The sequence below is a fragment of the Mesorhizobium sp. M3A.F.Ca.ET.080.04.2.1 genome, from assembly GCF_003952525.1.
Taxonomy (GTDB): Bacteria; Pseudomonadota; Alphaproteobacteria; order Rhizobiales; family Rhizobiaceae; genus Mesorhizobium.
The window spans coordinates 5696813-5810051 of the sequence record NZ_CP034451.1 but is presented as its reverse complement, the minus strand read 5'-3'; the positions used below and the strand labels follow the sequence as shown (position 1 = coordinate 5810051).

At 63.4% G+C, this 113239-nt stretch carries 105 protein-coding genes, 3 tRNA genes and 3 pseudogenes (1 of these 111 only partly in view); 61 read left to right on the top strand and 50 right to left on the bottom strand.

Annotation, left to right across the window (positions count from 1 at the left end):
* From EJ074_RS27710 to EJ074_RS27700, 3 genes are all read right to left on the bottom strand, one after another.
* On the bottom strand, positions 1-444 hold the start of the coding sequence (locus EJ074_RS27710) for an SPOR domain-containing protein (RefSeq protein ID WP_095807178.1). 3033 nt of this gene lie to the left of the window's left edge; only the first 444 of its 3477 coding nucleotides appear in the window; its start codon is at positions 442-444; its stop codon lies beyond the left edge, outside the window.
* A gap of 103 nt (positions 445-547) precedes the next feature.
* Positions 548-2305: an arginine--tRNA ligase gene (gene argS / locus EJ074_RS27705; protein WP_129553899.1), complete on the bottom strand. Its 1758-nt coding sequence runs from the start codon at positions 2303-2305 to the stop codon at positions 548-550.
* Positions 2306-2366: 61 nt separating this feature from the next.
* Positions 2367-3596, bottom strand: coding sequence for a deoxyguanosinetriphosphate triphosphohydrolase (locus EJ074_RS27700; RefSeq protein WP_095807176.1), 1230 nt, complete (start codon positions 3594-3596; stop codon positions 2367-2369).
* A 70-nt stretch (positions 3597-3666) separates the two neighbouring features.
* Between EJ074_RS27700 and erpA the strand changes: the two genes are divergently transcribed.
* The 4 genes from erpA to EJ074_RS27680 all read left to right on the top strand — a co-directional run bounded on the left by erpA (position 3667) and on the right by EJ074_RS27680 (position 5581).
* Entirely contained in the window at positions 3667-4014 is a 348-nt protein-coding gene (erpA, locus tag EJ074_RS27695; protein ID WP_095807175.1) for an iron-sulfur cluster insertion protein ErpA, read from the top strand.
* 7 nt (positions 4015-4021) lie between these two features.
* A complete protein-coding gene (locus EJ074_RS27690; protein WP_095807174.1) occupies positions 4022-4414 on the top strand; it encodes a VOC family protein in 393 nt (130 codons plus the stop codon).
* 7 nt (positions 4415-4421) lie between these two features.
* Entirely contained in the window at positions 4422-5216 is a 795-nt protein-coding gene (gene xth / locus EJ074_RS27685) for an exodeoxyribonuclease III (protein ID WP_095807173.1), read from the top strand.
* Between the two features lie 77 nt (positions 5217-5293).
* Complete coding sequence (locus EJ074_RS27680) at positions 5294-5581, top strand: hypothetical protein (protein WP_245454754.1); 288 nt, start codon at positions 5294-5296, stop codon at positions 5579-5581.
* Between the two features lie 36 nt (positions 5582-5617).
* On the opposite strand, the gene EJ074_RS27675 is transcribed toward EJ074_RS27680, so the two are convergent.
* The 9 genes from EJ074_RS27675 to EJ074_RS27635 form a co-directional block, all read right to left on the bottom strand.
* Positions 5618-6445 (bottom strand): tetratricopeptide repeat protein, encoded by an 828-nt coding sequence (locus EJ074_RS27675; RefSeq protein WP_095807171.1) that lies wholly within the window; start codon positions 6443-6445, stop codon positions 5618-5620.
* A complete protein-coding gene (ilvD, locus tag EJ074_RS27670) occupies positions 6432-8156 on the bottom strand; it encodes a dihydroxy-acid dehydratase (RefSeq protein ID WP_095807170.1) in 1725 nt (574 codons plus the stop codon). The genes EJ074_RS27675 and ilvD overlap by 14 nt, the downstream gene beginning before the upstream one ends.
* A gap of 291 nt (positions 8157-8447) precedes the next feature.
* Positions 8448-9695, bottom strand: a complete 1248-nt coding sequence (locus EJ074_RS27665; RefSeq protein ID WP_095807169.1) for an OmpP1/FadL family transporter — start codon at positions 9693-9695, stop codon at positions 8448-8450.
* Positions 9696-10055: 360 nt separating this feature from the next.
* The gene (locus tag EJ074_RS27660) at positions 10056-12839 is read right to left on the bottom strand and encodes a valine--tRNA ligase (RefSeq protein WP_129553898.1); all 2784 of its coding nucleotides are present in this window, start codon (positions 12837-12839) and stop codon (positions 10056-10058) included.
* A 212-nt stretch (positions 12840-13051) separates the two neighbouring features.
* Entirely contained in the window at positions 13052-13864 is an 813-nt protein-coding gene (locus EJ074_RS27655) for a PopZ family protein (protein ID WP_095807167.1), read from the bottom strand.
* A gap of 228 nt (positions 13865-14092) precedes the next feature.
* Positions 14093-15469 (bottom strand): TolC family outer membrane protein, encoded by a 1377-nt coding sequence (locus EJ074_RS27650; RefSeq protein ID WP_095807268.1) that lies wholly within the window; start codon positions 15467-15469, stop codon positions 14093-14095.
* Positions 15470-15656: 187 nt separating this feature from the next.
* Entirely contained in the window at positions 15657-16331 is a 675-nt protein-coding gene (locus EJ074_RS27645) for a protein-L-isoaspartate O-methyltransferase (RefSeq protein ID WP_095807166.1), read from the bottom strand.
* 101 nt (positions 16332-16432) lie between these two features.
* Positions 16433-16506: transfer RNA gene (locus EJ074_RS27640), tRNA-Cys, on the bottom strand.
* A gap of 186 nt (positions 16507-16692) precedes the next feature.
* A complete protein-coding gene (locus tag EJ074_RS27635) occupies positions 16693-16953 on the bottom strand; it encodes a PGPGW domain-containing protein (RefSeq protein ID WP_095807267.1) in 261 nt (86 codons plus the stop codon).
* A gap of 217 nt (positions 16954-17170) precedes the next feature.
* Here EJ074_RS27635 and EJ074_RS27630 point away from each other — a divergent pair.
* Positions 17171-17245 (top strand) — tRNA-Asn (locus tag EJ074_RS27630).
* A gap of 64 nt (positions 17246-17309) precedes the next feature.
* Positions 17310-17879, top strand: a pseudogene (locus tag EJ074_RS27625) (helix-turn-helix domain-containing protein); the annotation flags it as partial.
* Positions 17880-17904: 25 nt separating this feature from the next.
* Here EJ074_RS27625 and EJ074_RS27620 read toward each other — a convergent pair.
* Complete coding sequence (locus EJ074_RS27620) at positions 17905-19080, bottom strand: acetate/propionate family kinase (RefSeq protein WP_095807165.1); 1176 nt, start codon at positions 19078-19080, stop codon at positions 17905-17907.
* Between the two features lie 59 nt (positions 19081-19139).
* Entirely contained in the window at positions 19140-21521 is a 2382-nt protein-coding gene (locus EJ074_RS27615; RefSeq protein ID WP_095807164.1) for a phosphoketolase family protein, read from the bottom strand.
* A gap of 266 nt (positions 21522-21787) precedes the next feature.
* On the opposite strand from EJ074_RS27615, the gene EJ074_RS27610 reads away from it, so the two are divergent.
* The 4 genes from EJ074_RS27610 (at position 21788) to EJ074_RS27595 (ending at position 24148) form a co-directional block, all read left to right on the top strand.
* Positions 21788-22222: a cupin domain-containing protein gene (locus EJ074_RS27610; RefSeq protein WP_095807266.1), complete on the top strand. Its 435-nt coding sequence runs from the start codon at positions 21788-21790 to the stop codon at positions 22220-22222.
* Between the two features lie 105 nt (positions 22223-22327).
* Complete coding sequence (locus EJ074_RS27605; protein WP_245420402.1) at positions 22328-23083, top strand: copper homeostasis protein CutC; 756 nt, start codon at positions 22328-22330, stop codon at positions 23081-23083.
* Positions 23083-23592, top strand: a complete 510-nt coding sequence (locus tag EJ074_RS27600; protein WP_165350024.1) for a GNAT family N-acetyltransferase — start codon at positions 23083-23085, stop codon at positions 23590-23592. The genes EJ074_RS27605 and EJ074_RS27600 overlap by 1 nt, the downstream gene beginning before the upstream one ends.
* 70 nt (positions 23593-23662) lie before the next feature.
* Entirely contained in the window at positions 23663-24148 is a 486-nt protein-coding gene (locus EJ074_RS27595) for an SRPBCC family protein (RefSeq protein WP_095807162.1), read from the top strand.
* An 8-nt stretch (positions 24149-24156) separates the two neighbouring features.
* On the opposite strand, the gene EJ074_RS27590 is transcribed toward EJ074_RS27595, so the two are convergent.
* Together EJ074_RS27590 and EJ074_RS30785 are read right to left on the bottom strand one after the other, a co-directional pair.
* Entirely contained in the window at positions 24157-25179 is a 1023-nt protein-coding gene (locus EJ074_RS27590; RefSeq protein ID WP_095807264.1) for an acyltransferase, read from the bottom strand.
* Between the two features lie 210 nt (positions 25180-25389).
* A pseudogene (locus tag EJ074_RS30785) lies at positions 25390-25529 on the bottom strand (carbon monoxide dehydrogenase); the annotation flags it as partial.
* Positions 25530-25758: 229 nt separating this feature from the next.
* On the opposite strand from EJ074_RS30785, the gene EJ074_RS29845 reads away from it, so the two are divergent.
* Positions 25759-26535, top strand: coding sequence for an RHS repeat-associated core domain-containing protein (locus EJ074_RS29845; RefSeq protein ID WP_348627034.1), 777 nt, complete (start codon positions 25759-25761; stop codon positions 26533-26535).
* Positions 26536-26719: 184 nt separating this feature from the next.
* Positions 26720-27319, top strand: coding sequence for a hypothetical protein (locus EJ074_RS27575; protein ID WP_129553897.1), 600 nt, complete (start codon positions 26720-26722; stop codon positions 27317-27319).
* 95 nt (positions 27320-27414) lie between these two features.
* Here EJ074_RS27575 and EJ074_RS27570 read toward each other — a convergent pair whose 3' ends face one another.
* A complete protein-coding gene (locus EJ074_RS27570) occupies positions 27415-28098 on the bottom strand; it encodes a response regulator transcription factor (RefSeq protein WP_095807160.1) in 684 nt (227 codons plus the stop codon).
* 203 nt (positions 28099-28301) lie between these two features.
* Between EJ074_RS27570 and EJ074_RS27565 the strand changes: the two genes are divergently transcribed.
* The 5 genes from EJ074_RS27565 to EJ074_RS27545 all read left to right on the top strand — a co-directional run bounded on the left by EJ074_RS27565 (position 28302) and on the right by EJ074_RS27545 (position 31477).
* Complete coding sequence (locus tag EJ074_RS27565; protein ID WP_280952448.1) at positions 28302-28577, top strand: fumarylacetoacetate hydrolase family protein; 276 nt, start codon at positions 28302-28304, stop codon at positions 28575-28577.
* Positions 28574-29224, top strand: coding sequence for a maleylacetoacetate isomerase (gene maiA / locus EJ074_RS27560; protein ID WP_095807159.1), 651 nt, complete (start codon positions 28574-28576; stop codon positions 29222-29224). The genes EJ074_RS27565 and maiA overlap by 4 nt, the downstream gene beginning before the upstream one ends.
* Positions 29214-29693: a DUF4262 domain-containing protein gene (locus EJ074_RS27555; protein WP_095807158.1), complete on the top strand. Its 480-nt coding sequence runs from the start codon at positions 29214-29216 to the stop codon at positions 29691-29693. The genes maiA and EJ074_RS27555 overlap by 11 nt, the downstream gene beginning before the upstream one ends.
* 32 nt (positions 29694-29725) lie before the next feature.
* The gene (locus EJ074_RS27550) at positions 29726-30769 is read left to right on the top strand and encodes a zinc-dependent alcohol dehydrogenase family protein (RefSeq protein ID WP_095807157.1); all 1044 of its coding nucleotides are present in this window, start codon (positions 29726-29728) and stop codon (positions 30767-30769) included.
* A gap of 126 nt (positions 30770-30895) precedes the next feature.
* Positions 30896-31477 carry a hypothetical protein gene (locus EJ074_RS27545; protein WP_095807156.1) on the top strand — a complete coding sequence of 194 codons (582 nt, stop codon included), beginning with the start codon at positions 30896-30898 and terminating at the stop codon, positions 31475-31477.
* 21 nt (positions 31478-31498) lie between these two features.
* Here EJ074_RS27545 and EJ074_RS27540 read toward each other — a convergent pair.
* Positions 31499-32361 (bottom strand): annotated as a pseudogene (locus EJ074_RS27540) (DMT family transporter).
* A 152-nt stretch (positions 32362-32513) separates the two neighbouring features.
* On the opposite strand from EJ074_RS27540, the gene EJ074_RS27535 reads away from it, so the two are divergent.
* On the top strand, positions 32514-33881 hold the full coding sequence (locus tag EJ074_RS27535; protein WP_348626980.1) for a PLP-dependent aminotransferase family protein: 1368 nt from the start codon (positions 32514-32516) through the stop codon (positions 33879-33881).
* 192 nt (positions 33882-34073) lie between these two features.
* Here EJ074_RS27535 and EJ074_RS27530 read toward each other — a convergent pair whose 3' ends face one another.
* The 3 genes from EJ074_RS27530 to EJ074_RS27520 form a co-directional block, all read right to left on the bottom strand.
* On the bottom strand, positions 34074-34571 hold the full coding sequence (locus EJ074_RS27530; RefSeq protein WP_095807154.1) for a MaoC family dehydratase: 498 nt from the start codon (positions 34569-34571) through the stop codon (positions 34074-34076).
* A 161-nt stretch (positions 34572-34732) separates the two neighbouring features.
* A complete protein-coding gene (locus EJ074_RS27525) occupies positions 34733-35161 on the bottom strand; it encodes a phasin family protein (protein ID WP_095807153.1) in 429 nt (142 codons plus the stop codon).
* A gap of 153 nt (positions 35162-35314) precedes the next feature.
* A complete protein-coding gene (locus tag EJ074_RS27520) occupies positions 35315-36601 on the bottom strand; it encodes a DUF445 domain-containing protein (protein ID WP_095807262.1) in 1287 nt (428 codons plus the stop codon).
* Positions 36602-36792: 191 nt separating this feature from the next.
* Here EJ074_RS27520 and rirA point away from each other — a divergent pair, with 191 nt between their 5' ends.
* Positions 36793-37254, top strand: a complete 462-nt coding sequence (gene rirA, locus EJ074_RS27515) for an iron-responsive transcriptional regulator RirA (protein ID WP_095807152.1) — start codon at positions 36793-36795, stop codon at positions 37252-37254.
* 89 nt (positions 37255-37343) lie between these two features.
* Here the strand turns inward: rirA and EJ074_RS27510 are convergent, their stop codons facing one another.
* Genes EJ074_RS27510 through hemP form a run of 5 tightly spaced genes read right to left on the bottom strand, consistent with a single transcriptional unit; the run spans position 37344 to position 41471 of the window.
* Complete coding sequence (locus tag EJ074_RS27510; protein WP_095807151.1) at positions 37344-38132, bottom strand: heme ABC transporter ATP-binding protein; 789 nt, start codon at positions 38130-38132, stop codon at positions 37344-37346.
* A gap of 7 nt (positions 38133-38139) precedes the next feature.
* The gene (locus EJ074_RS27505; protein ID WP_129553895.1) at positions 38140-39243 is read right to left on the bottom strand and encodes an iron ABC transporter permease; all 1104 of its coding nucleotides are present in this window, start codon (positions 39241-39243) and stop codon (positions 38140-38142) included.
* 9 nt (positions 39244-39252) lie between these two features.
* A complete protein-coding gene (locus EJ074_RS27500) occupies positions 39253-40146 on the bottom strand; it encodes a hemin ABC transporter substrate-binding protein (RefSeq protein WP_245454753.1) in 894 nt (297 codons plus the stop codon).
* 11 nt (positions 40147-40157) lie between these two features.
* Complete coding sequence (locus tag EJ074_RS27495) at positions 40158-41219, bottom strand: hemin-degrading factor (protein ID WP_095807148.1); 1062 nt, start codon at positions 41217-41219, stop codon at positions 40158-40160.
* A gap of 45 nt (positions 41220-41264) precedes the next feature.
* Positions 41265-41471: a hemin uptake protein HemP gene (gene hemP / locus EJ074_RS27490; protein WP_095807147.1), complete on the bottom strand. Its 207-nt coding sequence runs from the start codon at positions 41469-41471 to the stop codon at positions 41265-41267.
* A 199-nt stretch (positions 41472-41670) separates the two neighbouring features.
* Between hemP and EJ074_RS27485 the strand changes: the two genes are divergently transcribed.
* The 4 genes from EJ074_RS27485 to EJ074_RS27470 all read left to right on the top strand — a co-directional run bounded on the left by EJ074_RS27485 (position 41671) and on the right by EJ074_RS27470 (position 45784).
* Positions 41671-43881 (top strand): TonB-dependent hemoglobin/transferrin/lactoferrin family receptor, encoded by a 2211-nt coding sequence (locus tag EJ074_RS27485; RefSeq protein ID WP_129553893.1) that lies wholly within the window; start codon positions 41671-41673, stop codon positions 43879-43881.
* Between the two features lie 6 nt (positions 43882-43887).
* Positions 43888-44340, top strand: coding sequence for a hypothetical protein (locus EJ074_RS27480; protein WP_095807146.1), 453 nt, complete (start codon positions 43888-43890; stop codon positions 44338-44340).
* A 671-nt stretch (positions 44341-45011) separates the two neighbouring features.
* On the top strand, positions 45012-45449 hold the full coding sequence (locus EJ074_RS30485; protein ID WP_348627033.1) for an energy transducer TonB: 438 nt from the start codon (positions 45012-45014) through the stop codon (positions 45447-45449).
* Positions 45450-45469: 20 nt separating this feature from the next.
* The gene (locus tag EJ074_RS27470) at positions 45470-45784 is read left to right on the top strand and encodes an antibiotic biosynthesis monooxygenase (protein WP_095807145.1); all 315 of its coding nucleotides are present in this window, start codon (positions 45470-45472) and stop codon (positions 45782-45784) included.
* Between the two features lie 35 nt (positions 45785-45819).
* Here EJ074_RS27470 and putA read toward each other — a convergent pair whose 3' ends face one another.
* Positions 45820-49428, bottom strand: a complete 3609-nt coding sequence (gene putA / locus EJ074_RS27465) for a bifunctional proline dehydrogenase/L-glutamate gamma-semialdehyde dehydrogenase PutA (RefSeq protein WP_095807144.1) — start codon at positions 49426-49428, stop codon at positions 45820-45822.
* A 163-nt stretch (positions 49429-49591) separates the two neighbouring features.
* Between putA and EJ074_RS27460 the strand changes: the two genes are divergently transcribed.
* Positions 49592-50044: an Lrp/AsnC ligand binding domain-containing protein gene (locus EJ074_RS27460; RefSeq protein WP_095807143.1), complete on the top strand. Its 453-nt coding sequence runs from the start codon at positions 49592-49594 to the stop codon at positions 50042-50044.
* A 1-nt stretch (position 50045) separates the two neighbouring features.
* Here EJ074_RS27460 and EJ074_RS27455 read toward each other — a convergent pair whose 3' ends face one another.
* Entirely contained in the window at positions 50046-51254 is a 1209-nt protein-coding gene (locus EJ074_RS27455; protein ID WP_095807142.1) for a cytochrome c peroxidase, read from the bottom strand.
* Between the two features lie 7 nt (positions 51255-51261).
* Entirely contained in the window at positions 51262-51705 is a 444-nt protein-coding gene (locus EJ074_RS27450) for a FixH family protein (RefSeq protein ID WP_095807141.1), read from the bottom strand.
* Between the two features lie 157 nt (positions 51706-51862).
* Between EJ074_RS27450 and EJ074_RS27445 the strand changes: the two genes are divergently transcribed.
* Complete coding sequence (locus EJ074_RS27445) at positions 51863-52783, top strand: sugar kinase (protein ID WP_095807260.1); 921 nt, start codon at positions 51863-51865, stop codon at positions 52781-52783.
* Positions 52784-52873: 90 nt separating this feature from the next.
* On the opposite strand, the gene EJ074_RS27440 is transcribed toward EJ074_RS27445, so the two are convergent.
* The 3 genes from EJ074_RS27440 to EJ074_RS27430 form a co-directional block, all read right to left on the bottom strand.
* Positions 52874-53899, bottom strand: a complete 1026-nt coding sequence (locus EJ074_RS27440; RefSeq protein ID WP_095807140.1) for an aldose epimerase family protein — start codon at positions 53897-53899, stop codon at positions 52874-52876.
* A gap of 172 nt (positions 53900-54071) precedes the next feature.
* Positions 54072-55529 (bottom strand): NAD-dependent succinate-semialdehyde dehydrogenase, encoded by a 1458-nt coding sequence (locus EJ074_RS27435; RefSeq protein WP_095807259.1) that lies wholly within the window; start codon positions 55527-55529, stop codon positions 54072-54074.
* A 170-nt stretch (positions 55530-55699) separates the two neighbouring features.
* Positions 55700-56650 carry an AEC family transporter gene (locus EJ074_RS27430; protein WP_095807139.1) on the bottom strand — a complete coding sequence of 317 codons (951 nt, stop codon included), beginning with the start codon at positions 56648-56650 and terminating at the stop codon, positions 55700-55702.
* A gap of 144 nt (positions 56651-56794) precedes the next feature.
* On the opposite strand from EJ074_RS27430, the gene EJ074_RS27425 reads away from it, so the two are divergent.
* The 8 genes from EJ074_RS27425 to EJ074_RS27385 all read left to right on the top strand — a co-directional run bounded on the left by EJ074_RS27425 (position 56795) and on the right by EJ074_RS27385 (position 64379).
* Entirely contained in the window at positions 56795-57343 is a 549-nt protein-coding gene (locus EJ074_RS27425) for a histidine phosphatase family protein (RefSeq protein WP_129553892.1), read from the top strand.
* A gap of 292 nt (positions 57344-57635) precedes the next feature.
* Positions 57636-57709: transfer RNA gene (locus tag EJ074_RS27415), tRNA-Met, on the top strand.
* 358 nt (positions 57710-58067) lie between these two features.
* Entirely contained in the window at positions 58068-59213 is a 1146-nt protein-coding gene (locus EJ074_RS27410; protein ID WP_165350022.1) for a slipin family protein, read from the top strand.
* A gap of 175 nt (positions 59214-59388) precedes the next feature.
* Positions 59389-59670 carry an acyl carrier protein gene (locus tag EJ074_RS27405; RefSeq protein ID WP_095807137.1) on the top strand — a complete coding sequence of 94 codons (282 nt, stop codon included), beginning with the start codon at positions 59389-59391 and terminating at the stop codon, positions 59668-59670.
* A 110-nt stretch (positions 59671-59780) separates the two neighbouring features.
* On the top strand, positions 59781-60968 hold the full coding sequence (locus EJ074_RS27400) for a beta-ketoacyl-ACP synthase (protein WP_129553891.1): 1188 nt from the start codon (positions 59781-59783) through the stop codon (positions 60966-60968).
* A 76-nt stretch (positions 60969-61044) separates the two neighbouring features.
* Positions 61045-62316 carry a beta-ketoacyl-ACP synthase gene (locus tag EJ074_RS27395; RefSeq protein ID WP_095807135.1) on the top strand — a complete coding sequence of 424 codons (1272 nt, stop codon included), beginning with the start codon at positions 61045-61047 and terminating at the stop codon, positions 62314-62316.
* Between the two features lie 38 nt (positions 62317-62354).
* The gene (locus tag EJ074_RS27390) at positions 62355-63383 is read left to right on the top strand and encodes a zinc-binding dehydrogenase (protein WP_095807134.1); all 1029 of its coding nucleotides are present in this window, start codon (positions 62355-62357) and stop codon (positions 63381-63383) included.
* A 6-nt stretch (positions 63384-63389) separates the two neighbouring features.
* Positions 63390-64379 carry a lipid A biosynthesis lauroyl acyltransferase gene (locus EJ074_RS27385; protein WP_129553890.1) on the top strand — a complete coding sequence of 330 codons (990 nt, stop codon included), beginning with the start codon at positions 63390-63392 and terminating at the stop codon, positions 64377-64379.
* Between the two features lie 21 nt (positions 64380-64400).
* Here the strand turns inward: EJ074_RS27385 and EJ074_RS27380 are convergent, their stop codons facing one another.
* Positions 64401-64829: a L,D-transpeptidase gene (locus EJ074_RS27380; protein ID WP_095807132.1), complete on the bottom strand. Its 429-nt coding sequence runs from the start codon at positions 64827-64829 to the stop codon at positions 64401-64403.
* A 255-nt stretch (positions 64830-65084) separates the two neighbouring features.
* On the opposite strand from EJ074_RS27380, the gene EJ074_RS27375 reads away from it, so the two are divergent.
* From EJ074_RS27375 to EJ074_RS27350, 5 genes are all read left to right on the top strand, one after another.
* On the top strand, positions 65085-66362 hold the full coding sequence (locus EJ074_RS27375; RefSeq protein ID WP_095807131.1) for an acetylornithine deacetylase/succinyl-diaminopimelate desuccinylase family protein: 1278 nt from the start codon (positions 65085-65087) through the stop codon (positions 66360-66362).
* A 117-nt stretch (positions 66363-66479) separates the two neighbouring features.
* Entirely contained in the window at positions 66480-67958 is a 1479-nt protein-coding gene (locus EJ074_RS27370) for an ABC transporter substrate-binding protein (protein ID WP_095807130.1), read from the top strand.
* Positions 67959-68216: 258 nt separating this feature from the next.
* Entirely contained in the window at positions 68217-69164 is a 948-nt protein-coding gene (locus EJ074_RS27360; protein WP_095807128.1) for an ABC transporter permease, read from the top strand.
* On the top strand, positions 69161-70030 hold the full coding sequence (locus EJ074_RS27355) for an ABC transporter permease (RefSeq protein WP_095807127.1): 870 nt from the start codon (positions 69161-69163) through the stop codon (positions 70028-70030). The genes EJ074_RS27360 and EJ074_RS27355 overlap by 4 nt, the downstream gene beginning before the upstream one ends.
* Positions 70027-71649 (top strand): dipeptide ABC transporter ATP-binding protein, encoded by a 1623-nt coding sequence (locus tag EJ074_RS27350; RefSeq protein ID WP_095807126.1) that lies wholly within the window; start codon positions 70027-70029, stop codon positions 71647-71649. Before EJ074_RS27355 ends, EJ074_RS27350 begins: the two co-directional genes overlap by 4 nt.
* Before the next feature lie 9 nt (positions 71650-71658).
* Here the strand turns inward: EJ074_RS27350 and EJ074_RS27345 are convergent, their stop codons facing one another.
* Complete coding sequence (locus EJ074_RS27345; protein WP_095807125.1) at positions 71659-72090, bottom strand: TerB family tellurite resistance protein; 432 nt, start codon at positions 72088-72090, stop codon at positions 71659-71661.
* 105 nt (positions 72091-72195) lie between these two features.
* Here EJ074_RS27345 and EJ074_RS27340 point away from each other — a divergent pair, with 105 nt between their 5' ends.
* Complete coding sequence (locus tag EJ074_RS27340) at positions 72196-72993, top strand: TSUP family transporter (RefSeq protein WP_129553889.1); 798 nt, start codon at positions 72196-72198, stop codon at positions 72991-72993.
* A gap of 39 nt (positions 72994-73032) precedes the next feature.
* Positions 73033-73203 carry a hypothetical protein gene (locus EJ074_RS27335; RefSeq protein ID WP_095807124.1) on the top strand — a complete coding sequence of 57 codons (171 nt, stop codon included), beginning with the start codon at positions 73033-73035 and terminating at the stop codon, positions 73201-73203.
* 72 nt (positions 73204-73275) lie between these two features.
* On the opposite strand, the gene EJ074_RS27330 is transcribed toward EJ074_RS27335, so the two are convergent.
* Positions 73276-74751: a cobyric acid synthase gene (locus EJ074_RS27330; RefSeq protein WP_129553888.1), complete on the bottom strand. Its 1476-nt coding sequence runs from the start codon at positions 74749-74751 to the stop codon at positions 73276-73278.
* The gene (locus tag EJ074_RS27325; RefSeq protein WP_095807122.1) at positions 74751-75359 is read right to left on the bottom strand and encodes a dimethylsulfonioproprionate lyase family protein; all 609 of its coding nucleotides are present in this window, start codon (positions 75357-75359) and stop codon (positions 74751-74753) included. Before EJ074_RS27325 ends, EJ074_RS27330 begins: the two co-directional genes overlap by 1 nt.
* Positions 75360-75497: 138 nt before the next feature.
* Between EJ074_RS27325 and EJ074_RS27320 the strand changes: the two genes are divergently transcribed.
* Positions 75498-76664, top strand: coding sequence for an isobutyryl-CoA dehydrogenase (locus EJ074_RS27320; RefSeq protein WP_095807121.1), 1167 nt, complete (start codon positions 75498-75500; stop codon positions 76662-76664).
* Positions 76665-76687: 23 nt separating this feature from the next.
* Positions 76688-77572, top strand: coding sequence for a 3-hydroxyisobutyrate dehydrogenase (mmsB, locus tag EJ074_RS27315; protein WP_095807120.1), 885 nt, complete (start codon positions 76688-76690; stop codon positions 77570-77572).
* Between the two features lie 327 nt (positions 77573-77899).
* On the opposite strand, the gene EJ074_RS27305 is transcribed toward mmsB, so the two are convergent.
* From EJ074_RS27305 to EJ074_RS27285, 4 genes are all read right to left on the bottom strand, one after another.
* On the bottom strand, positions 77900-79279 hold the full coding sequence (locus tag EJ074_RS27305; protein WP_095807119.1) for an aspartate aminotransferase family protein: 1380 nt from the start codon (positions 79277-79279) through the stop codon (positions 77900-77902).
* Positions 79280-79486: 207 nt separating this feature from the next.
* A complete protein-coding gene (locus EJ074_RS27295; protein ID WP_095807117.1) occupies positions 79487-81556 on the bottom strand; it encodes a prolyl oligopeptidase family protein in 2070 nt (689 codons plus the stop codon).
* 126 nt (positions 81557-81682) lie between these two features.
* Entirely contained in the window at positions 81683-82843 is a 1161-nt protein-coding gene (locus tag EJ074_RS27290; protein WP_095807116.1) for an MFS transporter, read from the bottom strand.
* Between the two features lie 100 nt (positions 82844-82943).
* Entirely contained in the window at positions 82944-84104 is a 1161-nt protein-coding gene (locus tag EJ074_RS27285; RefSeq protein ID WP_095807115.1) for an MFS transporter, read from the bottom strand.
* Positions 84105-84552: 448 nt separating this feature from the next.
* Between EJ074_RS27285 and EJ074_RS27280 the strand changes: the two genes are divergently transcribed.
* Genes EJ074_RS27280 through EJ074_RS27265 form a run of 4 tightly spaced genes read left to right on the top strand, consistent with a single transcriptional unit; the run spans position 84553 to position 90439 of the window.
* Entirely contained in the window at positions 84553-86130 is a 1578-nt protein-coding gene (locus EJ074_RS27280; RefSeq protein ID WP_129553887.1) for a trimethylamine methyltransferase family protein, read from the top strand.
* 13 nt (positions 86131-86143) lie between these two features.
* The gene (locus tag EJ074_RS30695; protein WP_095807114.1) at positions 86144-86500 is read left to right on the top strand and encodes a DUF559 domain-containing protein; all 357 of its coding nucleotides are present in this window, start codon (positions 86144-86146) and stop codon (positions 86498-86500) included.
* Entirely contained in the window at positions 86497-89067 is a 2571-nt protein-coding gene (locus EJ074_RS27270; RefSeq protein ID WP_095807113.1) for an FAD-dependent oxidoreductase, read from the top strand. Before EJ074_RS30695 ends, EJ074_RS27270 begins: the two co-directional genes overlap by 4 nt.
* Before the next feature lie 13 nt (positions 89068-89080).
* Complete coding sequence (locus EJ074_RS27265; protein ID WP_129553886.1) at positions 89081-90439, top strand: Xaa-Pro peptidase family protein; 1359 nt, start codon at positions 89081-89083, stop codon at positions 90437-90439.
* Here the strand turns inward: EJ074_RS27265 and EJ074_RS27260 are convergent.
* A complete protein-coding gene (locus EJ074_RS27260; protein WP_095807111.1) occupies positions 90401-91246 on the bottom strand; it encodes a PhnD/SsuA/transferrin family substrate-binding protein in 846 nt (281 codons plus the stop codon). The genes EJ074_RS27265 and EJ074_RS27260 overlap by 39 nt on opposite strands.
* A 70-nt stretch (positions 91247-91316) precedes the next feature.
* Positions 91317-92327, bottom strand: coding sequence for a fatty acid desaturase (locus tag EJ074_RS27255; protein ID WP_165350021.1), 1011 nt, complete (start codon positions 92325-92327; stop codon positions 91317-91319).
* Between the two features lie 229 nt (positions 92328-92556).
* Between EJ074_RS27255 and EJ074_RS27250 the strand changes: the two genes are divergently transcribed.
* Positions 92557-93414 carry a helix-turn-helix transcriptional regulator gene (locus EJ074_RS27250; protein ID WP_095807110.1) on the top strand — a complete coding sequence of 286 codons (858 nt, stop codon included), beginning with the start codon at positions 92557-92559 and terminating at the stop codon, positions 93412-93414.
* Between the two features lie 109 nt (positions 93415-93523).
* On the top strand, positions 93524-94540 hold the full coding sequence (bmt, locus tag EJ074_RS27245; RefSeq protein WP_095807254.1) for a betaine--homocysteine S-methyltransferase: 1017 nt from the start codon (positions 93524-93526) through the stop codon (positions 94538-94540).
* Positions 94541-94552: 12 nt separating this feature from the next.
* Here the strand turns inward: bmt and EJ074_RS27240 are convergent, their stop codons facing one another.
* The 6 genes from EJ074_RS27240 to EJ074_RS27215 all read right to left on the bottom strand — a co-directional run bounded on the left by EJ074_RS27240 (position 94553) and on the right by EJ074_RS27215 (position 100971).
* Positions 94553-94831: a hypothetical protein gene (locus tag EJ074_RS27240; protein WP_245420399.1), complete on the bottom strand. Its 279-nt coding sequence runs from the start codon at positions 94829-94831 to the stop codon at positions 94553-94555.
* Positions 94832-94969: 138 nt separating this feature from the next.
* The gene (locus tag EJ074_RS27235; RefSeq protein WP_095807109.1) at positions 94970-97150 is read right to left on the bottom strand and encodes a VWA domain-containing protein; all 2181 of its coding nucleotides are present in this window, start codon (positions 97148-97150) and stop codon (positions 94970-94972) included.
* 2 nt (positions 97151-97152) lie between these two features.
* Positions 97153-97716 (bottom strand): RNA polymerase sigma factor, encoded by a 564-nt coding sequence (locus tag EJ074_RS27230; protein ID WP_095807108.1) that lies wholly within the window; start codon positions 97714-97716, stop codon positions 97153-97155.
* Between the two features lie 65 nt (positions 97717-97781).
* Positions 97782-98513, bottom strand: coding sequence for a dienelactone hydrolase family protein (locus EJ074_RS27225; RefSeq protein WP_095807107.1), 732 nt, complete (start codon positions 98511-98513; stop codon positions 97782-97784).
* Between the two features lie 104 nt (positions 98514-98617).
* Positions 98618-99307 (bottom strand): hypothetical protein, encoded by a 690-nt coding sequence (locus tag EJ074_RS27220; RefSeq protein ID WP_095807106.1) that lies wholly within the window; start codon positions 99305-99307, stop codon positions 98618-98620.
* A gap of 89 nt (positions 99308-99396) precedes the next feature.
* On the bottom strand, positions 99397-100971 hold the full coding sequence (locus EJ074_RS27215) for a trimethylamine methyltransferase family protein (protein ID WP_095807252.1): 1575 nt from the start codon (positions 100969-100971) through the stop codon (positions 99397-99399).
* A 274-nt stretch (positions 100972-101245) separates the two neighbouring features.
* Between EJ074_RS27215 and EJ074_RS27210 the strand changes: the two genes are divergently transcribed.
* Complete coding sequence (locus EJ074_RS27210) at positions 101246-101944, top strand: B12-binding domain-containing protein (protein WP_095807105.1); 699 nt, start codon at positions 101246-101248, stop codon at positions 101942-101944.
* An 85-nt stretch (positions 101945-102029) separates the two neighbouring features.
* On the opposite strand, the gene EJ074_RS27205 is transcribed toward EJ074_RS27210, so the two are convergent.
* On the bottom strand, positions 102030-102170 hold the full coding sequence (locus EJ074_RS27205; RefSeq protein ID WP_095807104.1) for an entericidin A/B family lipoprotein: 141 nt from the start codon (positions 102168-102170) through the stop codon (positions 102030-102032).
* Between the two features lie 65 nt (positions 102171-102235).
* On the opposite strand from EJ074_RS27205, the gene EJ074_RS27200 reads away from it, so the two are divergent.
* The 10 genes from EJ074_RS27200 to EJ074_RS27155 all read left to right on the top strand — a co-directional run bounded on the left by EJ074_RS27200 (position 102236) and on the right by EJ074_RS27155 (position 111186).
* Positions 102236-102865, top strand: a complete 630-nt coding sequence (locus EJ074_RS27200) for a DUF1638 domain-containing protein (RefSeq protein ID WP_095807103.1) — start codon at positions 102236-102238, stop codon at positions 102863-102865.
* Positions 102866-102885: 20 nt separating this feature from the next.
* Positions 102886-103464 carry a DUF4893 domain-containing protein gene (locus EJ074_RS27195; protein ID WP_095807251.1) on the top strand — a complete coding sequence of 193 codons (579 nt, stop codon included), beginning with the start codon at positions 102886-102888 and terminating at the stop codon, positions 103462-103464.
* 120 nt (positions 103465-103584) lie between these two features.
* On the top strand, positions 103585-104367 hold the full coding sequence (locus tag EJ074_RS27190) for a formyl transferase (RefSeq protein WP_129553885.1): 783 nt from the start codon (positions 103585-103587) through the stop codon (positions 104365-104367).
* Between the two features lie 136 nt (positions 104368-104503).
* Positions 104504-104806: a virulence factor gene (locus tag EJ074_RS27185; RefSeq protein ID WP_095807101.1), complete on the top strand. Its 303-nt coding sequence runs from the start codon at positions 104504-104506 to the stop codon at positions 104804-104806.
* The gene (locus tag EJ074_RS27180) at positions 104799-105398 is read left to right on the top strand and encodes a methylenetetrahydrofolate reductase C-terminal domain-containing protein (RefSeq protein WP_095807100.1); all 600 of its coding nucleotides are present in this window, start codon (positions 104799-104801) and stop codon (positions 105396-105398) included. The genes EJ074_RS27185 and EJ074_RS27180 overlap by 8 nt, the downstream gene beginning before the upstream one ends.
* Positions 105395-106486: a methylenetetrahydrofolate reductase gene (locus EJ074_RS27175; RefSeq protein ID WP_095807099.1), complete on the top strand. Its 1092-nt coding sequence runs from the start codon at positions 105395-105397 to the stop codon at positions 106484-106486. Before EJ074_RS27180 ends, EJ074_RS27175 begins: the two co-directional genes overlap by 4 nt.
* Before the next feature lie 80 nt (positions 106487-106566).
* Positions 106567-107541, top strand: coding sequence for a methyltetrahydrofolate cobalamin methyltransferase (locus EJ074_RS27170; protein ID WP_095807098.1), 975 nt, complete (start codon positions 106567-106569; stop codon positions 107539-107541).
* A gap of 10 nt (positions 107542-107551) precedes the next feature.
* Positions 107552-109618 carry an ASKHA domain-containing protein gene (locus EJ074_RS27165; RefSeq protein ID WP_165350020.1) on the top strand — a complete coding sequence of 689 codons (2067 nt, stop codon included), beginning with the start codon at positions 107552-107554 and terminating at the stop codon, positions 109616-109618.
* Positions 109619-109802: 184 nt separating this feature from the next.
* Positions 109803-109988: a hypothetical protein gene (locus tag EJ074_RS27160; RefSeq protein WP_095807097.1), complete on the top strand. Its 186-nt coding sequence runs from the start codon at positions 109803-109805 to the stop codon at positions 109986-109988.
* Positions 109989-110220: 232 nt separating this feature from the next.
* The gene (locus EJ074_RS27155) at positions 110221-111186 is read left to right on the top strand and encodes an alpha/beta hydrolase (RefSeq protein WP_095807096.1); all 966 of its coding nucleotides are present in this window, start codon (positions 110221-110223) and stop codon (positions 111184-111186) included.
* 1 nt (position 111187) lies between these two features.
* Here EJ074_RS27155 and EJ074_RS27150 read toward each other — a convergent pair whose 3' ends face one another.
* On the bottom strand, positions 111188-112087 hold the full coding sequence (locus tag EJ074_RS27150) for a LysR substrate-binding domain-containing protein (protein WP_095807095.1): 900 nt from the start codon (positions 112085-112087) through the stop codon (positions 111188-111190).
* 213 nt (positions 112088-112300) lie between these two features.
* Between EJ074_RS27150 and EJ074_RS27145 the strand changes: the two genes are divergently transcribed.
* Positions 112301-112486 carry a hypothetical protein gene (locus EJ074_RS27145; protein ID WP_095807094.1) on the top strand — a complete coding sequence of 62 codons (186 nt, stop codon included), beginning with the start codon at positions 112301-112303 and terminating at the stop codon, positions 112484-112486.
* Between the two features lie 333 nt (positions 112487-112819).
* Entirely contained in the window at positions 112820-112954 is a 135-nt protein-coding gene (locus tag EJ074_RS30690) for a hypothetical protein (protein ID WP_095807249.1), read from the top strand.
* The last annotated feature ends 285 nt before the right edge of the window (positions 112955-113239 follow it).

The window sequence follows — 113239 nt, the reverse complement described above, 5'->3', positions numbered from 1 at the left end:
CACCTCCAGCGAGTTGGCGACCGCCTGATCGAAATCATCGTCGAAGGCGATGTCGGCTTCCAGCTCAGGAGCGCGGCCCGTGGCGAAATGGGCGTGATCCGCCGCATCATCGAAAATGAAATCCTGCTCGAGGGCTGCGGCAAGCTCTTCGTCCGTGGCGGCAACAGCGGTTTCATGAGCCGACGCGCTCGAGACAGGCTCAAATGCGACAGTCGCGTGCTCCTCTTCGGCGCCGAGATCGCCCATCAACTCCTTTTCGAGATCAATCCCGAAGTCGGGCTCTTCCGCGGCTTGGTTTCCCGGTGCAGCCTTGTCGACCGCCGGCGTCTGCGGCCGGGCCGGCTGACGCGGATCGAAACCCATAATCCGGGTCAGTTCCGCGAACGGATCATCGTCGGAAATGTCGTTGTTGTCGGCTACTCTCAGCTGGGTTCTGTCTGCCATTATTGTTCCCGAACTCGCACACAGTCGGACGCCACGGACGTCGCGCAGGGTTGGCCCTTACCAGCGCAATGTGGGCAAAAGGTGACAGGTTTTTTAGTCAAACCTAACGCATTTCGGTAGGCGCATCAGCTCCTATCAGCGCCAGGCCGGACGTCAAAACATCCGAAACAGCCTGCACCAGCCCTAGTCTGGCATAAGTCAATTGTCGGTCGTTAACCTTAACAAAACGTAAGTCAGGGTTGTCCGTGCCCCGGTTCCAGTGTGCGTGGAAGCTTGAAGCCAGATCGTGGAGGTAGAATGCCAGCCTGTGCGGCTCCAGCGCAAGGGCCGCGGATTCGATTAGCCGTGGATATTCAGCCAACTTCCGGATCAGACCGATCTCACCCTCGTCCGTCAGCGCAGAAACCGAGCCCACCAGGCGGTTGCGGTCGAAGTTGGCTTCGTCAAGCTGCTCGCTTGCCTGCCGGAACACCGAATGGCAGCGCGCCGAAGCGTATTGCACGTAGAATACCGGATTGTCCTTGGACTGCTCCGTGACCTTGGCGAAGTCGAAATCGAGCGGCGCGTCGTTCTTGCGATAGAGCATCATGAAGCGGATGGGATCGCGGCCGACCTCCTCCACCACGTCGCGCAGCGTGACGAAATCGCCTGACCGCTTCGACATCCGCACCGGCTCGCCGTCACGGAACAGCTTCACCAACTGGCAGAGCAGAACCGTCAGTTTGACCTCATCGCCCGCAACGGCGCGCGCCAAAGCTTCCAGCCGCTTGACGTAGCCGCCATGGTCGGCGCCGAGCACATAGATCAGGTCGGCGAAGCCGCGCTCGACCTTGTCCTTGAGATAGGCGACGTCGGCGGCGAAATAGGTGAACGAGCCGTCCGACTTCACCAGCGCCCGGTCCATGTCGTCGCCCACGGCGGTCGAGCGGAACAGCGTCTGCTCGCGGTCTTCCCAGTCGTCCGGCTTCTCGCCCTTTGGCGGCGGCAGCTTGCCCTTGTAGATATGGCCCTTCAGCGTCAGGTCGGCGATCGCCGCACGGATCTTCTTGGCATTGTCGCCGTGCAGCGTGCGCTCGGAGAAGAACACGTCGTGGTGCACGTTGAGCAGCGCCAGATCCTCGCGGATCATCGCCATCATCGCGTCGACCGTGCGGTCCTTGACGATCGCCAGCGCTTCCTCTTCCGGCATCTCCAGCAGACCGCGGCCGAACTCGCTGGCCAGCGCCTGGCCGACCGGGATCAGATAGTCGCCCGGATAGAGGCCGGGCGGAATCTCGCCGATTTCTTCGCCGAGCGCCTGGCGATAGCGCAGCATCGCCGAGCGCCCGAGCACATCGATCTGCGAGCCGGCATCGTTGATGACATATTCCTTGGTCACGTCGTAGCCGGCAAAGGCCATCAGGTTGGCGAGCGTGTCGCCAACCACGGCGCCCCGGCAATGTCCGACATGCATGGGCCCGGTCGGGTTGGCCGAGACATATTCGACATTGGCCTTGCGGCCGCCGCCGATCCTGGAGCGGCCATAGTCGCGGCCCTCGCCGAGCAGCGCTGCCAGATGCGCCTGCCAGAACCCGTCCTTGAGCCGCAGATTGACGAAGCCCGGCCCGGCGATTTCGGCCGAGGCGATATCAGCGTTGCCACGCAGCGCAGCCGCCAGCCTTTCCGCCAGCACGCGCGGGTTCTGGCCGGTGGGCTTGGCCAGCACCATCGCCGCATTGGTGGCGAGGTCGCCATGGCTGGCGTCGCGGGGCGGCTCGACGGCAATGCGCGACAGGTCCAGCGTTGCGCCATCCTTATCTTTCAGATCAAGGGCTTCGACAGCTTTTGTGACTCGCGCGTTGAAATCGGCGAAGATGTTCATGAGCAGGGCTTCTTGCGGCTATCAGGAGGACCGGCTGCTTGGCCGGCAAATCGCGCCCGCCCTAGCTTAAATCCGGCGTATGGTCAAACAGGCGCCTGTGCTCCTTGAGCGCGTAGGTGTCGGTCATGCTGGCCAGGAAATCGGCGACACTGCGGGCTTTGATCCGGTCTTCCGCCCGGTCGAGGCCTTCCCGCCAACCCTCCGGCATGGCGCGCGGATCGGCGAAATAGACGTCGAATAGGTCGCGGACGATCCGATCGGCATCGACGCGCACGCGCATCACTTCGGGATGACGATAGAGGTGCTTGTAGAGAAACGCCTTCAATTCCTTCTCGGCCGCCGCCATTTCGGCGGAAAATGTCACCATGGTCTCATTTGCCGCTCTCACGGCGTCGGCGTTGTCCGGCTTGAATCGATCAATATTGGCGGCGGTGGAAGCAATGACATCCTCGACCATCATGGTGATCTGCCGGCGCATCAGCTCATGGCAAGTGCGCACGTCGTCGAGCCGCGGGTAGCGCGCGCGCACCCCCTCCAGGATCGAGCCCGGCAAGCCGACCTCTTCCAGCATGTTTAGAGTGAGAAAACCGGAGCGCAAACCGTCATCGATGTCGTGGCTGTTGTAGGCGATGTCGTCGGCGATCGCCGCGCACTGCGCCTCGATGCCGGCGAAGCGATCGAGTTCGAGGTCGTGCAGTTCGGAATAATCGCGGATCGCTTGCGGCACCAAACCCTTGAGCCCCTTCCCGCGCGCATCGGTCAGCGGCCCATTGTGCTTGACCAGCCCTTCCAGCGTTTCCCAGGTGAGGTTCAGCCCGTCGAACTCGGCATAGCGCCGCTCGAGCCGCGTCACCACGCGCAAAGACTGCGCGTTGTGGTCGAAACCGCCCCAAGCGGTCATCTTGTCGTTCAGCGCATCCTCTCCGGTATGGCCAAAGGGCGTGTGGCCGAAATCGTGGACCAACGCGACTGCCTCGGCGAGGTCCTCGTCGCCGCGCAGCGCCCGCACCAAGGCGCGGGCGATCTGCGCCACCTCGATCGAATGCGTCAACCGCGTGCGGTAGTGATCGCCCTCATGCGCGACGAACACCTGCGTCTTGTGCTTCAGCCGGCGAAAGGCGGTGGAATGGATGATCCGGTCGCGGTCGCGCTGGAACGGCGTGCGCGTCGGGCTTTCGGGCTCATCGAACAGCCGGCCGCGCGAATGGGCCGGATCGCAGGCATAGGCGGCGCGCGGCCGATAGCCGAACCCGATATCGCCGAGAGCACCCTTGCCCTGCCGCTCGTCCATTTGCCCACCAGTTGACTTGGCCCCGCCTGCTTCATACCTATGATCTGAGACGCAAAGCAAGGTGACGCCGATGGGCGCGGATGCCAAGACTGCAATGAAAGTCGAGATGACCGACGCTGCCGCGCAGCGGATCGCCAAGATCCTCGCCGCCGAGCCCGGCAAGACGGCTTTGCGCGTTTCCGTCGAAGGCGGCGGCTGCTCCGGCTTCTCCTACAAGTTCGATCTCGTCGAAGCTGCGAACGATGACGACGTCGCCATCGAGAAGGATGGCGCGACGGTCCTGATCGACGACCTCTCGCTGGTCTATATGGGCGGCTCGGTGATCGACTTCGTCGACGACCTGATGGGTCAATCCTTCCAGATCAGAAACCCGAACGCCGTTGCCTCCTGCGGCTGCGGCACCAGCTTTTCCATCTAGGGCCGCGATGCCCACGATCGGCGCGGTCCGCCAGGTCGCGCTGTCGGCCGGGCGCGATCTCGACACCACGCTCGCCTTCTGGCAGGGCGTGCTCGGCCTGGGCGTGCATGCGCGCTACGATCCGCCGGGCATCGCCTTTATCATGGCAGGTGACGTGCGCCTGTTCTTTGCCGACGGCGTGCCGGCCGGCACGGTCTATCTCGACATCGCCGGGCTGGAAGCCTTCCACGCCGAGGCCAAGGCCGCCGGCATTCCCTTCACCGCGCCGCCGGCGCTGGTCCACCGCGACACCGAGGGCCAGTTCGGTCGAGCAGGGGAAAGCGAATGGATGGCCTTTCTAAAGGACCCAGCCGGCAATACGATCGGCCTCGTCGAACGCCTTCCCCCGGAACAGCATTGAGGCCCGCATGAAGATCGTCACCTGGAACATCAACGGTGTTCGCGCCCGCATCGGCAACCTCACCCACTGGCTGACCGAAAGCGCTCCGGATATCGTCTGCCTGCAGGAGATCAAGACCGTCGACGAGCAGTTCCCGCGCGCCGAGATCGAGGCGCTGGGCTACAATGTGGAGACCAACGGCCAGAAGAGCTTCAACGGCGTTGCCCTTCTGTCGAAGCTTCCCTTCGACGAGGTCAATCGCGGCCTGCCGGGCGACGATGCCGACGACCACGCGCGCTTCATCGAAGGTGTCTTCTCAACCGACAAGGGTGCTCTGCGCGTTGCGTCGCTCTATCTGCCGAACGGCAATCCGATCGACGACGAAAGGAAGTTTCCCTACAAGCTCGCATGGATGGCGAGACTCGAGCGCTGGGCGGAGGAACGGCTCAGGCTCGAGGAAGCTCTGGTGCTGGCCGGCGACTACAATGTCATCCCCGAGCCCGCCGACGCCCGGTTCCCAGAGAACTGGCGGAACGACGCGCTGTTCCAGCCGCAGTCCAGGCAGGCCTTCCGGCGGCTGAAGAATCTTGGCTTCACGGAAGCGGTCCGCGCCGTCACCGACTCTCCCGAGGTTTATACATTCTGGGACTATCAGGCCGGCGCCTGGCAGAAGAACAACGGCATCCGCATCGATCATCTGCTGCTGTCGCCCGAAGCCGCCAGCCGCTTTTCCTCGGCGTCGGTCGAAAAGCACGTGCGGGCCTGGGAAAAGCCGTCCGATCACGTGCCGGTGGCGATCGATCTCAGCCTTCATCCCGCCTGACGGTACTGCTCACGCCACATCCCTGATCTCGCCACAAATCGCGCGTTCAATGCGCGTTGTTGCGGGGTTTCATGGCGATGCGATTTGTTCTTTGCCCGGTCGGCCTTGTGTTGGCGTTTGCCGCGCCGACGCCGGTCCTCGCCGCGCAGGCATGTCTTGCCAACGGCAAGTCGTTCAAGGTCGGCGAGACGGCTTGCCTGACGATTGCCGGCGAAAGCCACCTCGCCCGTTGCGACATGGTTCTCAACAATACGTCCTGGACAAAGGTCGAGGACGAGTGTCCGGGCGAGAAACAGCCGCCGAAACTGCACCCGACCTCGATCTCGACGCCAAACATCGTGCCGACAGCGCCCACCGAAAACTGATTTGCTGAGGCCAGGCAGGCGTGTGGTCCGTGCGACCTACCGATCGCCGTTGTTGCCCTTGGTCAGGATGTCGTCCGCCAAAGAAATCGCGGTGCGGCGGTCGGCCTCCCCGGCGGCGGCGAAGGCTTCTTCCTGCATACTGCGGATCCAGGTCTGATCGGCCGGCGGAGCCCGTTCCAGTGCCGCCGTCATCATCGCCAGGCCGCGCACGACCTTACCGCTCTGGAACAGGAGGTTGCCGAGCGTCGCCTGGGCGCCGGCATGGCCCTTCTCGGCCGCCAGCTGGAGCCAGCGGCCGGCCTGCTTGACGCTGGCCTTCACACCGCCCTCGCCCTTCAGGAACATCTGGCCGATCTCGAACTGGGCGTTCGGATTGCGATAGTTGGCGGCCGCGCGCATGTAATACTCCTGCGCCGCGACCTCGTTCTCCGTCACCGGGCTGCCAGGGATGCCTTTGCGCAGGTAATCTCCGAGCGCCACCAGCGCGTCCGAGACATAGCTCTCCTCCGGCGAGCCGGGCTCGACATCCTGGTCGACGATCTCGCTGAAGAACTTGAAGGCGGCGTAATCGTCGCGCGCCACGCCGTCGCCTGCGGCATACATGCGCGCCAGCTTCCAGGTGGCGCCGATCTGGCCGTTCTCGGCGGCATATTTATAGGCCTCGACGGCCTGGTCCTTGTGGCCGTTCTTGTAGGCGGAGAAGCCGAACTGGAACACCGCCCACGGGCTCGACTGCGGCTTCACGCCGGTCTTGTCGTCGAACACCTTGTCGTCGAAGGCCATGGCCTGGCCAACGGCGCCCAAAGTCGCAACCGCGACCAGTGCCGACAAGACCGATGACCTCAACACCTCAGATGTCCGCATAACAGTGTGTTTCTTTGGCAGCACCCGGATGGGTGACCGCGCCGTCGCGCGCAGACCCTACGGCCTGCGCGTATTTCCAGATCGCGCCCGACTGATAGTCGGTCTCGCGCGCCTTCCATTTCTTCGCCCGCGCCGCGAGTTCGGCGTCCGAAAGCGCCACCTCGATCGTACCGTTCACGGCGTCGATCGAGATCACATCGCCATCCTTGAGGAGCCCGATCGGCCCGCCGACGGCCGCTTCCGGCCCGACATGGCCAATACAGAAACCGCGCGTGGCGCCGGAAAAACGCCCGTCGGTGATGAGAGCCACCTTGCCGCCCATGCCCTGGCCATAGAGCGCCGCCGTCGTCGACAGCATCTCACGCATGCCCGGACCGCCGCGCGGCCCCTCGTAACGGATGACGAGAACCTCGCCTTCCTGGTAGTTGCGCTGCGTGACCGCCTCGAAGCACTCCTCCTCGGAATCGAAGCAGCGCGCCGGACCCGAGAATGTCAGTTCCGACATACCTGCGACCTTCACGATCGCGCCTTCGGGAGCAAGGTTTCCCTTCAATCCCACGACGCCACCTGTCTTGGTGATTGGTCGATTGGCGGGACGGACCACATCCTGGCTGTCATTCCAGGCAACATGCTCCATGTTTTCGGCCAAAGTACGGCCGGTGACCGTCATGCAGTCGCCATGCAGATAGCCGTGGTCCAGCAGCGTCTTCATCAGGAGCGGAATGCCGCCGGCCTCGAACATGTCCTTGGCGACATATTTGCCGCCGGGCTTGAGATCGGCGATGTAGGGCGTCTTCTCGAAGATCGCTGCGACGTCGAAAAGGTCGAACTTGATGCCCGCCTCATGCGCGATTGCCGGCAGATGCAGCGCCGCATTGGTCGAGCCTCCGGTGGCGGAGACCACGGTTGCCGCATTCTCCAGCGACTTGCGCGTGACGATGTTGCGCGGCCGGATATTCTTGGCGATCAGTTCCATGACCTTTTCGCCGGAAGCGAAATTGAAGCGGTCACGCATCTCGTAGGGGGCCGGAGCGCCGCAGGAATAAGGCAGGGCCAGTCCGATCGCCTCGGCAACGGTCGCCATCGTGTTGGCGGTGAACTGCGCGCCGCAGGAACCCGCGGACGGGCACGCAGCCTGCTCGATCTCGAGCAGCTCGGCATCCGAGATCGATCCGACCGAATGCTGCCCGACGGCTTCGAACACGTCCTGAATGGTGATCTGCCGGCCGCGATAGCTGCCTGGCAGGATAGAGCCGCCATAGATGAAGATCGATGGCACGTTGAGCCGCACCATGGCCATCATCATCCCCGGCAGCGACTTGTCGCAGCCGGCGAGTCCGACCAGCGCATCATAGCAATGCCCGCGCATGGTGAGCTCGACGGAATCGGCGATGACCTCGCGCGACACCAGCGACGACTTCATGCCTTGATGGCCCATGGCGATGCCGTCGGTCACCGTAATGGTGCAGAATTCGCGCGGCGTGCCGTTGGCAGCCGCGACACCCTTCTTCACCACCTGCGCCTGGCGCATCAGCGAGATGTTGCAAGGTGCCGCCTCGTTCCAGCAGCTGGCGACGCCGACCAGCGGCTGCGCGATTTCGGCGGCCGATAGCCCCATGGCGTAGAGGTACGAACGATGCGGCGCCCGCGCCGGACCTTCGGTCACGTAGCGGCTGGGCAGCTTGGCCTTGGAGATTGCCTTGGCGTCCATACTCGTCCTTGCCGCACACCCCGCGGCCTGCCCCGTCGCCTGGCCATCCTGGCACGCATCCCGAGACATATCTGCGTTGCTCCGGGTTTATGGCGGGAAATGGGCAGTTTCCTCGGCCTGACCTTTAGCGCAAGGGTCGTTCATAAACTGTTGCTAAAACGTCACAATAGTATCCGGCGCCCATTGTGACGCGAATCTGCAACATCCGGGATGCGCTGCTCGATCAAGGGTTGCGGCGTGCAAGAAAAAAGGCCGGGCATGCCCGGCCTTTTTCTCTAAATTTTCAGACTCTTAGAACTTGATCTTGAGGCCGCCCGAGATCGCCGTGACCAGATCGTTGCCGAAGTCATAGCTGACGTCGGTGCCGGCCACATAGCCGTTCTCGTCGGTCAGCGTGCCGGAATGGCCGCTGGTCAGGACGCCGATTGCGCCGGCCAGGCGAATTTCGATGTTCGGCTTCGGCGTATAGGCAACGCCGCCGCCGAGCGTCCAGGTGTCAGTCTGCGAGCCGTAACCATGCGAGGTGCCGCGGTCCCAGGTGAGTTGGCCGGCGGCCGCCCACTGGTCGTTGAATTTGTGGCCAACACCGCCCGAAACCGTCCAGCCGTCGCGGTACATGAGGTCGAGGGACGTCAGCCTGATCGGGAGCGGGGAGACCGTGGTGCAATTGGCAAGACCCTGCGAGGCCTGCGAGCAGATGGGGATGCTCTGCAGCAAGCTCCAGTTGACCCACTTTATCGAACCGAAGGCCAGCCAACCGGGCGCGATGCCGGACTGCAATTTCAGTTCCACCGTGTCCGGCATGTATTCGGTGGGGGCATAGATCTGTGTGATCCCCTGTCCGAGATTGGTCAGGTCAAGTGTACCCGAGATATTGTCCAGCTTGACTTTCGAATTGTAGACGAGACTTGCCCGCAGGGCGATGTCAGGAATTTCATAGGCAAGGCCGGCGCGCCAACCCCAGCCGCTGCTCGAAAGGTCGACCCGGCCAGTACCCTGGAAGTTGGGCACCAGCGGCGACACCAGGCTTTCCTTGAAGCCGTAGACTTCCTGATAGAACAGACCGCCGATGAAGCGAAGCTGACCCTTGCCGACGTCCATCTTGTACGAGCAGGTGCCCGCGTAGTTGTCGCTCTTGATGTCCGTTTCCATATTGGACTGCGCGCCGGCCCAGAGGCCCGGAGAGGTGTGCGCCCCCCACGGCTGGGAGTAGTCGACCATGCAGTCGACGCCGGGGACGAGCTGGGCCTTAACGCCGATCCGCGGCACCCAATAGTTCTCACTGTCCTTGGCCGTGCTTCCAAGGGCGGTAACGTTGCCATCAAGCGGATCGGTATCCACCGCGTTCTTGAACTTGCGATCGGGCATCACGTAAGTCGCTTCGGCTTCGGTCGCGAAGGGCGCCGGATCGAACAAAAGGTCGATGTCGTAGCCGCCGCGTTCGAGGCCGCCGGCATGCGCCGGATGCATGGCCGCGCCGATCAGAGCAATAGAAAAGCAGCCTGCCCCCGCCAGAGCCTTGAGCCGCAAGATGGTCATGGAGTCCCTCCCCGAAACACGAGTGGGGCAAGCTAGAACCAATTCGGGTTAACGGTGCAACAACGAATTCGCTAGCTGTACATGTACGTCTTGACAGCCCGTATTCTCGCCATGGTGCGTGCCGCCGAATTGAGGTCCAAAACAGCTCGCTCCGCAGCGAAGGGCCGGAAAAATCCGGAAAATGCGCCTGAAAATCGCGCAAAACTGCCCTTTTTTGGAGAAAAAGGGCCGCATTGTTACATTAAGGCAACAATGGGGCGAAACTTTCCGTTTACGTCAAAATTTACGCAACGGCATGCCTGTTTTCGAAGCAGTTAACGCACCGGAAACCATGCTTCGCAGAGCTGCGAATCTGGCCCCTCAGCCAGCGTCGCGAACCCTCGTCAGCGCAACCGAAAGCTTCTCTTGAGCGTCACGATATTCGGCCAGCTTTTCGCGCTCCGCCTCGACGACCTCTTCCGGAGCGTTGGCGACGAACTTTTCGTTGGAAAGCTTCTTGTGCAGGCGCGCGATCTCTTCGGTCACCTTGGCCAGTTCCTTCTGCAGCCGCGCAGCCTCCGCCTGCAGGTCGATCAGGCTGCCGAGCGGCAGGCAGACCGTCGCCTCGTTAAGCACGATCTGCGCCGAACCCCTGGGAGCCGCGTCAGCCAGCGCGATGTCGCCGATGCGGGCCAACCGCTTGATGGCCGAAGCATGGTGTTCCAGGCGCTCCCTGGTCAGCGCGTTGGCGCCGATCACCGTCAGAGGAGCGATCGCCGCCGGCGGCACATTCATTTCGGAGCGCACGGAGCGGATGCCGGAAACGAGATCGACCAGCCAATTAATGTCGGCGGCCGCTTCCTCATCCTCGAAATCGGGCGACGGCCATGCGGCATGACAAAGCAGCGAGGCGCGCTCCATGCCCTCACCCGCCGTCTGCGCCCAAAGCTCCTCGGTCATGAACGGCATCATCGGATGCAGCAGCTTGTAGATCTCGTCCAGCACGAAGGCGACGCAGGCCCGACTTTCCGCCTTGGCCGCCTCGTCGGTGCCCATGAACACCGGCTTCAGCAGTTCCAGATACCAGTCGCAGAATAGGTTCCAGACGAAGCGATAAGCGGCCCCTGCCGCCTCGTTGAAGCGGTAGCTGGTGATGCCCTCGGTGATCGCGCGTGCCGCGCGCGTCAGCTCGGTCAGGATCCAGCGATTGACCGCGAGCTTGGCGTCCTGCAGCCAGAACTCGTCGTTCCTCGCGACCTCGTTCATCTCGGCAAAGCGCGTCGCGTTCCAGAGCTTGGTGCCGAAATTGCGGTAGCCGGCGATGCGCGCCGGGTCGAGCTTCACGTCGCGTCCTTGCGCCGCCATCACCGCCAGTGTGAAGCGTAACGCATCCGCGCCGTACTCGTCGATCAGGTCGAGCGGATCGATGACGTTGCCTTTCGACTTCGACATCTTCTGTCCGTTCTTGTCGCGCACCAGCGCGTGCACATAAACGGTGTGGAACGGCTCCTCGTCCATGAAATGCAGGCCCATCATCATCATGCGGGCCACCCAGAAGAAAATGATGTCGAAGCCGGTGACCAGTACGTCCGTCTGGTAGTGGGTCTTGAGTTCCGGAGTGTGGTCAGGCCAGCCGAGCGTCGAGAACGGCCACAGCGCCGAAGAGAACCAGGTGTCGAGCACGTCCTCGTCGCGGGTGAGTATCTCGCCAGGCTTGAAATTCTCAAGCTTGTCCTCGACCCAGGCCTTCCAAGGCCCTTCCAAGGCCAGATAGTATTCGATCGCGGCGGCGAGCGCTTCTTCTTCGGTCTTCTCGACGAAGACGCGGCCATCCGGCCCGTACCAAGCCGGTATCTGGTGGCCCCACCACAGCTGGCGCGAGATACACCAGGGCTGGATGTTTTCCATCCAGTCGAAATAGGTTTTTTCCCAGTTCTTCGGCACGAAATTGGTACGGCCCTCGCGCACTGAGGCAATCGCCGGCTTGGCCAGTTCCGCGGCGTTGACGTACCATTGGTCGGTCAGGAACGGCTCGATCGGCACGCCACCGCGATCGCCATGCGGCACAGTGTGGCGATGCGGCTCGATCTTCTCCACGAAGCCGCCGGCCTCCATCAGTTCGACGACCTTCTTGCGCGCGGCGAAACGGTCAAGCCCGTCGAGTTCGTCCCAGACAGCCTGGCGCTCAGGCGTCAGCTCAAGACCGGCGAGAAAGTCCTCGTTGTCCTTCAGCTTGATGGTCGCCTCGACGGTCAGGATATTGATCGCCGGCAGCTTGTGGCGCTTGCCGACTTCGAAGTCGTTGAAGTCGTGCGCCGGCGTGATCTTGACCGCACCGGAGCCCTTCTCCGGGTCCGAATATTCGTCGGCGACCACCGGGATCTTGCGGCCGACGATCGGCAGGATGACGTTCTTGCCGACCAGATCGCGGAAGCGCTCATCATCCGGATGGACGGCCACCGCCGTGTCGCCGAGCATGGTTTCCGGACGGGTCGTCGCCACCGTGATGAAAGTCCTGGGGTTTTCCGGATCGAAAACCGTGCCTTCGACCGGATAGCGGAAATGCCAGAGGTTGCCGTTGACTTCGTGCTGCTCGACCTCGAGGTCGGAGATAGCCGTCAGCAGCTTGGGGTCCCAGTTCACAAGGCGCTTGTCCTTATAGATCAGCCCTTCCTTGTAAAGGCTGACGAACACCTCCAGGACCGCCCTGGACAGGCCCTCGTCCATGGTGAAACGCTCTCTCGACCAGTCGGCGGAGGCGCCGAGGCGCTTCAGCTGGTTGAAGATCGCGCCACCGGATTCAGCCTTCCACTCCCACACCTTTTCGATGAACTCTTCGCGGGTGAGATCGCGGCGGTGGATTTGCCTCTCCATGAGCTGGCGCTCGACCACCATTTGGGTGGCGATGCCGGCGTGATCCATGCCGGGCTGCCAAAGCACGTTCTTGCCGCGCATGCGCTCGAAGCGCACCAATATGTCCTGAAGCGTGTTGTTGAGTGCATGGCCCATATGCAGCGAGCCGGTGACGTTCGGCGGCGGGATGACGATGGTGAAGGCCTCCGCCCCCTCCTCCGAACCGGCGCCGGCGCGAAAGGCGTCGGCCTCCTCCCAGATTTTGGCGATCTTGGGCTCGACGGTCTTGGCGTCGTAGTTTTTTTCAAGCATGGGGGAAGTCCGAGCTGTCGGGGATAGGCGTCCGGTGTAAATCGGAAGCTGTTGGCCGAGTCAATCGCGACAGGTGATGCCTGCTCTTTCACATAGGCCTGCCGAGGGCGGCGGCAATCCCAGCCTTATCGCGACAGAGCTGTTCGTCACATCCGGCGAGAACAAAAACGCCGCCCGAAGGCGGCGCTTTCACCTTGAACGGTCTGACTAAGTCACTGCGCGCCGCGCGCCACGCGCTCGATCTCTTCGCGCACCAGCCGCTCGACCAGCGTCGGCAGATTGTTGTCGAGCCAGTCCTGCAACATCGGCCGCAGCATCTCCTCGGCCATTTCGTCGAAGCTCTTCCTGCTGCGGTTTGCGAAGGCGTCTGAAAGTTCACCAAAGGCGGCGGCGACCTGGCGGCCCGTGTGCTCGGACAGAATTGACGGGCGGACCGATGACGAATCTGCTGACGCACGCGATACGCTGCTGCTTGACGCGCCGGTTTCGGCCGCCGTCAGCTCCGGCAACTCATCGTCCTCGATCTCCACTTCCGGTGCGGCTTCCGGCGTCGGGGTTTTCTCGGCGGCGGCGCTCCCACCAATAGCGGCGACGTCGCGACGCCAGTCTGCCACGATGCTGTCTGCGTTTTGCGGAGGCTCTGCTGGCCTGTTCGTGACCACGGATGCGCTAGGATGGGCGGCAACCCTTGCACCAACCTCGGCGAGCGTCGTTGGGGCGGGCGGCATCCTTGCCGGTTCCGGCCGCGGCGCCACGGCGACGACCGGATCGGTCGCAGCGAGCTGGGCCTGAACCTCCGCCAGCGTCACCGGCTTCTTAGGAGCGGCGTCGGCCTGCAATTCGGAACGGAAGGCCTCGATCTCGGGAACCGGCACCGGGGTCGGCGGTGGCGCCAGATCCTGGCGCAATTCAGCCGCATCGGCCGGCTGCTTGCGGCCGGTGTCGCTATCCTCGATGATCCTTCGGATGGAAGCCAGAATTTCTTCCATGGAAGGTTCGCGCTGCGCGCTGCTTGCCGTCGCCATCGTCACATCCGCCGCCTTTGTGACCCATTGTCGATTCGCTCCGGCCTGACCGGATTCGAATCATGGCGACAGCGTAACCGACCGATCGTCATCCGAGAATCCCCAAACTGAGGACATGTTGGATTTCAACAGATTAGCTCGACGGCGAGCCTCCTATCGACACAGACAAAAGAAAAGCGCCGCGCATCCATTGATACGCGGCGCTGTTTGCAAGCCCGAATGAAGGGATCAGCGGCCGTCCGGCGTGCGCAGTCCGATCCACTTGTCCTTGACGGCATTGTAGTGCTCTTCCGGTCTGTACTTGGTGACCGCCAGGCCGAGCCGCTCGACCGACAGCCGTCCGATCGCCGACAGGATGGCATAGCTTGCCACCACCACATCATGCTCGGAGCCGGCCTGGTTGATCTTGGCGGTGATCACCGCGTTCTGCGCGTTGAGCACGTCGAGCGTGGTGCGCTGCCCCACATTGCGCTCCTCGATGACGCCGTTCAAGGCGAGCTGCGCGGCCGCGATCACCTGCCGGTTGGCATCCACGCTTTGGCGTGCGGCGATGTATTGCGTCCATGCCGAGGCCACCGCCTGGCGCACCTGGTCGCGGCTGACGTCGACTTCGATCCGGGCCTGGCTCAGCGATTCCTTGTTCTGCCGCACGATCGCCGAGGTCCGGCCGCCCGAATAGATCGGAATGGTCAGCGTCGCGCCGATATTGGCAGAAGTCGAATCGCCGTTCGTTCCTATGCCTGGATCGCGGTGCAGGTAATCCTCCGAAATGCCGGCAGAGGCCGAAAGCTGCGGCAGGAGCGCCCCTTCCGAGGATTTCACGGAGAACGCCGCCGCGTCGACGAGGTGCTGCGTGGACAGGATCGCCGGATGCTCGACCGCGGCGATGGCGAAGGCCTGGTCGATGCTCGGCGGCAACAGCCTGCCCACCGGCGCCGCTGCCTTCAGCTTGCCCGGCTCATCACCGACGATCTGGTGATAGGTCGCCGCGCTCGCCAGCGCCTGCGCGCGCGCGGCGCTCAGTTGCGCCACGGCGGTCGCGCGCGAGGCATCGGCCTGCGCCACGTCGGTACGCGTGCCCTCGCCCACCTCGAAGCGCGAGCGGGCGGCGCGCGCCTGCTCGGTCAGGAACTGCAGGTTCTGTTCCGTCAAGACCGCGATCTGGCGGTCGCGGATCACATCCATATACGCGCTGGCCGCGTTGAACAGGATGTTCTCCTCGGTGTTGCGCAGGCTCTCGACCGAGGCCTTCACCTGCGATTCGGCGGCGGCGACATTGTTCCTGGTCTGAAACCCGTCGAACAGCGTCTGGTTGATGACGATGCCGAAGCTGCCCGTGGTCAGCTTCGAGTTGGCGCCGCTGGCGCGTGTGTTCTGATAATTGACGTCGGCAGAGCCCCTGATGGTCGGGCGCCAGCCCGACTTGGCGATTGCCACGCCTTCGTCGGTGACGCGCACGCCGGCCCGGGCCGAGTTCAACTGGGAATTGTACTGATAGGCTTTGGCGAGCGCGCCGGTGATGGTTTCTGCCGATGCGGCCAACGGCGAAAGCGCTGTCGCGGAAACGAGCATAGCTGCTAGGACAGTTTTGCGTACAGACGGCACGTAATTTCCCTCATTCGTTTGCATGGGAACCACGCCGCGTCGGCCTACCCGTTTGGATCAGCCAGCGCCGCGTTGTTTATCGTTCCCCCGCTGACCAGCCTCCCGAAATACGCCCGGCAACCAAATCAGCAACGATTGTTCAGGTGAAAGCGATCATGACAATGCCTTCGCTGCAAGGCAAAATCGCTTAAAATTCGAACGCATGGATACGTTCGAACCCCGGTAGTGGCTTAATTGCCGCATTAAATGCCCGCCGCCCGGTTACAACGCCTCCGGCTTTGAAGAACAGACGGGCCACGCCGGAATTGCCCTGTCCCTCGACAGCGACGAGGCGGCCATCCTCGGCCAATTGATTCAGAAGCTCCGCCGGGACCTCCTGGACGCTGCCGCCGACGAATATGACATCGTAGGGGGCGCCGGCCGCATGCCCTTGCGGCAACGGCCCGTTCACCACCGTCACATTCAGGCAGCCGAGGCTTGCGAGCGTCGACCTCGCGGCCTCCGCCAGCGCCGTATCGCTCTCCAGCGCAACCACCGATTTTGCTATTCGAGACAGCAGAGCGGCCGAATAGCCGGTGCCGCATCCGACATCGAGCACCGAATCGCTTGCGTCGATCTCAGCCAGTTGCAGCAGCTTGGCCAGCGGCGACGGTTCCATCAGGTAGCGGGCGCCGGTGCCGTTGGCGGCGTCCGAAATGCGAATGTCCTCGTCGATATAGGCCAGATCGCGCTGACCGGCGCCGACGAAAGCTTCGCGCGGCACCGAAAGCATGGCTTCGATGAGCGGCGCGCTGGTGACGTCGGTGGTGCGGACCTGGCCATCGACCATCTTCACGCGGCGTTCGGAGAAATCAGCGCTCATGTCCCAACCAATCCGCTTCCCGCGCCCAATCCGCTGACCGGACGCGGCTCAATTCGACTGGAACCTCGCTCCCGGCGCGATGGCGCGGGAGCCCGGGCATCTGGAGGCCTCGCCCGGAATCGAACCGGGGTGCAAGGATTTGCAGTCCTCTGCGTAACCACTCCGCCACGAGGCCCCATACGCTCCCGGCGTTCCGAGCGCACTCAATATGGTGGCGGTGGAAGGTCGTCAAGCGCCGGAAATTCATTCCGGGCGCTTTCCCGTGCGTCATCACAGGTAAGAATCGCAATCCCTTGTGGCCGATCTCGACGGCGGTGTCGCAGCTTGCGTCGGAGTTGGCCGGGCTTGCAATGGCAAGCTCTCAGTCCGGCCGCCGCCGGCGCTCCCACCAGACGACGAAGCGCCGCCTGTGACGACGCACCAGCGCGAATTCGTAGGACAGCACCAGCAGGCCCAGCGGGATCATCCAGAAGCCGAGAATCGGCAGGAAACCCAAGATGCCGCCGACGGTCAGCACCATGCCCAACGCAATCCTGAGGCCACGCGAGCGCGGCATGGTGAACTCGCGTCCGAAGACCGTGATCTTGCGCGCTGGTTCCTGATCGTCGTTAGCTGCCGTCATGTCGATGCCATATCCCATCCGCTGCCTAAGCCATCGGGAATCGAAATCAATAGCCCGGCCCGTTGTTCCCTGCCGGCGTGAAGCCCTTCATATGTGGGCATGCCGAAACGATGCCACAAATGGCCGCAGGAAAAAGTGCAGAAAAATTACGAATTGCTTCTTTGCAAAGCCGAAACGGGTTTGCTATAGGCAGCGCCACTCACATGAGAGCCTCCGTTCCCCGGTAGCTCAGTGGTAGAGCAACCGGCTGTTAACCGGTTGGTCGCTGGTTCGAATCCGGCCCGGGGAGCCAAGTTTTCCAATTAAATCGCGCAGGATCGGGCAGTCGGGGGCGATCCGCCTTCGAAGGCACGGCGATGCGGCCGGTCAGCTTCTTCCCGGCCTGCGCCGAGATTTACGCCGACGGCGAAAAGGCCAGTGCTGTCTACCAGGTCGAATTCGGCGCCTGCCGCCTGCTCGCCGACGGCCGTAGGCAGATCAGCGCCTTCCGTCTGGCCGGAGAGACTTCGAGGCCGACGCCACCCACCGTTTCTTCGCCGAGGCGATCAATGCGACCGGTGTCCGCGTTCACCGCATCGCCGCTGCCGCCGACATGTCACGCCAGCTTGGCCGCTTGCCCTGGAAGGGCTGACGCGGGCGCAGGAGCACCTTCTCGTGCCGCCAGAACGCCATCGAGCGCGTCGCGGCCCTCCTGCTCGACATGGCAGAGCCGCAGGGCGGCCTGCGCCAGGTGGAACTGCCGATGTCGCGCATCGGCATCGGCGACTATCTCGGGCTGACCATCGAAACCGTGTCGCGGGTCTTCACCCTGCTGAAGACGAAGGGCGTCGTCTCGCCTGCTCAGCCCGCGCATCGAGATCCTCGCATCGGATATCTACAGGCAATGGGTGAATGACTGCTCATTTTTGAGCCAGCTTGGCAGATAACTCCTGCCAACCGGCCAGCAGACACTCAGACCGCCTCAAGGTTGAGCAGTTCTGTCGCCACCGCACGTTCCTCGTCGGCCGGAATGACATGGATGTCGACGCGGGAAGCGGGAGCGCTGACAATCCCTTCGCGGTTCGCGTTCAGTTGGCCCTCGAGAGCCACTCCAAGCCATCCGGCAGCCTCGCAGATCCTCCGCCGGATGACGGGTGCGTGCTCCCCGATGCCGGCGGTGAACACCAGCGTGTCGAGCCCTCCGAGCGCGGCCGCAAGCGAGCCGATCTCACGCCCGACGCGATAGACGAAAAGATCGATGGCGTGGGCCGCCGCGGGCTCCTTCGAGGCAAGCAGGGTCTGCATGTCGCCGGAAATGCCGGAGACACCCAGCAGGCCCGATCGCTCGTAGAGCAAGGTGGTCAATTCATCAGTCGGCAGCTTGCGTTCCTGCAGCAGGTGCAGGAGGACGCCTGGATCGATCGATCCGCAACGCGTGCTCATGACAAGCCCATCGAGCGTCGAGAAGCCCATGGAGGTGGCGCGGCTGACCCCTGCTTGCATCGCGCACAGGCTCGCTCCGCTGCCGAGATGAGCGACGATGGTCCGCCCGCCGGCGGCCGCGCCGTAGCGATCGCGCAGCTTCGCGGCGACATGGGCATAGGACAGCCCATGGAAGCCATAGGAAACGATGCCTTGTTCCGACATCTCACGCGGCAGGCCGTAGAGTTTGGCGAGTTCCGGCCGCGCCGTATGGAAGGCCGTGTCGAAGCAGCCGACCTGTTTTGCTTCAGGCAGAAGGCGGCGTGCCAGCTCGACGATTTCGAGATTGATCGCCTGATGGATCGGCGCGAGCCGCTCAAGCTTGTGCAAGGCCGCGAGCGTGGCTTCGTCGAGCCGCGTGGCGCTGGTGAATTCCAGCCCGCCATGAACGATGCGATGCCCGACCTTGCCGATCTGGCGCACAATGCCGTAATCGGCGAGGAAGGCAGCGACGGCTCCGAAGGCCTTGGCGATGTCGATCGGTCCCTGCCCCAAGCTCCTGTCGATTTCGGGCGAAGACGCAGTCTGTTCGATATGCAGCCGCGGCTGGTGTTGGATGGACGACACGCCGCCGCGCGCCAGCAGGGGAAGTTCGTCGCGCTGTCGAAACACGGCGAACTTCAGGCTCGATGAGCCCCCATTGAGGGCAAGGATCGCATCCTTCATTTTCTATCCCGCACCTGCCCGTGGACGCCCGCAGCGCGCCTCAATGCGCCGTTTGACGGCTACTGTTGCCACTTCCAGCCAACGATCTCCGGCATATCCTGCCCATGCGCTCGGATGTAAGCGCGGTGTTCGAGCAGCTTGCCGTCCATCATCTGCCTGAGCGCGATCTGCGCGCCGCTCGGCTTCGAGAGGCGGTCGAGCACGCCGAGCACGAGATGAAAGCGGTCCAGACCATTCAGAACGGTCATGTCAAAGGGCGTGGTGGTCGTCCCTTCTTCATTGTAGCCGCGCACATGGATGTTGTCGTGATTGGTGCGCCGGTAGGTCAGGCGATGGATGGTCCATGGATAGCCATGATAGGCGAAGATGACCGGCTTATCGCGGGTGAACAGCGCGTCGAACTCGCGATCCGACAGGCCGTGCGGGTGGTTTTCCTTCGGCTGCAGGGTCATCAGATCGACGATGTTGACCACCCTTACCCTAAGCTCGGGAATGTGGTTCTTCAGAATCTGGACGGCGGCCAGCGTCTCGAGCGTCGGCACGTCGCCGGCGCAGGCCATGACCACGTCCGGCTCGGCTCCGCGGTCGGTCGACGCCCACTGCCAGATGCCCACGCCGGCGCTGCAGTGAACTTTCGCTTCCTCGATCGACAGCCATTGCCAGGACAGGGCCTTGCCGGCAACGATGACGTTGATGCGGTTCCATGTCTGCAGCACGTGATCCGTCACGCAGAGCAGGCTGTTGGCATCGGCGGGCAGATAGACGCGAACCACATCGGCCTTCTTGTTCAGGGCCACATCGATGAAACCGGGATCCTGGTGGCTGAAGCCATTGTGCTCCTGTTGCCAGACATGGCTGGACAACAGGTAGTTCAACGACGCGATCGGGCTTCGCCAGGGCAGCTTGCGGCAGGCGTCCAGCCACTTCGCATGCTGGTTGAACATGGAATCGACGATGTGGGTGAAGGCTTCGTAGCAGGAGAACAAGCCATGCCGCCCGGTAAGCAGGTAGCCTTCCAGCCAGCCTTGGCATGTATGCTCCGACAGAATCTCCAGAACCCTGCCCCGGCTGCCGAGATGCACATCCTCGGGCAGGATTTCTTCCATCCAGGCGCGTTCCGTCACCTCGAAGACATCCTGCAGCCGGTTCGAAGCCGTTTCGTCCGGACCGACGATGCGGAAATTCGCCGCGTCCTGGTTCAGTGCCACCACGTCACGCAGGAAGCAGCCCATCACCCGGGTTGCCTCTGCCTTGACTCCGCCCGGCCGCTCGACCGGGACGGCATGCTGATGCAGCTTCGGCAGCTCGAGCGACCGGCGCAGCCGGCCGCCATTGGCATGCGGGTTGGCGCTCATGCGCCTGACGCCCTGCGGCGCTGTGGCGCGGATCGTGGACACCGGTGCGCCAGCGGCATCGAATAGCTCTTCGGGCCGATAGCTTCTCATCCACTCCTCGAGCACCTTCAGATGCGCCGGGTTGTCCGCCAGGCCCGACAGCGGCACCTGATGGGCGCGCCAGAAGCCCTCGGTCTTCAGTCCATCGACCTGCTTGGGCCCGGTCCAGCCCTTCGGGCTTCGCAGCACGATCATCGGCCACTTCGGCCGCGACTGCACTGCCTCCGCGCCGCTGCGTGCCGCCTGCTGGATCGCGCCGATGCGGTCCAGCGCATCATCGAGCACCACCGCCATCCGTTCATGCATCAGGACCGGATCGTCGCCTTCGACGAACAGCGGATCATAGCCGTAGCCGACGAACAGGGCGCGCAATTCTTCCCCCGGAATGCGGGCCAGAATCGTGGGATTGGCGATCTTGTAGCCGTTGAGGTGGAGAATCGGCAGCACCGCGCCGTCATTCGCCGGATTGAGAAACTTGTTGGAATGCCAGGCGGTGGCGAGCGGCCCGGTTTCCGCCTCGCCGTCGCCGACGACGCAGGCGACGACGAGGTCCGGATTGTCGAAGGCGGCGCCATAGGCATGCGAGAGCGCATAGCCAAGCTCGCCGCCTTCATGGATCGAGCCGGGCACATCAGGCGCCGCATGGCTGGGGATGCCGCCGGGAAAGGAGAACTGCCGGAAGAGCTTCCTCATTCCGGCCTCGTCCATCGAGATGTCGGGATTGATCTCGCTGTAGGTTCCCTCGAGGTAGGTGTTGGCCACCATGGCGGGGCCGCCGTGGCCGGGGCCGCAGATGTAGATGACGTTGGCATCGCGCAGCCGGATGGCGCGGTTCAGATGCGTATAGATGAAGCTGAGGCCTGGCGAGGTCCCCCAATGGCCGAGCAGCCTGGGTTTGACGTGCTCCAGCCGAAGCGGTTCGCGCAGCAACGGATTGTCGAGCAGGTAGATCTGCCCGACCGTCAGGTAGTTCGCCGCACGCCAATAGGCGTCGATGTCCCGCAATTCCTGTTCGGACAAGCGGTTGGGGCTCGAAAGTTCGGTCATTGCTTGGCTCCTTCGCTGGGTCCGGGTAGGTGCCAGTCGCAGGCACAACGCTTCGACGTCGGCGCCGGTTCATCGATGGTCACGATGAAGTTGCCGCCAGGGTCTATCCGGCAAGGGGCGATCTGGCCTTGATCCATCTCAACTGCCGAGCGCCAGACGCGGAAACATCACAAGCGTTGATCAGGGGTCGCCGAGCTCGGCAAGACGGGCGCGAGGCTTGCGTGCGAACGCCGCCCGCGCGATCTTGCCGCCGTTTGGAGGACATCATGCGAAAAATTTTGGCATCGACAATTCTGCTGCTGGCGGCTGCGTCATTTGCACCTTCGGCGCTTGCGCTTGACAGCAGCGGCACCCCGGTCGTGGTGACGCCGCTGGCCTCGAAGACGACCACGGCCTCCGGCCAGCCGATCACGCTGCCGCAGAAGAATGTCGAGGTTCAGGTATCGGCCTACCAGATCGCACCTGGCGCGACCCTGCCGGTGCACAAGCACCCCTTCCCGCGCTATGCCTATGTCGAAGCCGGCACGCTTAAGGTCACCAATGTCGAGACCGGCGCCAGCAACACCTACAAGACAGGCGATTTCATTGTCGAGATGATCGGACAATGGCACCAGGCCATCAATGTCGGTGCCGATCCGGTCAAGCTGCTGGTGATCGACCAGGTCGAGCAGGGCGCCAAGAACACCATCCTGCAGCAATAGGCTCACAGTCATCGTGGGCGTTTCATTCTGGACCGATCGTTGCGGCTTTCACGGCCAACACGCCGATGCTAGGGCTGGTCATCCCTGCAGCATGGACGGACGCTGGTGACCGACGCCCAAAAGCCCCTGATTGAACTTTGCGTCGAAGGCATAGACGGACTGCTCGTTGCGCAGGCGGCCGGCGCTGACCGGGTCGAACTCTGTGCCAGCCTCGTGGAAGGCGGCATCACGCCGAGCCTCGGCACGGTGCGCGCCGCCCTCCAGGCCGCGACCATTCCCTTCCATGTCATCGTGCGCCCGCGCGGCGGCGATTTTCTTTACAGCGATGCCGAATACCGCTCGATGCTCGCCGATGTCGGCACGCTTCGCGACCTTGGCGTTGCCGGTGTCGTTGTCGGGTGCCTGACGGCGGACGGCGCCATCGAGGAGAGGCGCATGAGCGAACTGGTCGAGGCCGCCGGCCCGCTCAACGTCACCTGCCACCGCGCCTTCGACATGACGCGTGACCCCCTCGAAGCGCTTGAGGCGCTGATCCGCTGCAAGGTCGGCCGCGTGCTGACCAGCGGCCAGCGCGACACGGCGCTCGAAGGCGCCGACCTCTTGGCGCAGCTCGTCCGCCTGGCCGGCGAGCGCATCATCATTCTCGGCTGCGGCGGACTGGCGCCCGGCAACATCGGCGAGGTCCTGAGGCGAACCGGCCTGACCGAGATGCATTTCGCCGCGCTCGCCGACGTCCCGAGCGCCATGCGCTACCGCAACCCGCATGTCGGCATGGGCGGCACCGATCTCGACCGCGAGTATCGCACCACGGTGACCGATGGGACCCTGGTTGCGGCAACGATCGCGGCAGCGAGGGCCTGATGCCGGAACTGACGATATCGACAGATCGGCAGCCGATCGAACGCCTCTCGCCCGATGATGAGGCTGCCATTTTGGCTCTCAACAACGAGCACGCCGCCGAATTGTCCTGGCTGGAGCCGGAGCGGCTGTCGTTCCTGCTCGGGCAAGCTTTCTACATGCGTCGCATTGGCGGGCTCGAAGCCTTCATCATGTGCTTCGACCAGGATGCCGGCTACGACAGCCCGAACTTCCTGTGGTTTCGCGAGCGCTATCCGCGTTTCGTCTATGTCGACCGCGTGGTGGTGGCGGCGGAAGCGCGAGGCCGCGGCCATGCGCGTCGGCTCTATGAGGATCTGTTCGAGCATGCCCGGCGCGCCGGCCACACGATCGTCACCTGTGAGGTCAATGCCGACCCCCCGAACCCGGCTTCCGACGCCTTCCACGCCGCACTCGGTTTTGTCGAGGTCGGCGACGCCGTCATCCATGGTGGCATGAAGTCGGTGCGCTATTACGCCAGGCCAGTGGTTTGAAGAGCGGCCACTGGCCACCAAAACAAGCCAGGGCTAATCTCGCTGCTCCGCTGGCTGGGGGCGCTAGATCATGCCAAGCAATGTCTTCCGTTTCGACGAAAGCTGGGACATCCCGGAAGCGACGCCCCGGGAAGTATGGGACGTCCTCTCGGATGCCGAGCTTCTGCCGCTCTGGTGGGGCGACGCCTACAAGGAAGTCGAGCCGCTCGACAAGAAGGGCAAAGGCGTCGTCGGCTCGCGGGCGCGGGCCAGAGCCCGGGGCGCCCTGCCCTATGAGCTGAACTTCATCATTGAGGCGGCCGAACTCGAGCCGGGCCGTCTGGTCGTGGTGAAGACTTTCGGCGATTTCGACGGGCTGTGGCGGGCTGAATTGTCACCGTCGGGAAGCGGCACACATGTGAAGCTGACCTGGGAGGTAATCGTGGAGAGGCCGATCCTCAAGCTCCTGGCGCCGCTGCTCAGGCCCGCCTTCGCCTGGAATCACCGCTGGACCACGCCGCGCGGCGAAGCCGGGCTGCGGCGCTATCTGGCCGCGCAGAGGCAAAGCAAACCCTGACCCGTGGCTTACCAGTTGCGGTTGAGCCAGCTGCGCGATGGTTTCTCGACGATGTAATAGCTGCAGAGCGCGCAGGCGAAGACAGCAGCCAGCATCGGGAGGGACGCGACGTTCCGATCATAGACGAATTTGTAGAAGGGCTGCTGCCACAGATAGAGCGAATAGGACCACAGTCCGAGCATCACCATCGGCCGCGACGACAGCAACCCGGTCACATATCCGTTTGCGAAGTCGAGCACGTTGACGGCGAGCGCGAGCAGCGGCACGCCCAGCAGGTAATGCACCGGCGTCGGCACCGGATCGAGGAACAGCAAGATCGCACCCGCGGCCGCCGCCAGTGCCGCATGCTGGTTCTTCAGGAATGCCGGCAGCCGTCCATCAGCCTTCAGCAGGCAGATCGCCGCCGAAAGCAGGATCGAGGCGATATGCACGTCCGTTCGCCAGTAGCTGGTCTCGTAGTCCATGCCGAGAACCCAGTAGGAGACGGCGCCGTTGGCCATGGCAAGCGCCGACAGCACTACCAGCAGCCGCACCACATTGGCGCGTCCCGAAACCGCGACGCTGACCAGCGCCAGGATGATGTAGGCATGCTCCTCGACGCAAAGCGACCAGATATGGTCGAGCGCGCCGGCCCGATTGAGCAAGATACCGGCATAGTTGTAGGTGAATGTCAGCGCCGTGAGCGCCGCCTTCCACTTGAAGGCGACGAAGGTGCCCGCAAGCCCGATCATGGCGACAATCACGAACACCAGCAGCGCGGGATAGATGCGCGAGAAGCGCCGCTTGAAGAACTTTTTCAGCGGGAAGCGCTCGATGAACAGGATCTCGGCCATCAGCCGCCCGCTGAGCACGAAGAAGAACTCGACGCCAAGCACGCCGAGATTGATTCCCGGTACCGGAAAGAAATGCCCGATCAGCACGAGCGCGATCGACAGGCCGCGCCAGCCGTCGAGATAGGCTAGCCTGGTTCGTGCCGCGCTGTCGGCTGTGGCCCGTGGCAGGACAACAGACGCTGCGGAGATGTCGGTCATGCCCATCCCTTCGCAACTGCGGATCCGAATGCGATGCAGATGACCGCGTGCTTCGGACCCTTTGTATTCCCGCCAGGGTCATTTTGCAGTGCGGGATAATTTTGTGCAAGTGCGAAGTCCGTGATTTGGATCGCCCTCACCCGCCAAGCCGCCCACTGCAAAGGAAAAGGGGCCGCGGCCGCCCCTTTTCCTTTCCGAAGCTACGCCCTTTCAGGCGCTCGCCGCGGCCACCGCGCGCTTGGCCATCACTGTGATCAGGTTGGCATGATACTCGGCCGAGGCATGAAGATCGCTCATCAGGTCCTTGGCACGCTCTCGAGCGCCGAAGCTGCAAAGTTCTTGGCAAGCGCCAACGGCAATCTGACCTCGGACGGCACCCGCACGCTGACCTGGGACGAGGCCAACCGGCTCAAGACCGTCACGCTCTCATCCAACACCGTCAACCTGAGCTACGGACCTGACGGCGCGCGAGCGAAAAAAGCCTCTTCATTCGCCACCACGCTCTATGCCGATGCTTCGGTCGAGATCGATCCAGCAATCCCGGGCTCGGAGGTCCACACCCGCTATCCGCACCCGGACATGAAGGTTGTCGGCGCGACCAAGTTCTTCCTGCACCGCGATCATCTGGCCTCGGTGCGCATGGTCACCGACAACTCAGGCGCCATCGCCGAAGCCACCAACTACGCCACCTATGGCGAGCGCCTCAACTCAGGCTTCCAGACGCAGAAGAGCTACATCGGCGAGCGCTTCGATCCCGAGACCGGACTGCTCTACCTCAATGCCAGGTATATGGATCCGGTGCTCGGAAGGTTCATCTCGCCCGATGATTGGGATCCGACGCTGCCTGGTGTTGGCACCAACCGATATGCGTATGCCCAGAACGACCCCATCAATAAGAGCGACCCGAATGGGCATAGCTGGCTGGGTGATGCACTTGGAAAAATCGGCGAGGCCATTAGCAACGCCTTTGGAGGAAAAGGGTTAGAGGCATCCTCTCACACCGGCGAAGGGAGCGGGAAAACAGTTCCAACCGCTGATGGAGTTACGACGACCAAAGATAACCAACCACCTGATGAGGCGTTGGATAAGAAAAAATCTCTGCCGAAATTAGATCCCGGAAAGTTTCCCTTGATGGCTGGTGGTCTTGTAGGTAAGACTATCGGATTCCTTGGAGCGTTCACCACCCCAGCTAGCTCACCGCAAGAAATTGCCATTGAGAGGTCTATCACGATTCAGAATCAACTTGATAAATTCTCTCAGACAAAAGAACAACCGCGGTTGTGCCCACGAAAGAAGGCACATTTGTCGTGTCATCAAGCACAGGCAGACTCACACCTGCTCAAAGAGCTGCGTTGAACGCCAATGAAGTCGAGGGGGTTGGAGTTCCGGGAACGCACGCTGAGATCAATGCACCAAACGCAGCTGACAGCATGGGTTTGACCCCGCTAGGCGTGGCTGCAAGCCGCCCATTTTGCGGCGGATGTGCCGCAGAGGCCACGCGCCGGGGCGTAGCCTTGTTGAATTGAGTAGGTAGTGATCCATGCCGAATGTTTCGCAAAAGATTGAAGACTTTTTTGGCAAAGCCAAATTGATGTCGATAGAGCATAAGTACAGATTTTGTGCACTAGTCTCGTCAAGGATAACTCCTGAGTATGCGCGATTCTGCAAGGAGGAAAATTTGGTAGACGAGAAACTTATTTGGAACATAGTATACAAACTTTCGACAGCTTTCCCATCAAATGCCGATGTGATGGAAGCATCCAAAAATATTTCTTTATCTGTCCCAGATTGCGAAGTTTATCCAGGAAGAGACTGCGTCTTTGCGCAGAATGCTGCATTTTGCGCTTTAAATTTTTGTGAGTACGCAGAACATTTTGATGACATTTGCTTGAAAAACTGCCTTGCCAATCTTGTTGATACTGTCGACTACTTTATACAAGACTTAATGTCTATTTCGAAAATCCGGCTCGATATCGATGATGCCATCTTGGAGGCCGATGTATTTAGAAGCGAGGTCGACGAAGAATTTGAACGGTACTTTAATGTAGTCGCCAATACATCTGCTTTTCATCAGATGATTTTGCACAACCTGAATGGACAATCCGTTGTTGACCGCTGGAGCCAGCCGTTATCGTCATGAATCGAATTGGTAATGAATAAGAATTACTGTGACAGTGCACTTTTTGGCCGGAACTTACCGGGGAATTGTGGTACCATCACACCTTCGAACCACCTCTAAAACCCCGCCTGATCCCGAAACAGCTCCGCATTGTCCAGCTTCGAGACCTCGATCACCGCTTGCGTTCGGCTGTAGACGTTGAGCTTGCGCAAAATCTCCGAGACATGGGCTTTCACGGTGGTCTCGTCCACCTGCAGCTCATAGGCGATCTGCTTGTTGAGCATGCCTTGGCGCAGCATCTGCAGCACGCGCAATTGCTGCGGCGTCAGCTTGGCCAGCCGTTGCACCATGTCGGCGCGGTCGGTGCTGTCGGGGTCCGGCGGCTGCCCCTCGTAGTTTTCCGGCACATAGACAGCGCCGTCCATCACCGAGCGGATGGCGGCGGCGAGATCGCTCTTGCGCGCCGATTTCGGGATGAAGCCGGCGGCGCCATAAGACAGCGCTTCGGAGATGATCTTCGGTTCTTCATGGCCTGATACGATCACCACCGGCAGGCGCGGATAGCGGGTCCTGAGTTGCAGCAGCCCTTCGAAGCCGTGCACATCGGGCATGCTCAAGTCGAGCAGCGCCAGGTCGAACGGTTTTGCGCCGGCCAGCAGATCGATCGCCTCGGCGATCGAACGCGCCTCGACCGTGTCGACATCCGGATAGGCCATCTGCACGGCGCTGTGCAGCGCCTCGCGAAACAGCGGGTGGTCGTCGATGATCAGGAAGCGGGCGCGATCGTTGACGGCGGTCATTGCTGGGGTTCGGGCACCGGTTCGGTTTCGTCGGGCACAGGATAGCCCCGTCACCATGGCCAGATTATTGCCAATCAGTACATCGCCCGAAGCCGCCTGCCGGCAAAAGGACAGGGTCATATGGTTTCGCGTGCTAATGCCTTGCCCGGCTGGCCAAATCGGCCGAATGTGCGGACAGATCCATGCCAACACAGAGCTCGCCGATGATCGACTTCGTCCTTCCGCCGCCCGCGATGGCTTCGGTTGCCGTCGCCGGCTCGGCCGAGCGGTTTGCTGTGCGGCGCATCTTCTGCGTCGGCCGCAACTACGCCGCTCATGCGCGCGAGTCCGGCAATGACGAGCGCGACCCGCCCTTTTCCTTCACCAAGCCGGCCGACGCCGTCGTCGATAGCGGCGTCGAGATTCCCTACCCGCCTGTCACCGGCGGTGTCGACGGCATCGGCAAGATCGAGATGACCATCGGGCAGCCGAAGCGATGAGCGACCTTGTCCTGCACAACTACTACCGCTCCTCGACCTCCTACCGGGTGCGGATCGCGCTCGAGATGAAGGGGCTGAGCTACACCTATGTGCCGCATCATTTGCGCCATGGCGAGCATCTCGAGCCGGCCTATCTCGCGGTCAATCCGCAAGGACTGGTGCCGGCGCTGGTTCTGGACGACGGCAGGCTTCTGACGCAGTCGCTGGCGATCATCGAATATCTCGACGAGATCGCGCCCGAGCCGCCGCTGCTGCCGAAGGATGCGCTGGGCCGGGCGCGGGTCAGGATGCTGGCGCAGATGATCGCCTGCGACATCCATCCGGTGAACAATCTGCGCGTGCTCACCTCGCTGCGGACCTTGTTCGGCGCCGGCGACGAGGATGTCGTCAACTGGTTCAGGCACTGGGTGAACGAAGGGTTCCAGCCGCTTGAGAAGATTCTGGCTTCGTCGCCTGAGACCGGCACATTCTGTCATGGCGATGAGCCCGGTCTGGCCGACATCTGCCTTGCCGCGCAGGTCACCAACAACGCCCGCTTCGGCGTCGACATGGCGCCCTACCCGATGATCTCGCGCATCCACGCCGCCTGCATGGCGCTCCCCGCCTTCCAGAAGGCGGCTCCGCAGAACCAGATCGATGCGGAATAGAGAAGCCAAGGACGCGAAGGAGGCGAAGACGCTCGCCGATATCGAAGCGTATGGCTGCCACATTCTGTGCGTGCTGGAAGAAGACGAGCTTCCGCCTTTCGCCTACTCCGTCGGGATTGAGCACAATTTCGAAGTTCCGGAACTGGTCGTCGTCGGGCTGAAACCGGAGCTTTCCCAAAGTATCATCAACGAGTATTGCCGAAGGGTGAGAAACGGCGAAAGGTTCCAGATCGGACAGAGGGCGTCAGGTTTCCTGGGCGGCGGTTTCGAGTGCCAGTTCGGCTCGGTTCATCCGGACCAGTATCCAGAACATTTCGGCTGGGACATCTGGTTCTACGACGGTCTGGATTTCCAGGTCATGCAACTCGTCTATCCGAATACCTCCGGCATCTGGCCGTGGGACGCCGAGGCCGACGAGTGGTTTCGCAAGCGGCAGCCACTTCTCGACCAAGCCCCATCGTCAACTTAGACTTGTTGAACTGAACATATGAAAGCACTTCCATGAAAGCTGTCGTCTACGAGAAATTCGGCGAGGTGCCGACGATCCAGACCGTCCCCGACCCGAAGCCGGCGGCGGACGGCGTCGTCATCAAGGTCGAGGCGACCGGCCTTTGCCGCAGCGACTGGCATGGCTGGATGGGACACGATGACAGCATCACGCTGCCGCATGTTCCTGGACATGAGCTGGCGGGCGTCGTCGTCGCTGCCGGCAAGCAGGTGAGCCGCTGGAAGGCGGGCGACCGCGTCACCGTTCCCTTCGCCGTCGGCTGCGGAAGTTGTTTCGAATGCACTTCGGGCAACCATCAGGTCTGCGAGCACCAGACCCAGCCGGGCTTCACCGGCTGGGGCTCGTACGCCGAATATGTCGGCATCGAGCATGCCGACACCAATCTCGTGCGCCTGCCCGACGAGATGGAGTTCGCCACCGCCGCCAGTCTCGGCTGCCGTTTCGTCACTTCGTTCCGCGCCATCGTCGATCAGGGCCGGGTAACGCCGGGAGAATGGGTGGCGGTGCATGGCTGCGGCGGCGTCGGCCTGTCGGCGATCATGATCGCCAGCGCCATGGGCGCAAATGTCATCGCCATCGACCTCACCGACGAGAAGCTGGAATTCGCCGGAAAGATCGGAGCGGTGGCGACGATCAACGCCTCGACGACGCCCAATGTGGTCAAAGCGGTCAAGCAGATCACCAATGGCGGCGCGCATATGTCGATGGACGCGCTTGGCCATCCCACCACCTCGTTCAACTCGATCGCCAACCTGCGCCGGCGCGGCCGTCACGTTCAGGTCGGGCTGATGCTCGGCGAGCACGCTCGCCCGCAGGTGCCGATGGACAAGGTGATCGCCTTCGAACTCGAAATCCGCGGCAGCCACGGCATGCAGGCCTATCGGTATTCAGCAATGATGGAGATGATCCGCACCGGCAAGCTGAAGCCCGAACTGTTGGTCGGCAAGAGGATCAGCCTCGAGGAAGCGCCGGCAGCCCTTATGGCGATGGGCGGTTTTGAAGGCATCGGCATCGGCGTGGTGACGAAGTTCGGGTAGTTATCCGATTAAAACTTTTCCGCGATCACTTTACGACCGGCGTCAGCCCATACACAATTTTAAGTTGACTACACTAAAAGCGCACGCATAGATAGACAACATCCATTCTCGTGGCTGGGACCGGAAATGAGACTTTTTCTACTTTGTCTTTTGTTGCTGTGGCCTACGCTCAGTGCCTGGGCGCAAGACAGTGGACTTGCCACTGGAGCCCAAGCGCCAAGTCAGAGCGCCTCGACCTCCGATGAACCAGGGACGGGAAAGGAATCCACTCTGCGGTTCGAGGATTTTCCGGCGAAAATTTTTCAAAAGAAGGCTGCCAAGAACATCCAAATTCACCCTAATGATTCTTGGGCACAGGCAGTTAAGCCGGATATTCGCGAAGCAATGAAACACGGTGCCGATTTCGGCGGCCACTTCTCCGTTGTTCTGGTCAATTGCGGTAACGCTTGCATTGCGGCTCGCATGATCGACTTGCGCACCGGTCAACTCTTTTGGATTCCCGGAGGCTACCAACTGGATTTGGAATACTACGTGCGAAGCCGGTTGATGAGAGTTGCTTGGGTGGAGCCTTCCGAAAATCCGGTGTGCGTGCGTCAAGATTTTGAATGGACGGGGCGCAAATTCGTCAAGCGCTACGAGGATCGCGAGAAGGTCGTCGATTCTTCCGAGTGTCCTGGTTTAGCGTACATAGGCAAGCCGCCTCAGTGAGCATCAACAACAGCAGTACCCCTACTTCGCAAACTTCTTGGCGCCGAACACGCAGGCCACGACGCCGAGCGTGACGACCACCATCAGCGGGCTGACCTGCTCGTGCAGCAGCGTCGCCGCCAGCGCCAGGCCGAAGAAGGGCTGCAGCAACTGCAATTGTCCCACGGCGGCGATGCCGCCCTGCGCCAGCCGCGATACCAGAACACGAAGCCGATCAGCATGCTGAACAGCGAGACATAGGCCAGACCGATCCATGCGCCCGACCCGACGCCGGCGAAGGATGGCGGCAGCGTCGCAAAACTCAGTGCCAGCATGACCGGCAGCGACAGAGCAAGCGCCCAGCAGATCACCTGCCAGCCGCCGAGCCGGCGCGACAGTGCCGCACCTTCCGCATAGCCCAGCCCGCAGGCGATGATGGCGGCGAGCATCAAGCCATCACCGATCGGTGAGGCGGTGACGCCTTGGGAGAGGGCAAAACCCGCGACCAGGGCGCTGCCGAGGCATGAAAACAGCCAGAAGGCCGGGCGCGGACGATCGCCGCCGCGCAGCACGCCGAAGATCGCGGTGGCCAGCGGCAGCAGGCCGACGAAGATGATGGAATGAGCCGTGGTGACGTGCTTCAGCGCCAGCGCTGTCAGCAGCGGAAAGCCCACCACCACACCCAGCGCGACAACGACCAGCGAGATGAGGTCTCCGCGCTGCGGACGTTTCTCGCGGAACAGCAGCAGCAGGGCGATGCCAAGCAGTCCGGCAATCGCCGCGCGTGCCGATGTCAGGAAGGTCGGATCGAAATCAGTCACCGCCACGCGCGTCGCCGGCAGCGAGCCGCTGAAGATCAGCACGCCGATGAAGCCGTTGATCCAGCCCGCCAAACTCTTGTCCATGATCCGCTCCGTTTGCGCTTGCGTAGCGGTGCTGGCCATGGTGCCGCCAGAGACAATAGGGTACAATTGCGCAAAACTGTAATGGCATGCAGGGAAGTACAGATGGACACGCCCGACCCAATGCCGGCGGCGGAACGCTCGTCGAGACCGTCATGTCAGCGATCCGGCAGCGGATTGCTGCGCGCATTCTCACCCCTGGCGCGCGCTTGCCTTCGATCCGCGCCTTCGCCGGCATGATGCAGGTGTCGAAGTCGACCGTGGTCGAAGCCTATGAGCGTCTTGCCGCCGAGGGCACGATCCGCTCGCGGCCGGGCTCCGGCTTCTACGCCGCCGGTCCTCTCGCGCCGCTGTCGCTGGCCGAGATCGGCCCGCGACTGGACCGTGCCGTCGATCCGCTCTGGGTTTCGCGCCAGTCGCTTGAAGCAGGCGGCGAGATGCTGAAACCCGGCTGCGGCTGGCTGCCGGCCTCCTGGATGCCGCAGGCCGCGTTGCGCCGGGCATTGCGAGGAGCGGCGCGCGCCGACGATGCGACGCTTGCCGACTACGGCACGCCGCTCGGCCTGCCGGCGCTGCGGCAGCTGCTCGCCCGCCGCCTTTCGGCGCATGGGCTCGAGGCTTCGCCCGACCAGATCATGCTCACCGAATCCGGGACACAGGCGATCGATCTCCTGTGCCGTTTCCTGCTCGAGCCGGGCGACGCCGTGCTGGTCGACGACCCCTGCTATTTCAACTTCCATGCGCTTCTGCGTGCACACCGGGCCAAGGTCGTCGGCGTTCCCATGACGCCGTCCGGGCCCGATATCGACCTGTTCGCGCAGGCGCTGACCGAGCATCGGCCGCGCCTCTACATCACCAATTCCGCCCTTCACAATCCGACCGGCGCCGTCCTGTCGCCGGTCGTGGCGCATCGGCTGTTGAAGCTTGCCGATCAAGCGGACCTCGCCATCATCGAGGACGACATCTTCGCCGATTTCGAGCACACGCCGGCGCCGCGCCTGGCGGCGTTCGACGGCCTCGGCCGCATCGTGCAGATCGGTTCTTTTTCCAAGACACTGTCGGCTTCGATCCGTTGCGGCTTCATCGCCGCACCCCGCGACTGGATAGAAGGGCTGATCGATCTCAAGATCGCCACCACGTTCGGCGGCGGGCGACTGTCGGCGAATCTGATACTGACGCTGCTCAAGGACGGGAGCTACCGCAAACATGTCGAACAGCTGCGCGCGCGGCTGGCGCGCGCCACGGCCGAAACCGCCGCCAGGCTTAAGGCGTTAGGTATCGCGCCCTGGATCGACCAGCCAGCCGGCATGTTCTTGTGGTGCCGCCTGCCCGAGGGCATCGACGCCGCCGACGTCGCCCGCCACGCCCTGTCGGACAATGTCGTCCTGGCTCCGGGCAATGCCTTCAGCCTGTCGCACACCGCCGGCCGCTTCATGCGTTTCAACGTCGCCCAATGCGGAGATCAGCGCATCTTCAGCACGCTCGAAAAGTCGATGGCAGCATCTCATCGCAAAGCTGCATAGAGTTGGCGGATTGTCGATCGGGTGAGGTTCAGGTCAGGCCGAGTCGAAAATGGTGGTTTCTCTACGCCGGCCGTAGCCTTCATAGAGCGGAGACACTTGTGACGGCTTCGGCCGGCGAAGGCCGGCGCGTGAGCACCGGAAGCGCAGGAAGACGCCGTTTGCAGACCGGCTTCACCTGAATATCAGCAGATCCTAAGTCCCTGCCCGCTTGCGGCGCTCATACATCATGACCAGCGTTTCGGCGGTCAACGCCGGCTTCTGCTCGCCTTCGATCTCGACGGTGTTGGCGGCCTTCATCAGATACTGGCCGGGTCCGCGGTCTTCCATGGATAGCAGCGTGGTGCGCAGCCTGATGCGCGCGCCCACCTTCACCGGCGCCAGGAAGCGCACCTTATCGAAGCCGTAGTTGAAGGCGGCCTGCGTGTTCTCGGGCACGATGCCCATCTCCAGCGCCAGCGCGCCGATCATCGACAGCGTCAGATAGCCGTGCGCGATGGTGGTCCGGAACGGGCTCTGCCGTTTCGCGCGCTCCGGATCGACATGGATCCACTGATGGTCGCCGGTGCATTCGGCAAACTGGTCGATGCGGTGCTGATCGACAGTCGTCCAGTCCGATACGCCGATCTCCTGTCCGGCCATCGTCCTCAACTGCTCGAAGGTCGGCGGCGTCTTCGGCCGTGCTTCCGTCATTCCTGCTTCCCGTGGCTCTGCCCGTCTCCCGGTCCACGAACCGGCCGCCTCTGTCAATTCATCCTTCGGGTTTTGGTTAGCCCGCACGGACGTTTGCGGTCGTGCGACGGCAACGCCGCCACACAGAGGCGATCCCGAGGCCTGCAGGAAATTGGGGCAGCCTACTTCTTGTCGTAGCCGGCGCGGATTTCCGCCATTGCTTCCTTGATCCGCTCGCGCAGGATCTCGACCGATTCGGCGCCGGATTTCCTGGCCATCTCAGCCACCTCGCCGGCATTCCTCAACGCCGCATCGAAAGACTTCCTGGCAAACTCCGCCTGCCTTGCGACCAGGTCCTGTGGATTGCCAGGAACCTTGTAGTTTTGCGCCATATCGGCGATCTCGTGCAGCGCCTCCTGCACCATTTCGCGCTGCCTGGACATCATCGAAGATGCGCCGGCGGCCCCTGCTTTCACCGATTTCTCAAGCGCTTCGAGATTCTTGCGGTGATGGCTGATGATCGCCTCGACATCGACATTCGGTACCTTGAGGTCGCGGCCGAACCTGCTGAACATGTCCAGAAAAGAGTCGGATTCCGGTCGCTTGGCCATCTCACTTCCTCCCGATCCGCCTTGCGCTGCCTCAATGCATGTCGCCCAGAAGTGTGCAGCGGTTTTGCATCAAAACAAGGCCTTGAAGCGCATTGCCTGAATCCGTGTCAGCGCGATGCGCTTCAAGGGAGAATAGTGCGCGCCCAGCCCGCGTCAATCGAGGAGAAAGAGCCGCTCCGCCGTGTACAGCACCAGGCCGGCCAGTCCGCCAATCACCATGCCGTTGAAGCGGATATATTGCAGGTCCTTGCCGATGTTCATCTCGATCAGCCGCGTCAGTTGACCCAGGTCCCAGCGCTTGACCTGGTCGGCTATGAATTTCGACACGCCGCTCTTCTGGTTCTCCACGAAGGATGCCAGCGCCACGACGAAGCCCCGGTTCATGTCCGCCCTGATCCGGGCGTCGTCGGCCAGTTGGCGGCCGATCTCGACAAACATATTGGCGAGATGCGCGCGGATCGCCGAATTGGGCGCGTTGGCGTCCTGCTCGATCAAGAGCCGCAGGCTTGTCCACATGTCGCCCGCCAGCGCCTTCATCTCCGGCCGGACCAGGAAATCGCGCTTCATCTTCTCGGCGCGTCTGGCATATTGCTTGGACGTTCGCAGCCGCTCGATAAATCCTGTTGTAAAACGGTCGAACTCGGATCGCATCGGATGGTCGGGATCGGTGCGCACCTCCTCGAGCAGCGATCCGGCGGACGCGACGATCTTCTTCAAGAGATAGGCATCGGCACGAAACAGGTTGAACAGCGAAGGCAGTTCCTCGCGGATTTTTTCGCGCATCGTCGCCAAGGCCTGCTCGTCGTTCAGGAAACGTCCGACCACCCTGGTGAATTCGTCGAAGAGCTTCTGGTGGCGGCGGTCCTCGGTCATCGCCGACAGAAGCTCTGCGGCGAGCGGCGCCAGAGGCACCTTTTCGATCTGCTCAAGCATGCGGCTGGTGACGAAGTCACGTAACCCGGACTGCTCGACCGCCGCAAGGGTTTGCGGCACCAGCCGGGCGACGAACCGCGACAGGCCGGCGGCGCGTTCGGCGTCGGCCAGCCAATCGGCGACCAAAGCGGCGAAGTCGACCTCGGCGAGCTTTTCCCGCACTGGTTCCGGCGCCAGGAAATTGGCTTCGATGAAGCGGCCGAGATTGTCGGCGATGCGGTGCTGATTCTCAGGAATGATGGCGGTATGCGGGATCGGCAGCCCGAGCGGCCGCCTGAACAGTGCAACGACGGCATACCAGTCGGCCAGCCCGCCAATGGTCGCCGCTTCCGCGAAGGCAGCGACGAAACCGAGCCATGGTTGGCTGCCCTGGAAGGACTTGGCGAGCGCGAAGACGGCGATGCAAAGCGCCAGCGCCGCTGCGGCAACGGATTTGGTGCGCCTGAGCGCGGTAAGCTTGGCGGTATCGCCGCCGAAGGCAACGCTGGCCTGAACCGATTGTGACATGGTCGAGCCGCTCCTGATCAGTCTTGCGCCATATCTAGGGTGGCGTGCCGCAAAATGCCCGGTATTCAACATTCCCGTGTCCACGCACATAAAGTTGACGAGCGAATTCACCTATTATGCGAGGCTTGTCTGGAATTATTCCAAACTATGGGCCATATTCGCGGTTAAGCGATTGCTTTCATGAGGACGAAATGCGGCTGACCCGCCAGACCAACTATGCCATGCGCATCCTGATGTATTGCGCAGCCAACACGGACCGGCTGAGCCGAATCCCCGAGATTGCCACCGCCTACTCGGTGTCGGAACTGTTCCTGTTCAAGATCCTCCAGCCGCTGGTCGAGGCCGGCCTGGTCGAGACCGTGCGTGGCAGGAACGGCGGCGTCAGGCTCGGCCGCCCGGCCGAACAGATCACGCTGTTCGATGTCGTGCGCGTCACCGAAGAAAGCTTCGCCATGGCCGAATGCTTCGAGAACGACGCCGCCGAATGCCCTTTGGTCGACAGCTGCGCCTTGAATTCGGCGCTGCGTGAGGCGCTCAACGCCTTCTTCGCCGTGCTCTCCCGCTACACGATCGCCGACCTCATCGCGGCGCGCCCGAACGTGCGCAGCCTGCTTGGCATCGACCTCCTGGAGCAGCGCGCCCCGGCCGCTTGAACCGGAACGCGCCCGCGATCTCCGCGTCCGCTTCGCTGCCGCTCCGCCGGTGGATGACGAAGGCAGGAAACCGTCCCTCGCCGCCAAGCCTACGCGGCTGATTGTGGCAGCACGAAAGGCACGCTTGCCTCGGGCAGCGCGCCGACCTTCAATCGGCAGTCGAACACCTTCTCGATCAGGGCGTCGTTGAGCACGTCCTTGGGCGAACCGGCGGCTGCCAGTTGGCCGCGATGCAGCACGAACATGCGGTCGGCATACATGGCGGTCAGGTTGAGGTCGTGCAGGATGGCCACTACGCCGCCGCCCCGCCGGGCGAAATCGCGGGCGATGTTCATGATGATGAGCTGGTGCTTGACGTCGAGGCTGGAGACTGGCTCGTCGAGGAACAGATAGCGTGGCCTGCCCGCCAGCACCGGCGCCCACACCTGGCAGAGCACGCGGGCAAGCTGCACCCGTTGCTGCTCTCCGCCGGAAAGCTCCTGGTAGAAGCGCCCGGCAAAGCCGTCGAGATCGACGCGCGCCAGCGCCCGTTCCGGCAGGCGCGCATGCTCGCCTGGCAGCACGCCCGGGCACCCGCCGATCAGGCCGAGGCGAACGATCTCGCGCACGGTGAACGGGAAAGATAGCGTCGTGGATTGCGGCAGCACGGCGCGAAGCGTCGCTGCCTCCGCCGGCGTCATTGCGGACACGCTATAGCCATTGAGCGTGACCGTGCCGGTATAGGCAAGCTCGCCTGTCAGCGCCTTGAGCAGGGTCGTCTTGCCAGATCCGTTCGGCCCGACGATTGCCGTCACCTCGCCCGGCCGCGCGTCGAAATCGACATGAGACACGATGCGCTTGCCGCCAAGTGCCACCGAAATGCCGCGTGCTTCCATCATCGGCGGCTCACAGATCGACGATGCCGCGCTTGCGCAGCAGGATCCATAGGAAGAACGGCGCGCCGGCGACGGCCGTGACGATGCCGATCGGCAGTTCGGCCGGTGCGACAATGGTGCGGGCGACCGCATCGGCGAGCAGAAGCAGCGAGGCGCCGAGCAAGGCCGAAGCCGGCAGCAGGTAGCGGTTGTCCGGACCGATCGCGAGGCGCAACAGATGCGGCACGACGATGCCGATGAAGCCGATACCGCCGCTCACCGCAACCGAAGCGCCGACCGCCGCCGAAACGGCGACGATTGCCGTGTATTTCAGCCGCTGCACCGGAATGCCGAGATGGCCTGCGGTCGCCTCGCCGAGCGCCAGCGCGTTGAGACCGCGCGACAGGAACGGCATCGTCGCCAACGCGAGCACTATCGCCGGCCCGACGGTGCCGATCTTCGGCCATGTCGCCCCGGCGAGCGAGCCGAGCTGCCAGAACGTCAGGTCGCGCAACTGCCGGTCATCAGCCATGAAAATCATGACGCCGGTGAGCGCCATGGCGAGGGCTGCAATCGCCAGCCCGGCAAGCAGCATCGTGGCAACCGATGTCCTGCCCTGACGCGTGGCGACGGCATAAAGCAGCAAGGTGACAGTCATCCCGCCGAGGAACGCGGCCAGCGGTAAGGCGAGCGTGCCGAGGGCCATGGTGACGGGCGCGAACCATGTCGTGCCGAGCACGATGATCGCCACCGCGCCGAGGCTGGACCCGGCCGAGACGCCGATCAGGCCGGGATCGGCAAGCGGGTTGCGGAACAATCCCTGCATCACAGCCCCGGAGACGGCGAGCGCGGCGCCGATCAGCACGCCGAGGAGGATGCGCGGCAAGCGGATGTCGTAGACGATCAGCTGATCACGAGCCGCGAGTGCCGGATCGGCGGGCACGGTCCCGGTGAGCCAATAAAGGACAACACCCAAGCCGGACGCGTCGGAAGCGCCCGATATCAACGACAGGAGCATGGACAGTGCAAGGGCAAGCGTCAAAAGCAGGATGACCGTCCTGGCCCGCGCGGAGCCGTCGCCATCGGCTGCCATCGCCACCCTGCCCGCCGCGCCCGCGATCGACTGGTCCGCCATGACGGCCGGTCAATCCGTGACCTGATCGCCGTAGAGCGCGACCGCAAGGTCATGAATGGCTTCGGCCGTGCGCGGCCCGAAACCCAGGAGATAGCCGCCATCCATGCTGATCACCTTGCGGCCAGCACCCGCCGGTGTCGAAGCGATCGAGGGGTTGGCGAACAGCTCGTCTTCCGAAATCGGCCGTCCGGCGTTCTTCATGGCCAGGATCACGTCCGGCCGGGCGGTAACGATGGCCTCGTCCGACATCTGCTTGTAGCCGGAGAACCCCTCGACGGCGTTGATCGCGCCGGCAAGCTTGATAATGCCGGCGCCCGCCGTGTCGCTGCCCGCGGCCAGTATCTTGCCGCCCTGAGTCGACAGCACGAACAGGATGCGCTTGCGCTCCTTGATTGAAGCCGTCTGCTTCTCGGCGGCCTTCAGCTTCGCGTCCATGTCGGCCGCCAGTTTCTCGGCCTTGGCGTCGGCGCCGAGCGCCCTGCCGACAATGCGGATCTTTTCGAGAATGCCGTCATGGCTGTAGTGCTCGGGCACTTCGATGAAGGGCACGCTCGATTTCTTCAGCACGTCGACCGCTTCCTTCGGCCCGCTGCCATGGAGCGCCAGGATGCCGCTCGGATTGACCGACAGAACGCCCTCCGGCGACAGCGCACGCATATAGCCGACATCGGGCAGTTTCAGCGCGGCCTTGGGGTAATAGCTGGTCGAATCGCGGGCGATGAGATGGCCCTCCTCGCCGAGCGCATAGACGATCTCAGTGACCGAGCCGCCGATCGATGCGATCCGCGAGGGATCGGAGAACACTGTTGTACCGTCGTTGGCTCTGGCCGGCAAAGCCGCGAAAGCCAGAAGCACGCTGAGTACGGGCGCCAGTGTCAGGCGGGAACGAGAAGCAACGCGCATTGGGTTCTGCCTCATGCCGCGGTCGGGCTGGGAACGCGCGGCAGGTTTTCGGCGAGGAAGCGCCAGTCCTCCCGCTCGCCCTCGCCTTCGTGCCGCTTGCCGAAGAACTGGATGATCATGCCGCCATTGGCGTCATATGCCTCGAGCGAGGTGACATGACCGTCGTTGGTCGGCTTGCGCACCGCCCAGACTTCATGGATGTGATCGGTCCTGAGATGCAGGTGGAAGCTGTCGTCGAGCACATTGATCCATGGCCCCATCGGCTTGACCGACCTGACCGGGCCGGAATGGATCTGGATGCAGCCGCGGTTGCCAACGAAGCACATGATCGGCATCTCGCCTTCCGCTGCGTGGTGGAACATGGCGCTGACGGCGTCATTGTCGAGCAGCCATGCATAGTCCTGGCCGACCATACGCACCGCCTCGCGGCGGCTGAGTTTGAGGGTCTTCAGCATGCCGAAGAACTGATGCACGTCCGTCAGCCGGCTCCAGCGATCGCGCAGATCATCGATGCTGGCCAGCGGGCCTTGGGCCTCCCCCTCGCCTTCCGCAGCGCTTTCGGCAATCGCGATCGTCGGTTCCTGGTTCGATGATTCCAGGCTCGCCACCAATTTTTGATAGGCATAGAGATTGGACGCGGGGCGCAGATGCACCTTGTGCACCGCCTCGCCAGATGCGTCGAAGAACTGCAGGCTGCGGCGGATCTCACCACTGTCCCGCTTGTCGACGGCGAAGCCATGCGCCCACACTTTCGGGAAGATGCGCAGGTCGATGTTCTCGCCGAGCACCATGGCATTGTGGTTGCCGGTGACGACCTTGTCGTAGACCCCGATCTTTTCGTGGACGGCGCCTTCGTTGCGGGTCAGCGCCATCACCTCGCCCACTGCGTCAAGGCCGGTCAGCAGATCGCTGACACGCGGCTCGATGCGCACCGCGCCATGCCCGCAATGAGCCGCGACCAGTTCGGCTTCCGAAATGCCGAGTTGGGCTGCAAGATCGCGCTCGCGCATCTTCGGATTGTCTTCCCGCGCCCGCCGGATCTCGTCCGGCGAGAGTGTCACGCGCTGATCCATGTCTCCACCTGCCTGCTGTTGTCTGCTCGTCCTTGGCCGGCTGATCTAGTTGTTGAGGATCAGCTTGCCCTGGCGGGTGATCTTCAATCGGTAGAGCGCGCCGTGATGCTCGATGCCGATCTCATGTTCGCCCTGAAACAGCGTGTTGCTGGAGAGGGTGCGCACCGCCATCGGTACGCGCTCGAAGCGCGCCCGCGCGTCGTCGGAACGGCGCGCGCGATAGCGGAAGTCATGCGGATTGTGCGTGTTCATGGTCGGTCCCTTTCCTCTGCCGGCCCCTTCTGCGGCGGCCTCGTAAAATGGTGATTCAATTCTTGACTATAAAACTCATGTTTATTAGTCAGTGCATTACCGGAGTGAATGAGTCAACATTTATGACGCCGGACATGATCAAAAATGCGAGCGAGCGCCGTGCCAGCCAGCAGCGAGCCTGAATTATTGGAGCTGGGGCATGGGGCTGGGGAATTGGGGACGGACGGGCCAGGCGAACGCAGGCGCAGGCTACCGATCGAGTGCAAAGACAACCGCCATATTGATGGCCGGAGCAGCGGCAGTCGCGCTCATCATGCCGGCTGCGAAAGCGCAACAAGCGGCGCAGCCGGCGACCGACCAGCCGGCCGCTGAAACGAAGAATGCCGACCAGCAGGCCGCCGACGACACGACGCTGCTCGACAAGATCCTGGTCATCAGCCGCACCGGCGAAACCGCGATCCAGTCGCTGGCTTCGGCCAGCCACGTCGACCAGGAGCAGCTCGAGCGCCGCATGGCGACCACGCCGAACGAGATGCTGCTCGGTGTGCCCGGCGTCACCGTGCAGGCCGACGCGCGGCGCGTCAGCTCCAGCATCAACATCCGCGGCCTGCAGGATTTCGGCCGCGTCGCGGTGATCGTCGACGGTGCGAGGCAGGATTTTCAGCGCTCAGACCACGGCACCCAATCGACCTTCTATATCGATCCCGAACTCGTCAAATCGGTCGACGTGATCCGCGGTCCCGTCGCCAACACCTACGGCTCCGGCGCCATCGGCGGCGTCGTCTTCTTCGACACCAAGGACGCCGAGGATTTCCTGAAGCCGGATGAGACCTGGGCCGCCTCCGTCACCGGGCGCTACGAGAGCAACGGCAACGGCTGGACCACCAGTGCCAGCGGCGCCTACCGCTTCAACGAAAACTGGGATGTTCTCGGCAACATCGTCTACCGCAACTACGACGACTACAAGGACGGCGGCGGCGACACTGTCGCCGGCACCGGCTTCGATGTGCTGAGCGGGCTTCTCAAGACCACCATCCGCCCAAGCGAGAACAGCGAGCTGAAGCTCGGCTGGGTCGGCTCCAGCGATGGCTGGACGGAGACCAGCGGCGGCGTTCCGGCGAACGATGTCGACCTGAAATCCAACACATTCACGGCCCGCTACAACATCACCGACGATGCCAGGAGCTGGCTCGATCTCCACATCAACGCCTCTTACAACAAGACCGACCTCGACCTGACGACGCTGATCCCGCAGAACCGGTTCGACCCAATTACCGGCCTTCCCGTGGTGCTGCCGGCCGGCTCGTTGTCGACATTCGATGTCGGCACGACTGGCATCGACATCTGGAACACGTCGCGCTTCGACACCGCCGGCATCGCGCATGAGCTGACCTACGGCGGCGACTGGGTCGGCGACGATGTCGAGACAGGCGGCACGGCCGGCGGCGACAGCTTCTACACGCCATCGGGCAAGCGCAACGTCTCCGGCGCCTACGTCCAGGACAAGCTGACCTGGGACTGGCTCGAGGTCATCACCGGCCTGCGTTACGACAGCTACAGCCTGAAAGATTCCGACAGCGAGACATCCGGCGACCGGCTGTCGCCGCGCATCACCGTCGGCGTCTCCCCTTTCGAAAGCCCCAGCCTGGCCGGCCTGCAGTTCTACGGCACCTACGCGGAAGGCTATCGCTCGCCCTCGCTCACGGAGACGCTCATCAGCGGCAATCATCCGGCCGGTGTCACCTTCCCGTTCCTTCCCAATCCCAATTTGCGGCCCGAGACCGGCAAGACCATCGAATTCGGCGTCAATTACAAGCAGGATGATATCCTTGAGGCCAGCGATGCGCTGAGGCTGAAGGCCGCCTACTTCCGCAACAATGTCGACGACTACATCGATGGGGTCGTGCTGTCGGCGTTCGATCCGACCAGCGGCTGCCCATTCGGACCCGGCATTCCGATCTGCTTCCAGTATCAGAACTTTGCCAAGGCCAAGATCGACGGTTTCGAACTGGAAAGCGTCTACGACGCCGGCTGGGGCTATGCCGGCCTCTCCGCCTCGATCATCGACGGCTACACGATTTCGTATGAAGGCGAGCGGGCCGACCTCGCCACGATTCCGTCTTCGCAGGTCACTGGCCAGCTTGGCCTTCGCTTCCTGGAAGACAAGCTGACCGTCGGCGGCGAAGTGCAGTACAATGGCAAGCCCAAGGGCAATCCGGTCGCCAAGGACTACACGCTGGTCAATGCCTTCGCCAGCTACCAGGCGACGGACAATCTCAAGCTCGACTTCCGCGCCGACAATCTGTTCGACGTCAAATACACCAACCCGCTCAACGGAAGCACGACTGCCGTCCTTTACGAACCCGGCGTCACGCTGAAGCTGGCGGCAACCATGCGTTTTGGAGGCTGACCGGAAATGCCACGTTCAACGACATCGCTTCGTCTCCTGATCTCGGTGCTGGCGATGTCGCTTGGCCCGGCGCCGGCGTGGACCCAATCCACGCCGGCGGCGGCCCCAGTGCAGACATTGAGCTTGGAACTCAATGCCGCGCAGCCCTCGGACAAGGGCTGCCGGCTGACCTTCGTGGTCAACAACGCCCTCGGCTCCGACCTGTCCAAGGCTGCTTTCGAGATCGCGCTGTTCAACGAGGCCGGCGTCGTCGACCGCCTCACCGTGCTCGACTTCAAGGACCTGCCCGCCGGCAAGACAAAGGTCACGCGCTTCGACCTTGCCAGCGCCGATTGCGGCAAGCTCAGCCGCGTGCTGATCAACAGCGCGGCCGAATGCGCCGGCTCGGGCATCGACCCGGCAGCCTGTTTGCGCAGGCTGAAGACCTCGACCAAGACCGGCATCGCTTTCGGGGTCTGACAAGCGGTGGGGATCGAGCCGGCATTCGCGCGCGACGCCATCGCCTGGCCTCTGGCCGGCAGAGGCTTTCCGCCGCTTGCGGCAAGCGATCTTGATTTGACAATTTGTGACTGGTCGCGGCAGCTTTCGGCCCGCGCCATGCAGGACACCACCGAAACTTCCGACACCAGCAGCGAATTGACGGCAGCTCCGGGCGAGCCTCTAGCGCGACCAAGCGCGCCGGAGAGGAGCTTCAAATGGGGTGCTGCGATCGGCGCGTCGGGCTCGCTCCATGCGGCATTGGCGGCCGCGTTCTTGATTGCGCCTGCCGCAACGTTGGACTTCCAGGACGCCATGAACGCGGAAGGCGCCGATCGAGCGGGCTCGAGCGTAGTCGGCAGCGCCACGGATGGGCAATTGCCGGGCTCGGTCAACGTTTCCCTGGTGCCTCCGCAACCGGCTAGACCTCAGCCGCCTGCACCGTCAGTCAACGCTTCTCAGCTACGACCATCGACGGCCGTTGTCTCTCAGCCGGCAGCGCAACCCCTCAAACAGCCACGTGCGGCCACTGACATATTGGCTGCCGGAACGACGCGAAGTGATCTTCAAAGCCCCGCTCCGACAAGCGCGGCGGCAGTGCCTCCAACCAGCAATCGGAAAGCGCTGAACCCGACTACACGGGTCAGCCGCCCATCCCAACGGCAAGGCCGAGCGCATCACAAGGATCCGGCTCCGCAAGCAGGACAGCCGACGCGCGCGGCACTGCGGACGGCAAAGAAGTCAAAGCGTCGATCGCCAGCAAAGGCAAGGCAAGCACTGCGACTGGCGACGCGGCCAAGTCGCGATACAGCGGCGAGGTCGCGAACAAGCTTGCTCGGGCAAATCGTCGGGTTTCGAAAGCGGCGCAAACCAAGGCCCGGAACAACGCCACCGTGAGTTTCGTGGTTCTCGCCAACGGCAGCGTCACGGAGTTGCAACTCGCCAAGAGCTCGGGCTCGCCCGAACTCGATCAATTCGCCTTGAACCTGGTGCGTCAGCAGGCCCCCTTTCCGCCCATCCCGCCGGAGATTGGGATTTCAAGCTGGCGCTTCAGAGCCCCAATAGGCCCGTACGGAACGGCCGATCAGTAAACATCGCCAAGGAACATTCAATGTACATCGCCATGAACCGCTTCAAGGTCCAGAACGGCTCGGAGGAAGCCTTCGAGGATGTCTGGAAAAGCCGGGACTCCAGCCTCTCCGAAATGAAAGGCTTCAAGGAGTTCCACCTGCTGCGCGGCCCGGTCAACGAGACCGAAGGCTATACGTTGTTCGCCTCGCACACCGTCTGGGCGAGCCAGGAAGATTTCGTCGCCTGGACCAAGTCGGAGAACTTCCGCGCCGCCCATCGCAACGCCGGCACCACCAAGGTGCACTATCTCGGCCATCCCCAGTTCGAGGGCTTTTCGGTCGTCGAAGGCGCCTGATACGCGCCTCCGACAAACGAGATCGTTCGAGTTGGCTATGCGGCCGCAAGCAGGCTGGCATTGCCGCCAGCCGCCGTCGTATCGACGCAGACCGCGCGCTCATGCGCATAGGCGGCCGGGTTGAGCACCTCCGTGACCACCGGCACGATCGGGCCGGCGCGCTCGGCAATGACCTTGCGCACGACGCGCGATGTTTCCGGCGTGCCGGAGAAGGCCACGACATCGACCTTCAGCGATCGCGCCTCGACCGGATCGGGACGGCCGTCGATCGCGGCGAGCGGCAGGCCCTTGCCGGTCAGCGCCGACAGTGCCGCCGGTGCGCCTGGGGCAACCGCCAGCACCGCATTGCCGGCGGCTAAGGCCTGGATTGTTTGCGCAAGCAAGGTGTCGGCATCCGGACCGAGGCAGAGCACCCGGCCGCGCGGCGACAGCGACAGCGTGTTGGCCTCACCGGTTGGACCCGGCAGATCGACCTGGCCGAAATCGAGGCTGGCGGCAGCGGCGATGGCCGCGGCGCCCTTGCCACGTAAATGCTTCCGCAGGATCGCAACGCGGTCGGGCCGCGCCGACCAGCCGCCCAGCGTCGGATCCGGCAGATTGTCGGCGAGCTCGGTGGCAGTGACCTTGTGGCCTTCGCCAAGCTCGGTGCCGGCCTCCGGTCCTTTGCGGAAGCGCCGCAGATAGTGCGGGCCGCCGGCCTTCGGCCCGGTGCCCGACAGCCCCTCGCCGCCGAACGGCTGCGACCCGACGACGGCGCCGATCTGGTTGCGGTTGACATAGATGTTGCCGGCATGGATGCCGTCGACGAAGTGCTGGACACGGCCTTCAATGCGGGTGTGCAGGCCGAAGGTCAGGCCGTAGCCCTTGCGGTTGATGGCGGCAATGACCGCATCGATCTCGTCGGCATCGAATGTGGCGACGTGCAGCACCGGGCCGAACACCTCGCGCTCCATCTCCTCGATGCCTTTGACCCGCAAAACATGCGGCGCGACGAAGCGGCCGCTCTTCGGCGCTTCCAGCTTGGCGACGAGGCGGCCTTCCAGCCCCTTCTTGATGCAATAGTCGCGGATCGAGCCTTGCGCCTCCTCGTCGATGACTGGACCGACATCGGTCGAGATCAGCCAGGGATCGCCGACATTCAGCGCCTCCATCGCGCCCTTCAGCATTTCCAGCATCTTCTTCTCGACGTCCTTCTGGACATAGAGGATGCGCAACGCCGAGCAACGCTGGCCGGCGCTCTGGAAGGACGACGCCAGGATGTCGCGCACCGCCTGCTCGGGCAGTGCGGTGGAATCGACGATCATGGCGTTCAAACCACCGGTCTCGGCGATCAGCATGGCGTCGTGCGCGGCGGTGTCGGCCAGTTGCTTCTCGATCAGCTTGGCGACCTCGGTCGAGCCGGTGAAGCACACGCCGGCAATGCGCGGGTCAGCGGTGAGCGGCGCGCCGACCGTCGGGCCATCGCCCGGCAGCAGTTGGATGACATCCTCCGGCACGCCGGCCTGGCGCAGCATCTCCACGGCGCGGAAGGCGATCAGCGGCGTCTGCTCGGCGGGCTTGGCAATCACCGAGTTGCCGGTCACGAGCGCAGCCGCGATCTGGCCGGTGAAGATCGCCAGCGGGAAATTCCACGGCGAGATGCAGACGATTGCCCCGCGCGCCTCGGTACCCGCCTCGGCACCGGCCGCCTCGGCCGCGTAATAGCGCAGGAAGTCGACCGCCTCGCGCACCTCGGCGACGCCGTCGGCGAGCGACTTGCCGGCCTCGCGGGTGGCGAGCGCGAAGAACTCGGCGGCATTGGCCTCGTAAAGGTCGGCGGCGCGGTTGAGAATCGCGGCGCGCTCGGCGACCGGACGCTTTGCCCAGGCCGGCTGCGCTTCGACCGCGATGCGCACGGCGGTCGTCACCTGCTTGGCTGCTGCCTCGTGCACCGTGCCGACGATCTCGTCCGGCTTGGCCGGATTGATGATCTTCCGCTGCTCGCCATAGCCTGCAGCGCGTGTAACCGGCTTGGCATGCCAGCGATCCGGTCCGGCAAACTCGGCTCTGGCCTTCTCGATCGCGGCGAGCGTGACGATATCGGTGATATCGTATCCCTTGGAATTGCGTCGTCCACCGCCGAAGATTGCGGCCGGTCGGGCGATCGCGGGATTCGCGGCCGCGCCCTGGCTTTCCACCGTCTCCAGCGGATCGCGGGCGATCTCCTCCGGCTCGACCTCCTCATCGGTCAGTTGATGCACGAAAGACGAGTTGGCGCCGTTTTCCAACAGCCGCCGCACCAGATAGGCGAGCAGGTCCGAATGCGCGCCGACTGGCGCGTAGATACGGCAGCGGGTCCTTTCGGCCTGTCGCACCGTCTCGTGCAGCGCCTCGCCCATGCCGTGCAGGCGCTGGAATTCGAAGGAATCGCGATCCTTTGCCATCGAAAGAATGGCGGCGACCGTGTGCGCATTATGGGTAGCGAATTGCGGATAGATGCGGTCGGTCATCGACAGCAGCTTCCTCGCACAGGCGAGATAGGAAACGTCGGTGTTGGCCTTGCGTGTGAAGACGGGATAGCCGGCAAGGCCAAGCGTCTGCGCGCGCTTGATCTCGGTGTCCCAATAGGCGCCCTTGACCAGCCGCACCATGATCTTGCGGTCATGCTTTTTCGCCAGCGCATGGAGCCAGTCGATGACGAATGCCGCGCGCGGCCCGTAAGCCTGGACGACGACGCCGAAGCCATCCCAGCCGGCGAGTTCCGGCTCGGCCAGCACGCGTTCGATCACGTCGAGCGACAGATCGAGGCGGTCGGCTTCTTCGGCGTCGATGTTCAGGCCCATGCGCGAATGCCGCGCCGCCAACGCCAGCGAAAGCAGCCGCTCGGCCATGACCGGCAGCATCTTCTCTTTCTGCGCCACCTCGTAGCGCGGATGCAGCGCGGAGAGCTTGACCGAAATGCCGTGGTTGTAACGGATGTCGGGCCCGTTCGAACCGGCGTCCAGCGAGGAGATCGCATCCGCATAGGCCTTGTGATAGCGCAGCGCGTCTGCCTCGGTGCGGGCCGCCTCGCCCAGCATGTCGAAGGAATAGAGATAACCCTTCTGCGTCATCGACCGGCCGCGCTTGACCGCCTCGGCGATGGTGCGCCCGAGCACGAACTGCTCGCCCATCTCGCGCATCGCCGCCGCCACTGCCTTGCGGATAACCGGCTCGCCCAGCCTGCGCACCATGGCGCGCAGCGTGCCCTCGATACCGCCCTCGCCTTCGTCGAGCACGCGGCCGGTCAGCATCAATGCCCAGGTCGAGGCGTTGACGAAGATCGAGCTCGAGCTGCCGGAATGCGACGACCAGTCATGCGGCGCGATCTTGTCGGCGATAAGATCGTCCATCGTCTCGGCGTCGGGGACGCGCAGCAGCGCCTCGGCCAGGCACATCAGCGCCACGCCTTCCTTGGTCGAAAGGCCATAGGCCGACAGGAACACCTCCATCAGCCTCGGATCGGTAGAGCCGCGCACCGCGCGCACCAGATCGGCGGCCCGGGCCGAGATCGCCTTCCGGTCGGCCGCCGACAGTTCTGCCGCCTCGGAGAGCCGTTTCACGGCCTCGTCTTCGTCGGGAAGGTAGTTGGAACGGATCTGCTGGCGGATGGCATCGAGCGGCATGTCGGGTCCATAGGGCGAGCGTTGGGGGTCGATCTGGCGGGCGCCGGACCGAATGGCGCAAGCTAGCACAATTGGAAATTTCAGCCGGTCCAAAGAAGTCGACATGGCAGTCCGTTTGAACTATCATGAGCGTTCAATTCCCTTCAGTTCGGCCACGACATTGATGACTGCAGATCAATTGGACCGCATCGATCGCAACATACTGTCGGCGCTCGGACGCGACGGCCGGCTTTCCATGTCGGAGCTGGCGGGCAAGGTCGGGCTGTCGAAGACGCCGGTGCAGGCACGGGTGAAGCGGCTGGAGAAGGACGGCTACATAAAGGGCTATCGCGCGGTCATCGATCGCGAGCGCATGGGTGAAGGCCACGTCGCCTTTGTCCAAGTGAAGCTGTCGGACACCCGTTCGGCAGCGCTGGACGCTTTCAATCGCGCGGTGCAGTCGGTGCCGGAGATCGAGCAATGCCACATGATGGCGTCGAGCTTCGACTATCTGCTGAAGGTTCGCACTACCGACATAGCCGCCTATCGCCGCGTGCTCGGCGAACGCATCTCGGCGCTGCCCCACGTCGCCCAGACCTCGACCTTCGTGGCGATGGAGACGGTGAAGGATCGCTAGGCTACTGCGAGAGGGTCTTAAGGAACGCCACCAGCGCCGCCAGCTCGCGGTCCGAGAGCTCAAGGGGATGTATCTCAGATGTCCCCTCGACACTCGTCGGCGCCTTCGAGTAGTGCGCGACCACCTCGTCGAGCGACGCAAGCTGTCCGGCATGCATGTAGGGTGGACGGGTGGCTGCTCCGCGCAGCGACGGCGTCTTATAGGCGCGCACGAGTTGAGGCCCATCCTTGACCATGAAACGCAGCTCGCGGCAGGCGCTGGCGTCGCCGTCACGGAACTTGCCGAAGCAGTTGAACGGATCGGCCGCGACCTGCGCGACCGCATCGACCCGGCCGCGATCCGGAGGCAGGTCCTTCACCGGCGCCACACCCGTATTGTGGAAAGAGTTATCGGTGAAGCGCGGCCCGTTGTGGCAGGTGACGCAATTCGCCTTGCCGATGAACAGCTTCAGCCCGAGGATTTCCTCCGGCGAAAACGCGGCATCGCCCTGCGGTTCGGTGCCGGTCGCGACATCGATGGCGAAGCGGTCGAAACGCGTCTGCGCAGGCTCGATCGACCGCTCGAAGGCCGCGATCGCCTTGCCGATATTGGCAAAGACGCGGTTGACGTCGTCGGCCTGGTTGGCGGGCATGGCATTCCACGCCGCCTTCTCCGCCTCAGTGCCGAGCGGGCTGGCATTGGCCGGCACGGTGGAAAGATCGGGAAGCGGCCCGAAGATCCGCTCGTAGCGCTCGCCGAACCGGTTCTTGATGTAATGCGCGAAGGCGGCGCGGTTTCCGGCCTGCTCCAGCGGGTTTTCGAGCGGCGTCAGCGCTTGTGCCCACAGGCTGTCGCGCCGTCCGTCCCAGAAGAACCATGGATCGCGCGCCACGCCGGCGAGCGGCATGGTGCGCCGGTTGGTGTGGCCGACGCCGACCGCCCGCGGCAGGTCGTCCTGAAATTGGCGGTCGATCTTGTGGCATGTCGAGCAGGACACCGTGCCGTCGCGGCTCATGCCGACATCGAAGAACAGGGTCGACCCGAGCGCGGCCGCCGCCGGCACGTCGGCATATTGGTTCGTGCTGTCGGGCTTAGGCGCCGGCAGCGTGTTCAGCGCCAGCGATGTGATGGTCTTCTTCTCGGCATCGCTGAACTGAGGTTCCTTGCAGCCGCCAAGCAAGGCGAGCGCAGCCAGGGCGGCCAGGCTTGCGACGCGGGCGAGACGCCTCATCGGCCGCTCACAACACGATGTTGAAGACGACGGAATCAGATCCCGCCGCCGCCGAGATGGCGAAGCGCAGCTGCCACCAGCCGCTCATGGAGAATTTGACGCCGTCGATGCGATATCGGCCAGCTCCCAGATAGTCGGTCGCCTGCGGACTGGTCGGCAGGCCGTGATTGTGCTGCGGCATGCCGCCGGAAACGGTGATGGCGGCACCCTCGACCGGCGCGCCGGCGGCGGTCTTCAGCGTCAGCAGCCACGACTGCAACTCGCCCTGCCGGATCACCCCACGCTCCGGTTCGAAGCTCGCGACGAACAGGCCGCTCGCCGTCTTCTTCGAACGCGCCGTCTCCGGTCCAGGCGCGGGTCGCGGCGCCGTCAGATAGACCACGGCCAGGATGCCAACGAGCAAGGCGGCCAGACCGAGGCCTGCGAGAGTGTAACGCCATAGTGATGCCAAACCGGTTCCTCTTCGGCTGATAACGTCACGGGCCGCATGCTGCGTCCCGCCCCTGCCTGTGGGAAATCGCTTGTGGCGCAAAAATCGGCCTCAGCCAAGCATGGCGCTGCCGATTGCAAAAAGCTACAGCAACAAGGCATCAGGAGAAAAGAGTCACATGGCTGCCAGAGGTGTCGCGTCGATCGGCGAATGCATGCTTGAACTGTCGGGACAGGCAGGCCCGAATTGGCGCATGGGCTTTGCCGGTGACACCTTCAACACATTGTGGGCGCTGCATGCGCTCACTCCAGAGCGCCCCGCGAACTATGTCTCGGCCTTCGGCGATGATCCCTTCTCCAAAGAGCAGATTGAATTTTTCGCTCAAAACGGCATCGGCATCGGCGACAGCCCGGTCATTGCCGGTGCAAGGCCGGGCCTCTACGCCATCACCCTCACCGGAGCCGAGCGTGCCTTCACTTACTGGCGAAGCGATGCGGCGGCGCGGCGGCTCGCCTCCGACCCGGCCGCATTGACGAAAAGTCTTGCAAACCAGGCTCTTGTATATTTTTCCGGAATCACTTTGGGAATTCTGGACGATGCGGCGCGCAAGACTTTGCTCGCGGCTATTGCAACGGCTCGCGCGGCTGGCTCGCTCGTTGCTTTCGATCCCAACTATCGCCCCCGGCTGTGGCAAAGCCGCGAGGCGGCTCAGGCCGCAGTCCTGGAAGCGCTCGCCGTCACCGACATCGCGCTCCCGACTTTCCCTGACGAGCAGATGCTGTTCGGAGACGAGACGCCGCAAGCCACCGCCGAGCGTCTCGAGAAGCTGGTCAATGAGGTTGTCGTCAAGAATGGCGAGCAGCCGGCGTTGGTTGCCGTGAACAAAGCATCGCAATCGGTTGAGGCAGTCCATGTCGCGGCGCCGATCGACACGACCGGCGCCGGCGATTCCTTCAACGGTGGCTATCTCGCCGCGCGGCTGGCCGGCGTTGCGCCGACCGGCGCGGCTCGACGCGCACACCAGGTAGCTGCCGCTGTCGTTCAGGTGCGCGGTGCGCTGGCGCCGTTCGAGACGCTGACAGCTGCCTTTGAGCACTGATATCTGTTGGAACCGAAGCGGAGCGTACTTAGCGCACGTCAACACCGGAAGCGCAGGAAGCCGCCATTCGCAGGCCGACTTCAATAGGCCTCAAGGCAGGCGGAAACGAAACTCCGTCACCTGATGATAGATCTGCCCCGGCCACAGCGTGGCCTGCGGGAAATAAGGCCGGTTCGGCGCGTCAGGCCAGGCCTGCGCTTCGAGGCAGAAGCCCGAAAACGGTTTGTAGCGGCGTCCATCGAGCCCTGGCGATGCGGGGGCCACATACTGGCCGATATAGAGCTGCAGGCCGGGCTCGGTGGTCCAGACCTCCATCTCGACACCGGAATTGGCGCCTTGCGCCCAGGCCGCCTGGTGGAGTGGTCCACGGCTGGAGGCGAGGCAGAAATTCACATCATAGGGAAGCTGCTCGCCTTCCGTTTCCATGCGCAACGGCCGCGCCTGGCGGAAGTCGTAGGGCGTGCCGTCGACAGGCTTCACCACGCCGGTCGGGATCATCTCGCCATCGACGGGAGTGTAGGCTCCGGCATTGAGCATCAGCCGATGGTCGAGGATGTCCCCGGCCCCGCCATCGTCGAGATTGAAGTAGGAGTGCTGCGCAAGGTTGCAGAGCGTCGGTTCCTCGCAGGTCGCGGTCAGTTCCATGCTGAGCGTGCCGGGAATCTTCAGCCGGTAGGTGCAGGTGACATCCAGAGCGCCGGGAAATCCCATCGTGCCGTCCGGGTCGTGCAGCGTCAGCGTCACGAAATCGCGGCCATGCAGCGAGACGGTCCATGGGCGCCGGAAATATCCCTCCGAGCCACCATGCAACGTGTGCTTGCCGAGGAAGTTGGGCTCGGTCTGATAGCGGTTGCCGGCGATGGTGAAGCGGCCGTCGCGGATGCGGTTGGCGTAGCGGCCGACCACCGCGCCGAAGAAGGCGCGGTCGGTTTCGTAGGGCTCGAAACGGTCGTAGCCCAGAACCAGCGGCGCGTCATGGCCGGCGAGCCGCAGATCCTGGATGATCGCGCCGAGCCCGATGATGTTGGCGGTCAGCCCGCCGCCGCGAATGGCAAAGCGGCGTACGTCCTCGCCAGTCTGCGTCGTGCCGAAGACCTCGCCGTCCTTCATCGCCATGCCCGAAATGTCAGTTCGTTGATCCGTCCGAAAAATGCGCGGCAGTTTTCCGTCCGGAGTTACGTAAGCAGAAATACGCGCAACGGGTCGGCGTTTCTACCAAAAGCTGAGCCGCTCTGCGCCGGCTGTCCGAGGAGGGCAGGCCAAGCGCCTGCCCCGCCCCTGGCTAATGTCAGAGCCCGAGGCCGCCGATGCAGACATACTTGGTGTCGAGATAGTCCTCGATGCCCTGATGCCCGCCTTCCTTGCCGAGGCCCGATTCCTTGACGCCGCCGAACGGTGCCTCGGGCGTGGTGATCAGGCCTTCATTGACGCCGACCATGCCGTATTTCAGCCCTTCCATGACCCGGAAGGCGCGGCCGAGATCGCCGGTGTAGAAATAGCAGGCCAGGCCGAATTCGGTTTCGTTGGCGAGCGCGATCGCCTCTTCCTCGGTCTCGAACTTGAACACCGGAGCGACCGGCCCAAAGATCTCTTCCTTCATGAATCGCATCTTCGGCGTTGCATTGGCGATGACGGTCGGCTGGAAGAACGAGCCCCCGAGCGCATGGCGCTTGCCGCCGGCAACGACCTTGCCACCCTTCGACGTCGCGTCGGCGATCAGTTCCTCGACCTTCTCGACCGCTTTCTCGTCGATCAGCGGCCCTTGCTGCACGCCCTCCTCGAGGCCGGACCCGACCTTCAGATTGTTGCTGGCGGCGACCAGCTTCTCGACAAACTTGTCATAGACGCCGGCCTGGACCAGGAAGCGGTTGGTGCAGACGCAGGTCTGGCCGGAATTGCGGTATTTCGCGGTGATGGCGCCGGTCACGGCGCGGTCGATGTCGGCATCGTCGAAGACGATGAACGGCGCATTGCCGCCGAGTTCCATCGACACTTTCTTGACGGTCACCGACGACTTCTGGATCAGCATTTTGCCGATCTCGGTCGACCCGGTGAAGGTGATCTTCGACACCAGCGGATTGGCGCAGATCTCGTCGCCGATCTCGCCGGCCGAGCCGGTCAGGATGTTGATGACGCCCTTCGGGAAGCCGACCTCCTCTGCGAGCGCGCCCCAGGCAAGGCCCGAGTAAGGCGTCTGGGAGGCGGGCTTGACCACTGCCGTGCAGCCGGCGGCCAGCGCCGGGCCGAGCTTGCGGGCCAGCATCGAGGACGGAAAATTCCACGGCGTGATGGCGGCAATGACGCCGACCGGCTCCTTGGTCACCAGGATGCGGCGGTCGCCCCACGGCGACGGCACGATGTCGCCATAAGTCCGGCGGCCTTCCTCGGCGAACCACAGGATATAGGATGCGGCAGAGCCGATCTCGCCCTTGGACTCGAACAGCGACTTGCCCTGCTCGATGGTCAGCAGCTCGGCAAGCACATCCTGATTGTCCATCATCGCGTCGTGCAGTTTGCGCAGGAGCTTCGAGCGCTCGAGCGCGGTCGTCTTGCGCCAGCTCTTGAAGGCTTCGTCCGCCGCCTCGATGGCGCGGCGGGTTTCAGCCTTGCCGGCTTTCGGCACGGTGCCGATCTTGAGCCCAGTGGCCGGGTTGATGACGTCGACGGTCTGGCCGCTGTCGGCCTGCACCCATGCGCCGTTGATGAGGTTGGCCTGGCGCATGAAATGGCTGGTTTTCTGAAGCATGATCTGGCCTCCGTTCGGCGCGCTGATCGGGCCGTTCTTTCTCGATATTCGGTGAGCGTGCAGGGCCGCACGCTGGCGCATGCTCTTACCTAGGGAAAGCCCGGCAAGCAATCATAAGATGGCATATAGGGGTTGGGCCAGCAAAAACGAGCGCGCCTGGCTGTCGGGTCCTATCCAAACACATGAACGACCACGGTCAGCCAGATGGACGTGGTGAGCACCGCGCTGGCCGTGGCGATGGTCATCTGGTTTGATGCAAGCGCCTGGCCGGTGTTGAACTGGACAGCTATGAGATAGGAATTGATGCCCGAAGGCAGCGCAGCTGCGACCACGGCGACTTTCGCCGTAAGTGGCGGCAGGCCGAGCAGCCACACAAATGCCAGCACCAGCGCCGGCATCACGAAGAGTTTCAGCGCCGACAGCGCCAGGGCCGGTCGGACGTTGCCGGAGATTCCGAAGCGGCGCAGGCTAAGACCCATGGCAAACAACGCCACCGGTCCCGCCGTACCTGCCAGCGCGTCGACCAGCCGTTCGACAAAATTCGGAAGCGGAGCGCCGGTGACGCGCCAGGCAAGCCCGGCAAGAATGCCGATGATCAGCGGATTGACGAACAGCCGACGCAGGAAACTCTTCACGATACGCAGCGGATGGACGGTCTTCCCATGGCCGCGCCCGAACATCTCGAACAGCACGATCGAGGCCATCATCATGATCGGCAGATGGACCGAGACCAGCAGCGACAGCACCTCGAAGCCGCCCGGGCCGAATATGCCGAGGATGAAAGGGGCGCCCAGCAGCACGACATTGGAATAGGCCGAGGAAACGCCGCCGACGATGCCGGCGCGGGCATCACGGCCGAAGATGCGCGTCGTGACCAGGTGACCGGCAGTCCAGGTGGCGGCTACCGCCGCGAAATAACTGCCCCAGAGCGACCATGGCGTCACGCCATGGAAATCGGACTTGACCATGGTCTGGAAGAGCAGCAGCGGCATCGCCACGTTGACGGCGAATTCGGATATGCCTTCACCGCTCACCGGCTTCAGATATTCGGTAAGCCCGGCTAGATAGCCGAGCGCCACGAGACTGAAGACGAATAGGACGGTTTCGACGAGCGGAGACATTTTTCCCGTGATAGGCGAGGCCCGATCGCGGTTCAATCGGCCAATGGAGTCGCCCTGCAGTGCTCTGCTTGTGTTTCGAACGGCTTTGCGGTCCCTATATGCCGATCATGGTTCCGGCCTCTCGGGCCGCCATAAGGACTTCTCATGCTGCGACTTGCCCTGGCGCTTTTCCTTTTGATCGTTCCGAACCTTGCCCGAGCAACCGACGCGGGCTGGGCGCTGCTGCGCGACGGCGGCCACATCGTGCTGCTTCGCCATGCCTTTGTGACCGGCACGACCGATCCAGCCAATTTCGACATTGCCAAGTGCCCGACGCAGCTCAACCTGTCGGCGCGCGGCCAGCAGCAGGCAAGCCGCATCGGCGCTCTCTTCGCCGCGCGCGCGGCTCCCATCGAGCGTGTGCTCTCCAGCCGCTACTGCCGCTGTCTGGACACGGCCCGCATCGCTTTCGAGACCGAGCCGGAGCCGTTCGCCCCGCTCGATCTGCTCAAGACCGACCCGGCGCAGAAGGCCGCTCAGCTTGCCGCGGTCATGGCTGAGATCCGTGACTACTCAGGTTCCGTCAATCTGGTGCTGGTCACGCATCTGGAGAACATCCTCGCCCTGACCGGCATCGCCCCGCGCGAGGGCGAAGCGGTGGTGGTGGCGCCGGAGGGGGACGGGCTCAAGGTTCTGGGGCGAGTCACTTTCTGACAGCATTGGTGTCGCGCCCTCCGCCTCTGTTGCTTAACAGCCACACTCGGAAGAAGCCGCGAACTCGCCGCCACAATGCCACTTGCGACAACCCGTCGCAGGGTCTATAGGCGCGCTCCCGGTCACGAAAACCGAAGCGAGCACAGCGGTTGGAGCTTTTGTCTCCGCCCGCGCAGCCGGCTCTGTCGCGCTGTGTACGGCGCCGTTTCGGGTGTTGGGATCTGCGGGTGTAGCTCATGGAGAGCGCCGGAGTTGGCTCCGGAGGCAGGGTTCGATTCCCACACCCACGACACGGATAGCTCAGCTGGGTAGAGCATCAGACTCATAATCTGAATGTCGAAGGTTCGAATCCTTCTCCAACGGCCAGACAAGGCGACACCTTAGGGTGGTGTTATCTGGAAAACGGTCCGGGGACCGGAATGCGAGGACGTCAAGGACGGCAGGGCTTCGGCCTCGCCGGGTCGCGATTTCCTGCGCCATCGGCGCGCGGCCAGGCCGCGGTGACGATCAAGGCGCGGCAGCGCCGGCAAGGGAGGCTCAGCCTCCGGCGCCCGCCCTGCCGCCCCGTGATCCGCTCCCGAAGGCCCGCCTCGCGCCGATGCCACCGGTCCCCGGATCAATCGTGCCCGGGACTGGAAAGGGACGATCGAAACGAGAAACGAAAGGATGATCGACGCATGACGTGACGCCTCGCATGGGGCCATGCCCGACAGGAGTGAAGACAATGAAGACCATTCTCGAGAAGATTCTTGGACGCCAGCGCGTCCTCGTGAAGGAAAATGAGCGTGCCGTCGCCCTCTACAAGGGCGAAATCCAGGCTGTCCTGATGCCGGGCGAACATTGGCTCGCCAACCGGCGCCACAACCTGGAAGTCTCCCGGCACGACCTGAAGAATCCGGAATTCGTTTCGGCCTACGAGAAGGCGTTGTTCGACAAGCTCCCGGACGTGGCCGCGCGTCACTTCACCGTCGTTCGCACCGGGCGCGCGGATGTCGCCGTCATCGAGCGTGACGGCAACCTCCATGCCGTTCTGGCGCCGGACCGCAAGCTCGTGCTGTGGACCGATGCCGGGCCGTGGAAGGCGACGCTGCTTGATACGTCGTCCGATCTTGCGATCGATCCGGCGGTCATGCGCCGGCTCGGCCAGGCCCGGAAGACGGAACTGGTGTTCCTGCATCCGGTGGTGGACGGCCAGGTCGGGCTGCTGTTCGTGGATGGTGTCTACGTTCGGACGCTTGCCGCGGGCGTGCACGCCTTCTGGAATGTCGGCCGCATGGTCCAGGTGAAGGTCGTCGACACCAAGCGCCAGTCGCTTGATGTCGCCGGGCAGGAAATGCTGACCAAGGATCGCGTGACGATCCGCGTCAACATCGCCGCCGAATACCGGGTGGTTGACCCGGTGACGGCGGTGAGCACGGTGAAGGACTTCTCCGAGGCCCTCTATCGCGCCCTGCAGTACGCCTTCCGCAAGACGCTTGGCGCGCTCACGCTCGACCAGATCCTCGACAAGAAGGTCACGGTCGACGAGGAAGCGGCGGCCAAGGTGCGCGCCGACATGGCCGTGATCGGGGTCGAGGTCAGCGATATCGCTCTCAAGGACGTGATCCTGCCGGGCGAGATGCGCGAAATCCTCAACCAGGTGGTTTCGGCCGAGAAGCAGGCCGAGGCCAACGTCATCCGCCGCCGCGAGGAGACGAACGCGACGCGTTCGCTGCTCAACACGGCCAAGGTGATGGCCGAGAACCCGGTGATGCTGCGGCTGAAGGAGCTCGAGGCTCTCGAGGCCATTGCCGGCAAGGTCGAGCGTCTGACGGTCCACAACGGGACCGGCGGGCTGCTCAACGACCTGGTCAAGCTCCGCGACGGCTGAGCTGACCGACCATCAAATGGGGGCCGCCGGGCAGACCGGCGGCCCTTCTTGCGCTCCGAGAGCCGGCATCCCACCTGCGCCCGGCGCATCAGGCCTTTTCCTGCCCGGAAAAACCGATTAGACAGCGCCAAAACCAGATGCGGACAGATTCCGCCCGCAACCGAAGGAAAAGCCCTTGTCCACGACGTTCGACAAAGTCGCCAAGATCATTGCCGACACCAGCGAGATCGATATCGACACCATCACGCCCGAAAGCCATACCATCGACGATCTCGGCATCGACAGCCTCGATTTCCTCGACATCGTCTTCGCCATCGACAAGGAATTCGGCATCAAGGTGCCGCTCGAGAAGTGGACGCAGGAGGTCAATGACGGCAAAGCCTCGACCGACGACTATTTCGTCATGAAGAACCTCTGCGCCAAGATCGACGCTTTGGTCGCAGCCAAGGCCGCCTGAGGCGGTTCGGGCGCGGTCTTGAGCTGCGCGCCGCATGAACCCCAAAATTCGGCTACGAATGGGAGGATCATGCGCAAGATCGAAAGCAACCTAACTCACAACAGCCGCCTATGAGCTCCCACGACGTCGTCATCACCGGCATCGGCCTTGTCTCTTCGCTGGGAGAGGGTCCTGACGCGCATTGGCAGAAGCTCACCCGGCCGGGCCTCGAGCCGGTGCTCGATGCGACGCGCTTTGCGCCCTACACCATTCATCCGCTGCCCGAGATCGACTGGAACCTGCAGATTGCCAAGCGCGGCGATCAGCGCCAGATGGAAACCTGGCAGCGGCTCGGCACCTATACCGCCGGGCTTGCGCTGGACGATGCCGGCATCAAGGGCAATGACGAGCTCTGCGCCACCATGGACATGGTTGTGGCAGCCGGCGGCGGCGAGCGCGACGAGGCCGTCGACAGCGCGATTCTTGCCGCCTCCGAGAGCCGCAACGACCGCGACGTGCTGCTCAACGAGAAGCTGACCACGGAATTGCGGCCGACGCTGTTCCTCGCGCAGCTGTCCAACCTGCTGGCCGGCAACATCTCGATCGTGCACAAGGTCACCGGCTCGTCTCGCACCTTCATGGGCGAGGAAGGTGCCGGTGTTTCCGCCGTCGAAACGGCTGCGGCGCGCATCCGCTCCGGCCAGTCGACCCATGTCCTGGTCGGCGGCGCGTTTCAGACCGAGCACTCCGACATGCTGCTCGGCTATGAGCTTGCGGGCTATCTGCATCGTGGACCCTGGAGGCCAGTCTGGCAGCGACAGGGCGCCGAAGGCGGCGGCGTGGTGACAGGTTCGGGCGGCGCCTTCCTGGTGCTCGAGCAGCGCGAGCACGCGAAAACACGCGGCCGCAAGATCTATGCCGAGCTGGGGCCCGTGATTTCCGGACGTGCCCGGCGCCGGCGCGGCGACCTGAATGCCGAGATCGCCGCGCTGCTCAAGCAGGCAGCTCTGCCCGATGGTCCTTTGCTGACCATTTCAGGCGCGTCCGGCGCCCACGCCGCCACCGCGGCCGAAAAGCAAGTGCTCGACGCCAACCCGGCGCTTGCCGCGCGCGCCTTCTCGACGCTCACCGGTCATATGAAGGAAGCGCAGTTCCCCTTTGCGGTCGCGCTTGCTGCGCTCGCCATCGACCACAAGGCCGGCTATCCGGCTTTCGATGCCACAAACGAACGGCCGTTCGAAGGTGCCCCCAATACCCTCCTTGCAACGGCTGTCGGCTATCACCAATTCGAGGGGCTGGGGCTGATCAAAGCCGCTTAGATTTCTCTTCACGCAATTCCGAACGGAAACTGTGACACACTTTCCCGGAATTGCCCTAGACCGAGGCAGACAGAGCATGGCCAATCTCCGCGACCACATGGGCAGGCCGATTGTTGCCGTGACCGGCATCGGCGTGGTGACATCGCTTGGCGTCGGCAAGGCCGACAATTGGGCGGCGCTGACCTCAGGCAAGTCGGGGATCCACCCGATCACCCGCTTTCCCGTCGACCAGTTGAACACCCGCATTTCCGGCATGGTCGACTTCCTGCCGTCGAGCTCCAAGGGCGCGAGCCCCCTCACCTATGAGTTGGCCGAAACGGCTGCCCAGGAAGCTGTCTCGGAAGCAGGCCTTGATTCCGGCGATTTCGGCGGACCGCTGTTTCTTGCCTCGCCGCCGGTCGAGCTCGACTGGGCCGACCGCTTCTCGCTGTATAATTCCGACAAGAAGGAGAGCGGTTCCGAAAGGCTGCTGAGGGTCGCACGCGGCCTGAAAGAACTCGACATCTTTGAAACGACCCAGTTCGGCTCCATAGCCGACCGGCTCGCCGACCGTTTCGGCACGCGCGGCCTGCCGATCACGCTTTCGACCGCGTGTGCCTCCGGCGCCACCGCCATCCAGCTCGGCGTCGAGGCGATCCGCCGCGGTGAATGCGACAAGGCGCTGTCGATCGGCGCCGACGGCTCCGCCACTGCCGAAGCACTGATCCGCTTCTCGCTGCTGTCAGCGCTCTCCACCCACAACGATATTCCCGAAAAGGCCTCAAAACCTTTCTCCAAGGATCGCGACGGCTTCGTGTTGGCCGAAGGCTCCGGCGCGCTGGTGCTGGAATCGCTCGAAGCTGCCCTTGCACGCGGCGCGACGATCCTCGGCATCATGCGCGGCTGCGGCGAGAAGGCCGACGATTTTCACCGCACCCGTTCCAAGCCCGATGGTTCGCCGGCCATCGCGGCCGTGCGCGCCGCTCTGGCCGATGCCGGCTTGGGAGAGGACGAGATCGACTATGTCAACGCGCACGGCACCTCGACGCCGGAAAACGACAAGATGGAACACCTGTCGCTGTCGACCGTGTTCGGCGAGCGGATTGGCGCGATGCCGATCTCGTCGAACAAGTCGATGATCGGCCACACGCTGTCCGCCGCCGGCGCGGTCGAGGCGGCGTTCTCGCTGATGACGATGCGCGAAAGCGTCATTCCGCCGACAATCAACTACGACAATCCCGATCCGGCGATCGTGCTCGATGTCGTGCCGAACACGAAGCGCAACGCCCAAGTCGGCACGGTTTTGTCGAACTCCTTCGGCTTCGGCGGCCAGAACACCTGCCTTGTCATGGCGCGGGAACCGGTCTAAGCGGACGTTTTTCCGCTCAGATAGTTCCGACAGGCCCCATGCGCGCATTGCAACTTATAGAGGACCGCCGCCTTGAAACGGTGGACCTTCCGCCTCCCCCGCCGCCTTCGCTCGGCGAGGTCACGCTTCGCATCAGGGCGGTGGCGCTGAACCATATCGACGTCTGGGGCTGGCGCGGCATGGCGTTCGCCAAACGCAAGCTGCCGCTGGTGGTCGGTGCCGAAGCGTCGGGCGAGGTCGAGGCGGTCGGGCCCGGTGTTGCCAATCTGCTGCCTGGACAATTGGTGTCGATCTATGGCGCGCGCACTTGCGGGCTTTGCCGGGCCTGCCGCGAAGGCCGCGACAATCTCTGCGAGCATGTGTCCGGCGTGCACGGCTTCCACCTCGACGGCTTCGCGCAGGAAAAGATCAACCTGCCGGCGCGCTTGCTGGTGCCTGCCCCGCCCGGCGTCTCCGAGATCGGCGCCGCCGTCGCGCCCGTCACCTTCGGCACGGTCGAGCACATGCTGTTCGACAATGCGAAACTCGAGCCCGGCGAAACGATCCTCGTCCACGCCGGCGGCTCCGGCATCGGCACCGCCGCGATCCAGCTCGCCAAGAAAATGGGTTGCATCGTCATCACGACGGTCGGCTCGAACGACAAGATCGACAAGGCGAAGGCGCTCGGCGCCGATCATATCATCAACTACCGCGAGGATCGTTTCGAAGGCGTGGTGCGCAAGCTGACCAGGAAAAAGGGCGTCGACGTCGTCTTCGAACACGTCGGCGCCGACACCTTTGCCGGCTCGATGCTGTGCTTGAAGCGCGGCGGTCGTCTCGTCACCTGCGGCTCGACCTCGGGCGTGTCGACACAGGTCAACCTGATGCAGCTCTTCCAGCAGCAGTTGAAACTGCTCGGCTCCTTCGGCTGCCGCATGGAGAACATGGCCGACGCCATGCAGAAGATGGCGGCCGGCCTGGTCTCCCCCGTCATCGACACCGAAGTCGGCTTCGACGACATCGACGCCGCGCTGAAGCGCATGGAAGGCCGTGACGTCTTCGGCAAGATCATCCTGCGCGTTTCCTAAGGCGAGATGGTAAGCAAGGTGCTCAAGAAAGCCCGCCGGGACTTCATGTTCCGTTACGGCCGGCGGCTGCGCCAGATGGAGCACTGGCTGATCGCGCGCGCGGCGATGACGATGATCTCGCTGCTGCGCCTGCTGCCCCCCGACCGGGCGCTCAACTTCGCCGACCGCGTCGCCCGCCGCATCGGCCCGCTGGTCGGCCGGCATCGGGTGGCGGTCAACAATCTGCGCCTGGCCTACCCGCAAAAGAGCGATGCCGAGATCGAGGCCATCGCCTCGGACATGTGGGGCAATATGGCCCGCCTTGCCGCCGAATACATCTTCCTCGACGCCCTGTTCGATTTTGATCCGAATGCCGCGGAGCCCGGCCGCGTCGAGGTCCGCGGCGTCGAGCATTTCGCCCGGATCGCCGGCGAGAAGAAGCCGCATATCCTGTTCACCGGCCATCTCGGCAATTTCGAGCTGCTGCCGGTGGCCGCCGCCACCTTCGGCATGAACATCACCGCGCTGTTTCGCCCGCCCAACAATCCCTATCTCGCCGACTACATCCATTCGACCCGCCGCTCGACCATGGGGGGTCTGCTTCCCTCCTCGACCGGCGCGTCATTTGCCCTCGCCGCCATTCTCGAGAACGGCGGCAACATCGGCGTGCTGGTCGATCAGAAATTCACCAATGGCGTCGAGACGACCTTTTTCGGCCGCCGCTGCCAGAGCAATCCCGTGCTGGGCATGCTTGCGCGCCACTATGATTGCGACGTCTACCCGGCGCGCTGCGTCAGGCTGCCGGGCAACCGGTTTCGCCTGGAGATCGAAGACAAGCTGACCTTGCCACGCAACAAAAGCGGCAGCGTCGACGTTCACGCCGCCACCCAGCTCCTCGCCGACGTTGTCGAGCGTTGGGTGCGCGAGGATCCAGGCCAGTGGATGTGGTTCCACAAACGCTGGGAGATGAGCGGACGCAGCCGCAGCCGGCGCGGTGGAGAGACAGCCACCCAATAATTGGCCGGCTACCGCCACAGATCAGTCGGTGACGACGATCCGTGTGTTGCCGTAGCCGACTTCCTTCACCATCGAGTAGAAGGTCGCGGCATTGGCCGTGTGCAGCCGCACGCAACCGTGCGAGGCCGGACGCCCGAGATGCTTCACTGCACCGGTGCCATGGATAGCGTAGCCGCCGCGGAAGAACACCGAATAGGGCATCGGCGACATCTCGTATTTGCGCGAGTACCACATCCGGGCCGTCCACTGCGGCCGATAGCTGCCGCGCGGGGTGAAGTAGCCCCTGCGTGCCGTCGATACGCTCCAGCGGTAAAGCACCTGGCCATATTTGCTGACGGTCATCGTCTGCGACGACACGTCGATGTTGGCGACCAGCGAGGCCGCCCGGCTTGCGGTGGACGCGCCGAGCAAGGTTGTCAGAACCGCCGCCATGAGAACCGACTTTTTCATACGATCAAACCCCCTTGATTGCCCCCTGCCATCACGCGGTTCTTTCCATCATTTTGCCGGCAGGTGAGTTAAGTACCACACACTCCTTGATAAATTCGCCAATGCAGACCAGCAAATTTGAATGATCTTCTCGCCATGGTTGCCGATGCGAGATCCACTCTCGGTGGTTTAGCCGTTGGGCCTACCCGGATCATTGTTTGGCAATGAGCGGGAGGCTGCTTGCAAAACCACCGCATTGCTTCTTCAATTCGGCGGATGAAGGAACGACTCTACAAGGCCGTCGAGGACCGCGTCGACGATCTGATCGCGCTGACCGTCGACCTGATCCGCTTCCCGACCGTGAATCCGCCAGGCGAGGCTTATCGGCCGTGCGCCGAATATCTGGGCGCGCGCCTCAGAAAGCTCGGCTTTGAAATCGATTTCATTCGCGCCATGGGAGCGCCCGGCGATACCGATCGCTACCCGCGCGTGAATGTCGTCGCCCGCTTGGAAGGCCGCTCGCCCGGCCCCTGCGTGCATTTCAATTCACACATCGATGTCGTCGAGGCCGGCGACGGCTGGACCGTCGATCCATTTGCCGGACTGGTGAAGGACGGCAGGGTGTACGGCCGCGGCGCCTGCGACATGAAGGGCGGACTCGCCGCCTCGGTCATCGCCGTAGAAGCCTTCATGGAAGTGTATCCCGACTTTCCCGGCGCCATCGAGATCTCGGGCACTGCCGATGAGGAGTCCGGCGGCTTCGGCGGCGTCGCGCATCTGGCGAACCTCGGCTATTTCTCAAAGCCGAAGGTCGACCACGTCATCATCCCCGAGCCGCTGAACAAGGACCGTATCTGCCTCGGCCATCGCGGCGTCTGGTGGGCCGAGATCGAGACCAAGGGCGAGATCGCGCATGGCTCGATGCCGTTCCTCGGCGACAATGCCGTGCGCCATATGGGCGCCGTCCTGCAGGGCTTCGAGGATGAACTGTTCCCGGCGCTCGACCGCAAGGTGACGCGCATGCCGGTCGTGCCCGAAGCAGCGCGGCGCTCGACCATGAACATCAACTCCATTCATGGCGGACAGACCGAGGACTTCCGGCCTGGGCTGCCCTCGCCCAACGTGCCCGACTCCTGCCGGCTGACCATCGACCGCCGGTTCCTGCTGGAAGAGGACCTCGCCACCGTCAAGGGCGAAGTCACCGGCATCCTCGAAAGGCTGAAGCGCGAGCGAAAAAAGTTCGATTACGAGATCCGCAACCTGATGGAGGTTCTGCCGCTGATGACCGAGCGCGACGCGCCGGTGGTCAAGGCCGTGGCGCAGGGCATCATGGAGGTCTTCGACCGAGAGCCGCACTATGTCATCTCGCCCGGCACCTATGACCAGAAGCATGTCGCTCGCATCGGCCATATCTACGACTGCATCGCCTACGGTCCCGGAATTCTCGATCTTGCCCATCGGCCCGACGAATGGGTGGGCATCGCCGATATGGTGGAATCGGCCAAGGTGATGGCGATCGGCCTCAATGTGCTGCTGCGCGGTACGACGGACTGATCGAGCCGTCGACGGGAAAACATTCCCGCAAGCGTGGCGCGGCAGCACGAAACGCAATTTACTCGCGCGCCAAATCACGCTTCTATCCGCCGGGCTTGAGCACATGGGAGTTCAGCGATGAAACTGTGGAAGACCATTCTGGCCGCAACCGTGCTGTCATTCGCTGCCGCCACCTCGGCATTTGCCGCGCGCACCGACCTCGTCATCGGCATTCCGCTGGAGCCTCCGCATCTCGATCCGACCGCGGGTGCCGCGGCGGCGATCGACGAGGTGCTCTACGCCAATGTCTTCGAAGGGCTTACCCGTATCGGCCCGAACGGCGAGGTGCTGCCCGACCTTGCCGAAAGCTGGACGATCTCGGACGACGGCAAGGTCTACACCTTCAAGCTGCACACCGGCGTGAAGTTTCACGACGGCTCCGACTTCAGCGCCGACGACGTGAAATTCTCGCTCGACCGTGCCCGCGCGGACAACTCCGTCAACGCGCAAAAAGGCCTGTTCGCGGCAATCGACAAGGTCGACGTGGTCGATCCGGCGACCGTGAAGGTTACGCTGAAGAACCCGCAAGGCTCCTTCCTCTACAATATGGGCTGGGGCGACGCGGTGATGGTGTCGCCGAAATCTGCCGATACCAACAAGGAAAAGCCGATCGGCACCGGCCCGTTCAAGTTCCAGGCCTGGGCCAAGGGCTCGTCGATCACGCTGGTGAAGTCTGACAGCTATTGGGGCGCCCCCGTCTCGCTCGACAAGGTCGAGTTCCGCATCGTCCCGGACGCCGCCGCCGCCGTGCCGGCGCTTCTTTCCGGCGACATCCAGGCTTTCCCGTTCTTCGATCCCGACAGCGTTTCCCAGGTCAAGGACGATCCGCGCTTCCATGTGGTGATCGGTTCGACCGAGGGCGAGACGATCCTGTCGATCAACAACAAGAAAGCGCCCTTCGACAAGCTTGAGGTCAGGCAGGCGATCTCCTACGCGCTAGACCGCAAGGCCATCATCGACGGCGCTTCGGCCGGCCTTGGTCTGCCGATCGGCTCGCACATGTCGCCGGCCAACAAATACTATGTCGACCTCACCGGCCGCTATCCGCACGACGTCGCCAAAGCCAAGGAACTGCTGAAAGAGGCTGGCCTCGAGAACGGTATCAAGGCGACGCTGAAGCTGCCGCCGCCTTCCTATGCCAGGCTCGGCGGCGAAATCATTGCATCCGAACTGCGCGACGTCGGCATCGATCTGGAGATCATCCCAGTCGAATGGGCGCAGTGGCTGGATCAGGTCTTCACCAAGAAGGACTATGACCTGACCATCGTCTCCCATACCGAGCCGAACGACATCGATATCTATTCACGCAAGGACTACTACTTCAACTACGACAACCCGGCCTTCGACAAGGTCATCGCCGACCTCAATCTCACCTCGGACGAGGCGAAGCGGAAGCAGTTGTACGCCGAAGCCCAGAAGATCCTGGCCGACGACGCCGTCGTTGGCTTCCTCTACGAACTGCCCAAGGTCGGCGTCTGGGATGCCAAGCTGCAAGGCCTTTGGGAGAACGCGCCGATCCAGGCCAACGACCTCACCAAAGTGAAGTGGACGGACTGACGGCCTGTTGAGCCAAAGGCGAAAGTTGCGCTCCGTCACACCCCCATCTGCCCTGCCGGGCATCTCCCCCTCAAGAGGGAAGATTGCGCTTTCAATTGGGCCTTCGCCAATCACCAACTTTGGACGGTTGTCGGCGACGCTGAAACTGCCAATCTCCCCCCTTGAGGGGGAGATGTCCGGCAGGACAGAGGGGGGTTGGCGGGAACTCGACCTTTATCTAGCTATCGCCCGTGACGATACTGCAGTCCTCCGCTTCCCATGACCGTCTACCTCCTCAAGCGCCTCGCAATCGCGGCCCTCACGCTGGTGCTGGCCTCGATGGTGGTGTTTGCGGTGATGGAGATCCTGCCCGGCGATCCCGCCCGGCTGATGCTGGGCTTCAACGCCAGTGCTGAGCAGGTCGAGTTGTTGCGCAACCAGATGGGGCTGAACGCGCCACTGGTCCTGCGCTATCTGCATTGGGCGGGCGGACTGCTCAGCCTCGATTTCGGCCGCTCCTATACCTACTCGGTTCCCGTCGTCGAACTGGTGCGCGAACGCGTCGTGGTTTCCTTGCCGCTGGCGCTGATCGCGTTGGCGATGTCGACAGTCATTGCTATTCCGGTCGGGATTTTCTCGGCCAGCCGTCAGGGCCGCGCCGGTGATTCACTCGCCATGGCCGCCGCCCAGCTCGGCGTCGCGGTACCGAACTTCTGGTTCGCCCTGATGCTGATCTACCTCTTCGCCGTATGGCTGCGGCTGGTGCCGGCCGGCGGCTTTCCAGGCTGGAGCGCCGGCATCTGGCCGGCGCTGAAGTCATTGCTCCTGCCGGCCGTTGCGCTGGCGCTGCCGCAGGCGGCGATCCTGGCCCGCGTCGCTCGTTCGGCGCTGATCGAAGTTCTCAACGAAGACTTTATCCGCACCGCCCGCGCCAAGGGCCTTCCCTATCGTGCCGTGCTCTGGCGCCATGCGCTGCGAAACGCCATGATCCCGGTGCTCACCATTCTCGGCCTGCAATTCGCCTTCCTGCTTGCCGGCACCATCATCATCGAGAACGTATTCTACCTGCCCGGTCTCGGCCGGCTGGTGTTTCAGGCCATCACCCAGCGCGATCTTATTGTTGTCGAGAGCGTCGTGATGCTGCTGGTGGTGGCGGTGATCGCCGTCAACCTGCTGGTCGACTTCTCCTATGCGGTTATCGATCCGCGATTGCGGGGCCGGCAATGACCATGCGCTTTGGCCTGCCCCAGGAAGCCCTCGCCGGCGTTCCGGCAAGAGCCTTCGGCAATCGCTCGTTCCTGATCGGCTTTGCCATCACGCTGCTGGTGGCCGGCATTGCCCTCCTCTCTTTCGTCTGGACCCCCTACGATGTCACTAAGCTGGTGATCGCCGACAAGACGCAGGCGCCGTCGCTGACGCACTGGTTTGGCACCGATCATTTCGGCCGCGACATCCTGTCGATGATCATGGTCGGCGCCCGCAACTCGATCGCCGTGGCTTTGGTTGCAGTCGGCATCGGCATGGGCATCGGCGTGCCGCTGGGCGCCTTTGCCGCGGCGCGCGGCGGCATTGCCGACGAAGCGCTGATGCGGCTCAACGACCTCGTCTTCGCCTTCCCGGCGCTGCTTTCGGCGATCATGATAACCGCCATCTTCGGCCCAGGCGCCGTCAACGCCATCATCGCCATCGGCATCTTCAACATCCCGGTCTTCGCCCGCGTTGCCCGTGCCGGCGCACTCGCCATCTGGCCCCGCGAATTCATTCTTGCCGCGCGCGCCGCCGGCAAGGGCATGACGCAGATCAGCATCGAGCACATCCTGCCCAACATCGCGACACTGCTGCTCGTCCAGGGCACCATCCAGTTTGCGCTGGGCATCCTGGCCGAAGCAGGTCTGTCTTACGTTGGCTTGGGCGCGCAGCCGCCGATGCCGAGTTGGGGTCGCATGCTGTTCGACGCTCAGACGCGCATGGTGACGGCCCCCTGGATGGCGATCTTTCCCGGCATGGCGATCATCGTCACCGTGCTTGGGCTGAACCTGCTTGGCGACGGCATCGCCGACATCCTCGATCCCAAATCGCGGCGGCAGCGATGAGCCTGCTCGAGATCGAGAACCTGTCGCTCTCGATCGGCGGCACGCCGATCCTGAAAGACGTCGACCTCGCGATCGCGTCGGGCGAAGTGGTCGGCCTGGTCGGCGAATCCGGCTCCGGCAAGTCGATGACGGCGCTCACCGTCATGCGGCTTCTGCCGCATCTGGCGCGCGCCGGTGGGCGCATCACCTTCGACGGCATCGATGTTCTGGCCGCAACCGAGGACCAGATGTGCGCGCTGCGCGGCGACGACATCGGCATGGTCTTCCAGGAACCGATGACGGCACTCAATCCGGTCAAGACGATCGGCGAGCAGGTGGCCGAAGGCATTCGCTGGCACACCAAGGCAAGCCGCGCCGAGGCCGAGGAACGGGCGCGCAAGATGCTCGACCGCGTCGGCCTGCCCGAGGCGAAATTTCCGCTGTCGCGCTATCCCCACGAACTGTCCGGCGGCCAGCGACAGCGCGTGGTCATTGCGATCGCCTGCGCGCTGAAACCGAAGCTGCTGATCGCCGACGAGCCGACGACGGCGCTCGACGTGGTGCTGCAGGCGCAGATCCTCGACCTGCTGCGAGATCTCGTGCGCGAAAACCGCATGGGCCTTCTGCTCATCTCGCACGATCTCGCCGTGGTGACCGAGATGGCCGACCGCCTGACCATCCTGCGCCGCGGCGAAGTCATGGAAGCCGGCGATACCGCGCGCACGCTGTCGGCACAACTCCACCCCTACACGCGCGAGCTGGCATTGGCTTCCATGCATGTGCCGGCGCGCCCGAAGCCCCATCTTGCCGGCTCCGCCAAGCCGCTGCTCGAGGTCAAGGGCGTTAGCCGCACCTATCAGGGCCGGCGGACCTCCCTGTTCCGGCCGGCACACCCGGTTCGCGCTGTCGACGATGTCTCGCTCACCATTGAGCCTGCGCAGTCGGTAGCCCTGGTCGGCCGCTCCGGCTGCGGCAAGTCCACCCTCGCCCGCATGATCCTGGCGCTCGACAAGCCGACGGAAGGCGCGATCCGCTTTCGCGGCGAGACCATCACCGGCAGGGCAGAAGCCGCGCTGAAGCCGGCGCGGCGCGACATGCAGGTGGTATTTCAGGATCCCTATGGTTCCTTCGACCCGCGCCAGAAAGTCGAGAGACTGGTGGCCGAGCCTCTACACCTTCTCGAGAAGCAGCCGGCCAGGGCCGAGCGCCGGGAAATGGTCGCGCATGCGCTGCACGAAGTCGGGCTCGGCCCGCGCGACATGGACAAATACCCGCATGAGTTCTCGGGCGGCCAGCGCCAAAGGTTGTCGATCGCCCGCGCCATCATCACTCGCCCGAAACTGGTCGTCGCCGACGAGCCGGTCTCGGCGCTTGATGTCTCGATCCGCGCCCAGATTCTGGATCTCTTCGCCGAACTCAACCAGAAACTCGGCATCGCCTACCTCTTCATAACCCACGACCTGACGGTTGCCCGCGCCATGTCGGACGAGGTGCTGGTCATGCATGAGGGCAAGATCGTCGAGCACGGCAGGACCGCCGACGTGCTCGACAATCCGAGCTCGGAAGCGGCGCAATCCCTGGTAACGGCGGCGCCCGATCTCCACCGCGCGATCGCACGGCGCATGCAGGAACAGGGATGAGTTGCGTCCTCAGTCGTCCTGCCTCACCACGTCGACCGGGCTGATATCCAGCAGATCGAGCGTGCGCCGCAAGAGCTTCACCTCGCTCTCTGCCAGCTTGGCGTCGGCCTTGGCAATCTCAGCCATGTGGCGGGCAAGCAGCTTGCGCCGCTCGATATCCAGGTCGCGGAACAGCGCAATCGCCTGCGACCCATTGGTCTCGTAACCATAGTCGTTGAGATATTCGATGACGCTGTCGGTGCTGGATTCGGGAATGCCGAAAGCTTCCTTGCAGATGCGGCGGAAGGCGGCCATCTCGCTTTCCGAGACCGAGCCGTCGGCCAGGATCATGCGGAACAGCATCAGCAGTTCTGCCGACAGCACCGGATCGTCCGCCACCTTGCGCACGCCAGGGTCGCCGTCGAAGATCGAGCGTATCTGATCGAGCAGCGCCATCGCAATCAGCCTCCCCTTCGCGATTCCGTGAGATTGTTAGCGCGGAATCTGTCTTGCGCAAACTGGGCGAGCATGATCGAAGCTGCGGTCCCTCCGCCGTACTTGCAGCCCATGATCGAACTTACCCTGCAGACCGTGCTTATGCTCACCGCCGCTGCTTTCGCGGCGGGCTTTGTCGATTCGATTGCCGGCGGCGGCGGCCTGATCACCATTCCGGCCCTGCTTCTCGCAGGCTTCTCACCCGCCACAGCTCTCGGCACCAACAAGCTCCAGGGGATGTTCGGCTCTGGCTCGGCCACCATCCACTATGCCGCGAACGGTCAGGTAGATCTTCGCCGCCAGGCTCCTTCAGCGCTGCTGGCCCTCGTCGGCGGTGCGGTCGGCGCTCTGCTGGCGACGATCGTGCCCGGCGACTTCCTGCGCGCCCTCTTGCCTGTTCTGCTGATCGCGATTGCCCTCTACTTCGCGATCAAACCCAATATGGACGATGTCGATCGCGCCGAGCGCCTGTCTCCGTTTCTGTTCGCTTTCACTGTCGTGCCCGCCATAGGCTTCTATGACGGCCTGTTCGGCCCGGGCACCGGCTCCTTCCTCATGCTGACCTTCGTCGCACTTGCCGGATACGGCGTGCTCAAGGCGACGGCGCACACCAAGATGCTCAACTTCGGCTCCAATGTCGGTGGCTTCATCGTCTTCGCCGCTGTCGGCGTCGTCTATTGGAAGATCGGACTGATGATGGGTGTGGCGCAGTTCATCGGCGCCCGCGTCGGCGCAAGTCTCGCGATAAGAATCGGCGCGAAACTGATCAAGCCGCTGCTGGTCGCCGTCTGTCTGGCGCTGGCGGCCAAGCTGCTTGCCGACCCTGCCAACCCGTTGCGCCAGTTGATTGGTGTGTGGCGGTCCTGCTGATAGAATTCGCAAGTGCGAATCATGTTGGAGGGACCAGACATGAATCTCAGTGCACCCACCCAGATCGTGTTCATTATTTCGTTGGTCATTGCCATCATCGGCCTTCTCGCCGCTCTTGGCCTTCTTGCGTTTATTCCTGTTGCGGCAGTGTGGATCATGCTCATCGCCTATGTCGTGCTCGCCGGTGGCTGCCTGATGCGCGGCGCCTGAACACATCACTCTCCGGCAACTCGAGGCGCCCGGCTCAGCCGGGCGCTTTTGATTTGGAACGCAGGTGGCGAGTTAACGGGCCAGTGCGAAAATCGCGTCGCAATCGAGATGGGTCTCCAACTCGGCCGCAACCTCGTCCAGGGCCTTCTCGACCTCGGCGCGGTAATCGATGCCGCCGCCCCTGACGCCCAAACTTTTCAGATATTCGGCACGGAAGGCATCGGCGGAAAACAGCCCGTGCAGATAACTCCCGATCACCTTGCCGTCGGCGGAAACCGCGCCGTCCTCGACGCCATTGATGACGGCCGACGGCCGCGCGGTGTCGGGGCCGGTGGTGCGGCCGAGGTGGATTTCGTAGCCTTCGAGCGGCAGGCCGAACTGGACCGAGCGGGCGCTTGAATTGCGCACCGTCTTTTCCGGCTCCATCACCGTTTCGATGTCGAGCAGGCCGAGCCCTTCCGCTTCGGTGATGCTGCCTTCGATACCCTCGGGATCGCGCACCACGCGGCCGAGCATCTGATAGCCGCCGCAGATGCCGACGACATGGCCGCCGCGCTTGCGATGCGCGAAGAGGTCGCGATCCCAGCCATTCTCGCGAAATCCTATCAGATCGCCGATGGTCGACTTCGAGCCGGGAATGACCACCAACCCTGCATCTTCAGGCAGCTTCTTGCCCGGCGGCACGAACACCACCTCGACCTGGGGCTCGGCCTTGAGCGGATCGAGATCGTCGAAATTGGCGATGCGCGCCAGCATCGGCACCGCCACCTTCAGCGCCCGCCTCTCGCCGGAGGCGAGACGCTCGAGGACGACCGAGTCCTCGGATGGCAAGCGCGCCGCCGCCTTCAACCAGGGAACGACGCCAAAACAGCGCCAGCCTGTGAACTTGTCGATCGCCTCCAGACCGTCGTCGAACAGCGAGACGTCGCCGCGGAACTTGTTGATGAGGTAGCCGGCGATCATGCGCCGGTCTTCCTCCGGCAGGATCAGATGCGTGCCGGCGATCGAAGCGATGACGCCGCCGCGATCGATGTCGCCAACCAGGATCACCGGCACATTTGCGCGGGTCGCAAAGCCCATATTGGCGATATCGCGGCTCCTCAGATTGATCTCGGCGGGAGAACCGGCGCCCTCGACGATGACGAGATCGGCGCCCTCAGTTACCTTCGTCCAGGACTCCAGCACCGCGTCCATCAGCCGTGCTTTCATGCCCTGGTAGTCGCGCGCCCGGGCCTCGCCGAACACCTTGCCCTGCACAATCACCTGCGAGCCGATATCGCTCTGCGGCTTGAGCAGCACCGGGTTCATGTGCACGGTCGGCGTCACTCCGCAGGCCAGCGCCTGGAGCCATTGGCCACGGCCGATCTCGCCGCCGCCGGCTCTTGTCTCGCCGGGGATCTCGGCGACGGCGGCATTGTTCGACATGTTCTGCGGCTTGAATGGTCTGACCTTCAACCCGCGTCGTTTCGCGGCGCGACACAGCCCCGCCACCAACACGGTCTTGCCGACATCCGAGCCAGTGCCTTGGAGCATGATTGCCCTTGCCATCAGCCGCTGCCCTCGATTCCGACGATGGTCGACTTCTGCGCCAGCGGTCCGCCGCGCCAGATATAGAGCGCCATCAATGGCTCCTTGCCCGTGCGCATGGCGTGATCGACATTGGATGCGTGGTGGACGACCTCGCCGGCCCCGCGAACGCGAAAGCCGCCCTCGCCCATCCGCCATTCGGTGCCGCCGGTCAGCGGGATGTAGATTTCCTCGGCGATGTGATGATGGTCGGGGTAGACGATGTCGGGCCCGAGGATCAGCAGGCCGGCCGCGGCCTCGTCATTGACGAAGTGCCCGCGCGTGCCGAACACTTCCAGCCAGCCGTAATTGTCGACGAAGTCCTGCCCGAAATCGGCGGCCGTATAGGTCTGCCCCCAGCGCAGTTCGTCCCGATGGTCGGCCACGAACTGCGCCAGCGGCTTGATGTCCGGCGGCGCAAGCTCCGCGATGCGGTCGAGATGGCGAAGGCAGCCGAGCCGACGCGGTTCGCCCGAGCGGGAGGCCATGTTCCAATCGATGCGTCCCACCGCACCCGCGACCAGATCGCTGTCGACTCCGGCGAGATAGCTGTGGAATCGGTCCAGCAACTGATCGAAGACTGTCGGCACGCAAGGCTCCGTTGCTCAATTCGTGCACAGCCGGTCCGCTGGGGGCCGGGTTGCGCGGCGGCATCATTGGTCTAGATTGATCCGCGCGCAAAGCCAAAAACGACAGGCCAGACGGCCTGAAGCGACAGGGAGCACGCCATGGACGCGGCAGTCGATGCGGGCACTGGCCAATTCGAACTCACCGAGGAGCAGCGCGCCATCCAGGAAATGGCTGAGGCCTTCGCGGCCGATCGCGTCGCGCCGAACGCGCTCGACTGGGACAGGGCAAAGCACTTTCCCGCCGATGTGATCCGCGAGACCGGGCCGCTTGGCCTCGGCGGCATCTATGTTCGAGACGATGTCGGCGGCTCGGCGCTCGGCTGCCTCGACGCCGTGCTGATCTTCGAGGCGCTGGCCCGCGCCGATCCGGCCTTTTCCTCCTTCATCTCCATCCACAACATGGCGGCCTCCATGATCGATCGCTTCGGCAGCGATGAGCAGCGCCAGCGCTTGCTGCCGAAGCTGACCTCGATGGAATGGCTGGCCAGTTATTGCCTGACCGAGCCCGGCTCCGGCTCGGACGCCGCCGCGCTGAAGACGCGCGCCGTGAGGAGCGGTAGCGACTATGTCCTGAACGGCGCCAAGCAGTTCATCTCCGGCGCCGGCGACAGCGATCTCTATGTCGTCATGGCGCGCACCGGCGTGGAAGGGCCGAAAGGCATTTCCACCTTCGTCGTGCCCAAGGATGCGCCAGGTCTCTCCTTCGGCGCCAACGAACACAAGATGGGCTGGCACATGCAGTCGACCCGCCAGGTCATCTTCGAGGACTGCAAGGTGCCGGCCGAGAACCTGCTTGCCACCGAAGGCGCCGGGTTCGGCATCGCCATGGCCGGGCTCGACGGCGGCCGGCTCAACATCGCCGCCTGTTCGCTCGGCGGCGCGCAATCGGCGCTCGACAAGGCGCTCGCCTACACGGCCGAGCGCAAGGCTTTTGGCGCGACGATCAACCAATTCCAGGCGCTGCAGTTCAGGCTGGCCGATATGGAGACGGAACTGCAGGCGGCGCGCATCTTTCTCTACGCCGCCGCCTCCAAGCTCGACCGCAAGGCGGCGGATGCCGGAAAATGGTCGGCCATGGCCAAACGCTTCGTCACCGATATCGGGTTCGACGTCGCCAACCAGGCGCTGCAACTGCATGGCGGCTATGGCTATCTGCACGATTACGGCATCGAGAAATTGGTGCGCGATCTGCGCGTCCACCAGATCCTCGAAGGCACCAACGAGATCATGCGCGTCATCATCGCGCGGGCATTGATTGGCCGCTGACGGCGAACACCGGAGGAACAGGAATGACGACGATCGCCTTCATCGGGCTCGGCAATATGGGCAATCCAATGGCCGCCAACCTTGTAAAGGCAGGGCACACTGTAAACGGTTTCGATCTCGTGCCCGAGAACCTCAGCGTCGCAAGGGAGCATGGCGTCACCGTCATGGCCAATGCCGTCGCCGCGGTGAAGGACGCAGACGTGGTCATCACCATGCTTCCAGCCGGCAAGCATGTTCTCTCCGTCTACGAAGACATCGCGTCCAAGGCGAAGAAGGGCGCGCTGTTCATCGATTCCTCGACCATTGATGTCGAATCGGCGCGCAAAGCCCATGCGATTGCTGCGAAGCATGGTCTGCCGTCGGTCGACGCGCCGGTCTCCGGCGGCACCGGCGGCGCTGCCGCGGGGACGTTGACCTTCATGGCCGGCGGCTCCGATGAGGCTTTCGCAGCCGCTGAGCCGATCCTGAAGCCTATGGCCGGCCGCATCGTCCATTGCGGCGGCGACGGAGCCGGCCAGGCCGCCAAGATCTGCAACAACATGATTCTCGGCATCTCGATGATCGGCGTAGCCGAAGCTTTCGTTCTTGCCGAAAAGCTCGGGCTGTCGCACCAGGCGCTGTTCGATGTCGCCTCCACCGCCTCGGGTCAGTGCTGGTCGCTGACCAGTTACTGTCCAGTGCCTGGCCCGGTGCCGGCTTCGCCCGCCAATCGCGACTACAAGCCAGGCTTTGCTGCTGCGCTCATGCTGAAGGACCTGAAACTGTCGCAGGAGGCCGCGCAGAGCGCCGGTGCGGTGACGCCTTTGGGCGCCGAGGCAACCCAGCTCTACGCGCTGTTCAACGCGCAAGGCAACGCCGGCCTGGATTTTTCCGGCATTATAAATTTCTTGCGCGGCGATCAAATCTAACCCGCTGCTTTGAAACGGTTATTAGCGTCTCTTTTTTGGCGGAATCCGAGCAAATTTAGATTTGCTTAAGGTCTTGCTAACCCACCGGTAACGATGTGCCTTTAAAACGGATTGCGAGGCGGACATCGCATCCGCCCGGCGCTCCGGATCAGGTCTCGCGTACCGGAGCCCGTAAGTTTCGCAAGTGCTTCGTAGCGAAACGCCATGCGTATCTGGCAAAGCCGCGTTCCCGTTGGAGCGCGGTTTTTGCGTTTCGGGAAGCCCGGTCGCGCCCGGCAAACTGCGACGCCCGGGCCGCCCCTCCGCGAAGGGCGCCAGAGCGTTCGATCATCGCTTGCGCAGATCCACCTCGGCAAGGTCGAGTGCTTTTGCGATCCGATCGCAAGCCATGTCGATCGTATCGCGCGTCCAGATCAGCGGCGGTGACAGGATGATCGTGTCGCCGGTGGCCCGCAACATCATGCCTTGGGCAATCGCGTGGTCGCGCACGACGACGGCGGCACTTCCCGACGGCAGGTAACGCTCCCTCCGCGCCTTGTCCTTGACGATCTCGATCGCCCCCATGAGGCCGATCGAGCGCACCTCGCCGACCAGCCTGTGCCCGGCGACGCGCTCCTGCAGCGCCTGCGCGAAATAGGGACCGGTGTCGTTCCTGACCCGCTCGACCAGGCCTTCCCGCTCAATGATCTCGAGGTTCTTCAACGCCACCGCGCAGGCCACCGGATGACCGGAATAGGTGTAGCCGTGATAGAACTCGCCCCCTTTCTCGACCAGCGTTCTGCTGATGCGGTCGCCGACCAGCAGCGCCGACAGCGGCTGGTAGCCGGAGGTCAGCGCCTTGGCGGTGGTTATGGTGTCGGGCTCGATCCCGAAGGTCTGCGCCGCGAACCATTCGCCCGTCCGGCCATAGCCGGTGATGACCTCGTCGAGCATCAGGAGCACGTCGTGCTTGCGGCAGATGCGCTGCACCTCCGGCCAGTAGCTCATCGGCGGGATTTTTACCCCGCCGGCGCCCATTACCGGCTCGCCGATGAAGGCCGCGACTTTGTCGGCGCCGGCTTCGAGAATGGCTTCCTCGACCGCCTTTGCCGCGCGGATGCCGAAATCATGATCGCTCTCGCCGGCCAGCGCGAGTTCATAGGCATAGGGCATCATGACATGGACAATGTTCGGCACCGCGCCGCCGAGTTGCTTGTGCATCGGCTCCATGCCGCCAAGCGAGGTGCCGGCGATCGTCGAGCCGTGATAGCCCATCTTGCGGGATATGATGCGGTTCTTCTCCGGTTTGCCTTCCAGCGCCCAGTAGTGGCGCACCAGCCGCAGCGCCGTATCGTTCGCCTCCGAGCCGGACGAACCGTAGAAGACCTGGCTGATGTGCGTGGGGGCCAGTTCCGCCAGTTTCTGCGACAACAGCACCGGCGTCGGCGTCGAGCATTTGAAGAAGGAATTGTAGTAGGGCAACTCCTTCATCTGCGCATAGGCTGCTTCGGCGAGTTCGTCGCGGCCGTAGCCGACATTGACGCACCACAGGCCCGCCATGCCGTCGAGGATTTCCGTCCCCTCGGAATCGTAGATGAAAGCGCCGTCGGCGCGGGTGATGATGCGCGAGCCGGCCTCGCGCAGTTCCTTGTGATCGGTGAAGGGATGAAGATGATGCGCGGCATCGATTTGCTGAAGCTGCTTCAGCGAATAGTTCTGATAAGTCATGGATCTGGTCTTTCCTCTTGACTCAATCCGGCAGTAGCCGGGGCGGATTCGTCAGAGGAAGGCGGGCGGCGAGTAGCCGATGCGAGCACACAGCCGCAGAAGCTCGGCACGCAGCGTGCGCGGTGACGGCGTCACCGCGCCCCCGAGGGCGCCAGATGTCCTCATGCGAGCCATGGCCGGCAGCTTATGCCGGCTGATAGCTCGACTTCAAGCCGTGCCGGTGAGCGCCCTCTGCAGGAAAACATAACGCATCGCTGTCTGCGCCGCCTGCGGCCGGCGATCGCCGCGACCACCATGACCACCTTCCGTCTCCTCGAAGAACAGCGTCCTGGAATGCCCGGCTTTCTGCAGCCGCGCCGCCATCTTGCGCGCATGGCCGGGATGGACGCGGTCGTCGGCGGTCGAGGTCATCAGCAGCACCGGCGGATAAGCGGCATCGGCCGCGACATGCTGATAGGGCGAGTAGGCCGCAAGCCACGCCGCCTCTTCCGGTTTCGACGGATCGCCGTATTCGGCGATCCAGGAAGCGCCGGGCGGCAACTCGGTGTAGCGCAGCATGTCGAGCAGCGGCACGTCGATGATGACGGCGCCGAACAGTTCCGGCCGCTGCGTCAGCGACACGCCGGTGAGCAGGCCGCCATTCGAACCGCCCTGGATGCCCAGCTGTCCTGCCGTCGTTATGCCGCGCCTGACCACGTCCTCGGCCACGGCTGCGAAGTCATCGAAGGCCTTCTGGCGATTGGCCTTCAGCGCTGCTTGGTGCCAGCCTGGTCCGAACTCGCCGCCGCCGCGGATATTGGCCTGGACATAGGCGTTGCCCGCTTCCAGCCACAGCCTGCCGCGAATGCCGGCATAGCCGGGCAGCAGCGGTACTTCGAAGCCGCCATAGCCATAAAGCAGCGCCGGTACCGGCCCGCTCTGGTCGCGGCGCCGGACGACGAAATACGGGATCATCGTGCCGTCGCTGGAGCGCGCCTCGAATTGCTCGGACACATAGGGCGAGGCGTCGAAACGCGCCGGCTGCGACTTCACGGTTGCCAGCGTCGCGCCATTGTCGTCCGACCAGATGATCGAGCTCGGCGTCAGGAAATCGGTGAAGGAGAACGAGACGCTTGCGCCGAAATGCTCGGCATGGCTGATGCCGACATTGCCGTTTTCCGGCAGCGCGACCGGTTTCAGCGACCAGCCGTCGGCGGTGCGGTCGCAGGCGACCACCTTGCCGCGCACATTGTCCATCAGGTTGATGAACAGCCGATCCTGCGTCCTGGCGAGCCCCGCGATCGAGACGCGGGGCGCTGGTTCCAGCACGGTTTCGAAGGGTCCGAATGCTCCGGTTTCGACCCACCCATCGAAATCGACGGAATAGAGTCCGTCTGGCAGGCAGCGTGTCCCGTCCGGTGCCGTCCACGGGCTGCGCACGCCGAAGACGAGCTGTCCTTTGAAGATCGCCGTGTCGGTGGCGTCGTCAGGCAAGGGGATGCGCCGGTTCTCGCCTGAAGGCAGCCGCAGGAAGCTGTGCGAGGTGAAGAAGTCGAGCGTCTTGCCCAGCAGCACATGCCGCCTGTCGCCGTCGAATTCGACACCGCCGCCGACGGCCAGGTGGTGCTTCTCGCCTTCGAAAATCGGCTCAGCATCCTCCAGCCTCGCGCCGCGCCGCCAGAGCTTGATTACGCGCGGATAGCCGGACTCGGTCTTGTCGGCTTCCTCGAAAGCCGCCGAGAAAATCACCGTGTCTCTGTCCAGCCAGGAGAAACCCGACTTGGAGGCCGGAGCGCGAAAACCATCCTCGACGAATGATTTCGTCGCAATGTCGAACTCGCGCATCTCGCTGGCATCGCCGCCGTCGGGCGACATGGAGAGCAGGCAACGGTCGAAGTCGGGATAGAGCCGATTGGCGCCGCCAAACACCCATCTCACGCCCTCCTTGGCCGAGAGCGCATCGAAATCGATGATCGTTTCCCAATCGGGCTTGTCGGTCTTATAGGAGGCCACAGTGGTGCGGCGCCACAGGCCAAGCGCGTTGGTCTTGTCCTGCCAGAAATTATAGACATGGCCGTTGAGCGCGGCGCCGACGGCAATGTTGTCCTCGGCAGTCATCAGATCGAGCGCGGTCTCGAACGCCGCCTCGTAGGAGGCGTCGCCCTGCAGTTCGGCAACCGTCACCGCATTCTGCCGGTGGACCCAGTCGAGCGCGTCCTTTCCGTTGCGGTCCTCCAGCCAGAGGAAGGGATCCTCTGCCGTCGGATCGGGCTGGCGTTGGATCATCGTGCTGGGCATTGCGGACTCCGAAGTGCGATCGGCTAGGCTGGGCCTACATCGCGTTTGCGGCGCGAACATTCAAGAGCAACCCGCCAGGTGGCGCGAACATTCAAGAGCAACCGCCAGGTCTCGTGCCAGTCCGGTCTACATCACTCGCCGGTGAATGATCGTTGCCGCCGCCAGCACCGCGCAGATCGCCCCAAGCGTGACCGGCAGGCCCGATGCGCCGATCACCTCCATCACGCTGCCGGTGAGCGGCGGCACGAGGAAGCCGCCAACGCCCCACATCAGCGAGAAGGCGGCATTGCCGGCGACCAGCGCCGAGCCGCTGAAGCGCTCGCCGAGCTCGATGATCGACATAGTGTAGATGCCGTAGGATGCCGCGCCCCAGACGAAGACGCAGACCCAGATCAGCCGCGTGTCGACCAACTCCGGTAGGAGGATACATCCCAGGATCGTTGCCGACACGCAGCCGAGCCGCACGAGACGCGCTGTCAGCCGTTCGGCGAGCAGCCCGAGCGGCACTTGCATGAAGATGTTGCCGGCAATCATCGTCGACAGAAGCGCCGACATGTGGGATTCCACTATGCCATAGTGTGTTCCATAGACCGGAAGCAGCGCCAGCACTGCCTGCTCGAAGCCGGCAGCGACCACGACGGCCGATAGGAGCAACCAGGCCTTCGGCATGAAACCCAACACCGAAGCCTCGTTCTCGGGCTCGTCGATCTTGGGTAACCGCCCGACAACCAGCGCCAGGCAGAGACCGCAGAACAGAAAGGCGCAGATGCCGACCAGGAACGGCGGCCAGCCTTCGGTGCCGACGGCAAGGAGGCAGAGCGGCCCCGCCGCAAAACCTGTCGAAATGACGGTGGAATAGGCGCCCATGACACGGCCACGACGTGACGGCGGTGCGAGTGCGATTACCCAGGTTTCGCTGAGCACATAGAGCGGGTTGGTCACCACGCCGACCAGAAAGCGCAAAGGGAACCACAGATAGACATTCTGCGTCCATCCGACGAGAGCCAGCATCAGCGCCGAAAGCGCCGCGCAGGCGAGCGCCAGGCGGCCTGCGCCGAACCGGCGGGCCAGCGCCGGGATCGGCGGCGAGGACAGGATGAAGCCGATCGGCGTCATCGCCGCCGACAGGCCGATCATTGCCGGAGAAACTCCTTGGCGCTGCAGGATGAAGCTGAGCAGCGGATAGGAAAGCCCCTGCGCGATGGCGAATACCGAGACCGTCGCGATCACGCCAATGATCGCAGCCCATTGCACCGCTTCGCCAGTCTTCGGATGCGCCAGTGCCATGGATCCCGCCCACCTATCGTTTCGCAAAGTAGCGGTTATGGCCGATCATTGTAAGACCGTGACTCTCGAAGGCGCATCTTGCAGCCGACATTCGTCAGGATCAGCGCAGCCGAGAGCGGTAGAACGCGAATGCGACCAGCAATGTGACAAGCCCGATGATCACCGCTGGCAGACCGAGCGGCCCGATCGCCTGCATCAGCGCGCCGGCACCGGGCGGCCCGACAATGCCGCCGAGGCCCCACATCAAGGCAAAGGCCGCATTGCCGGCGAGCAATGTCGTGCCTCCGAAGCGGCTGCCGAGCTCAATCAGCGCCATCGTGTAGACGCCGTAACCGACCGCTCCCATCACCAGCAGCATCGGCCATGCGAACGGCGTGGTGATGAGGACCGGCAGCGACACCGCGCAAATGGCGGTCACCACTGCGCAGACGATGATCATCGCCCGGCCGCCGAAGCGTTCGGCCGCCAGCCCTAGCGGAATCTGCAGAAAGATGTTTCCAAGCGAACGCGCCGTCACCAATGCGGCAAGCTTAGCCTCGGGCAGTCCATAGGCCGAGCCGAACACAGGGATCAGCGCATAGGAGCTTTGCTGCACGGCCGCGGAAACCAGCACGGCCAGCAGCAGCACGGGCGCCAACCTGGCGAAATCGACAACGCCGCCGAAAGACTGGCCGTCATCCTCGAAGCCGGTAAGCTTTGCCGAAACCGCGCACAGGATCAGCGCGCAAAGCACGAAGCCCGATATAGCCGCGATGAAAGGCGGCCAGCCGGCCGTACCGACCGTGATCAGGACCAGCGGGCCTGCGGCATAGCCGGCGCCCATCAGCGCATTGAACACGCCCATCACGCGGCCGCGCCGCGACGGCGGCGCCAGCGACAGCGCCCAGACTTCGCCGAGCACATAGAGCGGATTGATGATCACACCGATCAGGAAGCGGAGCGGGAACCAGGCCACCCAGTTCTGCAAAGCGCCGATGGCGAAGAAGCACAGCGCGCCTGCCAGCGCGCAGCCGACACCCAGATTGCGCGCCCCGAACAAGCGCACCGCGACGGGCACGAGGGAAGCCGACAGGAGAAGGCCGACGGGCATCATAGCCGCCGAGAGCCCGATCAGCGTCGGCGACAGTCCTTGCCGCTGCATCAGCAGCGTGAACAGCAGATAGGAGAGCCCTTGCGCTGCGCCGAACATGGCAAGCGCAGCGGTGACGCCGGCAAGCGCTGCCCATTGCGTTCCCGCCTCGTTATCACTCTCCGCAACCATTCCGCCAACCGTTTGAAACGCTCCCTGCGAGGGGCATCCCGGCCGGGCTAAAGACTCGGCACCGCAAAAGAAAGAGCCGCCGGGCGAATCCGCTTGCGCCAATGGCCGTCCCCAACGCTCTATCGGCAAGGACCTACGGGAAATGGCGCGCGACCGCCCCTTTCTTCCCCTCGGCATAGGGCTTCATCCGATACAAGGAATGCGACTTCACTGTTGGCGCGCACGCACTCTGGTGACGTCAGGCGTCCCTATCCCCTCAAGATGCTCGGTGCGCAAGTATAGCAAAAGTAAAAGATGAACCCGTAACAGGCTTCACATTGCGAGACGCCAGTCGCGCGGATGCCGCTCCGCCATGTCGCTTCCCTCGCCGTAGTGGTCGCCGCCTCCTTACCGGCGGCGTTGCCGGCGGTCCATTATGCCGGTCACTTTCATATCCTTTGAGGTTCTCATGACCGCTGCCCTCCATCCCGCCGACCCGGCTCTGGCAAACGATCGTGCCCGCCGCGGTGGCCGCGCTGGCAAGCGCGCCGGTGGCTCGGCCTCGTTCGAGCAGCCGCCTTTCCGGCAATTGAAGAACCCGCTGACGCCGACGAAGCTGGTGTCCGATGACGAGCTGGAATCGATCCACCTCGCCTCGTTGCGGGTGCTGCAGGAAATCGGCGTCGACGTGCTGCACGAAGAGGCCCGCCGCATCATGAAGGCGCATGGGGCGGAGGTTCGCGAAGGCAGCGAGCGCGTGCGCTTCGACAGCGAGATGATCCTCGAGCTTATTTCGTACTGCCCGCCGGAATTCACGCTGCATGCGCGCAACCCGGAGCACAATCTGCGCTTCGGCGGCGACAACGTCATCCTGTCGATGATGGCGTCGGCGCCCAATTGCTCCGATCTCGATCGCGGCCGCCGGCCCGGCAACCAGGCCGACTACCGCAACTTCCTGCGCCTGACGCAGATGCATAATATTCTCAACTGCACCGGCGGCTATCCGGTCGAGCCGATCGACATCCATCCGTCGGTCCGCCACCTGGAATGCATCCGCGATCTCAGCCTGCTGACCGACAAGGTCTTCCACATCTATTCGCTCGGCAAGGAGCGCAATGTCGACGGCATCGAGATCGCCCGCATCGCCCGCGGTATCAGCCGCGAGCAGCTGATGGAGGAGCCGTCGGTCTTCACCATCATCAACACCAACTCGCCGCTCAAGCTCGATGTGCCGATGATGGAAGGCATCATCCAGATGTCGAGCATGGGCCAGGCGGTGATCGTGACGCCGTTCACGCTCTCGGGCGCCATGGCCCCAGTCACCATCGCCGGCGCGCTGGTGCAGCAGAACGCCGAGGCGCTCTCCGGCATCGCCTTCGCCCAGATGGTCAAGAAGGGCGCGCCCGTCGGCTACGGCGGCTTCACCTCCAATGTCGACATGAAGTCCGGCGCGCCGGCCTTCGGCACGCCCGAATACATGAAGGCGCAGCTCGTCGGCGGCCAGCTCGCCCGCCGCTATCGAATTCCCTATCGCACCTCCAACACCTGCGCCGCCAACACGGTCGACGCGCAGGCCGCCTATGAGAGCGTGTTCTCGCTCTGGGGCGCCATCCAGGGCGGCGGCAATCTGATGATGCACGGGGCCGGCTGGCTCGAAGGCGGCCTCCGCTGCTCCTACGAAAAGACCATTCTCGACATTGACCTCCTGCAGATGGTGGCCGAATTCCTCACCCCGCTCGATCTGTCAGAGGACGCGCTGGGCTTCGACGCCATCCAGTCGGTCGGCCCTGGCGGCCACTTCTTCGGCACCCCGCACACGCAGCAGCGCTACAAGACCGCCTTCTATTCGCCGATCGTCTCCGACTGGCGCAACTTCGAGACCTGGGCCGAGGCGGGCTCGCCGACGGCGCTGGAACGCACCAACAAGGTCTGGAAGGAGCGCCTTGCCGCCTACGAGGAGCCGTATATCGACCCCGCCATCCGCGAGGAACTCAACGATTTCGTCGACAAGCGACGCGCCGAAGGCGGTGCGCCGACTGATTTTTGATTTTTTTTGCTTGATGAACAGTCGACTCCTATTGCGTCGAGCTGCGCTCGACACTTCTCCCCCGATCGACGGGGTAGAGGAAAGGCGCGACGTGACTCCAGCCGCCCCCCTTACTCTCCCTCCGGAGGGTGACGCTGCGAAGCACAGTTCATATGACCGCCGCCGTGACGACTTCATGCGCGCTCAAGGCTATTCGATCCTGCGTCTTTGGAACCATGACGTCGTGAAACACCGAACTTCCGTCTGTGAAGCCAATCTTGCCGGGCTTGATGACAGGCTGGCCGAAAGCGTCGCCGTGTCCGATCTCCGCTTCGCCTTCACGCCCCACTCACTCGAATCAGTCTCTTCAAGAACGGACCTATCTTCATGAAATCCCACGTTAAAGCGGTTGTCATCGGCGGCGGTGTCGTCGGCTGTTCGGTACTTTATCACCTCGCCAAGGCCGGCTGGACCGATATCATGCTGATCGAGCGCTCGGAGCTGACCTCCGGCTCGTCCTGGCACGCGGCGGGCGGCTTCCATACGCTGAACGGCGACCCGAACGTCGCCAAGCTGCAAGCCTATACGGTTCAGCTCTACAAGGAGATCGAGGAGCTTTCCGGCCAGTCCTGCTCGCTGCATCTCACCGGCGGCGTCATGATGGCCGATACGCCCGAGCGCATGGACTTCCTGCGGCTCGCTCACGCCAAGGGCCGTTATCTTGGCATGGACACCGAGCTGATCACGCCTTCCGAGGCCAAGGCCATGTTCCCGCTGATGGACGAGACGAACTTTGTCGGGGCCATGTGGGATCCGGTCGAAGGCCATCTCGATCCGTCCGGGACCACCATCGCCTATTCGAAGGCGGCGAAAAAGCTCGGCGCCGAGATCGTGCTGCGCAACCGCGTCGTCGATCTGACGCAGGAAGTCGACGGCACCTGGAACGTCGTCACCGAACAGGGCACGGTCCACGCCGAACATGTCGTCAATTGCGGCGGCCTGTGGGCGCGCGAGATCGGCCGCATGGTCGGCGTCGAGCTGCCGGTGCTGGCAATGGAGCACATGTACCTGCTCACCGAGCCGATGCCGGAGGTCGAGGCATTCAACAAGTCGACGGGCCGCGAGATGATCGGCGTGCTCGACTTCAAGGGCGAGATCTACACCCGCCAGGAGCGCAACGGCATCCTGCTCGGCACCTATGAGAAGGCCTGCAAGCCGTGGTCGCCGGTCAACACCCCCTGGGATTTCGGCCATGAACTGCTGCAGCCCGACATCGACCGCATCGCGCCCTCGCTGGAGATCGGCTTCAAGCACTTCCCCGGCATCGAGAAGGCCGGCATCAAGCAGATCATCAACGGCCCCTTCACCTTCGCGCTCGACGGCAATCCGCTGGTCGGTCCGGTCCAAGGCCTGACCAACTTCTGGTGCGCCTGTGCCGTCATGGCCGGTTTCAGCCAGGGCGGCGGCGTCGGCCTCGCGCTCTCCAACTGGATGGTGCATGGCGATCCGGGCTTCGACGTCTGGGGAATGGATGTCGCGCGCTTCGGCGAGTGGGCGAGCCTGCGCTACACCAACGCCAAGGTGCGGGAGAACTATTCGCGGCGCTTCTCGATCCGCTTTCCCAACGAGGAGCTGCCGGCCGCGCGCCCGGCGCAGACGACGCCGCTCTACGACACCATGCTCGCCAACAACGCGGTGATGGGCGACAGCTGGGGGCTGGAAACGCCGCTATGGTTCGCGCCGAAGGGCACCGAGCCGAAGGACATCGTCTCCTTTCACCGCTCCAATGATTTTGGTCCGATCGGCGAGGAAGTGCGCGCCACACGCGAGAAGGTGGGCGTCACCGAGATCGCCAACTTCGCCAAATACGAAGTCTCGGGTGCAGCCGCGGAGGATTTCCTCAACCGGCTGATGACCAACCGCATGCCGAAGACCGGCCGCATCGTGCTCACCCCGATGGTCAACGAATTCGGCAAGCTGATCGGCGACTTCACCATCGCCAAGACCGGCGAGGACCGCTTCATGATCTGGGGCTCGTCGGCCGCCCAGAAATATCATATGCGCTGGTTCGAGAAGCACCTGCCGAAGGATGGATCCGTGCGCATCCACCGCTTCGACCAGACGCTGGTCGGGCTGTCCATCGCCGGGCCGAAGTCGCGTGACCTGTTGCAGAAACTCGTTGATGTCGACGTCTCGACCAAGGCCTTTCGCTTCATGGACTTCCGCGAGATGGCAGTCGGCGGCGCGCCCTGCATGGTCAACCGCATCACCTACACCGGCGACCTCGGCTACGAGATCTGGATGGCGCCCGCCTATCAGCGCCTGGTCTACAAGGCGATCAGGGAAGCAGGCGAGGAGTTCGGCCTCGTCGACTTCGGCATGCGCGCGCTGTTGTCGATGCGCCTGGAAAAGAACTTCCCGACCTGGTTCCGCGAACTGCGGCCGATCTACGGCCCGTTCGAAGGCTCGATGGATCGCTTCATCAAGCTCGAGAAGAACGACTTCATCGGCCGCGACGCGGCTGCCAGGGAGCATGCCGAAGGGCCGAAGCTGCGCCGCGTATCCTTCATCGTCGATGCGGCGGATGCCGACGTCATGGGCGACGAACCGATCTGGGCCAAGGTCAGCAAGGACTACGGCACGGTGGAAAAGCCGCACGGCTATGGCGCGCCGCGCTTTGATGAGACCGGCAAGGAAATTCGCGGCTCCAAGGCGGCCGAGGGCGCGTCGGCCGTGCGCGGCATCGTCGACGGCGAGTGGCGCGTGGTCGGCTGGGTGACCTCGGGCGGCTATGCCCACTACGTGCAGAAGTCGATGGCGCAAGGCTATGTGCCGGCGGCATTGGCCGACGACGAGAGTGCCGGAATGTTCGAGATCGAGATCCTCGGCCATCGCCGTCCGGCTCGCATCAATGTCGAGCCGCCCTTCGACCCGAGCGGCGAAAAGATGCGGAGCTGAGGTTTTCAGGGTCATGCATGGCGAGGCTCCAAAGGGAGGCTTCGGCCGTCACCGCAAGATCATGCCATTCGAACCCGGCTCGATCGAGGCGCTGCGCGAGGCTTCCCGGCAGAAAGCGGTTGCGTTCAACCAGCATGTGCTGGGCTATGGCGCGCGGGCCGAAGCCGAATGGGCCGCGGCAGGCGTTCGCCCGCCCGATCTTGCTGCCATGCGGAAATACCGGCTCGAACGCATCCGCGCCGAGCTTAGGCGTCGCGACTATGCCGGCGCCCTGCTCTACGATCCGGTCAACATTCGCTACGCGACCGACTCGACCAATATGCAGCTCTGGGTCGCCCACAACCCGACCCGCCACTGTTTCGTCGCCACCGATGGCCCGGTGGTGCTGTTCGACTATTTCTCCTGCGAGCACCTGTCCGACCACGCCGGCGTCGTCGACGAGGTGCGCCCGGCGGTCTCGTGGATGTATCTCTACAGCGGCGAACTGACCGAGCAGAAGGTCCGCCGCTGGGGTGCCGGCATTGCCGATCTCGTGGCCGAGCATGGTGGCGACAATCGCCGCATCGCCGTCGACCACATCAATCCGGACGGCGTCGAGGAACTTGCCCGCCGCGGCATCACGGTCGGCAATGGCGAAGCGGTGATGGAGAATGCCCGCCTGATCAAATCGCAGGACGAGATCCTGGCCATGCGCCGCGCCATCGTCGCGTGCGAGGCGGCGATGGGCGAGATGGAAGCAGCGCTGAAGCCCGGCATTTCGGAGAACGAGCTATGGGCGGAACTGCATCGCGGCAATATCGCGCGCGGTGGCGAATGGATCGAGACCAGGCTTCTGTCATCGGGCCCGCGCACCAATCCGTGGTTCCAGGAATGCTCTTCGCGCATCATCGAGGATGGCGACCTCGTCGCCTTCGACACCGACCTCATCGGCCCTTACGGCTTTTGCGCCGACCTCTCGCGCACCTGGCTCTGCGGAGACGGGTGGCCGACGAACGAGCAGCGCGACCTTTTCCGCATCGCCGCTGATCAGATCGCCCACAACACCGATCTGATGCGGCCGGGCATGAACTTCCGCGACCTCGTCGAGCGCTCGGCGGTGCCGCCGAACGATTGTTTCCCAGCACGCTACGGCGTTCTCTACCACGGTGTCGGACTGGCCGACGAATACCCAACCCTGCCGCATGCGAGCGACTGGACCGACGACACGCCCGACGGCGTTCTCCAGCCCGGCATGGTGTTATGCGCGGAAAGCTATATCGGCCGGCTTGGCGGACACGAGGGCGTCAAGATCGAGGAGCAAATCCTCATCACCGACACCGGGAACGAAAAGCTCTCAGCCTACCCGCTCGACGCAAGGCTGCTTGGCGGTTGAACCACCCAGGCCAAGCTCGGCGACGACCTCGCGCATGGATGCGATGACATTTGCAGGCGTGGTTCTCGCGGTGATGAAGGGGAGGCCCTTTCGCCTTGCCGTCCAGCCGACGACCTTCACCTGCTTCGCCGCCGGCTCGTGACGCTGCGCCAAAGCCCAGCTCGCGCAGTCGATCGCGGCGACGTCGGCCCTGCCCTCGGCAATGGCGACGATCGATGAGCGGTGGCCACCGCTCTCGCTGCGCGAGGCGAAGATATCGAGGTTTTCGCCGATAGCCTCCAGGTCTCGCGTCAGCCCGACCAGCCCGGACATCGAGTCCGGATTGTTGAACGCGAAACGCTTGCCGCGGATGAGGTCGAGCGGAATGACGGCCCTGCCGTCCTGCGGCGAAGCAACCGACGGCCCGCCGTTCGCAAGCATTATCAGCGCGCTGGAATAGAACTCGCCCTGCCCGCCCTCGAAGGCGTCATAGCTTGGCTGGGCGACCACTTGAACATGTTCGGCCAAGCCCAGATCCATCGGGCCCCAGCAGGTCTGTCCGAAAAGCAGCGCCGGGTGCAGCCAAAGCAGGCGAAAGTCCAGTTCGTCCGCGGGCAGCGTCGCCGGATCAGGCGCAATGACCTTGTCGGCGGCGCTGCGAACGCCTCCCGTAACCGGCGGCAGGTCGCGATTGCTCCGCACCACTGCTTCGGGCGCATCGAGGCCTCGCGAGCGGAAGGCATCGCGCAGCAGCGCCCATTGCGCGTCGATCTCGCCACGCACTTCCGGCCAATCATACATCGGCAGGGCCGCAACGAATTTGCTCATGACGGATTGCCTTCAAAAACAGGGCACTCGTCGGCGCCTGAATCACCGCAAAACTTGCGGAAGCTCGAATTTACTCCTTGGGCGGCTCAGCCGGAACCGGGGCCGTTCCAAGTCCATTCACGCTACGGGCCCTGATGCGCGGCTTGAAGGCGCGGCCTGACTCCGGCGCGCGGCGCAGTACCGGGTGCACGACCGGCTCCTTAGCCTTGAAGGCGAAGGATTTGAGCAGCGCGAAGTAGTTCGGATAGACATAGCCGTTGTTCATCCTCAGCCATTCGTCGCGGCGATCACGAAACATCTTCGGCAGTTTGTACCAGGCGACTGCCGGGCTCTTGTGGTGCACGAAATGCAGATTGTTGTTGAGGAACAGGAACGACAGCGGCGAGTGCTCGACGATGATCGTGCGCCCTTCAGGGTGCTCGGACCACTGGTGCTCTGCATAGGTGCGGACGGAAATCAGCGACTGGCCGAGCCACACCGGCACCAGTATGTAGAGCCAGAGCGGGATGCCGAAGCCGAGGGTGACGATCGGTATCATTACGGCAAGGCCGATGGCGTGCAGCAGCCAGGCGTTGCGGATGGCCTTATCGCCGGCGGCAATCTGCTTTGCGTCGTCGATGAAGAAACCGATCGACGACAGCCACGGGCCGAGAATGAAGCGGCCGACCATGGTGTTGTTGAGCTTCAGCAGAAATTTCATCGCCGGCGGCATTTGCTCATGCATCCACATCGCCTGATAATAGCTCTCCGGATCGTCGAGCGGATCGGTCAGCCGCTCGTCAGCATGATGACGCAGATGGATCGTCTTGAAGCGGCGGAATGGCCAGACCAGGCCGATCGGCAGGAAAACCAAGGCTTCGTTGACTCTGGCGTTGCGGGTTGGATGGCCATGCACCACTTCGTGCATCAGCGAAGACTGCAGCGCGAGCACCAAGGTCAGCGCGGCAAGCGCAAGCATCGGATAGGAGGGCCAGAGCAGGAAGCCGGTGGCGAGCCAGGCGCCGTAGCAGAAGAGTATGAGGCATATTGTCGGCCATTCCACGGCCGGTGCATTGCTGCGTCTCTTCTTCATGCTCGTCATGCTATCGACCACTGCCTTTCAGTCGCCGGAACCGCTGTGGTTCCTGACAATATTGTGTCAGTAGCCCATCGTTGTCGCAACGCGACAATGCGCACAAACTGTTGCGATTGCGCATTGTTGGCCGCAAATGTTATACATTGTAAACAAGATTGGGGATTCTTTTACGCTTGAGCAGCGATCCGGGCGGCCCGGGCGCAAATTTTTCCTCTCACGAACAGGGAAGAGCGTGATGGACAAGCGCGATTTGTCGACCCTTTTCAGAGACCGGCTGAAGTTGCTCCTGACACGTTCCGACTTGAACCAGTCGGCATTCGCGACAGCGGTGGGCATCGACCGCTCGGCGCTCTCGCAGTTGCTGTCGGGCGCCTCGACGCGGCTGCCGCGCGCCGAGACGCTGCTCAACATCGCCGCCGAGTTCAGAGTCTCGCTCGACTGGCTGCTTGGGCTGAGCCAGGACGAAGGCGTCACCGGCGAGATCCGCGAAAGCCTGGAGATCGAGGAAGCGCCGGACGGATTCGATCGCACGCTGCTTGCCAAGTGGCACGCCGAGGCGGCCGGCACGAAGATACGCTACGTGCCCGCGGGCATTCCCGATCTGCTGCGCACCGAAGCTCTGGTCGAATACGAGGCAGGAATCGCCAACAAGAGCCGTGAGGCACAGGCCGGCGAGACGCAGTACCGCATCGACTATACCCGGCGCCCCGAGACCGACATGGAAGTTTGCATGCCGCGTCACACGCTGGAGATCTTTGCACGTGGTCTGGGCGTGTGGGACCGTTTTCCGGAAGCGGAGCGGCGCAAGCAATTGCTGCATATGGCAGCCCTGCTCGACGACCTTTATCCGACCTTCCGCTTGTTCCTCTACGATGGCCGCATGCGCTACTCGATCCCCTACACGATCTTTGGGCCTTTCCGCGCCGCCATCTATGTCGGCGACATGTATCTGGTGCTGAACGCCACGCAGCCGATTCGCACCTTGACCAGCCATTTCGACAACCTAATCCGCGCAGCCGACGTCAACGCGCATGAGGCCGCGACCTTCACGCAAAAACTCGCTGGCACCTCGTTCGCATCAGGTCCTGTCTAGACCTCTCCGACATCGGCACGTCGACACGTCACTGCGGTCGCAAATTCATTGACTGGACATAAAGACTTCTTTATATCGTTATTCGAATTCCGGAACGAAAGCCATGGCCATGACCGCGACCAACCCCATCGATGCATTGCTGGCCGAAAAAGGGGTGCTGCTGGCAGACGGCGCCACCGGCACCAACCTGTTCGCGATGGGCCTCGAGGCCGGCGAAGCGCCCGAACTATTGAATGAGACGGCGCCCGAAACCATCGCCAGCCTGCACCAGAATTTCGTCGATGCCGGTGCCGACATCATCCTCACCAATTCCTTCGGCGGCACCCGCCACCGGTTGAAGCTGCACCACGCCCAGGACCGTGTGCGCGATCTGAACAAGCGCGCTGCCGAGATCGCCCGTTCCGTCGCCGACAGGTCCGGCCGCAAGGTGATCGTCGCCGGCTCGGTCGGCCCGACCGGCGAGTTGCTGGTGCCGCTCGGCGCCTTGACCTATGAAGACGCCGTCGACGCGTTTGCCGAGCAGATCGAAGGCCTCAAGCAGGGCGGCGCCGAAGTTGCCTGGATCGAGACCATGTCGGCGCCGGACGAGATCCGCGCCGCAGCCGAAGCTGCGATCCGGGTCGGCCTCCCCTATACCTATACCGGTTCCTTCGATACGGCCGGCCGTACCATGATGGGCCTTCTGCCGAAGGACATCCATGGCGTCGTCGACGGGCTGCCGCAGGCCCCGCTTGGCGTCGGCGCCAATTGCGGGGTAGGTGCGGCCGATATTCTTGCCTCGCTGCTCGACATGACCGAAGCGAAGCCGGAAGCCACGGTGATCGTGAAGGGCAATTGCGGCATTCCCGAATTCCGCGGCGCGGAGATCCACTATTCCGGCACGCCTGAACTGATGGCCGACTATGTCCGGCTGGCGGTCGATGCCGGCGCGAAAATCGTCGGCGGTTGCTGCGGCACCTCGTTCGCCCATCTCGGCGCTATGCGCCAGGCGCTTGACGCGCACATAAAGTCGGTGCGCCCGACGGTCGAGACGATCGTCGAGCGGATTGGCCCGATGCGCAACAAGATAGCCAGTTCAGCCGAGGCGGGCGAAGGCCGCCGCGAGCGCCGCCGCAGCCGCGCCTGAGGTTGCCCTGCTTTATTCGCTGTTTTCGGCGTAACGCGACAGCGCCGTGTTGAAGTCGGTGCCGGCGCTGCTGTCGCCGCCCATCGTCAGCAATGCACCTGAAGCGCGCGGATCGGTGATTTGCTCGAGCATCACGCGAAAGCGGTCATTGTTCAGCGCGGAGAGCGCTGTCTTGCGGGCCGCGTCGACATCATAGCTGAGGCGCGCGGATTCCGCGGACGAACCAGACGCCTCCCGCGCCGGCGTGCGGTTTGCCGTCGGCGTCGCGTTCCCGGTTGTGTTGATGTGCAATTGCGGCCCCCTCAGCCCGTCCATAAGCTTTGACTAACAGCAGGTCATTGCAACGAGGTTCCGAAAATAGCGGGCAATTTAACGATTGCGAAAAGGCCGGCAGGATTGCCCGACCGGCCTTCCGCTCAATACTGCATGCTATTTGTTCCCACCAAGTGATGACGCCAACCGGACCAGCGACAGGAATTCGGCTCTGTAGCCGAACGGGTCGGCGCCCCGCGCAGCGTTGGCGATCTCCAGGATCCGGTCATAGCCGAAATTCGCCGTCTGGTCCTCGTCGCGCAGCTTCTGGCCGAACGCGGCGACCGCGACCGAAAACCGCTGGTCGACGCCTGCCTCGTCGAAAGTCGAGACCTCATTGGCGCCGGTCACCGGCGTGGTGATCAGCTTGGAGACGTTCTCGTTCGGCAGCTTGTAGCGGATCTTGACGAAGGCATATTCGTCCGCATTGGCGACGCCGCCATTGTCGACCTTCGCCTGGCCGTAGCGCAACGGATCGACCTGCTCGGCGCCGCTGCCCTTCGGCGTGATTTCGTAGATCGCCGTCACCGAATGGCCTGAGCCGATGTCGCCGGCATCGACGCGGTCATTGTTGAAATCCTCGCGTTTCAGGGCACGGGTCTCATAGCCGACGAGACGGTATTCGGCGACCTTGGCCGGGTTGAACTCGACCTGGATCTTGACGTCCTTGGCGATGGTGAACAGCGTCGAGGACGCATCCTCGACCAGCACCTTCTCCGCCTCGGCGAGCGTATCGATATAGGCCGCCGTGCCGTTGCCGTTCTGGGCGATGGTCTGCATCATCTGGTCGTTCAAATTGCCGCGGCCGAAGCCGAACACCGACAGGAAGACGCCGGTCTTGCGCTCCTTCTCGATCAGCCGCTTGAGGTCGTCGTCATCGGTCTGACCGACGTTGAAGTCCCCGTCAGTGGCGAGCATCACCCGGTTGATGCCGTCCTTGACGAAAGACTGCTGCGCAAGCTTGTAGGCTTCCTTGATGCCGGCCTCGCCGGCCGTCGATCCGCCCGGCTCCAGATTGTCGATCGCCGCAAGGATCTTCTGCTTTTCCGTCGCCTTGGTCGGCATCAGCACCGTGCCGGCATTGCCGGCATAGGTCACGATCGAGACGGTGTCGTCGGCCTTGAGCTTGCTCACCAGCAGCCGGAAGGCCGACTTGAGCAGCGGCAGCTTGTCCGGCTCGTCCATCGAGCCGGACACGTCGATCAGGAACACCAGATTGGCCTTCGGCTGCTCGGCCGCCTTCACATCAAAACCTTTGATCGCGACATGCATGAGCTTGGTGTGCTCGTTCCACGGCGTCGGCATGACGGTGACGGTCGAATTGAACGGCGTCGCTGCCGCCTCCGGTCCTTTCCAGTCATAGGGGAAGTAGTTGATCATCTCTTCGACGCGGACCGTATCCGGATCGGGCAGAGCGCCTTGCTTGAGCGAGCGCCGCACGAAGGAATAGGAAGCCGTGTCGACGTCGATCGAGAAGGTCGAGACCGGATCCTGCGCGGTCGCATGCACCGGATTGGTCTTGAAGGTCTCGATGCGGTCGCGGTTCTGCTCTTGGGGCTGCAACTGGTCGGCCGGCGCGGGCGCGGGCTGCACCATCAGCTTGGAACCGGCGACCGCGCCCGCCGGCATCTCGGCAGACTGCATGGCGGTTGCCGGTGCCTGGGCGCGCCCGCCTGCCGCCAATTGGTCAACTTCCGCAGGTGCAGGCGGCGGAGCCAATGTCTGCGGTACCTGCTTGGCAAAACCCTTCAATGCCCCGGATTCCTGCCGCGTCTGGTCGTCGGATCGACTCAATTCAGTTTTCGGCGGCGATGCGGGCGCTACCTGCGCCTCATCTTCGACACGCCTCTCACTGTCGGCGTCGGCCTTCTTCTCCTTGGCGGGCGCGGCAGCCAGCGGTTGATAGGTCGCCACCTCGTTGACCGCAGGCTTCTGGGCCAAAGGCTTCTGGGCCGCCGGCTTGTCGGCCAGCGTCTCCGTGACCTTACCGTCCTTGCCACCGATGACCGGCGGCTGCTCCTTCAACATCTGAAAAGTCGCATAGCCGGCGATAGGCAGCGCAACCAGCGCAGTGATGGCCGGCGTGGCAATGAGTTTCCGTTGCATGATCTCTCTCCAGAGCATTTGTGCTCGCTCCGTGAGACGAAGGCCTGTTGCCGATCCTTGGGTGGCGGTCGAGATTTTTTCGTTCATGTCGAAGGCCTGCATCGCAGCCGCCAGCGCGCGAGCCTTCGCTTCGCCGTCGGGCGCAGGCGCGGTGATGTCGCGCAGCCTTTCGAGTTCGTTGTCGTCGACCATGGTCACACTTCCCCGGCTGAACGCATGAGCGCCTTCAGCCGTTTCTTCGCTTCATGGATGTGCCAGGAGACCGTCGTCTCCGAGATGGCCATCACTTCCGCCGCTGCGGCGTGGCTTAGGCCTTCGCCGTAGACCAAAAGCACCGCGTCCCGCTGCTTGTCGGGCAGCATGCGCACCGCTGCCCACAGCGCTTCCGCCGGGTCTTGGCCGTCCGCCGAGCCCTCTCCCGAGATCAGTGCGTAGGAGCCGTAGGCCTCCGTCTTGGCGGTCTCGCGGGCGCGCTTGCGCATCATGTCGCGCGCCGCGTTCAGCGTCATGGCGTAGAGCCATGTCGTGAAGGCGCTGCTGCCTTGGTAGTCACGGATCGCGCGGCCGAGCCGCACGCAGACGTCTTGGGCGATGTCCTCGGCATCGGCCTTCCGGCCGCACCAGCGATAGGCGGCGCGATAGACAAAGCCATAGTGCCTTTCGACCAATTTGCCGAAAGCTCCCCTGTCTCCGCCCCTCGCCCGCCCGATCAGATGGGCGTCGGAAGCTTCGCTGTCGTCCAGCATCATCGCCGTCATTTGCCTGTTGGACGAAGGCTAATGGCGATTCCTTGGGAGGTGGAAAGATTTTTTTGCCGCCTGAGCTACCGGAGCGTTTCGCCGAAGAAGGTCGTGAGCCGCTTCCAATGGCGTTCCGCACCCGCCTCGTCATAGACGTTGTGGTCCGGCACGCACCAGCCATGTGCCATGCCGACATAGTTTTCGATGACGTGGTCGACTTCTGCCGTTCTGAGCGCTTCCGCCAACCGCGCCGATTGCTCCGGCGGAAAACTGCGGTCGACGCCGGAGACGCCGACATAGACACGCGCCTTGATCGAAGCGGCCTTGCGATGCGGACTGTCGGCGGCGTCGCTTGCCAGATTGCCGCCATGGAAGCTTGCCGCGGCCACGATTCGGTCGGGATAGCTAGCAGCCGCATTCAGCGCCCGCGCTCCGCCCATGCAGTAGCCGACGACACCGACTGGTCCGGTGATACCCTCGGCCGTCAGCGCGTCAAGGAAGGCGGCCCCGTCGCGGATAGTCATGTTCTGCGTCGTGCCCCCACTCAGCACCAACAGCGCAGCCTTGCTCTTTTCCTCGGCAAAGGCAGTCTTGGGATCGAACGGGCCATAGGGCACATAGCGATAGAAGAGATCGGGCACCAGGACCGCATAACCGTGCCCGGCAAGGCGCTCGGCCATCTGGTCGAGCACCGGGCGCGGGCCGAATATATCCATGTAGAGGATGACGCCGGCCTTCACACCCGCGGCTGGACGAAACAGCCGTGCTTTCGCCGTGCCGTCCTGGGTCTTGATCTCGATGTCCTGCTTGGTCATTGCGCGCTCCGTTGAGAACCTGCGCGATACATATCCGCGCCGCCCGCCAGGGCAAGCAGCGGCATCGTTCTCGCATTCAAGATTCCGTGCGCGTCCAACAAGGACTACAGCCCGGCAAAAGCCGCCATATGGAAGGCCTGGGCATCGGCCGGATAGCGATAGTCGACGCCATATGGACAGGCATTGCGGTCAAGGCAGCCGCCGGCGCGACAGGCAGTCCCGTCCGTTCCGCGCACATGCGCCAGGCAGGTCTCGTGTCGAAAACCTTGCTCGGAATAGGCATCCACCGGACAGGATTTCATGCAGGGTTTGTCGATGCATGTGTCGCAAAGATGAATCGCTTCGCGAGGTTGAGGAAGAGACAACTCCTCCTCGAACAGCAGAGCGCCGCGGTAGGCATGCCAGAGGCCATAAGTTGGATGCATGAGGATGCTGAGCGGCGACGGCTTCAGTCCTTCCGCCCGCATCGCCCATTGCTGGAACGGCAGATAGGGTCGATCGGAGGGCGACACGGCGCGCGCTCCGAATTCTTGCGCGACCGCGCCGATCATCTGCCGCGACCATGTATCGAGCGGATTGGCCACCGGCTGCGGCTGCTCCTCCAGCCAGCGCTGAAAATGCGGCCACGGTGCAGCGCCGGCCTGTCCGACAAGCAGGACGGATTTGGCAGCACCGCCTGAAGCCGCGGCGGGTGCGGCTTCACCGCCGGCAAAGCCGAACCCGCCACGAAGAATGAGGCCATTCGCCGCAAGCGCGGCCGCGATCCCTTCGATCCGGCCGTGCGCGCGCGTCATCCTTTCCGGTCCGGGTCGGAGAACGCGCTCCGCCAGACTTCCTTGTGAATGATGTTGGCGACTTTAGCCCGGCCTGACTCGGGCTCCTTTCAAGTGAAGGCGTCGGGCATCGAGGCCTTCTTCTTGGCGATGAACTCCTTCAGCGCTTCGTCGATCGACGGATCGAGGTGAGGAGCTTCGTAGCTCTCCAGCCAGCGGCGGGCGAGCTCGTTGGCGCGCTGCGGCGCTGTCTTCTCGCCTTCGGCCAGCCACTGCTCGTAGGAATTGTTGTCGGCGATGCTCGAGCGGTAGAACGCAGTCTGGAAATTGGCTTGGGTGTGGTCGCAGCCGAGATAATGGCTGCCCGGACCGACCTGGCGGATGGCATCCATCGCCTGGCCGTTTTCCGACAGGTCGACGCCCTCGGAGAATTTCTGCGTCATGCCGAGTTGGTCGATGTCCATCATGAACTTCTCGTAGCAGGACGCCAGCCCGCCTTCGAGCCACCCGGCCGAATGCAGGACGAAATTGGTGCCGGCCAGGATGGTCGAGTTCAGCGTGTTGGCGCTCTCATAGGCCGCCTGCGCATCCGGGATCTTCGAGGCGCAGAGCGAGCCGCCGGTGCGGAACGGCAGGCCGAGCCGCCGGGCAAGCTGCGCCGCGCCGTAGGAGACCAGCGACGGCTCCGGCGTGCCGAAAGTCGGCGCACCCGACTGCATCGAGATCGACGAGGCGAAGGTGCCGAACAGCACCGGTGCGCCGGGGCGGACGAGCTGCGTGAACGAGGCGCCGGCCAGCACTTCGGCCAGGACCTGCGTCAGCGTGCCGGCAACCGTCACCGGGCTCATCGCGCCGGCCAGGATGAACGGCGTCACGATGCAGGCCTGGTTGTGGCGCGCATAGACTTTCGCGGCGCCGAGCATGGTCTCATCGAAAACCATCGGCGAGTTGGCGTTGATCAGGCTGGTCAGCACCGTGTTGTTCTCGACGAAATCGTCGCCGAACACGATCTTGGCCATCGCGACCGTGTCCTCGGCCCGCTCCGGCGCGGTCACCGAGCCCATGAACGGCTTGTCCGAATAGCGGATATGCGAATAGACCATGTCGAGATGGCGCTTGTTGACCGGCACGTCGACCGGTTCGCACACCGTGCCGCCTGAATGGTGGATCGAAGGCGCCATATAGGCGAGCTTCACGAAATTCTGGAAATCCGCGATCGTGGCATAACGGCGGTTGCCGTCGAGGTCGCGCACGAAGGGCGGGCCGTAGACCGGTGCGAAGACGGTTGCATTGCCACCGATCTGCACCGAGCGCTCCGGATTGCGCGCATGTTGGGTGTAGATCGAAGGCGCGGTCTTCAGCAACGAGCGGCAAAGCCCTTTCGGGAAATGCACGCGCTCGCCCTTGACGTCGGCGCCCGCCTTTTTCCAGAGCGCGAGCGCCTCGGCGTCGTCGCGAAAGATGATGCCGATTTCTTCCAGCACCGTGTCGGTGTTCTTCTCGATCAGCGCCAGGCCTTCCTCGTTGAGGACCTCATAGACGTTGATTTTGCGCTTTATATAGGTGAGCTGCGTGCCCGGACCGCCGCCCGAGCGGGCTGCCCGGCGTGCCGCAGCGCCACTGCCGGCGCCACGCCCGCGCCTGCCGCCCGACGCTTCCTGTTCGACTGCCGCGTTATCGCTCATGATCGATCTTCCCGTGAATTGGTCTGAATTGGCCGGCGGCCCGTTTTTGCCGCCGCTTCTTGCCGGATCGTAGCCATGCACCCTATTGGAAACGGCTCGCCAGCGCCAACGCCTGTCGCAAAATCGACAAGGAAACCAATAGATTTCCAGTCGCTTTCCTTTTGCGGAAAGTCGCAAATCAGCTATGGATACCTCGCCCTCACGGGTTAGGTATTGGCGCATCGATTTTTAGGCTGCCGCGGTCATTCCGAGCAGCAAGGAGCCCGAGGAAAAAATGGCCGACGACGAGATCATCCTTTCCGAGCTTTCCGACGAGGAACTTGTGCAGCAGATGCATGACGACCTCTATGATGGGCTGAAGGAAGAAATCGAGGAAGGTACTCATATTCTTCTCGAGCGCGGCTGGCAGCCCTACACGGTGCTGACCGAGGCGCTGGTCGAAGGCATGCGTATCGTCGGCGAGGATTTCCGTGACGGTATCCTGTTCGTGCCGGAAGTGCTGCTCTCGGCCAACGCCATGAAGGCCGGCATGGCCATCCTGCGTCCGCTGCTCGCCGCCACCGGCGCCCCCAAGCAGGGCAAGATGGTGATCGGCACCGTCAAGGGCGACATCCACGACATCGGTAAGAACCTTGTCGGCATGATGATGGAAGGCGCCGGCTTCGACGTCATCGACCTCGGCATCAACAATGCCGTCGAGAAATATCTGGAGGCGATCGAGCAGCATCAGCCCGACATCATCGGCATGTCGGCGCTGCTCACCACCACCATGCCCTATATGAAGGTCGTCATCGACACGATGAAGGAAAAGGGCATTCGCGACGACTACGTCGTTCTCGTCGGCGGCGCGCCGCTCAACGAGGAATTCGGCAAGGCCGTTGGCGCCGATGCCTATTGCCGCGATGCGGCGGTGGCGGTCGAGACCGCCAAGGACTTCATGAAGCGCAAGCACAACGTTCGCGCCTCCGCCTGACCGAGGCATCAGGATGGATCGAAAAAAAGCCGCGCCTTGCAGCGCGGCTTTTTTGTTACCAGATGATGGAAGAGATGGCCTCGCATCAGGGCTTGGTGACTGTGTCCTCGACCGCCTTGGCCGTCGATTTGACATCCTTGCCGACGCCCCGGACGGTGTTGGCGCAGGCCGTCAGGACCAGCGCGCAGGCGAGAATGGCGACGGGGCCAAGGCGCAACAGTTTCATGGACGGGTGTCTCCCTCGTTCAATGGATTCGATCAACTGCAACGGAAGTCGGCTCAGCTGAATTCATGGCCAAGGCCCAAAAAACACAAACGAATCAAGCAGACAGGCTTCTGGTCATTGCCTGCGGGATGATCGCGCGCGAAGTTCTGGCCGTCAAGGAGCGGCTGGGGCTCGACCATCTCGAACTGACCTGCCTGCCGGCCGAGTTTCACTTCTATCCCGACCGCATCGCACCGGCCATGGACAAGGCGATCGTAAAGGCCAAGGCCGAAGGCTATCGGCACATCTTCGTCGGCTATGGCGATTGCGGCACCGGCGGGTTGCTTGACCAGGTGATCGAAAAACACGGCGTCGAGCGAATGCCAGGACCGCACTGCTTTGCCTTCTACCAAGGCATGGATGCCTATGCGAAGGTCGCCGACGATGACATGATGTCGTTCTACATGACCGACTTCCTCTGCCGTCAGTTCGAAGCTTTCTTCATCAAGCCGCTCGGCCTCGACAGGCATCCCGAGCTGATCAAGGATTATTTCGGCAACTACGAGAAGCTGATTTATCTCGCCCAGACCGACGATCCGGAACTCGACAAGGTCGCGGAACATGCCGCCGCTCTGCTCGGCCTCGCCTATGAGCGCCGTCCGACCGGCTATGGCGATCTGACGGATGAGCTGGCCCGGGTTTCGACGATTAGCTAGTGCCGGCCAAGGGGGAATCGATGTCCTTTCGGCCCTTGCTTCTGTCTTTTCTCGTGGGTGTCTATTCAGTCGTGCCTGCGCACGCCGACGGCGAGGTGCAGAAGCTGATCACCTCTGCCGACAAGGCACGGCTCGACAAATATGGAGAAACTCGCAAGGCCGCCCTTGAAGAAGCCAAGGCCGGCGATCCGGCCGAGGTCAGGCAGCTCGATGCGTTGCTCGCCAGGCCGCTCGTCGCTTTCTCCGAAAAGGACCTTACCGGCAACTGGAAATGCCGCACCATCAAGGCTGGCGGCCTGAGCCCGCTCGTCATCTACGGATGGTTCAAATGCAAGGTGACCGACGATGGCTCGGGCTGGAAGCTGGAGAAGATCAGCGGCTCGCAGCGCACCGCGGGCCGCTTCTTCGATGATGGCGAGAAGCGCGCCATCTACCTAGGTTCCTTTTCCGTCAACGACGACAAGGCAAAGCCATATGGCAGCGGCCCCGAGAGCGACCAGGTCGGCTACGCCTTCCGCAGCGGCGCTGCCGAATGGCGCATCGAATTCCCCTCGCCCTACTACGAATCGAAACTCGACATCATGGAATTCAAGCGCTGACTGCGCACGATCGGACCGGCTTGAGACTTTTCGGACCGGGATCACGCATCTCCCGCCGGCTCACCAAGGATTAACTCGCCCGCCCTAGCATGCGCCCGGTTTCAAGAGCGGGTGCTTGCCATGGCAGCGTCGGGATCCAGTCCGCAGCCGATCGTGGTCGTCACGGAGGGCGGTCCGCATGTCTGGGCCCTTGTCAACGCGCTTGCCGATCGCGTCGGGCCGGTCAGCGTCGTCCTCGAAACGCCTGAATCCAAAAAACGCCTGCTGCTCGGCCGGGCCCGCCGCCAGGGCTGGACATCGGCTGTCGGCCAGTTCGGCACGATGGTGCTGACAAGGCTCGGCAAACGGTTCTTCGCCGGCCACGCCGCGCGATTGATTGCCGAAGAGAGGCTTGAGACAGAGCCGCGGCAAGATCAGGCGATCATCCATGTGCCCTCCGCGAACGGCAAGGAATGCCTCGAGGCGATCGAAAACATCAACCCGGGCGTCGTGCTGCTTGCCGGCTGCAGACTCTTGTCCAAAGACACGTTGGCGAAGATACCGTGCCCCGTCCTCAACTATCACGCCGGCATTGCTCCGAAATATCGCGGCATGAATGGAGGTTATTGGGCATTGGTCTCCGGCGATCCGCAAAATTTCGGCACCACCGTTCATCTCGTCGATGCCGGCGTAGATACCGGCGGCGTGCTCAAGCAGGCGCGCGGCAAGCCTAAGCGCGGCGACTCCATCGCCAGTTACGCGCTGCGTCAGGCGGCGTTTTCCCGCGAGATCTGCGCCCAGGCGATCAGCGATGCGCTGGCTGGAAAACTCGCGACTTTCGATCCCTCCTTGCCGTCCAGGCAATGGTATCATCCGACGATCTGGTTCTATTTCTGGACCGGCTTGATGAAGGGGATTTGGTAGCCGTCCGTTAGCCGGATTTCACCTTTCTTTTTGCGACCTCCAACAGCGTCGCTTTTGAATGCGCGCGCGTCGTCCCATAACAAGCGGTCCAAAGGCGCTTGCGGCAATGCTCGAAACGTCGAGGAGTTGAGAATTCATGGCCGATCTGATCGTCGTCTATTGGCGCGACATTCCTGCCCAGGTCATTGTCCGCAAGGGCCGGCAGAACGCCAAGCGCGAGCTGCCGCTGCGCTTCACCGAAGCGATAGACATGTGCGCCATGCGCACGGGAGCCGGCGGCACCGATGACTATCTCGCCGAATGGCGCAAGGCCGACCCCGTTCCGGTCGGCGACGACATCGAGGTTGAGGTCGAGAAAGCTTACCAGGAACTCGACACGAAATATGACCGCGAGCGGCTGGTCGCTCTGGTCAAGGCGGGCGGGAAAGAAAATGTCTGAGAAACAGCCGGCAGTTACCCAGGCCACACTGGTCAAGAAGGCGGCGCCGAAGTCCGACTACAAGCCTGCAGACGTGTCCCCGCAGCGACGCGTTCAGCGCACCTTCGCAGTGCGGCTGTGGTCGATCCGCCATTCGCGATTGCTCGAATGGTTCTACAGCAGGTTCGCCGATGTCTTTCTGTTGCTGCATCCTCTGTGGAAGGGTATCGGCTACGGCCGCGTCGAGGCCCCGGTCAAATTCGTCGAGAAGCGCGTCAAGGGCTTCATGTTCGACTGCCGCATGTGTGGCCAGTGCGTCCTGTCCTCCACCGGCATGTCGTGCCCGATGAACTGCCCCAAGCAGCTCCGCAACGGTCCCTGCGGCGGTGTGCGCGCCAATGGCAATTGCGAAGTCGAGCCGGATATGCCTTGCGTCTGGGTCAAAGCCTGGGAGGGCTCCCGCAATATGGTTCATGGCGACAAGATCCTGACCGTGCAGAAGCCTGTCGATCAGTCGCTGCGTGAAACCTCGGCCTGGCTCAGGGTAACTGCGCAGTCGGCCGCAGCGCGCGAAGCAGCACAGAACTCCCAGAACACCGGAGCTTCAGCATGAACTTCAGCCAGCGCGACGAGAATCCTGCCGGTATCCACCTGCCGCTCGATCCTCTTCCCGGCCACTCTTCGCGCGGCCGGCTGGAGCGCGTGCTGCGGCGCGGCGAGTTTGCGGTGACGACCGAGCTCAACCCGCCCGACAGCGCCGATCCGGAAGACGTCTACAACCGCGCTAAGATCTTCGACGGCTGGGTCGACGCCATCAACGCCGTCGATGCGTCAGGCGCCAACTGCCACATGTCGTCGGTCGGCATCTGCGCGCTGCTTACTCGCATGGGCTATGCCCCGATCATGCAGATCGCCTGCCGCGACAAGAACCGCATCGCCATCCAGGGCGACGTACTGGGCGGTGCGGCGATGGGTGTCGCCAACATGCTTTGTCTGACCGGTGACGGCGTCCAGGCCGGCGACCAGCCGGGCGCCAAGCCTGTGTTCGACCTCGACTCGATGTCGCTGCTCGAGACCATCCGCATCATGCGCGACAACGGCAAGTTCCTGTCCGGCCGCAAGCTGACGACCCCGCCCCAGGTGTTCCTGGGCGCCGCCGTCAATCCGTTCGCGCCGCCTTTCGATTTCCGTCCGATCCATCTCGGCAAGAAGATCGCCGCCGGCGCGCAGTTCGTGCAGACGCAATATTGCTTCGACGTGCCCATGTTCAAGACCTTCATGCAGAAGGCACGAGACCTCGGCCATACTGAAAAGGTCTTCATCCTTTGCGGCGTCGGCCCGCTGGCATCGGCCAAGACGGCCAAGTGGATCCGCTCGAACGTGCCGGGAATCCATATCCCCGATCCCATCATCAAGCGGCTCGAAGGCGCTCAGGATCAGAAGAAGGAAGGCAAGCAGCTCTGCATCGACATCATCAATGAGGTGAAGGAAATTCCGGGTGTTGCCGGCGTCCATGTGATGGCCTATCGGCAGGAGGAATATGTCGCCGAGATCGTCGATGAATCGGGCGTGCTGAAGGGCCGTCAGCCCTGGAAGCGGGAGATTCGCCGCGACGACCAGTTGGTCGCGGACCGGCTCGATCACATTCTGCACGACGAGATTACCGAAACCCAGGTGGATATGGTGAAGACTGCGCATTGAAGGCGTTGCCGGCACTGAACTGCTTGAACGAAACCAGATAACGATATAAAGAACTCTTTATATCCCGACGGAGAGATTTCATGACCCGCACCATCGTCGCCTCGGCGACCCGAGAGATCGTCATCGGCTTCGACCAGCCCTTCTGCGTCATCGGCGAGCGTATCAATCCGACCGGCCGCAAGAAGCTGGCCGCCGAGATGGTGGCCGGCAATTTCGAGACCGTCATCAAGGATGCGCTGGAACAGGCCGCCTGCGGCGCCACCATGCTCGACGTCAATGCCGGCGTCACCGCCGTCGACCCGAACGCCACCGAGCCGGCGCTGCTGGTGCAGACGCTGGAGATCGTGCAGAACCTCGTCGACCTGCCGCTGTCGATCGATTCCTCGGTGACCGCCGCGATCGAGGCGGCGCTGAAGGTGGCCAAGGGCCGCCCGCTGGTCAACTCGGTCACCGGCGAAGAAGAAAAGCTCGAGGCCATCCTGCCGCTGGTCAAGAAATACAACGTTCCGGTCGTCGCCATTTCCAACGACGAGACCGGCATTTCGATGGATCCGGACGTCCGCTTCGCCGTCGCCAAGAAGATCGTCGAGCGCTGCGCCGACCATGGCATTCCGGCCCACGACGTCGTCGTCGATCCGCTGGTGATGCCGATCGGCGCGTTGGGCGACGCCGGCCGCCAGGTGTTCTCGCTGCTGCGCCGCCTTCGCGAGGAGCTCAAGGTCAACACCACCTGCGGCCTCTCCAACATCTCCTTCGGCCTGCCGCACCGCCACGGCATCAACGCCGCCTTCATCCCGATGGTGATCGGCGCCGGCATGACCTCGGCGATCATGAACCCGGTCCGTCCGCAGGAAATGGAAGCCGTGCGCGGCGCCAATGTGCTGAACGGCACTGACGAGAACTGCACCAACTGGATTCGCACCTACAAGGACTACAAGCCCGCCGAAGGTGGCCATGCCGTTGCTGCTCCGGTCGCGGTCACCGCCCCTGGCGAAGGCGCTGCCGCCGGCGGGCGCCGTCGCGGCGGCAGGGAAGCCCGGATGGCCAGGGGATAAGCGCGCAATCGTGAACCCGCCTCCCAATATCACCGACCCGCTCGTGCTGTTCATGCCGTCCGGCAAGCGCGGGCGGTTTCCGGTCGGCACGCCGGTGCTGGATGCCGCGCGCCAGCTCGGTGTCTACGTCGAAAGCGTGTGCGGCGGCCGCGCCACATGCGGGCGCTGCCAGATCGAGGTGCAGGAAGGCAATTTCGCCAAGCACAAGATCGTCTCTTCCAACGAGCACATCTCGTCGAAGGGCGCCAAGGAAGAGCGCTACGAGCGGGTGCGCGGCCTGCCTGAACGCCGCCGCCTCTCCTGCTCGGCGCAGATCCTCGGCGATCTCGTCATCGACGTGCCGCAGGACACGGTCATCAACGCCCAGACCATCCGCAAGGACGCCGACACCAGGGTGATCGCCCGCGATACGGCGATCCGCATGTGCTATGTCGAGATCGAAGAGCCCGACATGCACAAGCCGCTCGGCGATCTCGATCGGCTCAAGATCGCCCTGATGAAGGACTGGGGCCTTACGAACCTCGAGTTCGACTTCTACCTCATGCCCCAGGTGCAGGGCATCCTGCGCAAGGGCAACTGGACCGCCACCGCCGCCATTCACAAGGACGCCGACAGCGACATCGCGCGCGTCATCGCGCTCTGGCCTGGCCTGAAGAACGAAGCTTACGGTCTCGCCTGCGACATCGGCTCGACCACGATCGCCATGCATCTTGTGTCGCTGCTGTCGGGCCGCGTCGCCGCTTCCTCCGGCACGTCCAATCCGCAGATCCGCTTCGGTGAGGATCTGATGAGCCGCGTCTCCTATGTGATGATGAACCCGGATGGCCGCGAAGGCATGACGGTCGCCGTACGCGAAGCCGTTTCCGGTCTTGTCGACAAGGTCTGCACGGAAGGCAATGTCCAGCGCAATGACATTCTTGACGCGGTGTTCGTCGGCAATCCGATCATGCACCATCTCTTCCTCGGCATCGATCCAACCGAGCTCGGCGGCGCGCCCTTCGCGCTTGCCGTTTCCGGTGCCGTGCGCATCAAGGCCTCGGATCTCGGCCTGAAACTGAACCAGGGCGCGCGTCTTTACATGCTGCCCTGCATCGCCGGCCATGTCGGCGCCGACGCCGCCGCCGTCACGCTTTCGGAAGGCCCGCATCGCCAGGACGAGATGATGCTGATCGTCGACGTCGGCACGAATGCCGAGATCGTGCTCGGCAACAGGACCCGCGTGGTCGCGGCCTCGTCCCCAACCGGACCCGCCTTCGAGGGCGCGGAAATCTCCGGTGGTCAGCGGGCGGCACCGGGCGCCATCGAGCGCGTGCGCATCGACCCCGACACGCTGGAACCCCGCTACCGCGTCATCGGTTCGGAATTGTGGTCGGATCAGCCGGGTTTCGCGGAGAGCGTCCAGGCGACCGGCGTCACCGGCATTTGCGGCTCCGGCATCATCGAGGTGATTGCCGAGATGTATCTGTCGGGCATCATTTCGGAAGACGGTGTGGTCGACGGTTCGCTTTCATCCCGCTCGCCGCGCATCGTCGCCACCGGGCGCACCTTCTCCTACCTGCTCAAGGAGGGCGAGCCGAAGATCACCATCACCCAAAACGATGTGCGCGCCATCCAGCTTGCCAAGGCGGCGCTCTATGCCGGCACCAAGCTTTTGATGGAAAAGCAGCACACCGCCCATGTCGACCGCATCCATTTCGCGGGCGCGTTCGGCTCCTTCATCGATCCGAAATACGCCATGGTGTTGGGGCTCATCCCCGATTGCGACCTGGACAAGGTCTCGGCTGTCGGCAATGCCGCCGGCGCCGGTGCCCGCATGGCGCTTTTGAATCGCGGCTACCGTCGCGAGATCGAAGAAACGGTGAGCCGGATCGAGAAGATCGAGACGGCCTTGGAGCCGAAGTTCCAGGAGCATTTCGTCTATGCCATGGCGCTGCCCAACAAGGTCGACCCGTTCCCGAAGCTGGCAGCTGCGGTGAAGCTGCCGCCGCGCAAGACGGTGGGCGAGGATGGCGCCGCCGATGCCACGCCGCGAAGGCGCTCGCGCGAGGAACGCGCGGCACGGCGCGGCCGGGAATAGCCCGGCTGCCGGCCCTTCCGACCTGAGATTTCATTTGCATGCAAATGTTTCCGGATTGACTGATCCGGAAACGATCGCGCTGTTTTCGCGAAATCCGACGGAAACACGCCAGGCGCATTTAGCCTGCCATCGAAGGCCGGCGTGAAATGTCTTCGCGCCGCGGCGACCTTCCGGAGGAACCAACATGTCGATGTTTGATAATCTGAGCCGTTTCGGCGTCACCATCAGGCAGGCTCATGCACGGGGCAAAGCGGTCCGCGCTCTGAACAGCCTGCCTGCTCATGTTCAGAAGGACATTGGCTGGCCGGCGTCGCCGCCGAGCGACCCGCAGGCAGTCCTTCATTCGTTGCTGCTGGGGACGGCGCGCTGATGACCTTCGCCGACAAATGCAAGCTGCTCGGCAGGCGCCGGGGCCCAAACGTGGCCTCGGCGACCGGCGACCACAAGCTGCGGGCCGCGCTGCTGCCACGGCGCTAAGGTGTCCGCCGTCGGATCACGCCGATGTGCCGTGGCCCGAACCTTGACATTTTTAACTGAGGTACAATCTTCGGATTGCGGGGGGAAGTTCTCTTAGTCGGCTCCGTCGAAGTCCGTGTATCCCCATGCCCAGTCTGAAAAGCCACTTCGTCTCGTTCGTTCTCAGGCACAGCCGCAAGAAAGCCTTCTCCAGCCCTGAGAACCTGCAGCGATGGATCGCTTACGCCCGCAGGACCGAGGATCATCATCCGCCGGCCTTGCTCAGGTCGCGCCTGGACATCACTGAAGATGTCGTCGACGGCTTTCCGGTCTATGAGATCGCGCCCAAGGCCGGCGAGCGCCGGCGTATCCTCTACATGCATGGCGGCGCCTTCGTCTTTCAGATCACGACCTACCATTGGGGTCTGATCGCCGAAATGGCGGAACGGCTGGGCTTCGGCATCACCGTGCCGATCTACCCCATCGCCCCGGAGCACGACTTTCACGCCATGTTCGGCATGGTGAGCCATGTCTATCGGCTGATGCTCGAGGAGACCAAGGCCGAGGACATCATCTTCATGGGCGATTCCGCCGGTGGCAACATGGCGGTCGTGCTCACCATGATGGCGGCCGAGCAAGGCCTGCCTCTGCCGTCTTGCCATGTGCTGATTTCGCCCGGACTCGACATGTCGCTGTCCAATCCGGAGGTGTTCGAGGCGGAACGCAACGATCCTTGGCTTGGCATCTCAGGCGGGCTGGAGGCGATCCGGCTCTACAGCGCCGGCATCGATCGCGCCGACTGGCACATCAGCCCGCTCTACGGTGATCTCTGCGTGCTGCCGAAGACATTGCTGCTGACCGGCTCGCGCGACCTGCTCACCCCCGACAACCTGATCTTCGCCGAGCGGGCGCGGGCCGCTGGCGTCGAGGTCGACGTGGTCTACGAAGAAGGCATGTTCCACGTATGGCCGCTGATCGAGATGCCTGAAGCGCGCCGCGCGCGCGACAGCATCGTCGCCTTCCTTACGAGGGAACCGGTGTCCCGCCCTGCCCAGGCGCGGCGTGGGACGAGAGCCATTTTCGCAGACGGTTCCGCACCGGCGGCCGAATAGATCAGAACTTGCCGGTTTCGTGGAACAGCTCGAACGTCGCGCGGATGTGGTCCGCGACGGCCTTCACCGGCGCACTGGCGTCCGGCGCCACCACCATGGCGAGATTGTAGGTGCCGATATCGGGCATGCCGTCCTTCGGGCCGAGTTCGACCATGTCGTCACCGAGGAAGGACTTCGGCAGCGGAGCGACGGCAAGATCGGCCATGATCGCGGCACGCTGGCCGGCGGTGTGGGCGCTCATATAGGCGACGCGATAGTTGCGCCCCTCGCGGCCAAGCGCTTCGAGCGCACCGGCCCGCCAGGCGCAGCCCTCTTCCCACAGCGACACCGGCAGCGGCTCGCGCAGATGCGCGCAACCGCCCTTGGCGCCGGCCCACACGATGGGTTCGGTCAGCAGCACCTCGGCGCCAAGCGCGCTGGTCTTGTACGAATTGGTGAGCAGCGTGATGTCGAGCGCGCGGTCGTCCATGCGGCGGCGCAGATTGCTGCTCTGATCGATGGTGACGTCGACGGCGATCGATGGATGCGACTGCGCAAAGCGCTTCAACACATGCGGCAGCACACGCTCGCCATAGTCGTCCGGCGAGCCAAGCCGCACCACGCCGACAATGTCGGGAATGATGAACTTCGACACCACCTCGCGGTTGATCGACAGAAGCCTCCGGGCGTAGCCGAGCAGCATTTCCCCATCCGTGGTCAGCGTCACCGAGCGCGCGTCGCGCGCAAACACGGAGCGGCCGAGAATATCCTCCAGCTTCTTGATCTGCATTGAGACGGCCGAAGGCGTGCGGAAAACGGCGTTTGCGGCAGTGGTGAAGCTGCCGGTCTCGGCGATTGCCACGAAGGTGCGCAGCACATCGAGGTCAAGCAAAGGCAAAGGGTGATTGAGCGGGGCGTTCATGGGGGTCCACCTTCAATTTTTCTGATGCAAACCATCATCCCATTTCGTTTGATTGAACATCAGTTCGGGCGCATAGTCAACTCCATCGATCGAGGCTCCTGCCAAGGGTGATCACGGACCGACCATCAAAAGGGCCTGCAATCGATGTGAACTGAAGCAGACCAACGCATCGCCGGGGCGTCCTCCCTGCCCCCGAACCCATAGGAGAGTGAAATGTCCATTCTGTTATCCATTGGTCGGCTCGCGACCGAGTTCAGCGCCGCCCGCGCCCGCTACCAGACCGAACGCGCCATCCATGCGCTGCCCATCGAACTGCAGAAGGATATCGGCTGGCCGGAAGCCGCCGATGCCAAGACCGGCTCGCGTCTGGGTGTCGGAAGCTGGGCCGGAGCGAAGTAAAAGAGTGAACAGTCAAGATTGAAGGCCTGCCGCCCAGTCCGGCAGGCCTTTTTGTTTGCGTGCCTACGAGTTTCGCAGAGCCATGCAACCGCTGCACGACGCATATGAACCACTCGCATAACGATCCTGCTTCGGCATTAAATCGCTGTAAACAATCGTAAATTTCAGGCACATTGCCCAAAGATATCGCAATCGATGTCGCTTTTCATAACAACCACTTCGCTTTTGCGATTTTGTTTTCGCTGAAGCACGCCTATATCCACGCCAGCAAAACGAGCTGCCCCACTCCATCAAGCGAAGGCGACCCGTCCGCGCAACCGAATGGAGATGACAATGAAGCTTTTTGCCCGCCTTTTCAGCCGCCGCGAAATGAACCTGACGACCGCTCTGGAGCGTCAGCGTCTTGCCAAGACCATGCCCGGTCAGACCGGCGCTGTGGCCGCTGCCCGCCTCGGCTTCGTCGCCTGAGGCAGTCTTGGACCGGGCGGCTCCGCCGTCACTGAGATCGATCAAAACGCCGCCCGGCTGGACCGAGGCGGCGTTTTGCTTTGATGGCGCAGCTTCTCTGAATACCTAGGGTGGTAGCGACTGGCCAACCGCCATTGGCGATTGCCCATTTGCGACCCGTGTCGCAAATTTAATCTTCGCTAGACCGTCTACCCGATTGACAGGAATGGTTTTTCCTGATGTCGCTATGCTGTTCGCGACATCCTGTTCGCGTCATGGCCGCGTGAGGTTTTCCCGTGAATGCCG

Excerpts from the sequence above, each read along its gene's own strand:
- EJ074_RS27485 (WP_129553893.1), top strand. The coding sequence starts at position 41,671 with ATGGGGCTGGGGAATTGGGGACGGACGGGCCAGGCGAACGCAGGCGCA.
- EJ074_RS27270 (WP_095807113.1), top strand. The coding sequence starts at position 86,497 with ATGAAATCCCACGTTAAAGCGGTTGTCATCGGCGGCGGTGTCGTCGGC.
- EJ074_RS27160 (WP_095807097.1), top strand. The coding sequence starts at position 109,803 with ATGTCGATGTTTGATAATCTGAGCCGTTTCGGCGTCACCATCAGGCAG.
- EJ074_RS27305 (WP_095807119.1), bottom strand. The coding sequence starts at position 79,279 with ATGACTTATCAGAACTATTCGCTGAAGCAGCTTCAGCAAATCGATGCC.
- EJ074_RS27200 (WP_095807103.1), top strand. The coding sequence starts at position 102,236 with ATGGCCAAGGCCCAAAAAACACAAACGAATCAAGCAGACAGGCTTCTG.
- EJ074_RS27215 (WP_095807252.1), bottom strand. The coding sequence starts at position 100,971 with ATGAGCGATAACGCGGCAGTCGAACAGGAAGCGTCGGGCGGCAGGCGC.
- EJ074_RS27410 (WP_165350022.1), top strand. The coding sequence starts at position 58,068 with ATGAAGACCATTCTCGAGAAGATTCTTGGACGCCAGCGCGTCCTCGTG.
- EJ074_RS27425 (WP_129553892.1), top strand. The coding sequence starts at position 56,795 with ATGCTGCGACTTGCCCTGGCGCTTTTCCTTTTGATCGTTCCGAACCTT.
- EJ074_RS27460 (WP_095807143.1), top strand. The coding sequence starts at position 49,592 with ATGACTGCAGATCAATTGGACCGCATCGATCGCAACATACTGTCGGCG.
- EJ074_RS27150 (WP_095807095.1), bottom strand. The coding sequence starts at position 112,087 with ATGAACGCCCCGCTCAATCACCCTTTGCCTTTGCTTGACCTCGATGTG.
- EJ074_RS27660 (WP_129553898.1), bottom strand. The coding sequence starts at position 12,839 with ATGCTTGAAAAAAACTACGACGCCAAGACCGTCGAGCCCAAGATCGCC.
- EJ074_RS27610 (WP_095807266.1), top strand. The coding sequence starts at position 21,788 with ATGCGAAAAATTTTGGCATCGACAATTCTGCTGCTGGCGGCTGCGTCA.
- EJ074_RS27370 (WP_095807130.1), top strand. The coding sequence starts at position 66,480 with ATGAAACTGTGGAAGACCATTCTGGCCGCAACCGTGCTGTCATTCGCT.
- EJ074_RS27470 (WP_095807145.1), top strand. The coding sequence starts at position 45,470 with ATGTACATCGCCATGAACCGCTTCAAGGTCCAGAACGGCTCGGAGGAA.
- EJ074_RS27155 (WP_095807096.1), top strand. The coding sequence starts at position 110,221 with ATGCCCAGTCTGAAAAGCCACTTCGTCTCGTTCGTTCTCAGGCACAGC.
- EJ074_RS27500 (WP_245454753.1), bottom strand. The coding sequence starts at position 40,146 with ATGCGCGTTGCTTCTCGTTCCCGCCTGACACTGGCGCCCGTACTCAGC.
- EJ074_RS27480 (WP_095807146.1), top strand. The coding sequence starts at position 43,888 with ATGCCACGTTCAACGACATCGCTTCGTCTCCTGATCTCGGTGCTGGCG.
- EJ074_RS27390 (WP_095807134.1), top strand. The coding sequence starts at position 62,355 with ATGCGCGCATTGCAACTTATAGAGGACCGCCGCCTTGAAACGGTGGAC.
- EJ074_RS27445 (WP_095807260.1), top strand. The coding sequence starts at position 51,863 with ATGGCTGCCAGAGGTGTCGCGTCGATCGGCGAATGCATGCTTGAACTG.
- EJ074_RS27440 (WP_095807140.1), bottom strand. The coding sequence starts at position 53,899 with ATGGCGATGAAGGACGGCGAGGTCTTCGGCACGACGCAGACTGGCGAG.
- hemP (WP_095807147.1), bottom strand. The coding sequence starts at position 41,471 with ATGAACACGCACAATCCGCATGACTTCCGCTATCGCGCGCGCCGTTCC.
- EJ074_RS30695 (WP_095807114.1), top strand. The coding sequence starts at position 86,144 with ATGAACAGTCGACTCCTATTGCGTCGAGCTGCGCTCGACACTTCTCCC.
- rirA (WP_095807152.1), top strand. The coding sequence starts at position 36,793 with ATGCGGCTGACCCGCCAGACCAACTATGCCATGCGCATCCTGATGTAT.
- EJ074_RS27520 (WP_095807262.1), bottom strand. The coding sequence starts at position 36,601 with ATGTCACAATCGGTTCAGGCCAGCGTTGCCTTCGGCGGCGATACCGCC.
- EJ074_RS27395 (WP_095807135.1), top strand. The coding sequence starts at position 61,045 with ATGGCCAATCTCCGCGACCACATGGGCAGGCCGATTGTTGCCGTGACC.
- EJ074_RS27550 (WP_095807157.1), top strand. The coding sequence starts at position 29,726 with ATGAAAGCTGTCGTCTACGAGAAATTCGGCGAGGTGCCGACGATCCAG.
- EJ074_RS27565 (WP_280952448.1), top strand. The coding sequence starts at position 28,302 with ATGATCGACTTCGTCCTTCCGCCGCCCGCGATGGCTTCGGTTGCCGTC.
- EJ074_RS27265 (WP_129553886.1), top strand. The coding sequence starts at position 89,081 with ATGCATGGCGAGGCTCCAAAGGGAGGCTTCGGCCGTCACCGCAAGATC.
- EJ074_RS27575 (WP_129553897.1), top strand. The coding sequence starts at position 26,720 with ATGCCGAATGTTTCGCAAAAGATTGAAGACTTTTTTGGCAAAGCCAAA.
- erpA (WP_095807175.1), top strand. The coding sequence starts at position 3,667 with ATGGGCGCGGATGCCAAGACTGCAATGAAAGTCGAGATGACCGACGCT.
- EJ074_RS27545 (WP_095807156.1), top strand. The coding sequence starts at position 30,896 with ATGAGACTTTTTCTACTTTGTCTTTTGTTGCTGTGGCCTACGCTCAGT.
- putA (WP_095807144.1), bottom strand. The coding sequence starts at position 49,428 with ATGCCGCTCGATGCCATCCGCCAGCAGATCCGTTCCAACTACCTTCCC.
- EJ074_RS27360 (WP_095807128.1), top strand. The coding sequence starts at position 68,217 with ATGACCGTCTACCTCCTCAAGCGCCTCGCAATCGCGGCCCTCACGCTG.
- EJ074_RS27555 (WP_095807158.1), top strand. The coding sequence starts at position 29,214 with ATGCGGAATAGAGAAGCCAAGGACGCGAAGGAGGCGAAGACGCTCGCC.
- EJ074_RS27190 (WP_129553885.1), top strand. The coding sequence starts at position 103,585 with ATGGCAGCGTCGGGATCCAGTCCGCAGCCGATCGTGGTCGTCACGGAG.
- EJ074_RS27700 (WP_095807176.1), bottom strand. The coding sequence starts at position 3,596 with ATGGACGAGCGGCAGGGCAAGGGTGCTCTCGGCGATATCGGGTTCGGC.
- EJ074_RS27665 (WP_095807169.1), bottom strand. The coding sequence starts at position 9,695 with ATGACCATCTTGCGGCTCAAGGCTCTGGCGGGGGCAGGCTGCTTTTCT.
- EJ074_RS27535 (WP_348626980.1), top strand. The coding sequence starts at position 32,514 with ATGTCAGCGATCCGGCAGCGGATTGCTGCGCGCATTCTCACCCCTGGC.
- EJ074_RS27185 (WP_095807101.1), top strand. The coding sequence starts at position 104,504 with ATGGCCGATCTGATCGTCGTCTATTGGCGCGACATTCCTGCCCAGGTC.
- EJ074_RS27590 (WP_095807264.1), bottom strand. The coding sequence starts at position 25,179 with ATGACCGACATCTCCGCAGCGTCTGTTGTCCTGCCACGGGCCACAGCC.
- EJ074_RS27285 (WP_095807115.1), bottom strand. The coding sequence starts at position 84,104 with ATGGTTGCGGAGAGTGATAACGAGGCGGGAACGCAATGGGCAGCGCTT.
- EJ074_RS27335 (WP_095807124.1), top strand. The coding sequence starts at position 73,033 with ATGAATCTCAGTGCACCCACCCAGATCGTGTTCATTATTTCGTTGGTC.
- EJ074_RS27595 (WP_095807162.1), top strand. The coding sequence starts at position 23,663 with ATGCCAAGCAATGTCTTCCGTTTCGACGAAAGCTGGGACATCCCGGAA.
- EJ074_RS27175 (WP_095807099.1), top strand. The coding sequence starts at position 105,395 with ATGAACTTCAGCCAGCGCGACGAGAATCCTGCCGGTATCCACCTGCCG.
- bmt (WP_095807254.1), top strand. The coding sequence starts at position 93,524 with ATGACCGCGACCAACCCCATCGATGCATTGCTGGCCGAAAAAGGGGTG.
- xth (WP_095807173.1), top strand. The coding sequence starts at position 4,422 with ATGAAGATCGTCACCTGGAACATCAACGGTGTTCGCGCCCGCATCGGC.
- EJ074_RS27510 (WP_095807151.1), bottom strand. The coding sequence starts at position 38,132 with ATGATGGAAGCACGCGGCATTTCGGTGGCACTTGGCGGCAAGCGCATC.
- EJ074_RS27600 (WP_165350024.1), top strand. The coding sequence starts at position 23,083 with ATGCCGGAACTGACGATATCGACAGATCGGCAGCCGATCGAACGCCTC.
- EJ074_RS27280 (WP_129553887.1), top strand. The coding sequence starts at position 84,553 with ATGACCGCTGCCCTCCATCCCGCCGACCCGGCTCTGGCAAACGATCGT.
- EJ074_RS27380 (WP_095807132.1), bottom strand. The coding sequence starts at position 64,829 with ATGAAAAAGTCGGTTCTCATGGCGGCGGTTCTGACAACCTTGCTCGGC.
- EJ074_RS27385 (WP_129553890.1), top strand. The coding sequence starts at position 63,390 with ATGGTAAGCAAGGTGCTCAAGAAAGCCCGCCGGGACTTCATGTTCCGT.
- EJ074_RS27455 (WP_095807142.1), bottom strand. The coding sequence starts at position 51,254 with ATGAGGCGTCTCGCCCGCGTCGCAAGCCTGGCCGCCCTGGCTGCGCTC.
- EJ074_RS27235 (WP_095807109.1), bottom strand. The coding sequence starts at position 97,150 with ATGGTCGACGACAACGAACTCGAAAGGCTGCGCGACATCACCGCGCCT.
- EJ074_RS27690 (WP_095807174.1), top strand. The coding sequence starts at position 4,022 with ATGCCCACGATCGGCGCGGTCCGCCAGGTCGCGCTGTCGGCCGGGCGC.
- EJ074_RS27615 (WP_095807164.1), bottom strand. The coding sequence starts at position 21,521 with ATGACCGAACTTTCGAGCCCCAACCGCTTGTCCGAACAGGAATTGCGG.
- EJ074_RS27655 (WP_095807167.1), bottom strand. The coding sequence starts at position 13,864 with ATGGCGACGGCAAGCAGCGCGCAGCGCGAACCTTCCATGGAAGAAATT.
- EJ074_RS27205 (WP_095807104.1), bottom strand. The coding sequence starts at position 102,170 with ATGAAACTGTTGCGCCTTGGCCCCGTCGCCATTCTCGCCTGCGCGCTG.
- EJ074_RS30690 (WP_095807249.1), top strand. The coding sequence starts at position 112,820 with ATGAAGCTTTTTGCCCGCCTTTTCAGCCGCCGCGAAATGAACCTGACG.
- EJ074_RS27350 (WP_095807126.1), top strand. The coding sequence starts at position 70,027 with ATGAGCCTGCTCGAGATCGAGAACCTGTCGCTCTCGATCGGCGGCACG.
- EJ074_RS27530 (WP_095807154.1), bottom strand. The coding sequence starts at position 34,571 with ATGACGGAAGCACGGCCGAAGACGCCGCCGACCTTCGAGCAGTTGAGG.
- EJ074_RS27180 (WP_095807100.1), top strand. The coding sequence starts at position 104,799 with ATGTCTGAGAAACAGCCGGCAGTTACCCAGGCCACACTGGTCAAGAAG.
- EJ074_RS27320 (WP_095807121.1), top strand. The coding sequence starts at position 75,498 with ATGGACGCGGCAGTCGATGCGGGCACTGGCCAATTCGAACTCACCGAG.
- EJ074_RS27230 (WP_095807108.1), bottom strand. The coding sequence starts at position 97,716 with ATGACGGCGATGATGCTGGACGACAGCGAAGCTTCCGACGCCCATCTG.
- EJ074_RS27495 (WP_095807148.1), bottom strand. The coding sequence starts at position 41,219 with ATGGATCAGCGCGTGACACTCTCGCCGGACGAGATCCGGCGGGCGCGG.
- EJ074_RS27675 (WP_095807171.1), bottom strand. The coding sequence starts at position 6,445 with ATGCGGACATCTGAGGTGTTGAGGTCATCGGTCTTGTCGGCACTGGTC.
- maiA (WP_095807159.1), top strand. The coding sequence starts at position 28,574 with ATGAGCGACCTTGTCCTGCACAACTACTACCGCTCCTCGACCTCCTAC.
- EJ074_RS27330 (WP_129553888.1), bottom strand. The coding sequence starts at position 74,751 with ATGGCAAGGGCAATCATGCTCCAAGGCACTGGCTCGGATGTCGGCAAG.
- ilvD (WP_095807170.1), bottom strand. The coding sequence starts at position 8,156 with ATGGACGCCAAGGCAATCTCCAAGGCCAAGCTGCCCAGCCGCTACGTG.
- EJ074_RS27505 (WP_129553895.1), bottom strand. The coding sequence starts at position 39,243 with ATGGCGGACCAGTCGATCGCGGGCGCGGCGGGCAGGGTGGCGATGGCA.
- EJ074_RS27145 (WP_095807094.1), top strand. The coding sequence starts at position 112,301 with ATGTCCATTCTGTTATCCATTGGTCGGCTCGCGACCGAGTTCAGCGCC.
- EJ074_RS27290 (WP_095807116.1), bottom strand. The coding sequence starts at position 82,843 with ATGGCACTGGCGCATCCGAAGACTGGCGAAGCGGTGCAATGGGCTGCG.
- EJ074_RS27220 (WP_095807106.1), bottom strand. The coding sequence starts at position 99,307 with ATGACGCGCGCGCACGGCCGGATCGAAGGGATCGCGGCCGCGCTTGCG.
- EJ074_RS27435 (WP_095807259.1), bottom strand. The coding sequence starts at position 55,529 with ATGCTTCAGAAAACCAGCCATTTCATGCGCCAGGCCAACCTCATCAAC.
- EJ074_RS27570 (WP_095807160.1), bottom strand. The coding sequence starts at position 28,098 with ATGACCGCCGTCAACGATCGCGCCCGCTTCCTGATCATCGACGACCAC.
- EJ074_RS29845 (WP_348627034.1), top strand. The coding sequence starts at position 25,759 with ATGAAGGTTGTCGGCGCGACCAAGTTCTTCCTGCACCGCGATCATCTG.
- argS (WP_129553899.1), bottom strand. The coding sequence starts at position 2,305 with ATGAACATCTTCGCCGATTTCAACGCGCGAGTCACAAAAGCTGTCGAA.
- EJ074_RS27195 (WP_095807251.1), top strand. The coding sequence starts at position 102,886 with ATGTCCTTTCGGCCCTTGCTTCTGTCTTTTCTCGTGGGTGTCTATTCA.
- EJ074_RS27620 (WP_095807165.1), bottom strand. The coding sequence starts at position 19,080 with ATGAAGGATGCGATCCTTGCCCTCAATGGGGGCTCATCGAGCCTGAAG.
- EJ074_RS27375 (WP_095807131.1), top strand. The coding sequence starts at position 65,085 with ATGAAGGAACGACTCTACAAGGCCGTCGAGGACCGCGTCGACGATCTG.
- EJ074_RS27635 (WP_095807267.1), bottom strand. The coding sequence starts at position 16,953 with ATGACGGCAGCTAACGACGATCAGGAACCAGCGCGCAAGATCACGGTC.
- EJ074_RS27340 (WP_129553889.1), top strand. The coding sequence starts at position 72,196 with ATGATCGAACTTACCCTGCAGACCGTGCTTATGCTCACCGCCGCTGCT.
- EJ074_RS27430 (WP_095807139.1), bottom strand. The coding sequence starts at position 56,650 with ATGTCTCCGCTCGTCGAAACCGTCCTATTCGTCTTCAGTCTCGTGGCG.
- EJ074_RS27680 (WP_245454754.1), top strand. The coding sequence starts at position 5,294 with ATGCGATTTGTTCTTTGCCCGGTCGGCCTTGTGTTGGCGTTTGCCGCG.
- EJ074_RS27255 (WP_165350021.1), bottom strand. The coding sequence starts at position 92,327 with ATGACGAGCATGAAGAAGAGACGCAGCAATGCACCGGCCGTGGAATGG.
- EJ074_RS27645 (WP_095807166.1), bottom strand. The coding sequence starts at position 16,331 with ATGAGCGCTGATTTCTCCGAACGCCGCGTGAAGATGGTCGATGGCCAG.
- EJ074_RS27250 (WP_095807110.1), top strand. The coding sequence starts at position 92,557 with ATGGACAAGCGCGATTTGTCGACCCTTTTCAGAGACCGGCTGAAGTTG.
- EJ074_RS27355 (WP_095807127.1), top strand. The coding sequence starts at position 69,161 with ATGACCATGCGCTTTGGCCTGCCCCAGGAAGCCCTCGCCGGCGTTCCG.
- EJ074_RS27260 (WP_095807111.1), bottom strand. The coding sequence starts at position 91,246 with ATGAGCAAATTCGTTGCGGCCCTGCCGATGTATGATTGGCCGGAAGTG.
- EJ074_RS27225 (WP_095807107.1), bottom strand. The coding sequence starts at position 98,513 with ATGACCAAGCAGGACATCGAGATCAAGACCCAGGACGGCACGGCGAAA.
- EJ074_RS27170 (WP_095807098.1), top strand. The coding sequence starts at position 106,567 with ATGACCCGCACCATCGTCGCCTCGGCGACCCGAGAGATCGTCATCGGC.
- EJ074_RS27400 (WP_129553891.1), top strand. The coding sequence starts at position 59,781 with ATGAGCTCCCACGACGTCGTCATCACCGGCATCGGCCTTGTCTCTTCG.
- EJ074_RS27295 (WP_095807117.1), bottom strand. The coding sequence starts at position 81,556 with ATGCCCAGCACGATGATCCAACGCCAGCCCGATCCGACGGCAGAGGAT.
- mmsB (WP_095807120.1), top strand. The coding sequence starts at position 76,688 with ATGACGACGATCGCCTTCATCGGGCTCGGCAATATGGGCAATCCAATG.
- EJ074_RS27525 (WP_095807153.1), bottom strand. The coding sequence starts at position 35,161 with ATGGCCAAGCGACCGGAATCCGACTCTTTTCTGGACATGTTCAGCAGG.
- EJ074_RS27210 (WP_095807105.1), top strand. The coding sequence starts at position 101,246 with ATGGCCGACGACGAGATCATCCTTTCCGAGCTTTCCGACGAGGAACTT.